At 70.9% G+C, this 112,849-nt stretch carries 107 protein-coding genes and 1 riboswitch (2 of these 108 only partly in view); of the genes, 65 read left to right on the top strand and 42 right to left on the bottom strand.

The features are described from left to right. From OG707_RS08590 to thiO, 5 genes are all read right to left on the bottom strand, one after another. Positions 1-147, bottom strand: partial view of a deoxyribonuclease IV gene (locus OG707_RS08590; protein ID WP_329116069.1) — the 5' end (the start) only. 705 nt of this gene lie to the left of the window's left edge; only the first 147 of its 852 coding nucleotides appear in the window; it begins with the start codon at positions 145-147; its stop codon lies beyond the left edge, outside the window. 8 nt (positions 148-155) lie between these two features. Continuing rightward, positions 156-2,072: a Stk1 family PASTA domain-containing Ser/Thr kinase gene (pknB, locus tag OG707_RS08585; protein WP_329116067.1), complete on the bottom strand. Its 1,917-nt coding sequence runs from the start codon at positions 2,070-2,072 to the stop codon at positions 156-158. Between the two features lie 103 nt (positions 2,073-2,175). Continuing rightward, positions 2,176-2,970, bottom strand: coding sequence for a thiazole synthase (locus OG707_RS08580; protein WP_329116065.1), 795 nt, complete (start codon positions 2,968-2,970; stop codon positions 2,176-2,178). Positions 2,971-2,972: 2 nt separating this feature from the next. Then, positions 2,973-3,173, bottom strand: a complete 201-nt coding sequence (gene thiS, locus OG707_RS08575) for a sulfur carrier protein ThiS (protein ID WP_329116063.1) — start codon at positions 3,171-3,173, stop codon at positions 2,973-2,975. Then, complete coding sequence (gene thiO, locus OG707_RS08570) at positions 3,170-4,315, bottom strand: glycine oxidase ThiO (RefSeq protein WP_329116061.1); 1,146 nt, start codon at positions 4,313-4,315, stop codon at positions 3,170-3,172. Before thiO ends, thiS begins: the two co-directional genes overlap by 4 nt. Beyond that, positions 4,313-4,425: riboswitch (TPP riboswitch) on the bottom strand. Its footprint overlaps the gene before it by 3 nt. Positions 4,426-4,476: 51 nt before the next feature. Between thiO and OG707_RS08565 the strand changes: the two genes are divergently transcribed. Beyond that, the gene (locus tag OG707_RS08565) at positions 4,477-4,848 is read left to right on the top strand and encodes a hypothetical protein (protein ID WP_329116059.1); all 372 of its coding nucleotides are present in this window, start codon (positions 4,477-4,479) and stop codon (positions 4,846-4,848) included. Between the two features lie 48 nt (positions 4,849-4,896). Beyond that, the gene (locus OG707_RS08560) at positions 4,897-6,060 is read left to right on the top strand and encodes an NAD(P)/FAD-dependent oxidoreductase (RefSeq protein WP_329127677.1); all 1,164 of its coding nucleotides are present in this window, start codon (positions 4,897-4,899) and stop codon (positions 6,058-6,060) included. On the opposite strand, the gene OG707_RS08555 is transcribed toward OG707_RS08560, so the two are convergent. Next, positions 6,057-6,764 carry a class I SAM-dependent methyltransferase gene (locus tag OG707_RS08555; RefSeq protein WP_329116057.1) on the bottom strand — a complete coding sequence of 236 codons (708 nt, stop codon included), beginning with the start codon at positions 6,762-6,764 and terminating at the stop codon, positions 6,057-6,059. The genes OG707_RS08560 and OG707_RS08555 overlap by 4 nt on opposite strands. An 87-nt stretch (positions 6,765-6,851) precedes the next feature. On the opposite strand from OG707_RS08555, the gene OG707_RS08550 reads away from it, so the two are divergent. From OG707_RS08550 to OG707_RS08535, 4 genes are all read left to right on the top strand, one after another. Beyond that, positions 6,852-7,217, top strand: a complete 366-nt coding sequence (locus OG707_RS08550; RefSeq protein ID WP_329116055.1) for an Rv2175c family DNA-binding protein — start codon at positions 6,852-6,854, stop codon at positions 7,215-7,217. Between the two features lie 79 nt (positions 7,218-7,296). After that, the gene (gene thiE / locus OG707_RS08545; RefSeq protein ID WP_329116053.1) at positions 7,297-7,953 is read left to right on the top strand and encodes a thiamine phosphate synthase; all 657 of its coding nucleotides are present in this window, start codon (positions 7,297-7,299) and stop codon (positions 7,951-7,953) included. A gap of 89 nt (positions 7,954-8,042) precedes the next feature. Continuing rightward, positions 8,043-8,960, top strand: coding sequence for a methylenetetrahydrofolate reductase [NAD(P)H] (metF, locus tag OG707_RS08540; protein ID WP_329116051.1), 918 nt, complete (start codon positions 8,043-8,045; stop codon positions 8,958-8,960). Between the two features lie 51 nt (positions 8,961-9,011). Beyond that, positions 9,012-9,881 (top strand): hypothetical protein, encoded by an 870-nt coding sequence (locus OG707_RS08535; protein WP_329116049.1) that lies wholly within the window; start codon positions 9,012-9,014, stop codon positions 9,879-9,881. Between the two features lie 13 nt (positions 9,882-9,894). Here the strand turns inward: OG707_RS08535 and OG707_RS08530 are convergent, their stop codons facing one another. The 4 genes from OG707_RS08530 to OG707_RS08515 form a co-directional block, all read right to left on the bottom strand. Next, the gene (locus tag OG707_RS08530) at positions 9,895-11,250 is read right to left on the bottom strand and encodes a phytoene desaturase family protein (protein ID WP_329116047.1); all 1,356 of its coding nucleotides are present in this window, start codon (positions 11,248-11,250) and stop codon (positions 9,895-9,897) included. Positions 11,251-11,558: 308 nt separating this feature from the next. Then, on the bottom strand, positions 11,559-12,164 hold the full coding sequence (locus OG707_RS08525; RefSeq protein WP_329116045.1) for a TetR/AcrR family transcriptional regulator: 606 nt from the start codon (positions 12,162-12,164) through the stop codon (positions 11,559-11,561). An 11-nt stretch (positions 12,165-12,175) separates the two neighbouring features. Further along, positions 12,176-14,260 carry a YhgE/Pip domain-containing protein gene (locus OG707_RS08520; protein ID WP_329116043.1) on the bottom strand — a complete coding sequence of 695 codons (2,085 nt, stop codon included), beginning with the start codon at positions 14,258-14,260 and terminating at the stop codon, positions 12,176-12,178. Continuing rightward, positions 14,232-14,960 carry an ATP-binding cassette domain-containing protein gene (locus OG707_RS08515; protein WP_329116041.1) on the bottom strand — a complete coding sequence of 243 codons (729 nt, stop codon included), beginning with the start codon at positions 14,958-14,960 and terminating at the stop codon, positions 14,232-14,234. The genes OG707_RS08520 and OG707_RS08515 overlap by 29 nt, the downstream gene beginning before the upstream one ends. Before the next feature lie 159 nt (positions 14,961-15,119). Between OG707_RS08515 and OG707_RS08510 the strand changes: the two genes are divergently transcribed. The 3 genes from OG707_RS08510 to OG707_RS08500 all read left to right on the top strand — a co-directional run bounded on the left by OG707_RS08510 (position 15,120) and on the right by OG707_RS08500 (position 17,040). Further along, positions 15,120-15,614: an SAV_6107 family HEPN domain-containing protein gene (locus OG707_RS08510; RefSeq protein WP_329116039.1), complete on the top strand. Its 495-nt coding sequence runs from the start codon at positions 15,120-15,122 to the stop codon at positions 15,612-15,614. Positions 15,615-15,685: 71 nt separating this feature from the next. Then, positions 15,686-16,450: a class I SAM-dependent methyltransferase gene (locus OG707_RS08505; RefSeq protein ID WP_329116037.1), complete on the top strand. Its 765-nt coding sequence runs from the start codon at positions 15,686-15,688 to the stop codon at positions 16,448-16,450. A 191-nt stretch (positions 16,451-16,641) separates the two neighbouring features. Beyond that, positions 16,642-17,040: a DUF3040 domain-containing protein gene (locus tag OG707_RS08500; RefSeq protein ID WP_329116035.1), complete on the top strand. Its 399-nt coding sequence runs from the start codon at positions 16,642-16,644 to the stop codon at positions 17,038-17,040. A gap of 93 nt (positions 17,041-17,133) precedes the next feature. Here the strand turns inward: OG707_RS08500 and OG707_RS08495 are convergent, their stop codons facing one another. From OG707_RS08495 to OG707_RS08480, 4 genes are all read right to left on the bottom strand, one after another. Next, positions 17,134-19,551 carry a transglutaminase TgpA family protein gene (locus tag OG707_RS08495; protein ID WP_329116034.1) on the bottom strand — a complete coding sequence of 806 codons (2,418 nt, stop codon included), beginning with the start codon at positions 19,549-19,551 and terminating at the stop codon, positions 17,134-17,136. Further along, positions 19,548-20,903: a DUF58 domain-containing protein gene (locus OG707_RS08490; protein ID WP_329116032.1), complete on the bottom strand. Its 1,356-nt coding sequence runs from the start codon at positions 20,901-20,903 to the stop codon at positions 19,548-19,550. Before OG707_RS08490 ends, OG707_RS08495 begins: the two co-directional genes overlap by 4 nt. Then, positions 20,903-21,964: an AAA family ATPase gene (locus OG707_RS08485; RefSeq protein ID WP_329116030.1), complete on the bottom strand. Its 1,062-nt coding sequence runs from the start codon at positions 21,962-21,964 to the stop codon at positions 20,903-20,905. Before OG707_RS08485 ends, OG707_RS08490 begins: the two co-directional genes overlap by 1 nt. A 204-nt stretch (positions 21,965-22,168) precedes the next feature. Then, on the bottom strand, positions 22,169-22,735 hold the full coding sequence (locus OG707_RS08480) for a beta-class carbonic anhydrase (RefSeq protein WP_329116028.1): 567 nt from the start codon (positions 22,733-22,735) through the stop codon (positions 22,169-22,171). 383 nt (positions 22,736-23,118) lie between these two features. Between OG707_RS08480 and rsmH the strand changes: the two genes are divergently transcribed. The 16 genes from rsmH (at position 23,119) to OG707_RS08400 (ending at position 40,745) form a co-directional block, all read left to right on the top strand. Next, positions 23,119-24,075, top strand: a complete 957-nt coding sequence (gene rsmH, locus OG707_RS08475) for a 16S rRNA (cytosine(1402)-N(4))-methyltransferase RsmH (RefSeq protein WP_329116025.1) — start codon at positions 23,119-23,121, stop codon at positions 24,073-24,075. After that, positions 24,072-24,626 carry an FtsB family cell division protein gene (locus tag OG707_RS08470; RefSeq protein WP_329116023.1) on the top strand — a complete coding sequence of 185 codons (555 nt, stop codon included), beginning with the start codon at positions 24,072-24,074 and terminating at the stop codon, positions 24,624-24,626. Before rsmH ends, OG707_RS08470 begins: the two co-directional genes overlap by 4 nt. Positions 24,627-24,630: 4 nt before the next feature. After that, the gene (locus tag OG707_RS08465) at positions 24,631-26,604 is read left to right on the top strand and encodes a peptidoglycan D,D-transpeptidase FtsI family protein (RefSeq protein WP_329116021.1); all 1,974 of its coding nucleotides are present in this window, start codon (positions 24,631-24,633) and stop codon (positions 26,602-26,604) included. A 14-nt stretch (positions 26,605-26,618) separates the two neighbouring features. Then, on the top strand, positions 26,619-28,280 hold the full coding sequence (locus tag OG707_RS08460) for a UDP-N-acetylmuramoyl-L-alanyl-D-glutamate--2,6-diaminopimelate ligase (RefSeq protein ID WP_329116019.1): 1,662 nt from the start codon (positions 26,619-26,621) through the stop codon (positions 28,278-28,280). After that, the gene (locus tag OG707_RS08455) at positions 28,280-29,695 is read left to right on the top strand and encodes a UDP-N-acetylmuramoyl-tripeptide--D-alanyl-D-alanine ligase (protein WP_329116016.1); all 1,416 of its coding nucleotides are present in this window, start codon (positions 28,280-28,282) and stop codon (positions 29,693-29,695) included. Before OG707_RS08460 ends, OG707_RS08455 begins: the two co-directional genes overlap by 1 nt. Further along, positions 29,692-30,762, top strand: a complete 1,071-nt coding sequence (gene mraY, locus OG707_RS08450; RefSeq protein WP_329116014.1) for a phospho-N-acetylmuramoyl-pentapeptide-transferase — start codon at positions 29,692-29,694, stop codon at positions 30,760-30,762. The genes OG707_RS08455 and mraY overlap by 4 nt, the downstream gene beginning before the upstream one ends. Next, positions 30,759-32,186, top strand: a complete 1,428-nt coding sequence (gene murD, locus OG707_RS08445; protein ID WP_443071289.1) for a UDP-N-acetylmuramoyl-L-alanine--D-glutamate ligase — start codon at positions 30,759-30,761, stop codon at positions 32,184-32,186. Before mraY ends, murD begins: the two co-directional genes overlap by 4 nt. Positions 32,187-32,210: 24 nt before the next feature. Further along, on the top strand, positions 32,211-33,551 hold the full coding sequence (gene ftsW, locus OG707_RS08440) for a putative lipid II flippase FtsW (protein WP_329116010.1): 1,341 nt from the start codon (positions 32,211-32,213) through the stop codon (positions 33,549-33,551). 6 nt (positions 33,552-33,557) lie between these two features. Further along, on the top strand, positions 33,558-34,652 hold the full coding sequence (gene murG / locus OG707_RS08435; RefSeq protein ID WP_329116008.1) for an undecaprenyldiphospho-muramoylpentapeptide beta-N-acetylglucosaminyltransferase: 1,095 nt from the start codon (positions 33,558-33,560) through the stop codon (positions 34,650-34,652). A 17-nt stretch (positions 34,653-34,669) separates the two neighbouring features. Beyond that, a complete protein-coding gene (locus OG707_RS08430; protein ID WP_329116007.1) occupies positions 34,670-35,482 on the top strand; it encodes a cell division protein FtsQ/DivIB in 813 nt (270 codons plus the stop codon). Between the two features lie 275 nt (positions 35,483-35,757). Next, positions 35,758-36,960, top strand: a complete 1,203-nt coding sequence (ftsZ, locus tag OG707_RS08425; protein ID WP_329116005.1) for a cell division protein FtsZ — start codon at positions 35,758-35,760, stop codon at positions 36,958-36,960. 17 nt (positions 36,961-36,977) lie between these two features. Next, on the top strand, positions 36,978-37,685 hold the full coding sequence (gene pgeF, locus OG707_RS08420) for a peptidoglycan editing factor PgeF (RefSeq protein ID WP_443071287.1): 708 nt from the start codon (positions 36,978-36,980) through the stop codon (positions 37,683-37,685). A gap of 6 nt (positions 37,686-37,691) precedes the next feature. Continuing rightward, positions 37,692-38,411, top strand: a complete 720-nt coding sequence (locus OG707_RS08415) for a YggS family pyridoxal phosphate-dependent enzyme (RefSeq protein ID WP_329116001.1) — start codon at positions 37,692-37,694, stop codon at positions 38,409-38,411. 141 nt (positions 38,412-38,552) lie between these two features. Continuing rightward, positions 38,553-39,170 carry a cell division protein SepF gene (locus tag OG707_RS08410; protein WP_329115999.1) on the top strand — a complete coding sequence of 206 codons (618 nt, stop codon included), beginning with the start codon at positions 38,553-38,555 and terminating at the stop codon, positions 39,168-39,170. Between the two features lie 71 nt (positions 39,171-39,241). Then, positions 39,242-39,526 carry a YggT family protein gene (locus tag OG707_RS08405; RefSeq protein WP_329115997.1) on the top strand — a complete coding sequence of 95 codons (285 nt, stop codon included), beginning with the start codon at positions 39,242-39,244 and terminating at the stop codon, positions 39,524-39,526. A gap of 49 nt (positions 39,527-39,575) precedes the next feature. Beyond that, complete coding sequence (locus OG707_RS08400) at positions 39,576-40,745, top strand: DivIVA domain-containing protein (RefSeq protein WP_329115995.1); 1,170 nt, start codon at positions 39,576-39,578, stop codon at positions 40,743-40,745. Between the two features lie 236 nt (positions 40,746-40,981). Here OG707_RS08400 and ileS read toward each other — a convergent pair whose 3' ends face one another. Next, the gene (gene ileS / locus OG707_RS08395; protein WP_329115993.1) at positions 40,982-44,119 is read right to left on the bottom strand and encodes an isoleucine--tRNA ligase; all 3,138 of its coding nucleotides are present in this window, start codon (positions 44,117-44,119) and stop codon (positions 40,982-40,984) included. 556 nt (positions 44,120-44,675) lie between these two features. Between ileS and OG707_RS08390 the strand changes: the two genes are divergently transcribed. The 5 genes from OG707_RS08390 (at position 44,676) to OG707_RS08370 (ending at position 49,253) form a co-directional block, all read left to right on the top strand. Next, positions 44,676-45,464: a TraR/DksA family transcriptional regulator gene (locus OG707_RS08390; RefSeq protein WP_329115991.1), complete on the top strand. Its 789-nt coding sequence runs from the start codon at positions 44,676-44,678 to the stop codon at positions 45,462-45,464. A 67-nt stretch (positions 45,465-45,531) separates the two neighbouring features. Continuing rightward, complete coding sequence (lspA, locus tag OG707_RS08385) at positions 45,532-46,122, top strand: signal peptidase II (protein WP_329115988.1); 591 nt, start codon at positions 45,532-45,534, stop codon at positions 46,120-46,122. A 30-nt stretch (positions 46,123-46,152) separates the two neighbouring features. Further along, positions 46,153-47,094 (top strand): RluA family pseudouridine synthase, encoded by a 942-nt coding sequence (locus OG707_RS08380; RefSeq protein WP_329115986.1) that lies wholly within the window; start codon positions 46,153-46,155, stop codon positions 47,092-47,094. Further along, the gene (locus OG707_RS08375) at positions 47,091-47,546 is read left to right on the top strand and encodes a GNAT family N-acetyltransferase (protein ID WP_329115984.1); all 456 of its coding nucleotides are present in this window, start codon (positions 47,091-47,093) and stop codon (positions 47,544-47,546) included. The genes OG707_RS08380 and OG707_RS08375 overlap by 4 nt, the downstream gene beginning before the upstream one ends. 120 nt (positions 47,547-47,666) lie before the next feature. Next, positions 47,667-49,253 carry a Na+/H+ antiporter gene (locus OG707_RS08370; protein ID WP_329115982.1) on the top strand — a complete coding sequence of 529 codons (1,587 nt, stop codon included), beginning with the start codon at positions 47,667-47,669 and terminating at the stop codon, positions 49,251-49,253. A 9-nt stretch (positions 49,254-49,262) separates the two neighbouring features. On the opposite strand, the gene OG707_RS08365 is transcribed toward OG707_RS08370, so the two are convergent. Next, a complete protein-coding gene (locus OG707_RS08365) occupies positions 49,263-50,375 on the bottom strand; it encodes a mechanosensitive ion channel family protein (protein WP_329115980.1) in 1,113 nt (370 codons plus the stop codon). Between the two features lie 30 nt (positions 50,376-50,405). Between OG707_RS08365 and OG707_RS08360 the strand changes: the two genes are divergently transcribed. After that, positions 50,406-50,975 (top strand): dienelactone hydrolase family protein, encoded by a 570-nt coding sequence (locus tag OG707_RS08360; protein ID WP_329115978.1) that lies wholly within the window; start codon positions 50,406-50,408, stop codon positions 50,973-50,975. 3 nt (positions 50,976-50,978) lie between these two features. Here OG707_RS08360 and OG707_RS08355 read toward each other — a convergent pair whose 3' ends face one another. The 3 genes from OG707_RS08355 to OG707_RS08345 are packed head-to-tail and all read right to left on the bottom strand — an operon-like array spanning position 50,979 to position 53,904. Continuing rightward, positions 50,979-51,785 carry a thioredoxin domain-containing protein gene (locus OG707_RS08355; RefSeq protein WP_329115975.1) on the bottom strand — a complete coding sequence of 269 codons (807 nt, stop codon included), beginning with the start codon at positions 51,783-51,785 and terminating at the stop codon, positions 50,979-50,981. A 51-nt stretch (positions 51,786-51,836) separates the two neighbouring features. Then, complete coding sequence (locus OG707_RS08350) at positions 51,837-52,523, bottom strand: hypothetical protein (RefSeq protein WP_329115973.1); 687 nt, start codon at positions 52,521-52,523, stop codon at positions 51,837-51,839. Between the two features lie 55 nt (positions 52,524-52,578). Further along, on the bottom strand, positions 52,579-53,904 hold the full coding sequence (locus OG707_RS08345) for a DUF2252 domain-containing protein (RefSeq protein WP_329115971.1): 1,326 nt from the start codon (positions 53,902-53,904) through the stop codon (positions 52,579-52,581). A gap of 145 nt (positions 53,905-54,049) precedes the next feature. Here OG707_RS08345 and dnaE point away from each other — a divergent pair, with 145 nt between their 5' ends. Further along, positions 54,050-57,595: a DNA polymerase III subunit alpha gene (gene dnaE, locus OG707_RS08340; RefSeq protein WP_329115969.1), complete on the top strand. Its 3,546-nt coding sequence runs from the start codon at positions 54,050-54,052 to the stop codon at positions 57,593-57,595. Positions 57,596-57,667: 72 nt separating this feature from the next. Here dnaE and OG707_RS08335 read toward each other — a convergent pair whose 3' ends face one another. Then, positions 57,668-57,859 carry a hypothetical protein gene (locus tag OG707_RS08335; protein WP_329115967.1) on the bottom strand — a complete coding sequence of 64 codons (192 nt, stop codon included), beginning with the start codon at positions 57,857-57,859 and terminating at the stop codon, positions 57,668-57,670. 250 nt (positions 57,860-58,109) lie between these two features. Between OG707_RS08335 and OG707_RS08330 the strand changes: the two genes are divergently transcribed. From OG707_RS08330 to OG707_RS08315, 4 genes are all read left to right on the top strand, one after another. Next, a complete protein-coding gene (locus OG707_RS08330) occupies positions 58,110-59,354 on the top strand; it encodes an NYN domain-containing protein (protein WP_329115965.1) in 1,245 nt (414 codons plus the stop codon). A 79-nt stretch (positions 59,355-59,433) separates the two neighbouring features. Beyond that, positions 59,434-60,405 carry an ABC transporter ATP-binding protein gene (locus OG707_RS08325; protein ID WP_329127676.1) on the top strand — a complete coding sequence of 324 codons (972 nt, stop codon included), beginning with the start codon at positions 59,434-59,436 and terminating at the stop codon, positions 60,403-60,405. Continuing rightward, entirely contained in the window at positions 60,402-61,223 is an 822-nt protein-coding gene (locus OG707_RS08320; RefSeq protein WP_443071286.1) for an ABC transporter permease, read from the top strand. The genes OG707_RS08325 and OG707_RS08320 overlap by 4 nt, the downstream gene beginning before the upstream one ends. A gap of 34 nt (positions 61,224-61,257) precedes the next feature. Then, positions 61,258-61,947: a DUF2567 domain-containing protein gene (locus OG707_RS08315; RefSeq protein ID WP_329115961.1), complete on the top strand. Its 690-nt coding sequence runs from the start codon at positions 61,258-61,260 to the stop codon at positions 61,945-61,947. A 269-nt stretch (positions 61,948-62,216) separates the two neighbouring features. Here the strand turns inward: OG707_RS08315 and ybaK are convergent, their stop codons facing one another. From ybaK to OG707_RS08295, 4 genes are all read right to left on the bottom strand, one after another. Then, entirely contained in the window at positions 62,217-62,714 is a 498-nt protein-coding gene (gene ybaK / locus OG707_RS08310) for a Cys-tRNA(Pro) deacylase (protein WP_329115959.1), read from the bottom strand. A gap of 10 nt (positions 62,715-62,724) precedes the next feature. After that, a complete protein-coding gene (locus OG707_RS08305; RefSeq protein WP_329115957.1) occupies positions 62,725-63,465 on the bottom strand; it encodes an LON peptidase substrate-binding domain-containing protein in 741 nt (246 codons plus the stop codon). 5 nt (positions 63,466-63,470) lie between these two features. Continuing rightward, complete coding sequence (locus tag OG707_RS08300; RefSeq protein ID WP_443071285.1) at positions 63,471-64,487, bottom strand: hypothetical protein; 1,017 nt, start codon at positions 64,485-64,487, stop codon at positions 63,471-63,473. Between the two features lie 129 nt (positions 64,488-64,616). Further along, on the bottom strand, positions 64,617-66,140 hold the full coding sequence (locus OG707_RS08295; RefSeq protein WP_443071477.1) for an oxidoreductase: 1,524 nt from the start codon (positions 66,138-66,140) through the stop codon (positions 64,617-64,619). Between the two features lie 183 nt (positions 66,141-66,323). Between OG707_RS08295 and hisD the strand changes: the two genes are divergently transcribed. From hisD to OG707_RS08240, 11 genes are all read left to right on the top strand, one after another. After that, positions 66,324-67,643 (top strand): histidinol dehydrogenase, encoded by a 1,320-nt coding sequence (gene hisD / locus OG707_RS08290; RefSeq protein ID WP_329115951.1) that lies wholly within the window; start codon positions 66,324-66,326, stop codon positions 67,641-67,643. Then, positions 67,640-68,761: a histidinol-phosphate transaminase gene (locus OG707_RS08285; RefSeq protein WP_329115949.1), complete on the top strand. Its 1,122-nt coding sequence runs from the start codon at positions 67,640-67,642 to the stop codon at positions 68,759-68,761. Before hisD ends, OG707_RS08285 begins: the two co-directional genes overlap by 4 nt. Continuing rightward, positions 68,758-69,351 carry an imidazoleglycerol-phosphate dehydratase HisB gene (gene hisB / locus OG707_RS08280; protein ID WP_329115947.1) on the top strand — a complete coding sequence of 198 codons (594 nt, stop codon included), beginning with the start codon at positions 68,758-68,760 and terminating at the stop codon, positions 69,349-69,351. Before OG707_RS08285 ends, hisB begins: the two co-directional genes overlap by 4 nt. Positions 69,352-69,353: 2 nt before the next feature. Then, positions 69,354-69,521: a hypothetical protein gene (locus OG707_RS08275; RefSeq protein WP_329115945.1), complete on the top strand. Its 168-nt coding sequence runs from the start codon at positions 69,354-69,356 to the stop codon at positions 69,519-69,521. Next, on the top strand, positions 69,512-70,159 hold the full coding sequence (hisH, locus tag OG707_RS08270; RefSeq protein WP_329115943.1) for an imidazole glycerol phosphate synthase subunit HisH: 648 nt from the start codon (positions 69,512-69,514) through the stop codon (positions 70,157-70,159). The genes OG707_RS08275 and hisH overlap by 10 nt, the downstream gene beginning before the upstream one ends. After that, positions 70,159-70,899, top strand: coding sequence for a bifunctional 1-(5-phosphoribosyl)-5-((5-phosphoribosylamino)methylideneamino)imidazole-4-carboxamide isomerase/phosphoribosylanthranilate isomerase PriA (priA, locus tag OG707_RS08265; protein ID WP_329115941.1), 741 nt, complete (start codon positions 70,159-70,161; stop codon positions 70,897-70,899). Before hisH ends, priA begins: the two co-directional genes overlap by 1 nt. Continuing rightward, the gene (locus OG707_RS08260; RefSeq protein WP_329115939.1) at positions 70,896-71,297 is read left to right on the top strand and encodes a RidA family protein; all 402 of its coding nucleotides are present in this window, start codon (positions 70,896-70,898) and stop codon (positions 71,295-71,297) included. The genes priA and OG707_RS08260 overlap by 4 nt, the downstream gene beginning before the upstream one ends. After that, positions 71,294-72,049 (top strand): imidazole glycerol phosphate synthase subunit HisF, encoded by a 756-nt coding sequence (hisF, locus tag OG707_RS08255; protein ID WP_329115937.1) that lies wholly within the window; start codon positions 71,294-71,296, stop codon positions 72,047-72,049. The genes OG707_RS08260 and hisF overlap by 4 nt, the downstream gene beginning before the upstream one ends. 67 nt (positions 72,050-72,116) lie before the next feature. Continuing rightward, positions 72,117-73,391 carry an MFS transporter gene (locus OG707_RS08250; RefSeq protein WP_329115935.1) on the top strand — a complete coding sequence of 425 codons (1,275 nt, stop codon included), beginning with the start codon at positions 72,117-72,119 and terminating at the stop codon, positions 73,389-73,391. 74 nt (positions 73,392-73,465) lie between these two features. Next, complete coding sequence (locus tag OG707_RS08245) at positions 73,466-74,053, top strand: ArsR/SmtB family transcription factor (protein WP_329115933.1); 588 nt, start codon at positions 73,466-73,468, stop codon at positions 74,051-74,053. Continuing rightward, the gene (locus OG707_RS08240) at positions 74,050-75,303 is read left to right on the top strand and encodes an MFS transporter (RefSeq protein WP_329115930.1); all 1,254 of its coding nucleotides are present in this window, start codon (positions 74,050-74,052) and stop codon (positions 75,301-75,303) included. The genes OG707_RS08245 and OG707_RS08240 overlap by 4 nt, the downstream gene beginning before the upstream one ends. A gap of 147 nt (positions 75,304-75,450) precedes the next feature. Here the strand turns inward: OG707_RS08240 and OG707_RS08235 are convergent, their stop codons facing one another. Further along, positions 75,451-76,083 carry a TIGR03085 family metal-binding protein gene (locus OG707_RS08235; RefSeq protein ID WP_329115928.1) on the bottom strand — a complete coding sequence of 211 codons (633 nt, stop codon included), beginning with the start codon at positions 76,081-76,083 and terminating at the stop codon, positions 75,451-75,453. 83 nt (positions 76,084-76,166) lie between these two features. Here OG707_RS08235 and hisI point away from each other — a divergent pair, with 83 nt between their 5' ends. Then, positions 76,167-76,520: a phosphoribosyl-AMP cyclohydrolase gene (hisI, locus tag OG707_RS08230; protein ID WP_329115925.1), complete on the top strand. Its 354-nt coding sequence runs from the start codon at positions 76,167-76,169 to the stop codon at positions 76,518-76,520. On the opposite strand, the gene OG707_RS08225 is transcribed toward hisI, so the two are convergent. Next, the gene (locus OG707_RS08225) at positions 76,517-76,966 is read right to left on the bottom strand and encodes a hypothetical protein (protein ID WP_329115924.1); all 450 of its coding nucleotides are present in this window, start codon (positions 76,964-76,966) and stop codon (positions 76,517-76,519) included. The genes hisI and OG707_RS08225 overlap by 4 nt on opposite strands. Positions 76,967-77,045: 79 nt before the next feature. Between OG707_RS08225 and OG707_RS08220 the strand changes: the two genes are divergently transcribed. Beyond that, a complete protein-coding gene (locus OG707_RS08220) occupies positions 77,046-78,530 on the top strand; it encodes an anthranilate synthase component I (protein WP_329115922.1) in 1,485 nt (494 codons plus the stop codon). Here the strand turns inward: OG707_RS08220 and OG707_RS08215 are convergent. After that, positions 78,520-79,767: a S53 family peptidase gene (locus OG707_RS08215; protein WP_329115920.1), complete on the bottom strand. Its 1,248-nt coding sequence runs from the start codon at positions 79,765-79,767 to the stop codon at positions 78,520-78,522. The genes OG707_RS08220 and OG707_RS08215 overlap by 11 nt on opposite strands. 259 nt (positions 79,768-80,026) lie before the next feature. Here OG707_RS08215 and OG707_RS08210 point away from each other — a divergent pair, with 259 nt between their 5' ends. The 9 genes from OG707_RS08210 (at position 80,027) to lgt (ending at position 86,808) form a co-directional block, all read left to right on the top strand. Then, positions 80,027-80,686 carry a TIGR02234 family membrane protein gene (locus OG707_RS08210; protein ID WP_329127675.1) on the top strand — a complete coding sequence of 220 codons (660 nt, stop codon included), beginning with the start codon at positions 80,027-80,029 and terminating at the stop codon, positions 80,684-80,686. 77 nt (positions 80,687-80,763) lie between these two features. Then, positions 80,764-81,012: an HGxxPAAW family protein gene (locus tag OG707_RS08205; protein ID WP_329115918.1), complete on the top strand. Its 249-nt coding sequence runs from the start codon at positions 80,764-80,766 to the stop codon at positions 81,010-81,012. A 74-nt stretch (positions 81,013-81,086) separates the two neighbouring features. Then, positions 81,087-81,539 carry a DUF2752 domain-containing protein gene (locus OG707_RS08200; protein ID WP_443071284.1) on the top strand — a complete coding sequence of 151 codons (453 nt, stop codon included), beginning with the start codon at positions 81,087-81,089 and terminating at the stop codon, positions 81,537-81,539. Between the two features lie 137 nt (positions 81,540-81,676). Beyond that, positions 81,677-82,486, top strand: coding sequence for an indole-3-glycerol phosphate synthase TrpC (trpC, locus tag OG707_RS08195; protein ID WP_329115917.1), 810 nt, complete (start codon positions 81,677-81,679; stop codon positions 82,484-82,486). A gap of 9 nt (positions 82,487-82,495) precedes the next feature. Next, on the top strand, positions 82,496-82,642 hold the full coding sequence (gene trpM / locus OG707_RS42435) for a tryptophan biosynthesis modulator TrpM (RefSeq protein WP_443071283.1): 147 nt from the start codon (positions 82,496-82,498) through the stop codon (positions 82,640-82,642). Positions 82,643-82,794: 152 nt separating this feature from the next. Continuing rightward, positions 82,795-84,042: a tryptophan synthase subunit beta gene (trpB, locus tag OG707_RS08190; protein ID WP_329115912.1), complete on the top strand. Its 1,248-nt coding sequence runs from the start codon at positions 82,795-82,797 to the stop codon at positions 84,040-84,042. Then, positions 84,039-84,851, top strand: a complete 813-nt coding sequence (gene trpA, locus OG707_RS08185; protein ID WP_329115910.1) for a tryptophan synthase subunit alpha — start codon at positions 84,039-84,041, stop codon at positions 84,849-84,851. Before trpB ends, trpA begins: the two co-directional genes overlap by 4 nt. Before the next feature lie 75 nt (positions 84,852-84,926). After that, complete coding sequence (locus OG707_RS08180) at positions 84,927-85,754, top strand: DsbA family protein (protein ID WP_329115908.1); 828 nt, start codon at positions 84,927-84,929, stop codon at positions 85,752-85,754. A gap of 70 nt (positions 85,755-85,824) precedes the next feature. Continuing rightward, entirely contained in the window at positions 85,825-86,808 is a 984-nt protein-coding gene (lgt, locus tag OG707_RS08175) for a prolipoprotein diacylglyceryl transferase (RefSeq protein ID WP_329115906.1), read from the top strand. A gap of 71 nt (positions 86,809-86,879) precedes the next feature. Here the strand turns inward: lgt and OG707_RS08170 are convergent, their stop codons facing one another. From OG707_RS08170 to OG707_RS08105, 14 genes are all read right to left on the bottom strand, one after another. Next, a complete protein-coding gene (locus OG707_RS08170; protein ID WP_329115904.1) occupies positions 86,880-87,713 on the bottom strand; it encodes an HpcH/HpaI aldolase/citrate lyase family protein in 834 nt (277 codons plus the stop codon). After that, positions 87,710-88,927, bottom strand: a complete 1,218-nt coding sequence (locus OG707_RS08165) for a CaiB/BaiF CoA transferase family protein (protein ID WP_329115902.1) — start codon at positions 88,925-88,927, stop codon at positions 87,710-87,712. The genes OG707_RS08170 and OG707_RS08165 overlap by 4 nt, the downstream gene beginning before the upstream one ends. Beyond that, positions 88,927-89,829: a ribokinase gene (gene rbsK / locus OG707_RS08160; protein ID WP_329115900.1), complete on the bottom strand. Its 903-nt coding sequence runs from the start codon at positions 89,827-89,829 to the stop codon at positions 88,927-88,929. The genes OG707_RS08165 and rbsK overlap by 1 nt, the downstream gene beginning before the upstream one ends. Beyond that, positions 89,826-91,244 (bottom strand): ADP-ribosylglycohydrolase family protein, encoded by a 1,419-nt coding sequence (locus OG707_RS08155; protein ID WP_329115898.1) that lies wholly within the window; start codon positions 91,242-91,244, stop codon positions 89,826-89,828. The genes rbsK and OG707_RS08155 overlap by 4 nt, the downstream gene beginning before the upstream one ends. Next, the gene (locus OG707_RS08150; RefSeq protein ID WP_329115897.1) at positions 91,241-92,398 is read right to left on the bottom strand and encodes an ADP-ribosylglycohydrolase family protein; all 1,158 of its coding nucleotides are present in this window, start codon (positions 92,396-92,398) and stop codon (positions 91,241-91,243) included. The genes OG707_RS08155 and OG707_RS08150 overlap by 4 nt, the downstream gene beginning before the upstream one ends. Then, positions 92,395-93,654 carry an ADP-ribosylglycohydrolase family protein gene (locus OG707_RS08145; RefSeq protein WP_443071476.1) on the bottom strand — a complete coding sequence of 420 codons (1,260 nt, stop codon included), beginning with the start codon at positions 93,652-93,654 and terminating at the stop codon, positions 92,395-92,397. The genes OG707_RS08150 and OG707_RS08145 overlap by 4 nt, the downstream gene beginning before the upstream one ends. Further along, entirely contained in the window at positions 93,567-94,652 is a 1,086-nt protein-coding gene (locus tag OG707_RS08140) for an ADP-ribosylglycohydrolase family protein (protein ID WP_329115893.1), read from the bottom strand. The genes OG707_RS08145 and OG707_RS08140 overlap by 88 nt, the downstream gene beginning before the upstream one ends. Positions 94,653-94,713: 61 nt before the next feature. Next, a complete protein-coding gene (locus OG707_RS08135) occupies positions 94,714-96,045 on the bottom strand; it encodes an ABC transporter substrate-binding protein (protein ID WP_443071282.1) in 1,332 nt (443 codons plus the stop codon). Beyond that, positions 96,045-96,899 (bottom strand): carbohydrate ABC transporter permease, encoded by an 855-nt coding sequence (locus OG707_RS08130; protein WP_329115891.1) that lies wholly within the window; start codon positions 96,897-96,899, stop codon positions 96,045-96,047. Before OG707_RS08130 ends, OG707_RS08135 begins: the two co-directional genes overlap by 1 nt. Beyond that, entirely contained in the window at positions 96,896-97,855 is a 960-nt protein-coding gene (locus OG707_RS08125) for a carbohydrate ABC transporter permease (RefSeq protein ID WP_329115888.1), read from the bottom strand. Before OG707_RS08125 ends, OG707_RS08130 begins: the two co-directional genes overlap by 4 nt. After that, a complete protein-coding gene (locus OG707_RS08120; protein ID WP_329115886.1) occupies positions 97,852-98,895 on the bottom strand; it encodes a LacI family DNA-binding transcriptional regulator in 1,044 nt (347 codons plus the stop codon). The genes OG707_RS08125 and OG707_RS08120 overlap by 4 nt, the downstream gene beginning before the upstream one ends. Positions 98,896-99,044: 149 nt before the next feature. After that, positions 99,045-99,986 carry a ribokinase gene (locus OG707_RS08115; protein WP_329115884.1) on the bottom strand — a complete coding sequence of 314 codons (942 nt, stop codon included), beginning with the start codon at positions 99,984-99,986 and terminating at the stop codon, positions 99,045-99,047. Then, complete coding sequence (locus OG707_RS08110; protein WP_329115883.1) at positions 99,970-101,079, bottom strand: ADP-ribosylglycohydrolase family protein; 1,110 nt, start codon at positions 101,077-101,079, stop codon at positions 99,970-99,972. Before OG707_RS08110 ends, OG707_RS08115 begins: the two co-directional genes overlap by 17 nt. Next, positions 101,076-102,176 carry an ADP-ribosylglycohydrolase family protein gene (locus tag OG707_RS08105; protein ID WP_443071281.1) on the bottom strand — a complete coding sequence of 367 codons (1,101 nt, stop codon included), beginning with the start codon at positions 102,174-102,176 and terminating at the stop codon, positions 101,076-101,078. Before OG707_RS08105 ends, OG707_RS08110 begins: the two co-directional genes overlap by 4 nt. A gap of 185 nt (positions 102,177-102,361) precedes the next feature. On the opposite strand from OG707_RS08105, the gene OG707_RS08100 reads away from it, so the two are divergent. From OG707_RS08100 to OG707_RS08080, 5 genes are all read left to right on the top strand, one after another. After that, positions 102,362-103,093 carry a VIT1/CCC1 transporter family protein gene (locus OG707_RS08100; protein ID WP_329115881.1) on the top strand — a complete coding sequence of 244 codons (732 nt, stop codon included), beginning with the start codon at positions 102,362-102,364 and terminating at the stop codon, positions 103,091-103,093. Positions 103,094-103,385: 292 nt separating this feature from the next. Then, positions 103,386-107,945 (top strand): glutamate synthase large subunit, encoded by a 4,560-nt coding sequence (gene gltB, locus OG707_RS08095; RefSeq protein WP_329115879.1) that lies wholly within the window; start codon positions 103,386-103,388, stop codon positions 107,943-107,945. Further along, a complete protein-coding gene (locus OG707_RS08090; protein ID WP_329115877.1) occupies positions 107,938-109,398 on the top strand; it encodes a glutamate synthase subunit beta in 1,461 nt (486 codons plus the stop codon). The genes gltB and OG707_RS08090 overlap by 8 nt, the downstream gene beginning before the upstream one ends. Before the next feature lie 409 nt (positions 109,399-109,807). Then, positions 109,808-110,026: a hypothetical protein gene (locus OG707_RS08085; protein WP_329115875.1), complete on the top strand. Its 219-nt coding sequence runs from the start codon at positions 109,808-109,810 to the stop codon at positions 110,024-110,026. 13 nt (positions 110,027-110,039) lie between these two features. Beyond that, complete coding sequence (locus OG707_RS08080) at positions 110,040-111,143, top strand: hypothetical protein (RefSeq protein ID WP_329115873.1); 1,104 nt, start codon at positions 110,040-110,042, stop codon at positions 111,141-111,143. Between the two features lie 11 nt (positions 111,144-111,154). Here OG707_RS08080 and OG707_RS08075 read toward each other — a convergent pair whose 3' ends face one another. After that, on the bottom strand, positions 111,155-111,880 hold the full coding sequence (locus OG707_RS08075; protein ID WP_329115871.1) for an SDR family NAD(P)-dependent oxidoreductase: 726 nt from the start codon (positions 111,878-111,880) through the stop codon (positions 111,155-111,157). Positions 111,881-111,945: 65 nt separating this feature from the next. Here OG707_RS08075 and OG707_RS08070 point away from each other — a divergent pair, with 65 nt between their 5' ends. Together OG707_RS08070 and OG707_RS08065 are read left to right on the top strand one after the other, a co-directional pair. Further along, positions 111,946-112,662, top strand: a complete 717-nt coding sequence (locus OG707_RS08070; RefSeq protein ID WP_329115869.1) for a vWA domain-containing protein — start codon at positions 111,946-111,948, stop codon at positions 112,660-112,662. Next, positions 112,623-112,849 carry the start of a HutD/Ves family protein gene (locus tag OG707_RS08065; RefSeq protein WP_329115868.1) on the top strand. It continues 379 nt past the right edge of the window, so 227 of the gene's 606 nt are visible here — the first part of the coding sequence; it begins with the start codon at positions 112,623-112,625; the stop codon falls past the right edge of the window. The genes OG707_RS08070 and OG707_RS08065 overlap by 40 nt, the downstream gene beginning before the upstream one ends.

The following is a 112,849-nucleotide window of genomic DNA, read 5'->3' as shown; positions in this document are numbered from 1 at the left end:
GGCCGGGTTCCCGGCCGGAGTGGCCCAGCCGCGCGGATTGGCGACGAAGACCTGGACGGTCTCGGCGCCGAGTTCGCGTGCGTACGAGAGGCCGACCTTGGCGAGGCCGCCGGCCACGGGGACATGGCCGCCGATGGGGTTGCGCATGGGGTGGATCAGAGTCCCTTGGTCTTGATGGTGATGGTGTCGCCCTGCAGGGCCGTCTCGCCGCCGTCCACGGACTGGCTCGCGATCGTGTCGGAGAGGAAGGGGAAGGCGCGGTCGACCTTGACGTCGAAGCCCGCCTCCTTCAGGTCCTTCGTGGCGTCGGCGATGCTCTCGCCGACGACGTCGGGGACCTCGACGGGCTTCGGGCCGTTGGAGATCGTGAGGGTGATGGTGTCGCCCGCGGCCGCCTGCGCGTCCTCGGCCGGGGACTGCTGTGCGACGGAGCCCTCGTCCTCGGCGGAGTCGACCCGCTCCGGCGCGATCACGACCTTGAACCCCTCGTCCTCCAGGGCGGAGCGGGCGTCGTCCTCGGTTTCGCCGATGACGCCGGGGACGTCGACGGGCGAACCCTTGGAGACGGTGATGGCCACGGCGGAGTCCGCGTTGCGCTCGGTGCCGGGGGCCGGGTCCGTCGAGATGACACTGCCCTGGTCGACGGAGTCGTTGAACTCGCGGGTGACCAGACCGGGCGCGAGACCCTTGCGCTTGAGCTCGGCCCGGGCCTCGGCCAGGGTCTTGCCCGTGACGTCGGGGACCGTCACGACCCGGGGGCCGTCGGAGACCGTGATGGTCACCGAACCGTTGTCGCGGATACGGGTGCCGGACGTGGGGTCGGAGGCCATGACCGTGCCACGGGTGTAGCTGTCGCTGAAGTCGTGGTTGATCTTCTTCACGTCGAGCCCGGCCGAGGCGAGCCGCGCCTTGGCCTCCTTCTGGGTCTGGCCGAGGAGCGAAGGCACGCGGGTGAACTGGCCCGAGTTGATGTACCAGACCCCGGCGCCGAGCCCGAGGACGAGCAGCAGGGCGGCGACGATCGCGATCGGTCCGCGTCTGCTGCGCCGGCGCCGCGGGGGGTGCGCCGACTGCGGCGGGTGCGGGGGCAGGGGCGCCATCTCGAGGCGGCTCGTGCGGTGTACGGCGTCCTCGGCGGGCAGGGCGCGTGGAATCACGCTCGTACGGTCCTCGGTGCCGCTCTGCTCCACGGTCCTGGCCTGTGGCGGGACCGCGTCCAGCTGCTCGTCGGCGAGTGCGGCGCGGGCCTCCTGGACCATGCCGAGCAGGGCCACCGCGTCGTACGGACGGAGCTCGGGATTGCGCGCGGTCGCGGCCGCGACCAGGTCGTCGAGGGCGGCCGCGAGGCCGGGGACGGCGGCGGACGGCGGGGGCACGTCCTCGTTCAGATGGCGGTAGAGGACCTGGGCCGGGGTCTCGCCGGTGTGCGGCTTGGCGCCGGTCAGCATCTCGTACAGGACGACACCGCAGGCGTAGACGTCCACGCGCGGGTCGGCCGTGCCGTGCTCGATCTGCTCGGGCGCCAGATAGGAGACCGTGCCCAGCAGGGTGCCGGTGGTGCTCGTCACCGTGTCCACGGCCCGTACGAGACCGAAGTCGGCGACCTTCACCCGGCCGTCGTCCCCTATCAGGACGTTCTCCGGCTTCATGTCCCGGTGGACGAAACCGGCGCGGTGGGCTGCGCCGAGCGCGGCCAGGACCGGCTCCAGGATGTCCAGGGCCGCGCGCGGCTGCAGCGCGCCGCGGTCGCGGAGCACGTCGCGCAGGGTGCACCCGGCGACGTACTCCATCGCGAGATAGACGTACGCACCCTGCGCGCCCTGGTCGAAGACGCCGACCACATTGGGGTGGGCGAGGCGCGCGACGGACTTGGCCTCGCGGATGAACCGCTCGACGAAAGCGGCGTCGGCGGCGAGGGCCGGGTGCATCACCTTGAGGGCGAGCACGCGGTCGAGGCGGGTGTCGACGGCCCGGTAGACCGTGGCCATGCCACCGACGGCGATGCGCGCCTCTACCCGGTAGCGGCCGTCGAGCAGCTGCCCGACGAGGGGGTCCTGGAGGGTCGTATCCACGCAGCGAGTCTACGAGGCGGGGCTGACACCCTGGTCCGGGCCGCTGCGGTCGGTGCCGGACTGCAGCCGAGCTGTGACAGGGGAGTGGCCCGGGAGACGCCTCTCAGAACGCCGGGCGCTCCGGATCCAGGTCCGCCCTGCCCTGCGCAGGAGACGACGCCTCCGCGAAGTGCCGGCGCGGAATGCGGCCCGCCCGGTACGCGAGACGCCCCGCCTCCACCCCGTGCCGCATCGCCTCCGCCATCAGCACCGGCTCCTGCGCCCGCGTGACCGCCGAGGCCAGCATCACCGCCGCGCACCCCAGCTCCATGGCAAGGGTCGCGTCCGACGCCGTGCCCGCCCCCGCGTCGAGGATCACCGGGACCCCGGCCCGCTCGGTGATCAGCTGGAAGTTGTGCGGGTTGCGGATGCCGAGCCCGGAGCCGATGGGGGAGCCCAGCGGCATGATGGCCGCGCAGCCGACGTCCTCCAGCTTCCTCGCCAGGACCGGGTCGTCGTTCGTGTACGGCAGGACCGTGAAGCCGTCGTCGACGAGGATCTCGGCGGCGTCCAGGAGCTCGATCGGGTCGGGCAGCAGCGTGCGCTCGTCCGCGACCACCTCCAGCTTGATCCAGTCCGTGCCCAGCGCCTCGCGCGCGAGGCGTGCGGTCAGCACGGCCTCGCCCGCCGTGAAGCAGCCCGCCGTGTTCGGGAGGACCCGGATCGCGAGGCGGTCCAGTACGGAGAGGACCGAGCCCTGGACCGTCGGGTCCAGCCGGCGCATCGCGACCGTCGTCAGCTCGGTGCCGGACGCGACGAGCGAGCGCTCCAGGACGTCCAGGCTGGGCGCCCCGCCCGTCCCCATGATCAGCCGCGAGGTGAAGGCGGTGCCGGCGATGGTCAGTTGGTCGTCGGCCATGGTCAGCCTCCCTGGACTGCGGTGAGGATCTCGACGCGGTCGCCGTCGCCGAGCGCGGTGGCGGGCCACTGCCCGCGCGGCACGACCGTCTCGTTGACGGCCGCGGCGACCCCGGCGGGGGCCGCGGTGAGGGTGGCGACCAGCAGGTCGAGGGTGGTCCCCGGCGTGATGGTGCGCGCGTCCCCGTTCACCGAGACGTTCATACGGACAGCTCCTGCTCTACGGGGGAGAAACGCCGCGGTGTGAACGGCCGCGCCTCCGGGGGGAGTTCACCGGTGACCAGCACCTGCGCCATGACGTCACCGGTCACCGGCGTCAGGAGCACCCCGTTGCGGTAGTGCCCGGTCGCCAGATGCAGCCCGGGGATCTCGGTGGGGCCGAGCAGCGGTGCGTTGTCGGGGGAGGCGGGGCGCAGGCCGGCCCGGGTCTCGGTGAGGGGGAGTTCGGTGATGCCGGGGACGAGTTCATGGGCGTCGCGCAGCAGCTCGTACACCCCGCCCGCGGTGACCGTGGTGTCCCAGCCGAGCTCCTCGCTGGTCGCGCCGACGACGAGCTCGCCGTTCTTGCGCGGTACGAGATAGATGTGGCTGCCGCGGACCACGGCACGCACCGTCCGCGACAGGAAGGGCGCGTACGCGGGCGGCACCGTCAGCCGCAGGACCTGGCCCTTCACCGGCCGTACGGGGACGTCTGCGAGCCGGGCGCTGAGGCTGCCCGCGGCCACCACCACCTGGTCCGCGGCCAGCTCCGTGCCGCCCGTGAGGACCGCGCCCGCAGCCCGGTCCCGTACGCGAAGGAGCCGCTCCGCCCAGCCGCGGTGGAAGACGACGCCCGCCCGCTCGCACGCCACCACCAGCGCCGCCGCCAGCCGTCGCGGATCGATCTGGTGGTCGCCGTCCACGCGCAGGCCCCCGCGCACGCCCGGCGCGAGCATCGGCTCCAGGCGCCGGCACTCGCGCCCCGTGAGCCACTCCGACTGCAGGCCCGAACGCCGCTGCAGCTCGTGCAGTTCGCGCAGGTGGGCGCGGTCGTCGGTGTCCAGGGCGACGGCGAGGGTGCCGCAGGTGCGGTAGCCGAGGTCGCGCCCCGAGGCCTCCTCCAGCTCGGCGGCGAAGGCCGGATAGCGCTCGGCGGAGGCGACGTTGAGGGCGAGGAGGGTCTCCTCGCCGTAGTGCAGCTCGGTGACGGCGGCGAGCATGCCGGCCGCGACCTGCGCGGCCCCGCCGCCCGGCTCCGGATCGGCGAGCGCGGTCCGCAGCCCGCGCTGCGCCGCCCGCCAGGCCGTGACGAGACCGATGATCCCGCCTCCGACCACGAGAACATCTGAAGAGTTACGTGGATGCATGGGCGTCCAGCCCCTCCCTTCGCCGGCATGACCCGGATCAGGTTCGTACGGTCGGAGGCCGCCCAGCCTCCCTCTCAGCCCGGTGCGTCCGGGCTCCCGCGAGTGCTTTACGGTGGCCACCCTAAACCCAGCCCTCGGCGCGCAGTAAGGGAGCAGCAGCTGTGGCACGTCTCCTCGACGGACTCGTCCTCTCGCCGGTCGCGGACCAGGCGCCCGGCCAGGTGGGGACCGCGACGCGCTTCACGTACCACGAGCGGGAGGGCCGGATCTGGGCCGAGTACGAGGGCGGGGACGTGGTGCACGGACGGCTCGTCGGCACGCGCGTCGGGGACCGGCTCGACTTCCGGTACGTGCAGCTCAAGCGCGACGGACAGACCTCGTCGGGGCACTGTGCCTCGGTCGTCTCCGAACTCCCGGACGGGCGGATCCGGCTGGAGGAGACCTGGGAGTGGGAGTCGCAGGAGGGCAGTGGGACGAGTGTGGTGGAGGAGCTGCGAGGAAGCCCCTTTCCTGACGGTCCGTCAGATAGTTAAGGTGGCCCGGTGAGCGAGCAGAGGAAAGTCGTCATCGTCGGCGCCGGCATGGCGGGCGTCCAGACCGCGGTCGCCCTGCGCGAACAGGGCTTCGGCGGCACCGTCACGCTGATCGGAGCGGAACCGCACCCGCCGTACGACCGGCCGCCGCTCTCCAAGGCGGTCCTGCTCGGCACGGCAGAGAGCTCCGCCTTCGACGTCGACTTCGACGCGCTCGGCGTCGAACTGCTTCTGGGGCGCGAGGTGAAGGGGCTGCGCCCGCAGGCGCGCGAGCTGGACACCACCGCGGGTCCCGTCCCGTACGACACCCTCGTCCTCGCCACCGGCGCGTACCCCCTGTCGCTCCCCGGGACCGAAGGCGTCCCGGGTGTCCATCTGCTCCGTACGCTCGACGACGCCGGACGGCTGCGGCCGGTCCTCGCCGCCCAGCAGGACGTGGTCGTCGTCGGCGCGGGCTGGATCGGCGCGGAGTTCGCCACGGCCGCACGCGCCGCGGGCTGCACGGTGACGGTGGTCGAGGCGGCCGACCGGCCCCTCACAGGCGCGCTGCCCGCGGAGATCGCCGCACCCATGGCCGACTGGTACGCGGAGAACGGCGTCGAACTCCTCACCGGCGTACGGGTGTCGGAGATCGAGCCCGGCACGGTCGTGCTCGCGGACGGCCGCAGGCTGTCGGCCGGAGCCGTGGTCGTCGGGATCGGCGCCCGGCCCGCGACCGGATGGCTGGAGGGCTCCGGCATCGCGCTCGGCCCGGACGGCGCGGTCACCGCCGACGCACAGCTGCGCTCCTCGCTCCCCGAGGTCTACGCGGTCGGGGACTGCGCCTCCTTCCCCTCCGGGCGCTACGGCGAGCGCCTCCTCGTCCACCACTGGGACAACGCGCTGCAGGGGCCGCGCACGGTCGCGGCGAACATCATCGGGACGGACGCGGAGACCTACGACCCGGTCCCGTACTTCTGGTCGGAGCAGTTCGGGCGCTTCGTCCAGTACGCGGGCCACCATGCCGCCGCCGACACCCTGCTGTGGCGCGGCGACCCCCTCACGCCCTCCTGGTCGGTGTGCTGGCTGCGCGAGGGGCGCCTGGTCGCGGTCCTCGCCGTGGGCCGGCCCCGCGATCTGGCGCAGGGGCGCAAGCTCATCGAGTCGGGGGCCGCGCTGGACCCGGTGCGGGCCGCCGATCCTTCCGTAGCGCTGAAGTCGGCTGTCCTCTAGCGGGCCCGCCGCAGTACGAGCACGGTGCGCGTCCGGCCGTCGCCCGGCCGGGGGAAGCGCAGCAGCGAGCTGCTGATGCCGTGGGTGCCGAGCGCGAAGCGCAGCTCGTTCAGGTGCGGGGAGCGGCGGCCGTGCGCGTCGTGCAGCGGATGGATCCGCACCTCGCCGCCGGGGGCGGTGACGCGGACCAGTTCGCGCAGCCCGGCCAGTTGGTCGGCGGGGGAGAAGACGCCCGGATAGGCGAAGAGCAGATACGAGCTCAGAGCCGTCCCGAACACGCCGTCGGCGAACGGCAGCCGGGGCAGCAGGGCCGCGACGTAGTCGCCGGGATGGCGTCTGACGTCGGCGGCGAACAGCTCCCGCGCCCGGTCCCAGCTGCGCAGATACGCCTCAGGGCGGCCGCTCAGCGCCGCCGGGGAGATCTCGGGGGCGGTCGCCAGCTGGGCCGCCATCGCCGCCCGCCCGGCCAGCGCGTGGCCGGTGATTTCGCCCATGGCCGCGTACGCCGGATCCACCGCGACGGCCCGGCCGCCGAGCGCGCGCACCTCGGCCACCAGGCCGGCGGCCCCGCCGGGGCAGTCGAGCAGAGGCCCCCGGGTCAGGGCGTGGGCCAGGGACGCCCGGGTCAGGCCGAAGAGGGCGCAGTACTCGTCGAGCGGGCGCGATGTGACCAGGATCTCGCCGGTCGGACGTGCGCATTCCATGGTCCGATCCGAACATTGGCGTGCTTCATGCGCACGCCGGGACCGGCCCGGGTACCGAGTGTCAGTCCCAGATGGCAGGCTTGTTCTGTGACCGAGAATGACGCAAACATCGAAGCTCTCGTCCCTGCGTGGCTGTACCTCCCCGACATCGCCGAAAAGTTCGACATCGAGGTGACGCGGGTGCGCCAGCTGGTCAAGGAAGGCCAGCTGATCGCCGTGCGCCGCGGTGAGAACCGCTCGCTGCAGGTGCCTGCCGCCTTCATCGACGGCGGAAAGATCGTCAAGGGCCTGCCCGGGCTCCTGACGGTCCTGCGGGACGACGGCTTCAGCGACGAAGAGATGCTGGAGTGGCTCTTCACTCCGGACGAGACCCTGCCGGGGACCCCCGCGCAGGCCCTGAGTGAGAATCGCGGTACGGAGGTGAAGCGCCGGGCCCAGGCGCTCGCTCTCTGACCGAGACAGAACAAGGGTGTACGGGGCCGGGCCGCGCGGTCCGGCCCCGTACACCTCATCAACCGCGGGGGAATGCACGATGACCACGGCCCAAGCTCCTGAGCTGCTGTCCGACGCCCGGCTGTATCTGTGCACGGACGCCCGCAAGCGCCAGGGCGACCTGCCGGAGTTCCTCGACGCCGTTCTCACCAGTGGTGTCGACATCGTGCAGCTGCGCGACAAGGGCATGGAGGCCGCCGAGGAGCTGGAGCACCTCCAGGTCTTCGCCGACGCCTGCCGCAGGCACGGCAAGCTCCTCGCCGTGAACGACCGGGCGGACGTCGCCCATGCGATCGGCGCCGATGTGCTGCACCTGGGCCAGGGCGACCTCCCGGTCCCCGCCGCCCGCGCGATCCTCGGCCAGGACGTCCTGATCGGCCGTTCCACGCACGCCGAGTCCGAAGTGGACGCCGCAGCGGCCGAGGTCGGCGTGGACTACTTCTGCACCGGCCCCTGCTGGCCCACCCCGACCAAGCCGGGCCGGTACGCCCCGGGCCTGGACCTCGTCCGGTACGCGGCCACGCTCACCACGCAGCGCCCCTGGTTCGCCATCGGCGGGATCGACGCGGCCAATCTGGACGAGGTGCTCGACGCGGGGGCGCGCAGGATCGTCGTCGTACGGGCGATCACCGAGGCGGCCGATCCGGCAGCGGCGGCGGCGGATCTGGCGAAGCGGGTCCGGGCCCGTAACTCTTAAGTGTCCGAAGCGTGGACAAGTAGCGGACAAAACGGGCAATTTACGTAGCTCTGGTTGGGTGAGCGGTCGGCCCTGACTACGCTGCGGGCATGGCCTTCGGCACAGCTTCCACCAGGACTGATCGCGCACGGACCGTGCGTGACTATCTCGCGACCGGTAAGACGTCGTACTCCTTCGAGTTTCCGGCGCCCAAGACCGAGAAGGGCGAGCGGAATCTGTGGAACGCGCTGCGCCGCATCGAGGCGGTGGCCCCCAGCTTCGTCTCCGTGACGTACGGCGCGGGCGGCACCTCGCGCGAGGGCACCGTGCGGGCCACCGAGGCGATCACCTCGAACACCACGCTCACCCCGGTCGCGCACCTCACGGCGGTGAACCACTCCGTCGCCGAACTGCGCAACATCATCGGCCAGTTCGCCGACGCCGGGATCCGCAACATCCTCGCCGTCCGGGGCGACCCGGCAGGTGACCCGCTGGGCGAGTGGGTGCAGCACCCCCAGGGCGTGCTGTACGCGGCCGACCTGGTCCGCCTCATCAAGGAGTCCGGCGACTTCTGTGTGGGCGTCGCCGCGTTCCCGGAGATGCACCCGCGCTCCACCGACTGGGACAGCGACATCCGTCACTTCGTCGACAAGTGCCGGGCGGGCGCCGACTACGCCATCACGCAGATGTTCTTCGACCCGGAGAGCTATCTGCGGCTGCGCGACCGCGTCGTCGCCGCGGGCTGCGAGACGCCCATCATTCCCGAGGTCATGCCGGTCACCACGGTCAAAATGCTGGAGCGGCTGCCGCAGCTCTCCACAGCGGTTTTCCCGCCGGCACTGAAAGATCGGATCCTCGCCGCCAAGGACGACCCCGCGGCTGTACGCTCCATTGGCATCGAGTTCGCCACAGAATTCTGTGCGAGGCTGCTTGCCGAGGGAGTCCCCGGGATGCACTTCATCACGCTGAACAACTCCACGGCGACCCTCGAAATCTACGAGAATCTCGGACTGCACGAGCAGTCGTGACCGGTCGTACCCGCCCCAGTCCCGGGCGGTGGCCGTAGGAGAGGGGCGGACATGGGCTGGACGGTCCTCTATATCGCGTTCGGGCTGGTCGCACTGTGGCTGCTCGGCGAGGTTCTGCTGCAGTACAAGGCGCGGCTGCGCTGGCGCCTGGTGGCCTTCGTCGGCTTCCTGTGCGTCGTCATCGGCGTGCTCCTCGCCAATGTCCTGGTGATCGCGCTCGGCGCCGTCGCCTTCGCGCTCGGCCAGACCTACGTCACGATGTCCTTCCGCCGTGGCTTCTCCACGGGCTGGGCCATCGGCGGCAGCCCCGGCGCCAGCCGCCGGCGCAGGGGTGGCGGCGAGACGGAGGAGCAGGAGCCGACGCTGGAGGTCTCGGACCTCAGTTACGAGCCGGCGCCCGGCTATGCGACGCAGGGCTTCGAGGGCTCGGGTTTCGACACTCCCGGCTACGACACCACCTCCTTCGACGCACCCGCGTACGGCAACGCCATGGCCGCCGACTCCACGTCGGTCTACGCCCCGCAGCCGATGCCGGACGACACCGGTCAGTACGGCATCTACAGCGAGGCCGCGTACGGGGCCAACGCGCAGGCCCAGTACGGGAGTTACGACACCTACGGCGGCTACGACCAGCAGCAGGGCCAGCAGGGCCAGTACGACTACGACGCCACCGGCCAGCAGGGCTACGCCGCCTACTCGGACCCGTACATCGGCAGCAACACCGGCCAGTACGACACCTCGTACGGCCAGCAGTCCTACGCCGACCCGTACTACCAGGGTTCCGGCGGCGGCGAGACCCCGCCCGGCGGAGTCTGGGTCCCGCAGCAGCGCGACGGCGAGCAGCCGTTCGGCACGGCGGAGCAACAGCAGCAGGACCCGTACTACAACTACGGCAACGAGCAGCAGCAGTACCGCTACTGAGGACCGCCACGGATCACTGCGAGCCGCGGAAGCCGTCCCCCTCGACGATCAGCCCGGCGACCAGCGCCCCCGACATCCCGGCGTGCGCCAGCCCGCCGCCGGGATGCGACCAGCCGCCCGCCCGGTAGAGCCCGGGCAGCTCCGACCGGTTGGCGGCGGCCAGGAACGCCCCGCCCGCCCCGGCCAGCGCCGGACCGCTCAGCGGCCCGGTGACGGTCGACTCCTGCCACAGCACGCGTGAGCGCAGCCCGGGCACGGCGGCCCCGGCAGCGGCCACCACCTGGTCCAGCTGCGCCTCGCCCGCCCCGGGCGCCGTGATCCGTACGGCCTCGTGACCGGCGTCGGGGACGACCCCCGGATCGTCCGGCCGCTCCACCGTCACCATCGGCAGCCCGTCGCCGTCACCGTGGACCACGGTCCGGTGGACGGTGTCCGCGGGCCGCTCGCCGCGCAGCGCGAGCAGGACCACCAGCGTCCCCGCATCCCGCTGCCCGGTGGGCGGACCGCCGAGCGAGGGCAGCGGGACCCCCGCCACCACGTGGTCGGCCTCCACGCCCTGCCCGTCGGCCAGTTCGAGCCCGCAGGCCCGGCCGTCCTTCTCCCGTACGCCCGTGACCTCGGCGTCGAAGACGAACTCCACCTTCCGCGCCAGGCACCGTTCGTACACCGCGCGCGCCAGTTCGCGCATCCCTCCGCGTACGTACCAACTGCCGAAGGTCTGCTCCATGTACGGCAGCACGGCGGCGGAGGCGGGCGCGGTGCGCGGGTCGAAGCCGTACCGCCGCGCGTAACTCCCGAGGAGCGCGGCCAGCCGGGGGTCGCGCAGCTCCCGACGCCCCACCTCGTCCACCGTCTGTGCGGTGCGGCGCAGCAGCCCGGACTTCAGCGCCGGATACGGATCGCGCCCCAGCGCCGACACATCGGCGGGCAGCGGCTCCTCCAGCAGGGGCCGCCGGGTCCGGTCCCAGGTGGTCCGGGCCCGGTCCAGATACGCCCCCCAGCGCTCACCCGCGCCCCCGCCCAGCGCAGCGTCCAGCGCGTCGACGACACCGGCCCGCGAGGCATTGGGCAGCGTCACCGCGCTGCCGTCGGCGAAGAGATGACGCGCGGCCGGGTCCACCTGGACCAGCTCCACGCAATTCTCCAGCGGCTCGCGGCCCGTCTTCACGAACACGTCCCGCCACACGGCGGGCAGATGCAGCAGCCCGGGACCGGTGTCGAAGACGAACCCGTCCCGCTCGAACCGGCCCACCGAACCGCCGTACGTCCCCGAGCGCTCGTACACCGTCACCCGGTGTCCCGCCACGGCCAGCCGGGCGGCCGCCGCCATCGCGCCCATACCCGCGCCGATCACCGCAATCCTTGCCATGCCTGGGACTGTAGCCGCCGCCACTGACAGTCGACTCAGCCGGACTGGGGTTGAGCACCAGGCTCTGAGTATCCGTACCTAGTGGTGGAGATGAGTAGGTACGCGGATGGGCCCGACCTGCGAAGACGGCAGAGTGGAGACCACGGAAGGGGCGCGGCTCCGGCACCGCCGACACGGGGCGGCGGAACGGTGCGGCACCCCTGACGCGTACGGGGGACGTACGGGGGACGTACGGGGGAATCGCCGGTCCGGTGGGGCTCGAGTGACATCGAGCTCCGCCGGACCGGCGTCCCGTTTCCCCGGCGGGCTCAGCGCCCGCTGACCCGCCCGTACAGCAGCCGCGAGAGCGCCGCGTGCACATCGTCGAGCGACCGCTCGCTCTGGAAGGCCTGCCAGTCCAGCGCGGCCACGAGGACCATCCCGACCAGGGCCGCAGCCGTCAGCGGGATGTCGATCTCCTCGTGCAGCTCACCGGCCTCGATGCCCTCCCGCAGGACGGTCTCGACGACGGCCACCGCCTCCTGGCGCACCACCAGGAGCGTCGACTGCCAGGCGCGGTTGGTGCGCCACAGCTCGGCGACGTACAGCTGGGTGAAGGCCGGATAGCGGTCGATGAAGACCAGGCCGGCCCGGATCATCCCGTCCAGCGCCTCGACCTTGGTGCCGCCGCGCGCCGCGCTCTCGTCGGCGGCGGCCTTCAGGGACGCAGTCAGCAGGCCCACGCCGTGCCGCAGCAGCTCCTCGAAGAGCTCGGTCTTGGACTTGAAGTTGTAGTAGACCGTGCCCTTCGCGACCCCGGCGCGCTCCGCGATCTCGTCCACGGTGGTGGAGGAGAAGCCCTTTTCCGCGATGAGGGTGACGGCCGCCTCGTAGAGCTTCTGGCGGGTGGCCTGCCGTCTGGTGCTGGTGTCCATGGCGTTGATTGTCACAGGCTCAGCTCCGGGTGGAGGCGGTCCAGGGTCCACACCTGCTTGGAGCGGGCGGAGAGCGCGGTGAGCGCGAGGGCCCCCACGGTGAAGGCGGCGAGGACCGCGCAGCCCGTCCAGACCGGGGTCAGGGGGCCGCCGGTGATCAGCCTCCGCAAGCCCTCGACGACGTAACTCATCGGCAGGAACGGGTGGATGGCGTTGAAGAAGCGCGGGCTGGTCTGGACGGGGTAGGTGCCGCCCGCCGAGGTCAGCTGGAGCATCAGGAAGGCGAGGACCAGGATCCGGCCCGCGGCCCCGAAGCGGGCGTTGAGCCACTGCACGATCGCGGCGAAACAGCAGCTCACCAGGGCCAGGAAGCCGAGCGTCCCGGCCGCGCGCTCCATCTGCAGACCGAGCGCCCAGTGCAGTACGGACATCAGTGCGGCGATCTGCAGCACCCCGATCGCGGCGACCGGCAGCCAGCCCGCGATGGCGATGCGCCAGGGGTGCGAACCGGCGGACAGGGCGCGGCGGTTGAGTGGCTGGATGAGCATGTACGCGACCATCGCGCCGACCCAGAGGGAGAGCGGGATGAAGTACGGGGCGAATCCGGTGCCGTAGTTGGGCGCCGCGTGCAGAGGAGAGGAGGCGAGACGGACCGGGTCGGCCATCACCCCGGTGCGCTGATCGCGGTCCTTCTTGTCGTAGTCGGGGATCTTCGCCACCCCGTCGTGGAGCCCGGTGGCGAGCTCGCCGGAGCCGTCGGCCAGCCGGTAGAGACCGCTGTCGAGGGTGTGCGCCCCGGCCTTCAGGCGCCCGACACCCGAGTCGAGATCGGCCGATCCGGTCTTCGCGGTCGTCAGTCCGGAGTGCAGCCGTCCGGCGCCTGCGGCGACTTGCTGGGCGCCGCTGTTCAGCCGGTCGATCTTCGCGACGGCGGAGTCGAGGTCCTCGCTCAGGGTGGGAGCGTGCCGGGCGAGGTCGCGGGCCTGCTTCTGCAGGGTCGCCAACTGCCCGTCCAGTACGGACAGATCGCTGTCCTGGTCCCGTACGAGCACATTGAGGTCCCCGGCGATCGTTGCCACCTCGGCCGCCGCGTCCTTCGCCTTCCGCAGCTGCGGGCAGGCCGGGTCCGGCAGCGGCCGGTCCTGGCAGCGGGCCGCGTACACGGTGTCCAGGGCGTCCGAGGCACGCCGGGATCCGTCCGCCGCGACCGGGGCCGTCTTCACCAGGGTGGCGAGGTGGTTCCGTACGGTCTGGGTGGAATCGGCGACCAGACGGGCCGCGTCACCGATCGTCCTGCCGTTGTCCTTCAGATACGGACGGACCGCGTCCGCAGCCCCGTCGACCGTGTCCGCAAGGGTCTTGGTGCCGGCGGCGACCTGCCGCGCACCGTCCTGGAGATCGGCCGATCCGGAGTCGAGCTTCCTGATCCCCTCGGCCAGCTTCCCGCTGCCGGACTTGGCCTCGCCGAGACCGTCGGCCAGGGCCTTGGACCCCTTCTTGGCTTTGCCGATCCCGTCCTGGAGCTGGGCGGCGCCGTCCGCGGCCTTCGCCGTCGCGTCGTGCAGATCCGAGAACGAGATGAAGATCCGGTCGAGGAACGTGCGCGAGGCGTGCGTCGACGCGGCCGTCCGCACCTCGGAGAAGACCGTCCGCGAGATCTGCCCGACGATGTAGTTGTTGGCGTCGTTCGTCCGTACCTGGAGCGCGCCGGTCTCGGGGGAGTCGCCGGAGCTGGAGGCGATCCGGCTGCTGAAGTCCGACGGCATCGTCAGCGAGAGGTAGTACGAACCGTCCTCGACGCCCTTGCGCGCCTCGGCCACGCTCGTCTCGTGCCAGTCGAAGACCTTGCTGTCGCGCAGGCCCCTGGTGATGTCGTCGCCCGCCCGGACATCGGTCCCGGCGGCTGTGGCGCCCTTGTCGTCGTTGACCAGGGCGACGGGTATTTTGTCGAGCCGCCCGTAGGGATCCCAGAAGGACCACAGGTAGAGCGCCCCGTACAGCAGCGGCAGCAGGAGCAGCGCGACGAGCGCGGCGCGCGGCATCCGCCCCCTGCCGAACCGCTTCAGCTCAAGCGCGGCCAGTCTCGGCGAGCGCATCGGCCGCCCCCTTTTCCTCTGTGGGTCCTGCTCCGGTGCGTACGGTGATGGCGCCCTCGGGCGCCTGGCTGCACACGGCGACGACGGTGATTCCCGTGTCGGAGAGGGAGCGCAGCAGCTTCCAGGCCTCGGTGCGTTCGGCGTCGGAGAGCTTGAGGTCGGTGTCGTCCACGGCCAGCACCTGCGGCCGCTCGATCAGGGCGAGCGCGACGGAGAGCCGCAGCGCCTCGAGCCGCTCCAGATCGCGCACGGAGGTGCGCGCGGCCTTGGGGAGCGCCGCGAGATCGAGGCCCGCGGCCTCCAGTGCGGAGTCGATACGGGCGCGGGACTCGGCGGCGCGTTCGGCGCGGGGCCGGAGCAGTGCGCGCAGCGAGCCGGCGAAACGGCGCTGCAGCAGGGCCCGTTCGCGCAGGTGCTCGTCGACGGTCAGCGCCGGATCGAGCTCGTTGACGCCGGGGACGGGGCCGAGCGCGCTGATCCGTCGGACGGCGGTGAGCTGCCGGGGCAGGTGCAGTCCGGCGACCTCGGCGTGCCCCTCCGTGGTCCGCATCCGGCCGGTGAGGGCGAGGAGCAGACAGGTGCGGCCGGATCCGGAGGGGCCCTCGATCGCGACGAGCGCCCCGGCTCCGGCGGCGATGCGCACGCCGCGGAACGCCCAGCCGCGCGGGCCCTTCAGCCCGAGATTCTCGGCGGTGATCACTCGGCCTCCCCCTGTTTTTGAACTGACCGGTCAGTGCAAAAAGGTAGCCCCGAACCAGTGCTCGACGCAAAGGAGCAGGTCAGAGCCGATTGTCAGTGGTGACCCTCACAGTGGACACATACGGCCACAGTGCCGTCACGCGACGACAGGAGGTTCGTCATGACCAGCACCAAAGCCGCAACAGCCGCGCACCGCTCGGCGGGCGACATCCATCCCGTCCTGCGCCGGACCACGGCCCCGCCCGCCGCCCTCGATCTGCTCGCCCAGGCCCGCGCGGGCCTCGACGAGGCCGCCGAGCTGGAGCAGCCGAACGACCGCTACGCCACCGCCCACCTCGCAGCCCTGCGCACCGCGGCCGCCGTGCTCGCCGCGCGTGGCCGCCCCGAGACGACCCCGCGCCGGCGACGCCAGATCCGCAGCGCCTGGGAGGTCCTCCCGGAGATCGCCCCCGAACTGGCCGAGTGGAGCGCCTTGTTCGCCTCCGGTGCCCGCCGCAGGGCCAGGGCCGAGGCCGGCATACCGGGCGCGGCCACTCTCAGGGACGCCGACGATCTGCTGCGCGACGCGGCCATGTTCCTGCGCCTCGTCGAACGGCTCCTCGTCCTGCAGCCGGTGCTGCCCCAGCCCAGGGAGGAGCACCCGAAGGCGGGATGACCAGGGGCGGCGCCGAAGGCAATAGGGTGGAGCAGCCCGCCCGTATTTGCCCCGCCGAGGAGTCAACCGCCGTGTCGGACCCGCTGCGCCCCCGCGCCTCCCTTCGTACCGCCGTGGTGTGGGACGTCCTCAAGGACGCCCTCGAGCGCCGGGTCAAGGCGAGCGGACGGGACACCCTGGACGTCCTCGACACCGGAGGCGGTACGGGCAACTTCGCGGTGCCCGTCGCCCGCCTCGGCCACCGCGTCACCGTGGTCGACCCCAGCCCCAACGCGCTCTTCGCGCTGGAGCGCAGGGCCGCGGAGGCAGGCGTCGCCGACCGGGTGCGCGGAGTGCAGGGAGACGTCCTCGGGCTGTTCGACGTCGATGGCGTGGAGCGCGGCGGCTACGACGCGGTGCTCTGCCACGGAGTCCTCGAATACGTAGAGGACCCGGCCGAGGGCGTGCGCAACGCGGTCGACGCGCTGCGCCCCGCGGGCGCGCTCTCCCTGCTCGCCGCCGGTCTCGGCGGCGCCGTCCTGGCCAGGGCGCTGGCCGGCCACTTCAACGAGGCCCGTCAGGCGCTCACCGACCCCGCGGGCCGCTGGGGCGACGGCGACCCGGTGCCCCGCCGCTTCACCGCCGAACAGCTCGGCGAGCTGGTCGGCGCGGCCGGCCTGAAGGTCGGTTCGGTCCAGGGCGTTCGGGTCTTCGCCGACCTGGTGCCCGGCGTCCTGGTGGACACCGAGCCGGGCGCGCTCGAGGCCCTCCTGAAGCTGGAGGCCGCGGCCGCCGAGCTCCCCGCTTTCCACTCCGTCGCCACCCAACTGCACGTCCTCGGCGAGAAGCAGGGCTGATCAGCGGCGCAGTCCCGGACGGAGTAGGTCACAGGCCCCCCGATCGGAGGCTTCGCGCCGTATGATCGGGGTACACCATCTCCGGATTGGCGAATTGGCGTAGAGGGCGGGTTTCACGGGGGCGATTCCCTGCCTATTCTGAAAGGGCCGCACTACGGTCGCCCCCCGCGACCGACGAGTAGGAGGACTCCGTGCCGCTCTCGGAGCACGAGCAGCGCATGCTCGAGCAGATGGAGCGAGCGCTGTACGCCGAAGATCCCAAGTTCGCGACAGCGCTCCAGGGATCCGGGCTGCGTACATACACCCGGCGACGGGTCTACCAGGCAGTTGCTGGCTTCCTGGTGGGAATCGCGCTCCTCATGGCCGGAATGGTCGCCCAGCAGATCTGGATCAGCGTGGTGGGATTCCTCGTCATGCTGGGCTGCGCAGTACTCGCGGTCACCGGATGGCGCAAGGCGCCCAAACCGGGTGAACAGCCGCCGGCCGCCGCCGCAGATCCGGCAGCGCGCAGGCAGTCCAGGCAGCGCAGGTCGGTGATGGACCGGATCGAGCAGCGGTGGCAGCGCCGCCGTGACGAACAGGGCCAGTAGAACTTCGCAGCACCTGAAGAACCCGAAGAACCTGCAGGACATGGGTGAGGGGCGACCGCATCGGCGGCCGCCCCTCACCCATGTCCCGTCCCGCTAGCCCTGGTCCCTCGAGGGCCTGCGCAGCAGAGCCGCCCACCGGTCCGCCCCGGCGCCGCGCCTGCGGCTCCAGCGTGCGGCCGTCGCCGACCAGCGCTCGGAGAGTGCCCAGACCACCCGTACGGCCGAGCGCGGTGCGAGAACGGCACGCAGCCGCTGCGACCGCCCGGCCCCGGCCCGCAGCCCGGCCCGTACCTGCGCCACGTCCTCGCCGAGACCGCTCACCGGCTGCGGATGCGGTGCGTACAGCACCTGCTCCACCGCACCGGCCGCCCGGTGGACCGCATCCGCCGCCCGGCCCTCCAGCGACCCGAGGCGCACGATCCGCGCAGCCGTCTTGCGCGGCGTCTGCGAATCGTCCGGCTCCATGCCGAAGTCCCAGGCCGTGTCCGTGATCTCGCGCCAGGCGCTCAGCGTCCGGTCCGCTCCGTCCGCGGGCGTACGTCCACGGGAGGCCAGCCGCCGCCCGCGCACCCGGATCCGCCAGAACAGCGGCAGCAGCGGGAGCAGCACCAGCAGACCCACGGCCACCGCCGCGCCCACCACCGTGGAGAGCGGCGTCCCGGTGTCCGTGGGACCGGCGCCCGTGGCCGCCGCGGCCGCACCGCACTCGTTCATCCGGCGCAGCTGCGCCGGGCAGCTGTCGGTCGCCGACGGCATCGCGGACGGCGCGGCCGAGGCGGTCGCGTTCGGCTTGTCCGGAGTGTCGGCCCCGCCGCCCGGGGCGGTCGCCCGGGTGTACGACGGTACGGAACCGCGGGACGGCGTCGGCTCGAACCGCGTCCACCCCACGCCCTCGAAGTACAGCTCCGGCCAGGCGTGCGCATCGCGCAGACCGACCGACATCGTGCTGTCCGGCTGGGAAGAGCCCGGAGTGAAGCCGACCGCCACCCGTGCGGGGATCCCCAGCGTCCTGGCCATCGCGGCCATCGAGAAGGAGAAGTGGACGCAGAAGCCCTTCTTCTCCTTCAGGAACCGGCTGATCGCGGCCGATCCCGTGCCGGACTGCACCTGGGTGTCGTAGGTGAAACCGCCCTCGGAGGAGAACCAGTCCTGCAGCTTCACCGCACGCTCGTAGTCGTTGGCCGCGCCCTGGGTCACCTGCAACGCCGTGGCCTTCACCACGGACGGCAGCGACTCGGGGACCTTCGTGTACTCCTTCACCAGGGATGCGGATGCGGGCGGAGCGTCCGCCAACTGCTGGGCTGTCGGTTCCACGAGCAGGCTGGTCACCGAGTACTGCACCCCGCGCGTGGTCTGCCCGCGGTCGCCGACGAGGGTGCGGCCCTCCGGCTCGAAGCGCCACTTCCCGTTGATGCCCACCTGCATGGCCGGATAGGGGAGGGGCAGCCAGTTCTGTGCGTACCAGCCGGCCGCCGACACATTGGTCTTGATCTCGGTCGTGCTGATGTCGGCGCTCAGCCCCGACGGCTTCGGCAGCGTCTTCGGTACGTCGGTGACCTTGCGCTCCGAGGACTTCCACGCCGTGCCGTCGAACTGGTCGAGCGCCACGATCCGCAGATAGAGGCTCTGCACGTCCGACGCATTGGTGCGGTACCGCATCACCTCGCGGTCCTCGGGCTGGTTGAGGCTGTTCTGCAGGGAGACCAGCGGGTTGACCGCGGAGATCGTTCCGCCGCCGCCCCCGGTGCCCGTCCCCGTGCCCGTACCGCCGATGAGCCCGCTGTCCAGCGCGGGCAGCAGGGCCGGGATCACCAGCGCGATGCCCAGCGCGACCACCCCGATGCGCCGCCCGGTGCGGGCCGGAGCCGTGGCGTTGCCGCCCGGGGGCTCGAAGCCCCGCGCGGGTGACCGCGGAGCCCCGCCGAAGACGCGGCCCCACTGCGAGAGCCGGTCCCGGCCCTCGGCCAGCAGAAGCAGCAGATAGCCGGAGGCGGCGACCACGAACCAGAGCCAGGCACTGCTGCCCTGCGCGAGCCCTGCCGCGACCGAGTAGAGCGCGAGCAGAGGGAGTCCGGCGGGCGCCGCGCTGCGGAAGGTCACCGCGAGCGCGTCCACCGCGAGACCGATCAGCATGACCCCGCCCACCATCATCAGCCGGATCGGCTGGGTGGCAGGAGCCGGGATGGAGAACTGGCCGACGTCGTCGCCGCCCTGCTGCAGCAACTGCCCGAAGTGCTGGAAGACTTCAGGGGTGGGCACGATGCCGGCGAGCGCCTGCCCACGGGCGAAGACGACGGTGAGCAGCAGCAGCGCCACCAGGGCCTGGGCCCCGACCGTGAGCGGCCGCGGCAGCGGCACCCGCCGGGCGAGCGCGCCCACACCGCTGACGATCGCGGTCAGGAACGCCGCCTGGACGATCCAGGAGGCCGGACTGACCAGCGGCAGCATCGCGCACGCCGCCATCATCGTGGCCGCATAGGCGCACAGCGCCAGCCTTCCGCGACCGCTCATGACCATCCCCCTGTCTTCCCCGGTGTGTTGGACGTGTGCTCGCGGCCCGCCTGGCGCCACAGATCGGCGAGCTTCGTCCCGGGGCGGGCCTGAAGCACCGTCCACCCCGCTTCGCGCAGCATCCGCAGCCGCTCCGTGGCCTCTGCAGATTCCGGCTCGCCGTCCACCCAGGCCGCGCTGTCCGTGACGAACGCGACGGCCGCGTTGCTGCGCTGCCGCATCCGGGCCGCTACCGCGGCCTGTTCCTCGTCCAGATCGCCGAAGAAGGCGATCAGCAGCCCTTCGTTGCCGCCGCGCAGGACGTCGTACGACGGCGAGAGCCCGGCCCCGTCGGAGTGCCCGACGACCGCCAGGGTGTCCATCATCAGCCCCGCCGAGTCGGCCGAGTCCTGAGTGGCCCCGGCGAACCCGCTGCTCCCGTCGCCGGGGACCGTGCTTCCCGTGTCCGTCAACAGCCGCACCGAGAAGCCCCGTTCGAGCATGTGCACCAGTGCGGAGGCCGCCCCCGAGACCGCCCACTCGAAGGCGGAGTCGGGCCCGGCTCCCTGGAAGGCGATCCTCCGGGTGTCCAGGAGTACGGTGCACCTGGCCCGCTGGGGCTGCTCCTCGCGGCGCACCATCAGCTCGCCGTAGCGCGCGGTGGAACGCCAGTGGACGCGGCGCAGATCGTCCCCGTGCCGATAGCCGCGCGGAATGACGTCGTCCTCACCGGCCAGCGCGAGCGAGCGCTGGCGCCCGTCGCCGTATCCCGCGGCCTCGCCCGCGAGCCGTACCGGAGGCAGCGGCTCGGTGCGCGGGATGACGGTGAGGGTGTCGTACGCACTGAAGGAGCGCGTCAGTTCGCACATCCCGAACGGGTCGCTGAGGCGCAGCTGCAGCGGCCCCAGCGGATAGCGCCCGCGCAGATCGGAGCGCACCCGGTAGGACACTTCGCGCCGCCCGCCCGCCTCGACGCGGTCGAGGACGAACCGGGGCCGGGGCCCGAGCACGTAGGGCACCCGGTCCTGGAGCATCAGCAGCCCGGTGGGCAGCCGCGACACGTTGTCCATCCGCAGATGGACCCGCGCCTCGGAGCCCGCGGGCACCCGCGCGGGGGAGAGCCGGCGGCTGCCCGCGACCCGGTAGCGGGTGCGGTGCAGCACGCCCACGCAGACCAGCGGCAGCACGGCGAGGAGCATGCCGACGCGCAGCAGGTCGCTCTGGCCGAGGGCGTACGCGCAGATCCCGGCGGCGATACCGGCCGCGAGGAACGACCGGCCGCGCGTGGTCAGTCCGGACAGGGCGGCCCGCAGACCGCCCTGGTCCTCGTCGACGCCGGGCGAGGCCCCGCCAGGGGGCAACCCAGCCGCCATCACAGCCGCCGCGTGCCGGGCTGCTGGTGGTTGTAGACGGGAGGCGCGCCGGGCGGCGGCGCCTGGCGGCCCGCGGCAGGGCCGTTGCCCGGCGCGGCGCCGCTCGGTACGGGCGTGCGCTGCAGGATCTCCGTCACCACCTGCTCGGCGGTCCTGCGGTTCAACTGCGCCTGCGCCGTGGGCAGCAGCCGGTGCGCGAGCACCGCCACGGCCAGCGCCTGGATGTCGTCGGGCAGTGCGTAGTCGCGCCCGCTGAGCGCGGCGGACGCCTTGGCGGCCCGCAGCAGATGGAGCGTCGCACGCGGTGAGGCCCCGAGTCTGAGATCCGGGTGGTTACGGGTGGCCGAGACGAGCTCCACCGCGTACCGCCGTACCGAATCGGCGACATGTACCGTCCGCACCGCGTCGATCAGCTTCACCATGTCGTGCGCGTGCGCCACCGGCTGCAGATCGTCCAACGGCGAGACCCCGCCGTGCACATCGAGCATCTGCAGCTCGGCCTCCGCGCTGGGATAACCGATCGAGACCCGCGCCATGAAGCGGTCGCGCTGTGCCTCGGGGAGCGGATAGGTGCCCTCCATCTCCACCGGGTTCTGGGTGGCGATGACCATGAAGGGACTGGGCAGTTCGTACGTCTGCCCGTCGATGGTGACCTGGCGCTCCTCCATCGACTCCAGTAGCGCCGACTGGGTCTTGGGCGACGCGCGGTTGATCTCGTCGCCGATCACGATCTGCGCGAAGATCGCCCCGGGCTTGAACTCGAAGTCCCGCCGCTGCTGGTCGAATATCGACACACCGGTGATGTCGGACGGCAGCAGGTCAGGCGTGAACTGGATCCGCCGTACCGAACAGTCGATGGACCGTGCCAGCGCCTTCGCCAGCATCGTCTTGCCCACGCCGGGCACATCCTCGATCAAGAGGTGTCCCTCGGCGAGGAGCACGGTCAGCGAAAGCCGTACGACCTCCGGCTTGCCCTCGATCACACCCTCCACCGACCTGCGGACACGCTCCGCTGTGGTGGTCAGATCTGTGAGGCTCGCTCGATCGTCATAGGTCGTCACCCGGCCCTCCTCGGCCCGTACCACTCCACGGGCCGACACGATTCAGACGGCCCGGCCCACCCCGAAATACGAACACCACGCCCGGATGGTTCGACCGGGCGAGGTGTCACACTCGCATTCTTGTTGCCGTTACCGCTTCGTGTCACTCGCCTGTGGACAAGTGAGCGGGATATGCCGGGGTTTGCCGTATTTTCTTACGCCGTCCTACGCGACCGGATCAATCTCGCGCAGCAGTCCCGTCTTCACGTCGAAGACAAAACCGCGCACGTCGTCGGTGTGCAGGAGGAACGGAGAGGTCCGTACGCGCTGCATCGACTGGCGTACGTCCTGATCGACGTCCTTGAACGATTCCACGGCCCAGGCCGGCCGCTGGCCCACTTCCTGCTCCAGCTCCTGCCGGAAGTCCTCGGTGAGGCTCTCGAGGCCGCAGCTGGTGTGGTGGATCAGTATGACGCTCCGTGTTCCCAGAGCGCGCTGGCTGATGGTGAGCGAACGTATCGCGTCGTCGGTGACCACGCCGCCCGCGTTGCGGATCGTGTGGCAGTCGCCGAGCTCCAGGCCGAGCGCGGCGTGCAGGTCGAGGCGGGCGTCCATGCAGGCCACCACGGCGACGTGCAGGACCGGTGCGGCGCCCATGCCGGGGTCCTGGAAGTCGGCCGCGTACCGGCGGTTCGCTTCGACGAGCCGGTCGGTCACCGTGCCACCGTGACGGACGGTGAGGTGAGGGCGGGCGGGGCTGGGCTCTCCGGGGAGGTGCGCAGGGGTCGACATGTCTACGACGGTAATCGGAGCTGATCTCGGAGTCCCGCCAAGGGGTCGGAAAAATACCGTCAACTCGACCCCGTGTGACCTACCCCACAAGCCTGACCCTCTGTGACCCGTTCGAGTGAAAGACCTGCCGCGCGGCGCGCTGGCCGGTTGATTGACCGGCGGTACGAGTGGACTAAAGTGACGCGAACCGGAGGCGTGATGCGCCCCCTCGTGCTTGACGAACTTAAGCCCGCACACCCCCGCATGCGCGGCGTACGCACGGCTCGGCCCTCTCCCGCTCGCCGGCCGGCCGACGCCCCTCAACCGGCGCCGGCAGGCCGTTCCCCTTCCGAGCGGGCGGGGACCCGGCCGTACGTGCGACCGCGCCGTACCTGAGAGGGCGCATGAGCGAGACCCGACATGTCCCGGTGATGCTCCAGCGATGCCTGGACGTGTTGGCCCCGGCACTCGCCGAGCCCGGAGCGGTGGTCGTCGACTGCACGCTCGGCCTCGGCGGCCACAGCGAGGCACTCCTCTCCACGTTCCCCGCCGCCCGGCTCGTCGCCCTCGACCGCGACAAGGAGGCGCTGCGCCTCTCCGGCGAGCGCCTCGCGCCCTTCGGGGAGCGGGCCACCCTGGTGCACGCCGTCTACGACGAGCTGCCCGAGGTCCTGGAACGGCTGGAGATCCCGCGCGTCCAGGGCGTCCTCTTCGACCTCGGCGTCTCCTCGATGCAGCTCGACGAGGCCGACCGCGGTTTCGCGTACGCCCAGGACGCCCCGCTCGACATGCGCATGGACCAGACGACGGGCGTCAGCGCCGCCGAGGTCCTCAACACCTATCCGCCCGGCGAGCTGGTGCGGATCCTGCGCCAGTACGGCGAGGAGAAGCAGGCCAAGCGGATCGTCTCCGCCGTGGTGCGCGAGCGCGAGAAGGAACCGTTCACCAACAGCGCCCGCCTCGTGGAGCTGATCCGCGACTCCCTCCCGCAGGCCGCCAAGCGCACCGGCGGCAACCCCGCCAAGCGCACCTTCCAGGCCCTGCGCATCGAGGTCAACGGTGAACTCTCCGTCCTGGAGCGGGCGATCCCGGCCGCGGTGAAGGCCCTCGCGGTCGGCGGCCGGATCGCGGTGCTCTCGTACCACTCGCTCGAAGACCGCCTGGTCAAGCAGGTGTTCGCGGCCGGCGCCGCCAACACCGCGCCGCCCGGCCTGCCCGTGGTGCCCGAGCGCTACCAGCCGCGGCTGAAGCTCCTCACCCGGGGCGCGGAGCTGCCCACCGAGGAAGAGGTCGCCGAGAACCGGCGCGCGGCCCCCGCACGGCTGCGGGGTGCGCAGCGCATCCGCGAGGAGGCGGTATGACCACAGCGGCCAGGCAGTTGAAGGGGCGGGCCGCACGGCTCGCGCGGATGCTGCCGTCCGGGCCCAACACCGCGGCGCGTACGCCCTTCGTCCTGCTGGTCGTCGTGCTCCTGGGCGGCGGCCTGATCACGCTGCTGCTGCTCAACTCGGCGCTCAATGCCGGATCGTTCCGGCTGAACGACCTCAAGAAGAAGACCACCGAACTCACCGACGAGCAGCAGGCACTGCAGCGCGACGTCGACGACCGTTCCGCGCCCGACGCGCTGGAGCAGCGGGCCCGTGAGCTCGGCATGGTCCCCGGCGACGCCCCCGCCTTCCTCAACCCCGACGGCTCGGTCAAGGGCGTCCCCGGAGCGGCCTCGGCCGTGCCCCAGGCCCTGGTGGTCCCGGCCTCGCCGACGCCGACGCCCACGCCGACCCCTTCGGCGACAGCCCCGCCCTCCGGCAGCGCGAGCCCGCCCCTGCCGTCCCCCACGGGCACCCGCCCGGGCAGCGCCGCGCACCCGTCCGCCGTTACGTCCACGAAGCCGACCCAGACCCCCGGCAGGTGACGCAGTGCCGCCCAAGCAGCCAGATCCACCGCGCCGCCGCGTCCCCGCGCCCGCACGCCAGGCGCGCCCCGCACGCCCGTCGCGCCCCGCGCAGCGCCGTCCGCGCCCCGCGTCCAAGGCCGCTTCCGCGCGCACGCTGCGCCTCGGCAGCCCCCGCCCCCGGCTGCGGCTGGTCAGCCTCGGTCTGACGCTGGTGATGCTGGCCTTCGTCGTACGGCTGCTGCAGGTGCAGGCCGTCGATGCGAGCGCGTACGCGGCCAAGGCCGAGAAGAACCGCTACCAGGACGTCACGCTGACCGCCGAGCGCGGCCAGATCACCGACCGCGGCGGCGTCGCCCTGGCCACCAGCGTCGACGCGTACGACATCACGGCCGACCCGACGATGTTCACCGCGAAGGCGACCGGCGCCCCGGACGCCCCGGAGCAGGCGGGCACGCTCCTCGCGCCGATCCTCGGCGCGGACGCGGCGGAGCTCACCAAGAAGCTCAAGACCCCCAAGACGCGCTACGTGAAGCTCGCGAGCCGCCAGACCCCCCAGGTCTGGAAGCAGATCAAGGACCTGCAGGGCGTCTTCACCAAGAAGGCCTCGGCCGCGCAGGCGAAGGCCCCCAAGGGCACCGAGATCAGCAGCGTCCTGGCCGGCATCTTCAACGTCCCCACCAGCAAGCGCGTGTACCCCAACGGCGATCTCGCCGCCGGGATACTGGGCTGGGTCAACGCCGAAGGAAAGGGCGCGGGCGGCCTGGAGTCCTCGCTGAACAAGCAGCTGGCCGGCAAGGACGGCAAGATCCGGTACGCCCAGGCCGGCGGCCGCCTGGTGCCCACGGTCGGCACCCAGGAGACTCCCGCCGTCCAGGGCTCCGACATCGCGCTCACCATCGACCGCGACCTCCAGTGGTACGCCCAGAAGGCCATCACCGACCAGGTGAAGGAGTCCAAGGCGGACCGCGGCTACGTGATAGTGCAGGACAACAAGACCGGCGAGGTCCTGGCCATGGCCAACGCCCCCGGCTTCGACCCCAACGACCTCTCCAAGGCCAGCCCGGACAACCTCGGCAACGCGGCCCTCCAGGACGCGTTCGAACCCGGCTCGACCTCCAAGGTCATGTCCATGGCCGCCGTACTGGAAGAGGGCGCGGCCACCGCCGACACCCATGTCACCGTCCCCAACCGGCTGCACCGCGGCGACCGGCTCTTCAAGGACGACATCGACCACAAGACCTGGTACCTGACGCTCAACGGCGTCCTCTCCAAGTCCTCCAACATCGGCACCATCCTGGCGGCCGGCCAGCTCGGCAAGACCCAGCCCCAGGCCAACCAGGTCCTCTACTCCTACCTCCGCAAGTTCGGCATCGGCTCCCCGACCGGCCTGGACTACCCCGGCGAAACGCCCGGCATCCTGGCCAAGCCGCAGGACTGGTCCACCTCGCAGCAGTACACGATCCCGTTCGGCCAGGGCCTCTCGCTCAATGCCATGCAGGCGGCCTCCGTCTACTCGACGATCGCCAACGGCGGCGTACGCATCACGCCCACGCTGATCCGCGGCACCACGGGCTCCGACGGCCGCTTCACCCCGGCCGAGGCCCCGAAGAAGACCCGGGTCGTCAGCGAGAAGACCGCGAAGACGCTCGCGAAGATGCTCGAGTCGGTCGTCGGCGACGAGCAGGGCACCGGCGTCAAGGCCAAGATTCCGGGCTACCGGGTCGCGGGCAAGACCGGAACCGCCAACCGCGTCGACCCCAAGACCGGCCGCTACCGCGGCTACACGGCCTCCTTCGCAGGCTTCGCGCCCGCCGACAACCCGCGCATCACCGTGTACTGCGCCATCCAGAACCCCACCAAGGGCAGCTACTTCGGCGGCCAGATCTGCGGCCCCGTCTACAAGAAGGTCATGGAGTTCGCCCTGAAGACCCTCCAGGTACCGCCCACCGGCGCCGCATCGCCCAACCTGCCGGTCGAATTCGACCCCGACCACTGACCCGGGAACCACTCGTGACGACCATCACCCAGGATTCCGGGAACCGCCGCGCCCCCGGCACCTCACTTCGCGGCGGGCCGGGTGAGCCCGGTACGCTCACCGCCGTGCACCATGCTGATCAGTCCCAAACCACCCAGAAGGACGCCTTTGTGACCTATCCGGGAGCGCCCCGTCCGGCCGAGGTCCGCCCGACCCCCCTGGGGTCGCTGGCCGACCGGCTGAGTGTCACGGCACCGGGCGCCGGTGAGGTCACCGGCATCACGCACGACTCCAGGGCGGTACGTCCCGGAGATCTGTACGCGGCCCTGCCCGGCGCCCGCTTCCACGGCGCCGACTTCGCCGAACAGGCCGCAGGCCTCGGAGCCGCCGCGATCCTCACCGACCCGGCGGGCGCCGAGCGCGCCGCGGCGACCGGCCTGCCGGTCCTCACCGTGCCCGACCCGCGTGCCGTGATGGGCGAACTGGCCGCCGAGATCTACGGCCGCCCCGGCCGCGAGCTCCTCCAGATCGGCATCACCGGCACCTCGGGCAAGACCACCACCGCGTACCTCGTGGAGGGCGGCATCCGCGCCGCGGGCCAGCGGTCCGGCCTCATCGGTACGGTCGAGATGCGCATCGGCGACGAGCGCATCAAGTCCGAGCGCACCACCCCCGAAGCCACCGATCTGCAGGCCCTGTTCGCGGTGATGCGCGAACGCGGCGTCGAGTCGGTCGCCATGGAGGTCTCCAGCCACGCGCTGGTGCTCGGCCGGGTCGACGGCTGCGTCTTCGACGTCGCCGTCTTCAACAACCTCAGCCCCGAGCACATGGAATTCCACTCCGGGATGGAGGACTACTTCCAGGCGAAGGCACAGCTGTTCACCCCCGAGCGCAGCCGCGTCGGCGTGGTCAACTTCGACGACGAGTACGGCCGCAGGCTCGTCACGGAGGCGGGCGTGCCCGTCACCACCTTCTCCGCCGAGGGTCACCCCGACGCTGACTGGCGGACCGAGGACATCCAAGTCGGCCCGATGGACTCGACGTTCACGGCGGTCGGCCCCAAGGGCGAGCGCATCCGCGCCAAGTCCCCGCTGGCCGGCCCCTTCAACGTGGCGAACGCGCTGGCCGCGATCGTCACACTCGCCGTCGCCGGCATCGACCCGCAGACCGCGGCCGACGGCATCGCCGCCGTACCCGGCGTCCCCGGCCGTCTGGAGCGCGTCGACGCCGGGCAGCCGTACCTCGCCGTGGTCGACTACGCGCACAAGACGGACGCCGTCGAATCGGTGCTGCGCGCCCTGCGCAAGGTCACCGAGGGCAAGCTGCACATCGTGCTCGGCTGCGGCGGCGACCGCGACACCACCAAACGCGGCCCGATGGGCGCAGCCGCCGCCCGTCTCGCCGACACCGCTGTACTGACGTCCGACAACCCCCGCTCCGAGGACCCCCTCGCGATCCTCGCCGCGATGCTCGCGGGCGCCGCAGAGGTGCCCGTGCACGAGCGCGGCGACGTCCTGGTCGACGCAGACCGGGCCGCCGCCATCGCCGCCGCCGTCGCACGCGCCCAGCCCGGGGACACGGTGCTGATCGCGGGCAAGGGCCACGAACAGGGCCAGGACCTCGCCGGAGTGGTACGCCCCTTCGACGACCGTTCCGTGCTCCGTACCGCCATCCAGAAACAGTCAGGGATGAAGTAGTGATCGCCCTCTCCCTCGCCGAGATCACCGCCATCGTCGGCGGGCAGTCCAGCGACATACCGGATCCGTCCCTCACGGTCACCGGTCCCGTCGTCATCGACTCCCGCCTGGTGGAGTCCGGCAGCCTCTTCGCCGCCTTCGACGGCGAGCACGTCGACGGACACGACTACGCGCAGCGCGCCGTCGAGGCGGGTGCGGCAGCAGTGCTGGCCACCCGCCCCGTCGGCGTCCCCGCGATCGTGGTCGACGACGTCGAGGTCGCCCTCGGCGCCCTCGCTCGCGCCGTCGTGCAGCGGCTCGGCGCGACCGTCGTCGGCCTCACCGGTTCGGCCGGCAAGACCAGCACCAAGGACCTGACCGCGCAGCTGCTGCAGCGCCACGGCCCGACCGTCTGGACGCCCGGCTCCCTCAACGGCGAGATCGGCCTGCCGCTGAGCGCCCTGCGCGCGGACGAGGACACCCGCTACCTCGTCCTCGAGATGGGCGCCCGGGGGATCGGCCACATCCGCTATCTGACCGAGCTGACGCCGCCGAAGATCGGTGTCGTACTGAACGTCGGGACCGCCCACATCGGCGAGTTCGGCGGTCGCGAGCAGATCGCCCAGGCCAAGGGCGAGTTGGTCGAGACCCTGCCGCCCGCCGAAGAGGGCGGCGTGGCCGTCCTCAATGCGGACGACCCGCTCGTACGGGCCATGGCGTCGCGCACGAAGGCGCGCGTCCTGCTCTTCGGCGAGGCCGCGGACGCCGACATCCGTGCCGACAATGTCCGGCTCACAGACTCCGGACAGCCTGCCTTCACGCTGCACACACCCTCCGGGTGCAGTGACGTGACCATGCGGCTGTACGGTGAGCACCACGTGTCGAACGCGCTCGCCGCGGCCGCCGTCGCCCATGAGCTGGGCATGTCCGCCTCCATGATCGCCACGGCGCTCTCCGAGGCTGGCACGCTGTCCCGCTGGCGCATGGAGGTCACCGAGCGTCCGGACGGCGTGACGGTTGTCAACGACGCCTACAACGCGAACCCCGAATCCATGCGAGCCGCCCTGCGCGCGCTCGTGGCGATGGGCAAGGGGCGCCGTACGTGGGCGGTGCTCGGCCCCATGGCCGAACTCGGTGACGATTCGCTCGCCGAGCACGACGCGGTCGGACGGCTCGCCGTCCGGCTCAACGTCAGCAAGCTCGTGGCAGTCGGGGGCAGGGAAGCGTCCTGGCTGCAACTGGGCGCCTATAACGAGGGTTCGTGGGGTGAGGAGTCGGTGCACGTGTCCGACGCACAGGCGGCCGTCGACCTGCTGCGCAGTGAACTGCGCGCAGGAGACGTCGTGCTGGTGAAGGCTTCCAGGTCCATCGGCCTGGAAAAGGTGGCACTCGCGCTGGTCGAGGGCGCCACCGAGGGCGAGGTCGCCACCCGATGAAGCAGATTCTCTTCTCGGGAGTCATCGGACTCTTTCTGACCCTGGTCGGCACCCCGCTGCTGATCAAGCTCCTGGCCCGCAAGGGGTACGGACAGTTCATCCGTGACGACGGCCCGCGCGGTCACCACGGCAAGCGCGGTACGCCGACCATGGGTGGCATCGCGTTCATCCTGGCCACGCTCATCGCGTACTTCGCCACCAAGGTGATCACCGGCGCCCCCACGACCTTCTCGGGTCTGCTCGTCCTGTTCCTCATGGCGGGCATGGGCCTGGTCGGCTTCCTCGACGACTACATCAAGATCGTCAAGCAGCGTTCGCTGGGCCTGCGGGCCAAGGCGAAGATGGCCGGCCAGCTGATCGTCGGCATCGCCTTCGCGGTCCTCGCCCTGCAGTTCGCGGACTCGCGCGGCAACACCGCAGCCTCCACCAAGCTTTCCTTCGTCACGGACTTCGGCTGGTCGATCGGCCCGGTGCTGTTCGTCGTCTGGGCGCTGTTCATGATCCTGGCGATGTCCAACGGTGTGAACCTCACCGACGGCCTCGACGGACTGGCCACCGGCGCCTCGGTGATGGTCTTCGGCGCGTACACCTTCATCGGTGTCTGGCAGTTCCAGGAGTCCTGCGCCAACGCCACCACCCTCACCAACCCCGGCGCCTGCTTCGAGGTCCGCGACCCGCTCGACCTCGCCGTCGTCGCCTCGGCCCTGATGGGCGCCTGCTTCGGCTTCCTGTGGTGGAACACCTCGCCCGCCAAGATCTTCATGGGTGACACAGGCTCGCTGGCCCTCGGCGGCGCACTCGCGGGTCTCGCGATCTGCTCCCGTACGGAATTCCTCATGGCGATCCTGGGCGGCCTCTTCGTCCTCATCACCATGTCCGTCGTCATCCAGGTCGGCTCCTTCAAGATGACCGGCAAGCGCGTCTTCAAGATGGCGCCACTGCAGCACCACTTCGAACTCAAGGGCTGGTCCGAAGTCCTTGTGGTGGTCCGCTTCTGGATCATCCAGGGCATGTGCGTGATCGTCGGACTCGGACTCTTCTACGCAGGATGGGCAGCCGACAAGTGACCACTTGGCACGGCAGGAACATCACCGTCGCCGGTCTCGGCGTGAGCGGCATCAGTGCCGCCCGCGCCCTGGCCGGCCTCGGCGCTTCGGTGACCGTCGTCGACGGCGGCGACAGCGAGACGCACCGCCTGCGCGCCACCGAGCTGCGGGGCGAGGGCATTTCGGTACGCCTGGCCGACGCGGCCACCCTCCCCGAGGGCACCGACCTGGTCGTCACCTCGCCCGGCTGGAAGCCGGAGAGCCCGCTCTTCGCGGCCGCCGCCGAGGCGGGCGTGGACGTGGTCGGCGACGTCGAGATCGCCTGGCAGCTCCGCGGAACCACCCCGTCGGGAAAACCAGCCGCTCCCTGGCTGGCGATCACCGGCACCAACGGCAAGACGACCACCACCCAGATGCTCGCGTCGATCCTGACCGCGGCCGGGCTGCGTACGGCTGCCGTCGGCAACATCGGCACCCCGATCATCGACGTGGTCCTGGCCGAAGAGCCGTACGACGTCCTGGCCGTCGAGCTGTCCAGCTATCAGCTGCACTGGGCGCCCTCGCTGCGCGCCCACTCCGCGGCCGTACTGAACCTGGCGCCCGACCACCTCGACTGGCACGGCTCCATGGAGGCGTACGCCGCCGACAAGGGCCGTATCTACGAGGGCAATTCGGTCGCCTGCGTCTACAACGTCGCCGACCCGGCCACCGAGGACCTGGTCCGCGAGGCCGACGTCGAAGAGGGCTGCCGCGCCATCGGCTTCACCCTCGCGACCCCCGGCCCCTCCCAACTCGGCGTCGTGGACGGCATCCTGGTCGACCGCGCCTTCGTCACCAACCGCCAGAAGCAGGCCCAGGAGCTGGCCGAGGTCGCCGACATCAACCCGCCGGCCCCGCACAACATCGCCAACGCCCTTGCGGCGGCGGCCCTGGCGCGTGCGTACGGAGTGGAGCCTTCGGCCGTACGGGACGGACTGCGCGCCTTCCGCCCCGACGCGCACCGCATCGAGCATGTCGCGGACGTCGGCGGCGTCGCGTACATCGACGACTCCAAGGCCACCAACACCCATGCCGCGCAGGCCTCCCTGGCCGCGTACGAATCCATCGTCTGGATCGCCGGCGGCCTCGCCAAGGGTGCGACCTTCGACGAACTGGTCGCAGGGGCCGCAGGACACCTCCGTGGTGTCGTACTGATCGGCGCCGAGCGCGCCCTGATCGCCGAAGCCCTCGCGCGACACGCCCCGGAAGTACCGGTGGTCGACCTCGACCGGACCGACACTGGGGCGATGTCGGCGGCGGTCCGCGAAGCGGCAGGGCTCGCGAAGCCGGGGGACACCGTACTGATGGCCCCCGCCTGTGCCTCGATGGACATGTTCGCCAACTACAACAAGCGCGGCGAGGCCTTTGCCGACGCAGTACGCGAGTTGGCCGCCGAGAGCCAGTAGTCGGCCGCTGGAGGGGACAGGGACATGCCGGCCAATGACAGAGGCGGGCGTGGTGGCACAGGGACAGCACGCCGCCCTGCCGCCCCGCGCCGCTCGACGCCGCCGTCGCGACCGCGGGGCAACAACCCCGTCGCGCGGGCACGCGGACTGTACGACCAGGCGCGCCGCACCTGGGACCGGCCGCTGACGGCGTACTACCTCATCGTCGGCGCCGGCCTGCTGATCCTGGTGCTCGGCCTGGTGATGGTCTACTCCGCCTCGATGATCAAGGCGCTGGAGCTGGACCTGCCCGGTTCGTACTTCTTCCGCAAGCAGCTCCTCGCCGCGGTCCTCGGCTCCGGCCTGATGGTCATCGCCACCCGCGTCCCGCTGAAGCTGCTGCGGGCGTTCACCTACCCGCTCCTCGCGGGCACGGTCTTCGCGATGTGCCTCGTGCAGATCCCCGGCATAGGGGTCTCCCAGGGCGGCAACCGCAACTGGATCTCGCTCGGCGGCCCGTTCATGCTCCAGCCCAGCGAGTTCGGCAAGCTCGCCCTCATCCTGTGGGGCGCCGACCTGCTCGCCCGCAAGCAGGACAAGAAGCTGCTGACCCAGTGGAAGCACATGCTGGTGCCGCTCGTCCCGGTCGCCTTCATGCTGCTCGGGCTGATCATGCTCGGCGGCGACATGGGTACGGCGATCGTGCTGACCGCGATCCTCTTCGGCCTGCTCTGGCTGGCCGGCGCACCCACCCGGCTCTTCGCGGGCGTGCTCGCCTTCGCCGGATTCCTCGGATTCATACTGATCAGCAGCAACCCCAACCGGATGTCGCGCCTCAACTGCATCGGCGCCACCGACATCGGCCCCCAGGGCCAGTGCTGGCAGGCGGTGCACGGAATCTACGCCCTGGCGTCCGGCGGATGGTTCGGATCCGGACTCGGTGCGAGTGTGGAAAAATGGGGTCAACTCCCCGAGCCCCACAACGACTTCATCTTCGCCGTCACCGGTGAGGAACTGGGGCTGGCGGGGACGCTGTCAGTACTCGCCCTGTTCGCGGCTCTAGGCTATGCGGGTATCCGCGTGGCCGGACGCACGGAGGACCCCTTCGTGAGGTACGCAGCGGGAGGTGTGACCACCTGGATCACCGCTCAGGCAGTGATCAACATCGGTGCGGTGCTCGGCCTGCTGCCGATCGCCGGTGTCCCGCTCCCGCTGTTCTCCTACGGGGGCTCCGCCCTGCTGCCGACCATGTTCGCGGTCGGGTTGCTCATCGCGTTCGCGCGGGAGGAACCGGGCGCGAAGGCGGCCCTCGCCATGCGGAGGCCCGGGGTGAGATGGAAGTCGATGAGACGGCGCGTCAAGAAGCGTCCGTCCGGAGAGCGGTGAATTTCGGTGCATGTCGTACTCGCCGGTGGGGGGACCGCCGGCCACATCGAGCCGGCGCTCGCCCTCGCGGATGCCCTGCGCAGGCAGGACCCGACCGTGGGCATCACCGCCCTCGGCACGGAACGCGGCCTTGAGACCCGTCTCGTCCCCGAGAGGGGTTACGAACTCGGGCTGATCCCCGCCGTACCGCTGCCGCGCAGGCCCACCCCCGAACTGATCACCGTCCCCGGGCGGCTGCGCGGCACCATCAAGGCCGCCGAGCAGATCCTGGAGCGTACGAAGGCGGACTGCGTCGTCGGCTTCGGCGGCTACGTCGCCCTGCCCGGCTACCTCGCGGCCAAGCGCCTCGGCGTGCCGATCATCGTCCACGAGGCCAACGCCCGCCCCGGCCTGGCCAACAAGATCGGCTCGCGGTACGCGGCCGCCGTGGCCGTCTCCACCCCCGACAGCAAACTGCGCGGCGCCCGCTACATCGGCATCCCGCTGCGCCGCACCATCGCCACCCTCGACCGCGCGGCCGTACGCCCGGAAGCGCGCGCCGCGTTCGGCCTCGACCCCAACCTGCCCACCCTGCTGGTCTCCGGCGGATCGCAGGGAGCCCGGCGCCTCAACGAGGTTGTCCAGCAGGTCGCCCCGGTGCTCCAGCGCTCCGGCATCCAGATCCTGCACGCGGTCGGCCCCAAGAACGAGCTGCCGCGTGTCGACAACATGCCGGGTATGCCGCCGTACATCCCGGTACCGTACGTGGACCGCATGGACCTCGCGTACGCCGCGGCCGACATGATGCTCTGCCGGGCCGGCGCGATGACCGTGGCCGAACTCACCGCCGTCGGGCTCCCCGCCGCCTATGTCCCGCTGCCCATCGGCAACGGCGAACAGCGGCTCAACGCCCAGCCGGTGATCAACGCGGGCGGCGGCCTGCTGGTGGACGACGCACAGCTCACCCCCGAGTGGGTGCAGGGCAACGTCCTTCCGGTGCTCGCCGATCCGCACCGTCTGTTCGAGATGTCCCGCGCAGCCGCCGAGTTCGGCCGCAGGGACGCCGACGACCTGCTCGTCGGCATGGTGTACGAGGCGATTGCCGCACGCCGCGGCGCGTGACCCAGCGAGGAGCGAGCGTGGCCGGCCCCACAAGTGCCCAGACTGCACAGCGCGGAGCCCAGCGGGGCGGGGCCCCGGCGGACGGCCGCCCGCCCGCGGGACGCGGTCCCCGGGGCGGCCTCCGCCGCCCCGGCCGGCGCCTGGTGATCCTGGTGCTGGCGCTCGCCCTGCTGCTCACGGCGGGCGGAATCTGGCTGCTTTACGGCTCCACTTGGCTGCGCGTCGAGCGGGTCAAGGTCTCCGGGACGGAGGTTCTGACCCCGGACGAGGTCAAGTCGGCCGCCGCCGTACCGATCGGCGCACCGTTGATTTCAGTCGACACCGATGCGATGGCGGCCAGGCTCCGGCAGAAATTGCCGCGAATCGACTCGGTGGACGTCGTCCGTTCATGGCCGCACGGGATCGCTCTCAAAGTGACCGAACGACAGCCCGTACTGCTCATGAAGAAGGCCGGGGAGTTCACCGAAGTCGACGCCGAAGGCGTCCGTTTCGCCACGGTCGAAAGGGCGCCGAAGCGCGTTCCGGTTCTGGAATTGACAGCCGGTCAGTCACCGAGCCTGCTGCGCTTCCCCGTGGACCGGCTGATCCGTGAAGCAGTTCAGGTCGCAGGTGAACTCCCGGCCCCTGTAGCCAAGGACACGCGTACCATCCGTATCAGTTCGTATGACAATGTGGCACTTGAGTTGAGCGGCGGCCGCACCGTCGCGTGGGGGAGCGGTGAGTTCGGCGCGGCGAAGGCGCGGGCGCTCACCGCGCTGATGAAAGCCGTTCCGAAGGCATCGCACTTCGACGTGACAGCCCCCACCGCCCCTGCCGCGTCAGGGAGTTGACGCACATATGCGCTGGCCAGCACCCTGGCTGGGCAGCGCAACGGCTGATCACATAGGGTGAAAAGAAAAACGGGAGGTTCGGCGTGTTCGTTGAACGTGCGCCACTTGTCGACTTAGTGTCTCGTTCGGAGAGTCCAAGGAACAGACACACTGGTAACCCTAAACTTCACGGTTAGGGTTCGGGTCGGCGTTCGGACCGTCCCATCGGCATCCGTCGTCAGCGGCGCAACCAGCGCGCAGCGGCGACACGTAACTCGAGGCGAGAGGCCTTCGACGTGGCAGCACCGCAGAACTACCTCGCAGTCATCAAGGTCATCGGTGTCGGCGGCGGTGGTGTCAATGCCATCAACCGAATGATCGAGGTCGGCCTCAAGGGCGTTGAGTTCATCGCGATCAACACTGATGCACAAGCCCTGTTGATGAGCGACGCCGACGTCAAGCTCGACGTCGGCCGCGAACTGACCCGCGGCCTCGGCGCCGGGGCCAACCCGGCAGTCGGACGCAAGGCGGCAGAGGACCACCGCGAGGAGATCGAGGAGGTCCTCAAGGGGGCCGACATGGTCTTCGTCACCGCCGGCGAAGGCGGCGGCACCGGAACGGGCGGCGCACCTGTCGTCGCCAACATCGCCCGCTCGCTGGGCGCACTCACCATCGGCGTGGTCACCCGCCCCTTCACCTTCGAGGGCCGGCGCCGCGCCAACCAGGCGGAGGACGGCATCGCCGAGCTCCGCGAAGAGGTCGACACCCTCATCGTCATCCCCAACGACCGGCTGCTGTCCATCTCGGACCGCCAGGTCAGCGTGCTCGACGCCTTCAAGTCGGCGGACCAGGTCCTGCTGTCCGGTGTCCAGGGCATCACCGACCTGATCACCACGCCGGGTCTGATCAACCTCGACTTCGCCGACGTCAAGTCGGTCATGTCCGAGGCGGGTTCGGCGCTCATGGGCATCGGCTCGGCCCGCGGCGACGACCGCGCGGTGGCCGCAGCGGAGATGGCGATCTCCTCGCCGCTCCTCGAGGCGTCCATCGACGGTGCCCGCGGCGTGCTGCTCTCCATCTCCGGCGGCTCGGACCTCGGTCTCTTCGAGATCAACGAGGCCGCGCAACTGGTGAGCGAGGCGGCCCACCCCGAGGCCAACATCATCTTCGGCGCCGTCATCGACGACGCCCTGGGCGACGAGGTTCGGGTCACGGTCATCGCGGCGGGCTTCGACGGCGGACAGCCGCCGACCCGCAGGGAGAACGTGATCGGTTCCGCTTCGGCCAAGCGCGAGGAGCCCGCCCCGGCGCGCCCGAGCGAGACGTCCCGTCCGCTGGGCGGACTCGGAGCCGTCACGCAGCGGGACGAGCCCCCGGTCGAGACCGCTCCGGTCAACGAGGTGCCGGCCGCGCCGGTCGCCCCGCCGCACGTCCCGCCGGCCCGTCCGTACCAGGACACCCAGGCCGAAGAGCTGGACGTACCGGACTTCTTGAAGTGATAACGGAGCAAAACCACGTGAGCGGCGCGCACTTCGCATTCACCGACAGGTGGGGCGGGGTGAGCGCCGTTCCGTACGAAGAGCTCAATCTCGGCGGCGCGGTCGGCGACGAGGCCTCGGCCGTACTCGCCAACCGCGAGCTCGCGGCCAAGACGCTGGGTCTGGATCCGGCGCGGGTCGTCTGGATGAACCAGGTGCACGGGCGGGACGTGGCCGTGGTCGACGGCCCCTGGGGCGCGGGCGAACCGTCCGCCGTGGACGCCGTGGTGACAGCTCGTCGCGGGCTCGCGCTCGCCGTGCTCACCGCGGACTGCACGCCGGTCCTGCTCGCCGACCCGGTCGCGGGCATCGCGGCCGCCGCTCACGCGGGGCGCCCGGGACTGGTCGCCGGGGTCGTTCCGGCCGCCGTCGAGGCGATGGTCTCGCTCGGCGCCGACCCGGCCCGGATCGTCGCCCGTACCGGCCCCGCGGTCTGCGGACGCTGCTACGAGGTTCCGGCGGACATGCGGGACGAGGTCGCGCGGAGTGTCCCCGAGGCCCGGGCGGAGACGAGTTGGGGCACCCCCTCGGTCGACGTCGTGGGCGGTGTGCACGCGCAACTCGAGGCGCTCGGCGTCCGGGACCGGCAGCGGTCCGGGGTCTGCACGCTGGAATCGCCCGATCACTTCTCGTACCGACGCGACCGCACCACAGGGCGGCTCGCCGGATATGTCTGGCTGGACTGACAGGACATGACGGACCGTAGAGACGAACTCGCCGCGAATCTGGCGCATGTGGAGGAACGCATCGCGTCCGCCTGTGCTGCCGCAGGGCGCAAACGGGACGACGTCACTCTCATCGTGGTCACCAAGACCTACCCCGCGAGCGATGTGCGGCTGCTCTCGGAGCTGGGCGTGCGCCACGTCGCGGAGAACCGCGACCAGGACGCCGCACCCAAGGCCGAGGCGTGTGCGGATCTGCCGCTTTCCTGGCATTTCGTCGGGCAACTGCAGACCAATAAGGTCCGATCCGTGACCAGTTACGCCGATGTGGTGCAATCCGTCGACCGCGCGAAGCTCGTCACCTCCCTCTCCACCTCGGTGGTGCGGGCAGGGCGCGAGCTCGGGTGCCTCATCCAGGTCGCCCTGGACGCCGAGTCGGGCGAGCGGGGCGAGCGCGGCGGTGTTGCGCCGGACGGTGTCGATGAGTTGGCCGCACTGGTGGCCGGCTCCCCAGGACTGCGGCTCGACGGTCTGATGACCGTCGCTCCGCTCGCCGGCCCGTACGCGGGGCGGCAACAGGCGGCGTTCGAGCGGCTGATGGAAATCTCATCCGGCCTGCGCGCAGCCCATCCGGCTGCGAACATGGTGTCAGCAGGGATGAGTGCGGACCTCGAAGATGCCGTGGCCGCCGGTGCGACACATGTGCGCGTCGGTACTGCGGTACTCGGAGTTCGCCCCAGGCTCGGGTAGCGTCGCCAAGCAAGTCGGACCACAGCAGAAAATATGGTCATTCCCGCTGTTCGGCGGGGAGGCCGCGTGGATCGCGGGCGCTTGGTGGCACTGCAGCATGGGCACAAGGGCCGATCCACCACAGAGCGGAGGACTCAGAGCATGGCCGGCGCGATGCGCAAGATGGCGGTCTACCTCGGCCTCGTGGAGGACGACGGTTACGACGGCCCGGGGTTCGACCCCGACGACGAATTCGAACCCGAGCCGGAGCCCGAGCGCGACCGGCGGCGGCACCAGCCCACGCATCAGTCGCAGCAGGACGAACCGGTACGAGTCGTGACACCGCCCGCCCAGCGCGAGGCGTCCCACCGACCCGCCCCGCTTCCCGCGGAAAGCGGACGTCCTGCGCGAATTGCCCCCGTGGCGTCCATCACACCTGAACGCCCGAGCATGGAGAAGAACGCCCCGGTGATCATGCCCAAGGTTGTGTCCGAGCGGGAGCCCTACCGCATCACCACATTGCACCCTCGGACCTACAACGAGGCCCGTACCATCGGGGAACACTTCCGTGAGGGCACTCCGGTGATCATGAATCTCACGGAGATGGACGACACGGACGCGAAGCGACTTGTCGACTTCGCGGCAGGACTCGTCTTCGGTCTGCATGGCAGCATTGAGCGGGTGACGCAGAAGGTGTTCCTGTTGTCGCCTGCTAACGTCGATGTCACGGCGGAGGACAAAGCCCGTATCGCAGAGGGCGGTTTCTTCAACCAGAGCTGAGACAAGACACCGGGTACAACCCCGGCCGGGAGGCCGGAAGACTGGCGAGACAGGGGAGAGGGAAGCGCGAGATGGGCATCGCACTACAGGTGATCTACATCGCGCTGATGTGCTTCCTGATTGTCCTGATCTTCCGGCTTGTCATGGACTACGTCTTCCAGTTCGCCCGTTCATGGCAACCCGGCAAGGCGATGGTGGTCGTTCTGGAGGCCACCTACACTGTCACCGATCCACCGCTCAAGCTTCTGCGGCGATTCATCCCGCCGCTGCGTCTCGGGGGCGTGGCACTCGACCTGTCCTTCTTCGTTCTGATGATCATCGTCTACATCCTGATCAACATTGTGAGCCGGGTGTGAACGATACGGTCCTGCCGACTGCCGACGACTACGTAGAGGTGAAGAAGAGATGCCGTTGACCCCCGAGGACGTGCGGAACAAGCAGTTCACGACCGTCCGCCTCCGAGAAGGTTATGACGAGGACGAGGTCGATGCCTTCCTCGACGAGGTCGAGTCCGAGCTGACCCGACTCCTTCGTGAGAACGAGGATCTGCGCGCCAAGCTCGCTGCCGCGACGCGTGCCGCCGCGCAGAACCAGCAGCAGGGCATGCGCAAGCCGGAGCCGCAGGACGGACGCGGCGGCCCGGGTGCGCCGGTGCCTGCCGCCATATCCGGACCGCCGCAGGTCCAGCAGCAGCCGCAGATGGGCCCGCCGCAGCTCGGCCCGGGTGCCCCGCAGCTGCCGCCGGGTCCCGGTGGCCACGGTCCCGGCCCGCAGGGCCAGCACGGTCCCGGTCCGATGGGTCAGGGCCCCATGGGTCAGGGTCAGTTGGGCCAGGGCCCCATGGGTCAGAACCAGCTCGGCCAGGGCCCCATGGGCCAGGGTCCGATGGGCGGCCCCATGGGTCAGGGTCCGATGGGCGGCCCCATGGGCGGCCACGGTCCGCAGCTTCCGCAGCAGGGCCCCGGCGGCGACAGCGCCGCGCGTGTCCTTTCGCTCGCGCAGCAGACCGCCGACCAGGCGATCGCGGAGGCCCGTTCCGAGGCCAACAAGATCGTCGGCGAGGCCCGTTCGCGCGCCGAGGGTCTGGAGCGGGACGCCCGTGCCAAGGCCGACGCCCTGGAGCGGGACGCGCAGGAGAAGCACCGCGTGGCGATGGGCTCCCTCGAGTCCGCCCGCGCGACGCTGGAGCGCAAGGTCGAGGACCTGCGCGGCTTCGAGCGCGAGTACCGTACGCGTCTGAAGTCCTACCTGGAGTCGCAGCTGCGTCAGCTGGAGACCCAGGCCGACGACTCGCTCGCGCCGCCGCGCACCCCGTCCGCACCGTCGCTGCCTTCGGCTCCGTCGATGCAGCCGGCCGGTGCGGGTGCGATGGGTCACGGCGGTCACACCATGGGCGGTCAGCAGTCCATGGGCGGGCAGCCCTCGATGGGCGGAGCCCCGTCGTACGGCGGCCAGCAGCAGATGTCGCCCGCGATGACGCAGCCGATGGCGCCGGTGCGGCCGCAGGCGCCGCAGCCGATGCAGCAGGCTCCTTCGCCGATGCGTGGCTTCCTGATCGACGAGGACGACAACTGACGGGCGGTTCGCGCGTGATGAGCGCGTAGCCGTCGGCAGGCTGAGGGCAGGGCCCCGGGATTCCCCGGGGCCCTGCCCTTTTGCGCTGCGCGCGGCAGGGGTGCGGTGGACGGGAGCGGGTTCGCAGGTGGCGTCGGGGGGTTGTGCCCACCCGTTCCGCCCTGCGGAACGATTGCCCACAACCTATGCAGAAGGCCCGGCCGGTGGTTCCGGCCGGGCCTTTGCGTGGTGCGGTGCTACTTCTCCGTCTTGCGGAGGTGGAACGTCAGGGACAGGCCCTCGTCCGTGAAGGGGGTGCCGAACGTGTCGTCGGGCTCGCCCTCCGCGTAGTCCAGGGCCAGGACCTCGTCCGTGATCAGGGGGGCGTGTTCCGTCAGGGCCTCGGACGTGGCCGGGTCCGTTGTCGTCCAGCGGACGGCGATGCGGTCCGCCACGTCCAGGCCGCTGTTCTTGCGGGCCTCCTGGATCAGGCGGATCGCGTCACGGGCCAGGCCCGCGCGCTTCAGCTCCGGGGTGATCTCCAGGTCCAGGGCGACCGTCGCTCCGGAGTCGGAGGCGACGGACCAGCCCTCGCGCGGGGTCTCCGTGATGATGACCTCGTCGGGGGAGAGGGCGACCTCTTCGCCTTCCACCGTCACCGTCGCCGTTCCCTCGCGCAGGGCGAGGGAGAGCGCTGCCGCGTCCGCCTCGGCGACCGCCTTCGCGACCGCCTGGACTCCCTTGCCGAAACGCTTGCCCAGCGCCCGGAAGTTGGCCTTCGCCGTCGTGTCGACGAGCGAGCCGCCCACCTCGGAGAGGGAGGCGAGGGAGGTGACGTTCAGCTCCTCCGTGATCTGGGCGTGCAGGTCGGGGGAGAGGGACTCGAAGCCCGACGCCGCGACCAGGGCGCGGGAGAGGGGCTGGCGGGTCTTGACTCCCGACTCGGCGCGCGTGGCGCGGCCCAGCTCCACCAGGCGGCGTACCAGCGCCATCTGGGAGGAGAGGGTCGGGTCGATCGCCGACAGGTCCGCCTTGGGCCAGGAGGAGAGGTGGACCGACTCGGGGGCGTCCGGGGTCACCGGCGCCACCATGTCCTGCCAGACCCGCTCCGTGATGAAGGGGGTCAGCGGGGCCATCAGGCGGGTGACCGTCTCCACGACCTCGTGGAGGGTGCGGAGCGCCGCCTTGTCGCCCTGCCAGAAGCGGCGGCGCGAGCGGCGGACGTACCAGTTGGAGAGGTCGTCGACGAAGGCGGAGAGCTGCTTGCCGGCGCGCTGGGTGTCGTACGACTCCAGGGCCTGGGTGACCTGGTCGACCAGGGCGTTGAGTTCGCTCAGCAGCCAGCGGTCCAGGACCGTGCGGTCCTCGGGGGCCGGATCGGCCGCCGAGGGCGCCCAGTTGGACGTGCGGGCGTACAGGGCCTGGAAGGCGACCGTGTTCCAGTAGGTGAGGAGCGTCTTGCGGACGACCTCCTGGATCGTGCCGTGGCCCACCCGGCGGGCCGCCCAGGGCGAGCCGCCGGCCGCCATGAACCAGCGCACCGCGTCCGCGCCGTGCCGGTCCATGAGCGGGATCGGGTCGAGGGTGTTGCCCAGGTGCTTGGACATCTTGCGGCCGTCCTCGGCGAGGATGTGGCCCAGGCAGACCACGTTCTCGTACGAAGACTTGTCGAAGACCAGCGTGCCCACCGCCATGAGCGTGTAGAACCAGCCGCGGGTCTGGTCGATGGCCTCGGAGATGAACTGCGCCGGGTAGCGGCTCTCGAAGAGCTCCTTGTTCTGGTACGGGTAGCCGTACTGGGCGAAGGGCATCGAACCCGAGTCGTACCAGGCGTCGATGACCTCCGGGACGCGCGTCGCCGTCTGCTCGCAGGTGGGGCAGGGGAAGGTGACTTCGTCGATGTACGGGCGGTGCGGGTCCAGGTCGGAGAGGTCCGTGCCGGTGAGCTGGGAGAGCTCGGCGCGGGAGCCGATGACCGTGAGGTGGTCGTCCTCGCAGCGCCAGATCGGGAGCGGGGTGCCCCAGTAGCGGTTGCGGGAGAGCGCCCAGTCGATGTTGTTGTTCAGCCAGTCGCCGAAGCGGCCCTGCTTGACCGACTCCGGGTACCAGTTGGTCTTCTCGTTCTCGCGCAGCATCGCGTCCTTGACCGCGGTGGTGCGGATGTACCAGGACGGCTGCGCGTAGTAGAGCAGCGCGGTGTGGCAGCGCCAGCAGTGCGGGTAGCTGTGCTCGTACGGGACGTGGCGGAAGAGGCGGCCGCGTTCCTGGAGGTCGGCCACCAGCTTTTCGTCGGCCTTCTTGAAGAAGACGCCGCCCACGAGGGGGACTTCCTCCTCGAAGGTGCCGTCGGGGCGGACCGGGTTGACCACGGGCAGGCCGTACGCCTTGCAGACCTGGAGGTCCTCGGCGCCGAAGGCGGGGGACTGGTGGACGAGGCCGGTGCCGTCCTCGGTGGTGACGTACTCGGCGTTGACCACGTAGTGGGCCTCGGCCGGGAACTCGATGAAGTCGAAGGGGCGCTCGTACGTCCAGCGCTCCAGCTCGGCGCCGGTGAAGGTCGTGCCGGTGGACTCCCAGCCTTCGCCGAGTGCCTTGGCGAGGAGGGGTTCGGCGACTACCAGGTTCTCTTCGCCGTTGGTCGCCACGACGTAGGTGACGTCGGGGTGGGCCGCGACCGCCGTGTTGGAGACCAGCGTCCAGGGGGTCGTCGTCCAGACCAGGAGGGCGGCCTCGCCCGCCAGGGGGCCGCTGGTGAGGGGGAAGCGGACGAAGACCGAGGGGTCGACGACCGTCTCGTACCCCTGCGCCAGCTCGTGGTCCGAGAGGCCGGTGCCGCAGCGCGGGCACCAGGGGGCGACGCGGTGGTCCTGGACGAGGAGGCCCTTGTTGAAGATCTCCTTCAGCGACCACCAGACCGACTCGACGTAGGACGGGTCCATGGTGCGGTACGCGTTGTCGAGGTCGACCCAGTAGCCCATGCGGGTCGTCAGGTCGGAGAACGCGTCGGTGTGGCGGGTGACGGACTCGCGGCACTTGTCGTTGAAGGCGGCGATGCCGTACGCCTCGATCTCGGGCTTGCCGCTGAAGCCGAGCTCCTTCTCGACGGCGAGCTCGACGGGCAGGCCGTGGCAGTCCCAGCCGGCCTTGCGGGGGACGTGGTAGCCCTGCATCGTGCGGAAGCGGGGGAAGACGTCCTTGAAGACGCGGGCCTCGATGTGGTGGGCGCCGGGCATGCCGTTGGCGGTCGGCGGGCCCTCGTAGAAGACCCACTCGGGTCGGCCTGAAGACTGTTCGAGGCTCTTGTCGAAGACCTTGCTCTCGCGCCAGAAATCGAGCACGGCGTGCTCAAGGGCGGGCAGGTCGACCTGGGCGGGCACCTGGCGGTACTGCGACATCGGATCTTCCTCCGGCGGATGTGTCCTGCTTCCGTCGGAGGGACGAGAGCACTCGGCTCCCGCGGTACCACCCTCCTTGGCCCCGGGCGTGCGCCCGTGGCCCCCTCATTGGGGTCGCGATGCCGGGTCTAGTCGGCTCCCGTGCGACGGGGGCCTTTCTTCCGGCGGCTCCGGGGTGATCTTCGTGTCGCGCCTGCCTCCGGGCTCACACCGTCCCCGGATCGCTCTTGGCCGCGTACGACGCTACTCGTCCCATCTGCGCCTCTCGCTGAGGCCAGTGTACGGGCCGCCCGACGGGTCGGCCGACCGGTTTTCGAGGCGTGCGGGCGGGGTGCGCCGATGACCCGAAGGGGCGTACGTCCTCTGTTGGAGTCCGGCTGCGTCCCCGGGGCGGATTACCGGCCGGGGAGCTGGGCACAACGGATGCAGGCTCGCCTCGCCGCGGACGCGGGGTGGGCTGAACGGGCGGCGTGCCCCGTTGCCGCGGGGCTGGGGTCGATTTATCGTCCCAGCACGTATCGCGAGCAAGATCACAAAATGTGAAGGGGCCGCGGCCATGGTGGCGAAGAAGACCGCCGCAGAGAAGTCGGCGTCCGCAGAATCCACTGGCGCGACGGCCAAGGATCAGACCGGCAAGAAGAGCACCGTCGCACCGGAGACCGCAGCGAAGAAGGCAGCCGTGAAGAAGACCGCGGCGGCGAAGAAGGCACCGGCGCCCGCCAAGAAGGCTGCGGCCAAGAAGGCGCCGGCCAAGAAGACCGTGGGAACGAAGGCGCCCGCCAAGAAGGCGGCGAAGAAGGCCGCCCCGGCGGCCCAGGGGGCGGCGCAGGCCGCGGAACAGACGGGAGCCAAGACGGTGGTTGCGAAGAAGACTGCGACGGCGCGCAAGCCGGCAGGGAGCGCGGAGACGGCGGTGCCCAAGGCGCGTGCCGTCGCGGCCATGGCTCCGGGCGAGCTCGCCGTACGGCCGGGGGAGGACCCGTGGACCCCGGACGAGGTCGCCGACGCGCGTGCCGAGCTGCAGAGCGAGGACCTGCGCCTGGGCGCCGAGATCGCGGCCGCGGAGACGGCGCTCGCCGGGCTGATGCGGGACTCCGGGGACGGCGCGGGCGACGACCAGGCCGACACCGGGACCAAGAACATCACGCGGGAGAGCGAGATGGCCCTGGCGGCCAACGCGCGGGAGATGCTGGAGCAGACCGAGCGGGCGCTCGAGCGGCTGGACGCGGGGACGTACGGGATCTGCGAGAACTGCGGGAACCCGATCGGCAAGGCCCGGATGCAGGCCTTCCCGCGGGCCACGCTGTGCGTGGAGTGCAAGCAGAAGCAGGAGCGCCGCTACTAGGTCTCCGCGTCTGCACTGGCGTGTCGTACCCTCGTCCTCAGTCGGGCAACCAGGACGAGGGACTCACGTGGCAGAGGCGGAGCGCATCATCGGTACGCCGGAAAATCCCGAGGCGGCTGAGGCCGGGGCGGAGCAGCCGGAGGAGTCCTCCGAGGCTGCCGAGCGCCCCAAGGGTGCGCGGAAGCTCAAGGTGCTCTTCGGTGTCGCCGTCTTCGCGTACCTCATCGACCTGGTCAGCAAGATGATCGTGGTCGCCAGGCTGGAGCACCACGAGCCCGTCGAGCTGCTCGGTGACCTGCTGCGCCTGGAGGCGATCCGGAACCCGGGTGCGGCCTTCGGGGTCGGCGAGGCCTTCACCGTGATCTTCACCTGCATCGCGGCGACCGTGATCATCGTGATCGCACGGCTCGCCCGCAAGCTCTACAGCCTGCCCTGGGCGATCGCGCTGGGGCTGCTGCTCGGCGGTGCGCTGGGCAATCTGACCGACCGGATCTTCCGCTCTCCCGGGATCTTCCAGGGCGCGGTCGTCGACTTCATCGCCCCGTGGCACTTCGCGGTCTTCAACCTCGCGGATTCGGCGATCGTCTGCGGCGGGTTCTTGATCGTGATCCTGTCGTTCAAGGGCCTGGACCCGGACGGGACCGTCCACAAGGACTAGCGCGTCCTGGCAGCAAGGCATACTCGACGGGTGAGTACGTTTCCTGAGGTCCGCACCCTGCCCGTTCCCGACGGCCTGGAGGGCGAGCGCGTCGACGCCGCCATCTCCCGGATGTTCGGGTTCTCCCGTACCAAGGCGGCCGAGCTTGCCGCTGCGGGAAAGGTGCAGGTCGACGGGACGGTGGTCGGCAAGTCCGAGCGCGTCCATGGCGGCGCCTGGCTCGAGGTGGAGATGCCTCAGGCCGCGGCACCGGTGCAGATCGTCGCCGAGCCGGTCGAGGGCATGGAGATCGTCCATGACGACGAGGACATCGTCGTCATCGCGAAGCCCGTCGGCGTCGCCGCCCACCCGAGCCCCGGCTGGACCGGAACCACCGTGATCGGCGGGCTCGCCGCCGCCGGGTACCGGATCTCGACCTCGGGTGCCGCCGAGCGTCAGGGGATCGTGCACCGGCTGGACGTGGGGACGTCCGGGCTGATGGTGGTGGCCAAGTCGGAGCGTGCGTACACGCTGCTGAAGGCCCAGTTCAGGGACCGCGTCGTCGAGAAGAAGTACAACGCGCTCGTCCAGGGGCACCCGGATCCGATGAGCGGCACGATCGACGCTCCGATCGGGCGCCACCCGAACCACGACTACAAGTGGGCCGTGACCGCCGAGGGCAAGCCTTCGGTGACGCACTACGACCTGATCGAGGCCTTCCGGGCCGCGTCCCTGCTCGACATCAAGCTGGAGACCGGGCGTACGCACCAGATCCGGGTGCACATGTCGGCCCACCGGCACCCCTGTGTGGGCGACCTCACGTACGGCGCCGACCCGACCCTGGCCAAGCGGCTCGGGCTGACCCGGCAGTGGCTGCACGCGGTGAAGCTGGGCTTCGAGCACCCCTCCGACGGGAGCTGGGTGGAGTTCGAGAGCGGATACCCGGCCGACCTGCAGAAGGCGCTGGACGTGATCCGCGCGGAGAGCGAGTGAGCACGGGTTTCGAGGTCCGGGTCGTCGAACGGTCCGAGGATCTCGAGGCGTGCTTCGCCGTGCGCAGGGAGGTCTTCGTCGCCGAGCAGGGTGTGCCCGAAGAGCTGGAGTACGACGCGCGTGACGCGGGCGCGCTGCATGTCCTCGCCGTCGGCGCGGACGGCCCCCTCGGCACCGGCCGGCTGCTGACCGGCATCGAGGAGGACGGCGTCGGTTCGCTCGGGCGCCTCGCGGTGCTGAAGGCGGCGCGCGGGCTCGGCGTCGGGGTGGCGCTGGTGCGGGCGATCGAGGACGCGGCGCGCGAGCGCGGGCTCACGGCCGTCGATCTGCATGCGCAGACGCATGCGCTGGGGTTCTACGAGCGGCTCGGGTATGCCGCGTACGGGCCCGAGTTCCCCGACGCGGGGATCGCGCACCGGGCGATGCGCCGCCCTCTCACCCTCGCTGACTGAGTGTCAGGAGGGCAGTCGCCACGGGTGGGCCGGCGGGGTCTATTGAGGTGATACGACGCATTTGCGTGGCACGCTGGGGGCCCTGAACGTCAGGGCTTCGACCGCGCCGGAGGGCATCCCGTGGACCAATTGGCACTGTTGCTCGCGCTGTTGCTCGGCGCTGTGATCTCGGTGCCGATCGGGCAGCGGCTCGGGCTGCCCGCCCCCGTGCTGATGACGATCGGCGGGATCGTGCTGGCGCTGATCCCCGATGTGCCGAATGTGGACATCCCCTCGGACTTCATTCTTCCGCTGATCCTGCCGCCCCTGCTGTACGCCGCCGTGCAGCGCACCTCCTGGCGGCAGTTCGCCGCCAATCTCCGGCCGATCCTGCTGCTGGCCGTGGCGCTGGTCTTCGTGACCACGGCCGCCGTGGCCGCCGTCGCGAGCGCCGTCGTGCCCGGGCTTCCGCTGGCCGCCGCCGTCGCGCTCGGCGCGCTGGTCGCGCCGCCCGACCCGGTGGCCGCCACCGCGGTCGCGGGCTCGCTCGGGCTGCCGCGCCGGCTCGTCTCCATCCTGGAGGGCGAGGGCCTGTTCAACGACGTCACCGCGATCACGCTGTACCACGTGGCCATCGCGGCCACCGTGACGGGAACCTTCTCCTGGCCGGAAGCGGCAGGGGAGTTGGTCCTCTCCGCCGTGGTCGCCCTGGCCGTCGGCACCGCGCTCGGCTGGCTCACCAACAAGCTGATGGGGCTGCTCGGCGACGCCACGCTGCAGATCGGGCTGACGCTCCTGGTGCCCTTCGTCTCGTACGTCCTCTCCGAGGAACTGATGGGCTCCGGCGTCCTCGCCGTCCTCGTCACCGCCCTCTTCCTCGCCGAACACAGCGCCGACGCCGACGACGTCCAGGGCCGGCTCACCGGGAACGCCTTCTGGGAGATCGTCGACACCCTCGTCACCGGCGTCGCCTTCGGGCTGATCGGGCTCGAACTCCATGTGGTCTTCGGCACCGCCGACGGCCGCCAGCTGCAGCTGCTCGGCTGGGGCGCGGCGGTCGTCGGGGTCGTCGTGGGCGTACGGCTGCTGTGGCTGCTGCCCGCCACCTGGCTGGCGAAGAAGCTGCACACCCTGCGCGACTACGACGAGGAGATCCCGACCACCTGGCGCGAGACGATCGTCATGTGGTGGTCGGGGATGCGGGGTGTGGCCTCGGTCGCCCTCGCCCTCGCCATCCCGCTGAAGACGGACGCGGGAGATCCCTTTCCCGACCGTGACGTGATCCTCTTCATCGCCTTCTGCGTGATCATGGCGACCCTGGTGGTCCAGGGGCTGACGCTGCCGTGGCTCGTGAGGAAGCTGGGCGTACGCGCCGACACGGACGCCGAGCGCGCACTGGAGCGGAACCTGGCGATCCGCGCGGCCAAGGCGGCCAAGCACCGGCTCAAGGAGATCCAGGAGGTCGAGGAACTCCCGGAGGACGTCCTCGAGCGGATGATGCGGCAGGCGTACGACATCGGGGGCAGGATCAGCCCCGACATGGTCGACGAGGAGCGGCGCGACGCCTTCGCCAAGCGGGCCGAGCGGCTGAAGGCGATGCAGCGCATCCAGCGGGAGATGATGTCGGCCGCCCGGCACGAGGTGCTGTCGGCGCGCAGCGAACCGGGCGCGGATCCGGAGATCGTGGACCGGGTGCTGCGGCAGCTGGACTTCAGGAGCCTCCGCTAGCAGCCGTCCTCAGCCCCGGCCTGTGTCCGGGTGGTCGGCGTCCGGGTGGGAGATTTCCGAGGGCTTGGGGATCTCCGCGGGCCTGGGGAGTTCGGCGGGGGCCGTCGCGATGCGGGGAAGGGCGTACGGGTGGTTCTCGTACAGCCAGGCGATCATCTGCTCGCGCACCGCGCAGCGCACCGTCCAGATGTCGTCCGCGTCCTTCGCGGTGACCACGGCGCGCACCTGGATCGTGGAGGGGGTCGTGTCGGTCACCGCCAGGGACCAGTCGCGGCCGTCCCAGGCCGCGCAGTCGCGCAGGATGTCCTGCATCCGCTCGCGCATCAGCACCACGGGCGCCGAGTGGTCCAGGTGGAAGAAGACCGTGCCGGTCATCTGGATGCCGCCGCGGGACCAGTTCTCGAAGGGTTTGCCGGTGAAGTACGAGACCGGCATGGTGATCCGGCGCTCGTCCCAGGTCCGTACGGCCAGGAAGGTGAGGGTGATCTCCTCGACCACACCCCATTCGCCGTCCACCACGACCGTGTCCCCGAGGCGGACCATGTCCCCGAAGGCGATCTGGAATCCGGCGAAGAGGTTGCCGAGGGTGGACTGCGCGGCGACACCGGCGACGATGCCCAGGATCCCGGCGGAGGCCAGCAGGGACGCGCCCACGGTGCGCATCGCGGGGAAGGTCAGCAGCATCGCCGAGACCGCGATCACCGCGACGATCGCGGTCACCACCCGCTGGATGAGCGTCACTTGGGTCCGGACGCGGCGGACCCGGGCGGGGTCGCGGGTGCCGTTGGTGCTGGCGTACCGGCTGTACGTGGAGTCGACGATCGCCGTCGCGATGCGGACGATGAGCCAGGCGGAGGTGGCGATCAGCACCAGGGTGAGGATCTGCCCGAGGCCCGCCTCGTGGTCCGGCAGGATCTTGGCGCTGCGGTAGGTGGCGCGGAGCATCGCCGTGCACAGGACGAGCTGGAGGGGGATTCTGCACCGGCGCAGCAGGCCCCAGAGCGGGGTGTCGGGGCGGCGTGAGTCGGCGGTGCGCAGCATGCGGTCGACGAGCCAGCCCACGGCGAGGGTGAGCACGACCGAGCCGCCCACGACGATCAAGGGGCGCAGTACGTTCTCCATGCCTCCGACCGTAACTGGCACCATGGGCCCATGAACATCATGCTTTTCCATTCGACGTACGGTCTGCGCCCCGCGGTGCATGCCGCGGCCGAGCGGCTGCGGGCCGCCGGACACGTGGTCCATGTGCCGGATCTCTTCGACGGCAGGACCTTCACGGCCGTCGAGGAAGGCATGGACTTCAAGGACGAGATCGGTTCGGAGGAGCTGCTCAAGCGGGCCGTGGTGGCTTCGGCGCCTTACTCCGACCAGGGACTCGTCTACGCGGGCTTCTCTCTCGGCGGGTCGCTCGCGCAGAACCTCGCGCTGGGCGACGAGAAGGCGCGGGGGCTGCTCCTGCTGCACGGGACCTCCGACATCGCGGAGGGCGCTTCGGTGGACGAGCTGCCCGTACAGCTGCATGTCGCGGACCCCGACCCGTTCGAGACGCACGACTGGCTGAACACCTGGTACCTGCAGATGCGCCGGGCCGGGGCCGACGTCGAGGTGCACCGCTATCCGGGTGCGGGGCACCTCTTCACCGACCCCGAGCTCGCGGACTACGACGCCGAGGCGGCCGAGGCGACCTGGAAGGTCGCGCTCGGCTTCCTGGAGTCGCTGTAGGGGCTAGCCCTTCAGGGCCGCGGTGATCGCCGTGGTGTAGTCGGCGACGGTCATGGGCGCGCTGCCGTTGGCAGCGGTGAGCGCCTTGCCGTCCATCTTCAGGGTGGGCGTGCCCGTGACACCGCTGCTGTCGAACTTGGCGGACATCTTCATCGCCCAGGCGTCGTAGGTGCCGTCCTTGACCGCCTTCTGGAAGGCCGCGTTGTCCTTCAGGGCCGGCACGGTCTGGGCGATCTTGATGAGGTAGGCGTCGTCCCCGAACTTGTCGTCGGTCTCATCGGGGTGCCACGTGGTCGAGTACATCGCCGACTTGTACTTGAGGAACGCGTCGGAACTGACGTTCAGCGCGGCGCCCAGGGCGCTCAGCCCGTTCTTGGAGCCGTCGCCGCCGTTGCCGTCGAGGAACGTGGCGCCGATGTACTGGATCTTGTACTTGCCGGCGTCGACGTCCTTCTCGACCGTCGAGCCGACCGTCTGCTCGAACTGGGCGCAGACCGGGCAGCGCGGGTCCTCGTACGCCTGAAGGGTCTTCTTGGCGGTCGACTTGCCGATGGTGACCGTGGTGCCGTTGGTGCCCGAGGTGTTGGCCGGGGCGACGACCTTGGCGCTCTTGGCGTCCTCCCAGGCGGAGGGCTTGTTCATCTGCATGACGCCGTAGCCGACGCCGCCGGCTATCGCGAGGACGGCGACGATCGAGACGCCGACGACGATCTGGCGGCGGGCCTTGGCCTTCTTCTCCTGGCGCTCGCGCTCGGCGCGCAGACGCTCGCGGGCCGCTGCCTTGTTGGCGTGGCTGTTACGTGAACTCATGATCGTTTTCTCCGTGTGAAGACAGGGGGGCGGTACGGGGACGGGCCGGGCTCAGGCGAAGCAGAGCGCCGAGCGCGGAGGTCCCCGCCGTCCTACGGAGTGCACGAGCAGCCGGGCGAGTGCGGTGCGCGGCCGGTACGAGGGGCGGCCCGCCCGGGCCGGGGTGCCGTGCGGCGCACCCACCGCGGCGACCGCGATCAGCAGCGGCCTGAAGGCGAAGGCGGCGACGGCGCGCAGCAGCGAGGCCAGCGCGGACTCGCCGCGGCGCAGCCAGGCGGCGGCCAGCAGGCCGATGGCCACATGGGCGGCGAGCAGCAGCCAGGGCAGCGCCGGATCGGGGGAGTTGAGCAGATCCGCGGCCCGGTGGCCGGGGCCCGCCACGGCCGCGAGGGGGGTGCCGACGGGGCCGCCGCCGCAGAACACGTCCACGCCGACCGAGCGCAGCGCCCCGGCGACGGGGCCGCCGCCGGGTCCGTAACAGAGGTGCTGTCCGGCGGTGAAGACGGTGTCGGCGGTCAGCTCCAGCGGGATGAGGACACCCGCGATGGCGCCGAAGCCGCGCTCCCTCCCGGCCAGTGCGTACGCCACGGCGAAGACCCCGGCAGCGAGCGCCGCGACGGTGACCGGCGGCAGCGGGACACGGGAGAGGAGCACATGGGACGCAGCGGAGAGGGTCACGACGAGCGCTGTGAAAAGCGCTGCGCGAACCGCCCTCAGCTGCGTACCGGATATGTCCATAGTGAGAGGGAGTTTGCCACGGCCTCCTGTAAGGGATCCCTAAAGCTTCTTGGGACTAAAGGCCCGGAATCCGGCCATTTCGGAACAAGTCGACGAAGATCTGGTGGTCGGCGCGCGCCTGTGCCCCGTAGCTGTGAGCGAAGTCCACCAGGAGCTCGGCGAAGCCGTCCTCGTCGGCGGCGATCGCCGCGTCGATGGCCCGCTCCGTGGAGAACGGCACCAGCGAGTGGCCGCTCTCGTCGTCCGCCGCCGCGTGCATGGTGGCCGTCGCCCGGCCGAGGTCGGCTACGACCGCCGCTATCTGCTCCGGGTCGTCGATGTCCGACCAGTCCAGGTCCACCGCGTACGGAGAGACCTCGGCGACCAGCTGCCCCGAACCGTCCAGCTCGGTCCAGCCCAGCCACGGGTCTGCCGCGTCCTGCAGGGCGCGCTGCGAGATCACCGTGCGGTGGCCCTCGTGCTGGAAGTACGAGCGGACCCCGTCGTCCGTGATGTGCCGGGAGACCGCCGGGGTCTGCGCCTGCTTCATGTAGATGATCACGTCGTTCTCGAGGGCGTCGCTGTGTCCTTCGAGCAGGATGTTGTACGAGGGCAGACCCGCCGAGCCGATGCCGATCCCGCGCCGGCCCACGACGTCCTTGACGCGGTAGGAGTCCGGGCGGACCAGGCTCGCCTCGGGCAGCGTCTCCAGATAGCCGTCGAAAGCGGCCAGGACCTTGTAGCGGGTCGCCGCGTCCAGCTCGATGGAGCCGCCGCCGGGGGCGAACCGGCGCTCGAAGTCGCGGATCTCGGTCATCGAGTCGAGCAGCGAGAAGCGCGTACGGGAGCGGGCCGAGCGCAGGGCGTCGAGCAGCGGGCCCTCGGAGGTGTCCAGGGTGAACGGCGGAAGGTCGTCGTCCCTCACGCCCGCGGCCAGGTCGTGGATGCGCTCGCGGTAGGCCGCCGCGTAGGTGCGGACGAGATCGGTGATCTGGTCGTCGCTGAGCGCCTTGGCGTGCCCGATCAGGGCGAGGGAGGCGGCGAAGCGCTTCACGTCCCAGGTGAAGGGGCCGACGTACGCCTCGTCGAAGTCGTTCACGTTGAAGATCAGGCGGCCGTTGGCGTCCATGTACGTGCCGAAGTTCTCGGCGTGGAGATCGCCGTGGACCCAGACCCGGCTGGTGCGCTCGTCCAGGTACGGGCCCTTGTCCCGGCCTTCGCGCAGGTCCTCGTAGAAGAGGCAGGCGGTGCCCCGGTAGAAGGCGAAGGCGGAGGCCGCCATCTTGCGGAACTTGACCCGGAAGGCCGCCGGGTCGGCTGCCAGCAGCTCGCCGAATGCGGTGCCGAACACGGCAAGTATCTGCTCGCCGCGCTCTTCGGCGCTGGGCTGCGGGTCCGACATGGCTGGTGCCTCCTGGTGCATGACAATTGGGACAGGTGTCCTGTCCTGTGCAACGCCCGAAGGTACTCCGGAGTGCCCCGCGATTGTCAGTCGGCCGACGTAGACTTCCACGCTGTCCCCCCGACTCTCGCTGGAGGCCCCTGTCGTGTCCAAGACGCCGTTTACGCACCTTCACGTCCACACCCAGTACTCGATGCTGGACGGTGCCGCGCGGCTCAAGGACATGTTCAATGCCTGCAATGAGATGGGCATGTCGCACATCGCCATGTCCGACCACGGCAACCTCCACGGCGCCTACGACTTCTTCCACACGGCACAGAAGGCGGGCGTGACGCCGATCATCGGCATCGAGGCGTACGTCGCCCCGGAGTCACGGCGCAACAAGCAGCGCGTGCGCTGGGGGCAGCCGCACCAGAAGCGCGACGACGTGTCCGGTTCGGGTGGATACACGCACAAGACGATCTGGGCGGCGAACAAGACCGGTCTGCACAACCTCTTCAAGCTGTCCTCGGACGCGTACGCCGAGGGCTGGCTGACCAAGTGGCCGCGCATGGACAAGGAGACGATCTCCCAGTGGTCGGAGGGGCTCATCGCCTCCACCGGCTGCCCGTCCGGCGAGGTGCAGACCAGGCTCCGTCTCGGCCAGTTCGACGAGGCCGTCCAGGCGGCCTCGGACTACAAGGACATCTTCGGCGAGGGCCGGTACTTCCTGGAGCTGATGGACCACGGCATCGAGATCGAGCGCCGTGTCCGCGACGGTCTCCTGGAGATCGGCAAGAAGCTCGGAATCCCGCCGCTGGTGACGAACGACTCGCACTACACGTACGCCCACGAGGCGAGCGCGCACGACGCCCTGCTCTGCATCCAGACCGGCAAGAACCTCTCGGACCCCGACCGCTTCCGCTTCGACGGCACCGGCTACTACCTCAAGTCCACGGACGAGATGTACGCGGTGGACTCCTCCGACGCCTGGCAGGAGGGCTGCGCCAACACCCGCCTCGTCGCCGAACAGATCGACACGACCGGCATGTTCGAGGCGAAGAACCTCATGCCGCAGTTCGACATCCCGGAAGAGGGCTACACCAACACCACCTGGTTCAAGGAGGAAGTGCGGCGCGGCATGGACCGCCGCTACCCCGACGGCGTCCCCGAGGACCGCCAGAAGCAGGTCGACTACGAGCTGGACATCATCATCCAGATGGGGTTCCCCGGCTACTTCCTCGTGGTCGCCGACTTCATCATGTGGGCCAAGAACAACGGCATCGCGGTGGGTCCCGGCCGTGGTTCGGCGGCCGGTTCGATCGTCTCGTACGCCATGGGCATCACCGACCTCGACCCGATCCAGCACGGTCTGATCTTCGAGCGGTTCCTCAACCCCGAGCGCGTCTCCATGCCCGATGTCGACATCGACTTCGACGAGCGCAGGCGCGTCGAGGTGATCAGGTACGTGACCGAGAAGTACGGCGCCGACAAGGTCGCCATGATCGGCACGTACGGAAAGATCAAGGCCAAGAACGCGATCAAGGACTCCGCGCGTGTGCTCGGATATCCGTACGCGATGGGCGACCGCCTCACCAAGGCGATGCCCGCCGACGTCCTCGGCAAGGGCATCGACCTCTCCGGCATCACCGACCCCAAGCACCCGCGCTACAACGAGGCGGGCGAGATCCGGGGGATGTACGAGAACGAGCCGGACGTCAAGAAGGTCATCGACACCGCGAAGGGCGTCGAGGGCCTGGTCCGGCAGATGGGCGTGCACGCGGCCGGCGTCATCATGTCCAGCGAGCCGATCGTCGACCACGCCCCGATCTGGGTGCGGCACACCGACGGTGTGACCATCACGCAGTGGGACTACCCGCAGTGCGAGTCGCTCGGCCTGATCAAGATGGACTTCCTGGGGCTCAGGAACCTGACGATCATGGACGACGCCATCAAGATGGTGAAGGCCAACAAGGGCATCGACCTGGAGATGCTGGCGCTCCCGCTCGACGACCCCAAGACGTACGAACTGCTCTGCCGCGGTGACACGCTCGGCGTCTTCCAGTTCGACGGCGGCCCGATGCGCTCCCTGCTCCGCCAGATGCAGCCCGACAACTTCGAGGACATTTCCGCTGTCTCGGCCCTGTACCGGCCGGGCCCGATGGGCATGAACTCGCACACCAACTACGCGGAGCGCAAGAACAACCGCCAGGAGATCACGCCGATCCACCCGGAGCTCGAAGAGCCCCTGAAGGAGACGCTCGGCCTGACGTACGGCCTCATCGTGTACCAGGAGCAGGTGCAGAAGGCCGCGCAGATCGTCGCCGGTTACTCGCTCGGCGAGGCCGACATCCTGCGCCGCGTGATGGGCAAGAAGAAGCCCGAGGAGCTGGCGAAGAACTTCACCATCTTCCAGGAGGGCGCCCGGAAGAACGGCTTCTCCGACCAGGCGATCCAGGCGCTCTGGGACGTCCTGGTGCCGTTCGCCGGATACGCGTTCAACAAGGCGCACTCCTCGGCGTACGGTCTTGTCACGTACTGGACCGCGTATCTGAAGGCGAACTACCCGGCCGAGTACATGGCGGCGCTCCTCACGTCCGTGAAGGACGACAAGGACAAGTCGGCCATCTATCTGAACGAGTGCCGGCGCATGCACATCAAGGTGCTGCCGCCCAACGTGAACGAGTCCGAGCAGAACTTCGCGGCGCAGGGCGACGACGTGATCCTCTTCGGGCTCTCGGCCGTCCGCAACGTCGGTACGAACGTCGTGGAGTCGATCATCCGGAGCCGGAAGGCGAAGGGGAAGTACACCTCGTTCCCGGACTACCTCGACAAGGTCGAGGCGGCGGCGTGCAACAAGCGCACCACGGAGTCGCTGATCAAGGCGGGCGCCTTCGACACGATGGGCCACACCCGCAAGGGCCTCACCGCGCACTTCGAGCCGATGATCGACAACGTCGTCGCGGTCAAGCGCAAGGAGGCCGAGGGGCAGTTCGACCTCTTCGGCGCGATGGGCGGCGACGAGGCCAAGGACGAGCCGGGCTTCGGTCTTGACGTCGAGTTCTCCGACATCGAGTGGGAGAAGGCGTATCTGCTCGCCCAGGAGCGGGAGATGCTCGGTCTCTACGTCTCCGACCACCCGCTCTTCGGCCTGGAGCACGTCCTCTCGGACAAGTCCGACGCGGCGATCTCCCAGCTGACCGGCGGTGAGCACTCCGACGGCGCGGTCGTGACGATCGGCGGCATCATCTCGGGTCTCCAGCGCAAGATGACCAAGCAGGGCAACGCCTGGGCGATCGCCACGGTCGAGGACCTCGCGGGCTCCATCGAGTGCATGTTCTTCCCCGCGTCCTACCAGCTGGTCTCGACCCAACTCGTCGAGGACACCGTGGTGTTCGTCAAGGGACGCCTGGACAAGCGCGAGGACGTCCCGCGGCTGGTCGCCATGGAGATGATGGTCCCCGACGTGTCCAACGCCGGGACGAACGCACCGGTCGTCATCACCATCCCCACGGTGCGCCTCACCCCGCCCATGGTCGGCAGGCTCGGCGAGATCCTCTCCTCGCACCGGGGCAACTCGGAGGTACGGATCAAGCTCCAGGGCGCCCGCAAGACCACGGTGCTCCGGCTCGACCGGCACCGGGTCACGGCGGATCCGTCACTCTTCGGCGATCTGAAGGTGCTGCTCGGCCCGTCCTGCCTGGCCGGCTAGAAGGAACTGAAAAGGCCCGAGGGGCGCGTCCGGTACCGGACGCGCCCCTCGGTATTTCCGTTACTGCGGCAGTCAGTTGTGACCGAAGCGCTTCTGGTGCTTACGGGCAACATCCGCCGGGCTGCCCTGCGCCTGCGACTGCCCCAGCGGCTGCTCGGCCTGGGACTCGAAGGAGCTGGACTCGGCCGCCTGGGCTCCGCGCTCCGCCTGGGATGCGCGGTCCGACTGGTTGCCGCCCTGCTTGCGGTTCTTGTTCTTGGCCATGGGGATTGCCTCCTGAGGGGGACTAGGGGCCAGGGCCAACGTCAGACTCACATACCCGGCAAATCGCCGCATTTTGGATCATTACCGTGCGTAATTGGGGCTGGCGCAGTGCAACTTCGGAACAACTTCCCGATACGCCACGCCGATGATCGAGTTCCGGCCGTTAACGCCCGCGCAGTCGGGCAGACTCGAAGAAAACCCGTTGCGCTTTCCCTTCCCCCGTCGTATCCGATGTCGTATCCGAAAGTGGGTGGATCACGTGGACCGTTGCGTCGTCCTGGTGGACGCCGGATATCTCCTGGGCGCCGCCGCGAGTCTCCTCGCCGGAGAGCCCGCCCGCTCCCGCATCACCGTTGACCACGCCACCCTGATCCAGGGTCTGCGGGAGCTCGCCGAGGACGACACACAGCAGCCGCTGCTGCGGATCTACTGGTTCGACGGCGCCCCCGACCGCGTGCCGCAGCCCGAGCACCGGCGGCTGCGCGTCATGCCGCGCGTGACCGTACGGCTGGGCGCCCTGACCCGCAGCGACGGCCGCTGGGCGCAGAAGGGCGTCGACGCGGCGATGCACGCCGAACTGACCGAGCTGGCCAGAAACCGCGCCTGCTCCGACATCGTCCTGGTCACCGGCGACGGCGATCTGCTGCCCGGGCTGATGTCCGCCAAGGAGCACGGCGTCGCCGTGCACCTGTGGGCCGTGCAGGCCGCCGACGGCGACTACAACCAGTCCGAGGACCTCGTCGCCGAGGCCGACGAGCGCCGGGTGCTCGACCGGGCCTGGATCACCAAGGCCGTACGGGCCAAGGACCTCAGCGGGATCTGCGCCCCCGCCCCCGCACCCCGCCCCGAGATCGCCGCGATCCTCTCCGCGCCGCTGCCCGAGTCCGCGCTGGCCGCATCGGCGGAACGCGCCGCCCAGGCCGCCGTACGCAACGGATCGCCCGCCGGGACCGCCGCCGACGACCAGGAGGAAGCCGACCGCGCCCCGGCCGGCGGCAAGGGCGTACCGACACCGAAGGACCTGGCCGGTCTGCGCGGGCCCGGCACCCAGCCCGCCCAGCACCCCACCAGCGCGACGCTGCGCTGGTCCTCCGACAAAGGGTGGGTCGAGCGGCCCGGAGGCCCCCTCGGCGAGCCCGCCGAGACCGCCTCTCTGCCGACCCTCGCCCAGCTGACCAGCGCCGAGCAGCGGTGGGCGGACCGCGAGGAGGACATCACCACGGTCGGCGGCGACCCCTTCGAGGTCGGCCAGGTCTTCGCCCGGCGGTGGATGGAGCGCCTGCCCGAGCAGAGCCACGTACCGAAGCTGTCCACGATGTACCCGCGGATCCCGCACCGCATCGACGGCGAGCTGCTGCGGTACGCGGCCCGGTTCGGCCTCCTCGCCCACAAGGACGACCAGATCGACGAGCACGACCGCTACGCGATCAGGGCCGGGTTCTGGCGCGAGATCGATGTGCGGGCCGCCGCCGAGCACGCACCTGCGGGGGAGTAGGAAACCGGGGCGGACCGGGCCCCGGGCGCAATCCGGGCCGCCGAACCCCGTACCCTCGTACCTCGTGAGGACGGGCAACGTGTGCGTGGTGCGGGACCTGGTGAAGACGTACCCCGCCGCGCGCGGGCGACGCGGGGTTCCGGCCACCGAGGCAGTGCGCGCCACCGACGGGATCTCCCTGGAGGTGCGGCGCGGCGAGATCTTCGGGCTGCTCGGGCCCAACGGCGCCGGCAAGTCGACCCTCGTACGGCAGCTGACCGGGCTGATGCGGCCCGATTCCGGCAGCGTGGACGTCCTCGGTCATGATCTTGTACGGCATCCGGAGCGCGCCTCCCGCCTGCTGGCCTATCTCGGCCAGGAGTCGACCGCCCTCGACGAGCTGACCGTCGCGCTCGCTGCCGAGACCACCGGGCGGCTGCGCGGGCTGAGCCTGGGTGACGCCCGGGCCGAGCGCGACGCCGTCATCGAGGAGCTCGGGCTCGGCGAGATCGCTGGACGCCCCCTGAAGAAGCTCTCCGGGGGGCAGCGGCGGCTCGCTTGTTTTGCCGCCGCGCTCGTCGGTGAGCGGCCCGTGCTCGTGCTGGACGAACCCACCACCGGGATGGACCCCGTCGCGCGCCGCGCGGTCTGGGCGGCCGTCGACCGGCGGCGGGCCGAGCACGGGGCGACCGTGCTGCTCGTCACCCACAACGTCATCGAGGCCGAGACCGTCCTCGACCGGGTCGCCGTCATGGAACGCGGACGGGTCATCGCCTGCGACACCCCGGCCGGACTGAAGGCGCAGGTCGCCGACGAGGTCCGGGTCGATCTGGTGTGGCGCGAGCGGGCGCCGCTGGAGGTCCCGGAGGTCGCCGCGCTGCGGTCGTCCGCCGACGAGTCCGGGCGGCGGTGGGTGCTGCGGCTCGCGCCCGACGAGGCGCGGGCGGCCGTCGCCGCCGTCACCGGCGGGGCGGCCTTCGCCGCGCTGGACGACTTCACGCTGTCCACGCCCAGCCTGGAGGACGTCTATCTTGCGCTCGGCGGAGTTGCGAAAGGGCTGGTGAAGGGGTGAGTGCCGTCGTATCGGCGGGAGCGGTGACCTCTGTGCGTACCGGGGACGACCAGGACGGCGCGGCCGCGCCGCTCGCGCCGCGGGCGGGGCTGCTGCCCGCGCTCGCCGCGGTCTACCGGGCCCAGCTCTCGCGGGCCCGTGTCGCCCGGATCCCGCTGCTCTTCGTGGCGACCTTCCAGTCCATCGGGATCATGGTTCTGATGCGGGGGGTCGTCGACGGGGGGAGCGAGGCGCGGGCTGTCGTCGCGGGGTCGACTGTTCTTGTCGTCGCGTTCGTCGCTCTCAATCTGCTGGCTCAGTATTTCGGGGCGCTTCGGAGCAGCGGGGGGCTTGATCATTACGCCACCCTGCCGGTGCCGCCCGCCTCGGTGGTGCTGGGTGCCGCGGGCGCGTACGCCTCCTTCACCGTGCCGGGGACCGTGGTGACCGCGGTGGCCGGGTCGCTGCTGTTCCAGCTGCCGATGGGCCATCTGTGGGTGCTGGTGGCGGTCGTTCCGCTGTCCGGCGCCGCGCTCGCCGGGCTGGGGGCCGCTCTCGGGCTGCTGGCTCCGCGGCAGGAACTCGCCACGCTGCTCGGGCAGTTGGGGATGTCGGCGGCGCTGCTGCTCGGGGTGCTGCCCGCCGGGCGGCTGCCGGGGCCGATTGCGTACGCGCGTGATCTGCTGCCTTCCACGTACGGGGTGGAGGCGCTCGGCAGGAGCTTCGACGCGCATCCCGACTGGGCGGTCATCGGACTTGACCTCGGGGTGTGCGGGGTTGTCGGTGTTCTGTCGCTCGCGGTCGCCACATGGGCGTACCGGCGGGCGGCGGTCCGGTGAGGCAGCGTTCGGACGCGCCTGGCACGATGGCAGGGTGACCGCACCACTGACGCCTCCTCAGCAGCCTCATCAGCAGACGCCTCCGCCCGGAGGGCCCTATCAGGACGCCTCCGCGGTCGACGAGGGGCCCGGAGTCGGGACCGAGATCTGGCAGGCCGCGGTGGTCGCCGTGGCGATCGCCGTCACGGGCGTGCTGCTCGGGGTGCTGTGGGCGTGGCTCGCTCCCAAGGTTCCGCTGGTGTCGGACGGCAAGGCCGTCTTTCTGAAGAACACCGAGGGCGAGGAGGCGGTGGGCGCGGACGGCACGTTTCTGCTGCTCGCGCTGGCTTTCGGTGTGGTGAGCGCGGTTGTTGTTTTCCTGGTGCGGCGGCGCGGGGGGATTCCTCTGGTGCTGGGGCTTGCTGTGGGCGGGCTGCTCGGTGCGGTGCTTGCTTGGCGGGTGGGGCTGTTGCTCGGGCCCGACGACGATGTGGTCGCGGCCGCGCTGAAGGCGGGCAAGGGGGTCACGTTTGATGCGCCGCTGAAGCTTGCTGCCAAGGGGGCGCTGTTGGCTTGGCCTGTGGCGGCGATGATTGTGCATCTTGCGTTGACCGCGTTGTTCGGGCCTCGGGATCCTGAGCCGTGGGCGTCTTACGCTGTGGCGGACGCGGGTGCGGGGGCTTTTGACGGGCCGGTGCCTTCGCTGGAGCAGCGGGCTCAGGACGAGCGGCCGCCAGGGGTGTAGGGCGCGGGTCCGGGCGGGAGGGATTCCCCCACCCCGCCCCTTCCCGACTGTGACATTGTGCGGCTCCGCCGCGTGGGGGGCTCCCGCCCCAGACCCCGGGCCCCGTCGCCTGTTCGGGGGCTCCGCCCCCGGTCCTCAATCGCCGGACGGCTTGATCATGCCGGGCGGCGGCCGTGGTTCGACTTGTTCTTCTTTACCCGCCACTTTCGCATGCGCGTTTTTTTCGACATGTGTCCGTCGTAATCGAGGACAACCGTCCCGTCGAGCCCCTACGCACGCCCGATCGGCGCCAGTACCGCAGCCGTCAGCGTTGCCAGGTCCTCCGGGGACAGCTCCACCTCCAGGCCGCGGCGGCCCGCCGAGATGCAGATCGTGGTGTGCGCCGAGGCCGAGGCGTCCAGGACCGTGCGGAGCTTCTTGCGCTGGCCCAGGGGGGAGATGCCGCCCAGGACGTAGCCCGTGGAGCGTTCCGCCGTTGCCGGGTCCGCCATCGTCGCCCGTTTGCCGCCGACCGCCGTCGCCAGGGCCTTGAGGTCCAGGGAGCCCGACACCGGGACCACCGCCACCGTCAGGTCGCCGTCCACGTCCGCCAGGAGTGTCTTGAACACCCGGTCCGGCGTCACGCCCAGTGCCTCGGCGGCCTCCTCGCCGTAGGAGGGGGCCGCGGGGTCGTGTTCGTACGCGTGCAGGGTGTACGGCGTGCCCGCTGCCGTGAGGGCGACTGTGGCGGGCGTGCCGCCGGACTGCTTCTTCGGCTTCTTTGCCATCCGGGCCGCCTCAGTTGGGGTTCGTCGGGTGCCGCGTCAGCTCCGTCGCGGGCAGCGACGGGAGGTGGCGGATGACCGCCGTTTCCGTGCGCAGGAGCTTCAGTTCCTCGCGGAGACGGGTCGCCGTGTCGGGGGCCTGGAGCAGGCGCTGCTTCGCGGGGACGTCCAGGACTACCGCTGCCGCGACCAGGTACGAGACGACCGATGGCTCGTCCGGGAGGTCCGCTCCTGTGGTGAGGGAGCGTTCGCGTGCTCCCGCCAGCCGCTTCTGGTAGTTGCGGAAGGCTCGCAGGACGCCCTCCGCGAGTGTGCCCGCCTCGTCGCCCGCGTCCTCCTCCAGCTCCTCCAGTTCGGCCGTCAGGAACGGTCCTGTGGAGTCCACCGAGAGGATCCTGACCCGGGTCGTGCCCGTCGCCAGGACCTCGAAGCTGCCGTCGTCGCGCTCCCTGATCGTCGCCGCGTCCGCGATGCAGCCCACCCGGTGGAAGGCCTGCGCGGGGTCGGCGCCGAAGCCGGCCGTGGGGCCCAGTTCGAGGCGGTTGGTCTGGTCCGGCATCCCGGGGGCCGTCGGGGCGACCTCGCGGCCGTCCCTGATGGCCACCACGGCGAAGCGGCGCGGCTCGTCCTCGTCGGTCTTGAGCAACTCGCGCATCATGGCGCGATAACGCTCCTCGAAGATGTTCAGGGGCAGCACGAGGCCCGGGAACAGCACCGAGTTGAGCGGGAAGAGGGGGAGACGAACGGTGGTCACAACGCTCAAGCGTAATGGCCGCCGGAGCGGCGGCGTCCGGCCGCCTGGCCAAGCGGTGTGGACGCGGCCGTTCCGATGCACACGGCGTCGCGCAGTTCGATGAAGCGGCCCAGCGGATCGTCGCCCAGCTGGGCCCACGGGAAGGACGTCGCGTAGGGGCCGATCAGCCGGAACTGTTCGAGTGCGTCGGCCCAGCGCTCCCGTCTGATCAGCACGTACGCGAGGAGATTGCGGACCTCCGCCGGCCAGGCGTCGCCGACCTCGTACCCGGCGGAGAGCGCGATCGCGAGGTCGGCGGCCGCGTCGATCCGCTCCGTCGCGACGGCCAGACGGCCTCCGTTGAGGAGGTACGCGTACGCCGCGCGGACCGGGAGGGCCTGGATCAGCGAGCCGGGCAGGGAGTCCTCTGCGGCCTGTTCGGCGAAGTCGAAGCACTCGCTGTGCGAGCCGTACCACTGGGCGGAGAGGTACTGGAGGGCGGCCACATGACAGCCGTAGTGGTGCGAGGAGCGCCGTATGGCCTGTTCCCACAGCGTCTCGAACTCGGAGTGCGAGGCGTGGGTGCCGCGGGCGTGGTCGAGCGCCACGCGCCACGGCACGGGGTCGCGCGGATCGGCGTCCGCGGCGGCCCCGATCAGCGGGCCGATCTCGCGCAGCCGCTCGGCGCGCGCGGGCGACTCCCAGGCCCTGCGCACCGCGAGCTCGGCCTTGACCAGCAGCGCGTCGGGGTCCTCGGGGGAGGCGCCCAGCCAGTCGGCGAGCCACTCGTGGCGGCTGTGCGCGAAGGCGGCGAGGCGCATGACGTAGCGGTCGCGGTTCTCCCACTCGGCGGCGTCACGGGTGGTGGCCAGGAGCTTGGCGGCCGGTTCGTACTCGCCCAGGGCGGCGGCGACGAGCGCGGGGGCGAGCCGCTCGTCGGGGGCGTCGAGCAGCAGCTCGTCGGCGGCGGGCAGGCCGGGCGCGAGCGGTGGCGTCTGCCGCAGCAGGCGCTTGGTGCTGATCAGGGCTCGTACGAAAGACATGGTGCGATCCATTGAAAACCGCAGGTGGGAGCGGCGCCAGTGGGCCACTGTGAAGCTTTGGCAGAGGCCGTGATGGTTGTACGCGGGCGGGTCAAGGCCCGGTAAAGATGCGGCCGTGTGCGGTGACCGTCAGCCCCGGCGCAGCAGTCGTGACGCACCCGTCGCCACCGTCGTCGCCAGGATCCAGCCCAGCAGGATCAGCGCTGCCGCCGCCCACTGCCAGCCGCCGGAGAGCTTCCAGTAGCCGTCCTGGCCGAGATTGATCACCGGGACCAGGAGGTCCAGGGCGTAGAGCGCCGCGTTCCACTGCGGGTGCTGGTCCGGCTGGATCGGGGCCGGGTCGTACCGGGAGAAGGCCAGGGCGCCCGCCGCCCACAGGACCGCCATCCACAGGGCGGCGCGGCCCGGGCGGTAGCCGTACGCGACCGTCCAGTCCTGCAGATAGCCCCAGAGCTTCGCGGCGAGCGGCAGCGTCTCGCGCCGTCTGCGCTGCTTGGCCAGGAGCACCTCGCGGGCGTCGGCGTCCTCGCCACTGGCGCGCAGGACCGCGGCGAGGCGCTCGTACGGTTCCGGGGCGTACTCAGGGGTCGCCGCCAGCACCCACTCCAGGCGCCGCGTCAGCGGGAAGTGCCCGACCGGGATGAGGTTCTCGTACGCGAAACCGCCCATCGCCAGGCCCCCGGGATCGGGCCAACTCGTCGACATGTCGACCAGGTTGACGACCCGGGCGCCCGAGAGCACCACCTTCCCCCGCTCGGGCCGCTCGCCGAGGAAGCGCAGTTCGGGCGTCTGGATCCGGCGCAGCGACAGCTCCTGGTCGTCGCGCAGCACGAACCGCGCCGACTCGAAGTCGACCGCGTCCCCGAACCGCCCGTCGTCGAGCCGCATCTCGCCCTCGCACACCAGGGGCTGGATGCGGGTGCCGCGTGCCGGGGTCTGGCTCATTCCGTACGGGGGAGTGCCGGTGCCGAAGACCGCGGACGCCGTCAGATAGAAGGTCCGCTCGACGGTCAGCTGCGGCGCGTTCAGCGCGCGGCGCCCGCCCGGGTTGAGCAGCCGGCTGCCGTTCAGGCTCAGCGAGACCCCGACCTTCGCCGCCCGCAGACTGATCTCGCCGTGCGACTCGATCTGCTCGGCCTGCAGGTCCTGGGTGACGAACAGCCCGTCGGCGGCGATCGAGCGCCCCTTGCGGTCGGGTCCCACCACCAGCTGGCTGATCAGCAGATCGGTGCCGATGTGCGCGTCCGTGAGCCGGATCCCGCCCGGCACCCGGCAGCGCGGCAGATGCAGATCGCCCTCCGTGTGCAGCCGGGCGGCCTCCAGGCGCGGGATCGCGCAGGCGACCATGCGGACGGTCGCGAAGCGGCACTCGGGCAGCAGCACCTCGTTCTCGAAGCGGCAGTTGTTCAGCTCCACGTACGGCTCGACCGTCCCGCCGGAGAGGTCCAGCGTCCCGCTGATCTGCACCCCGTCGAGCTTCAGCGCCGCCACCCGCCCCGCCAGCGCGGGCGGCCCGCTGAGCAGCAGCAGCGCCACGACCCGGGCACGAACCGTGCGCTCGGGGCCCCAGGGGCGGGCGGAGAACGGGTCGTCCAGGACCGGGTTGCGGGTGCGCAGGTCGTACGTGCTCCCGTTGCGGAACGCCTGCCACATCCCCAGCTCGCACCCGGTCAGCCAGTCCGGCGCATCCCCGTCGTCCTGCGCCTCCGTCACTGCCGCCCCTCCCTGCCCATGAGTGATGGGGCGAACGCTAGTGGTCACCAGGGGAGGTCGCGGTGTGTATCAGCCATTGATACGGGCGACGGGCGCCGGAGGCCGTCTGAGAGAATTGTTTCCGTGATCTCCCGAATCGATCTGCGCGGCGACGCCCTCCCCGAGGGTGGCGCCCTGCGCGACCTGCTGCCCCGTGCCGACTTCGACGTGACCGCCGCCCTGGAGAAGGTGCGGCCCATCTGCGAGGACGTGCATCATCGTGGCGACGCGGCGCTGATCGACTTCGCGGCGAAATTCGACGGTGTACGGCTGGAGCAGGTGCGGGTCCCCGCCGCCGCTCTGACCGCCGCCCTCGAGCAGCTCGACCCTGCCGTCAGGGCCGCTCTGGAGGAGTCGATCCGCCGCGCCCGCATCGTGCACCGCGAGCAGCGCCGTACCACCAAGGTCACCCAGGTCGTCCCCGGCGGCACGGTCGCCGAGAAGTGGGTGCCGGTCGACCGCGTCGGGATCTACGCACCCGGCGGCCGCTCCGTCTACCCCTCCTCTGTGATCATGGGCGTCGTCCCGGCACAGGAGGCGGGTGTCGAGTCGATCGCCCTCGCGTCGCCCGCCCAGGCCGAGTTCGACGGCCTTCCGCACCCCACGATCCTGGCCGCCTGCGTGCTGCTGGGCATCGACGAGGTGTACGCGGCCGGAGGCGCCACCGCCGTCGCGATGTTCGCGTACGGCACCGAGTCCTGCCTCCCCGCCAACCTGGTCGTGGGCCCCGGCAACATCTGGGTCGCCGCCGCCAAGCGCTACTTCACCGGCATCATCGGCATCGACGCCGAAGCGGGCCCCACCGAGATCGCCGTCCTCGCCGACGAGACCGCCGACCCGGTCCACGTCGCCGCCGACCTGATCAGCCAGGCCGAGCACGACCCGCTCGCCGCAGCCGTCCTGGTCACCGACTCCGCGGAGCTCGCGGCCGCGGTCGAGAAGGAGCTGGAGCCGCAGGTCGCGGCCGCCAAGCACCGCGAGGAGCGGATCACCCCCGCCCTGAACGGCCGGCAGTCCGCGATCGTCCTCGTCGAGAACATCGAGGACGGCCTCGCGGTCGTCAACGCGTACGGCGCCGAGCACCTGGAGATCCAGACCCGCGACGCCGCCGCGGTGGCGGAGAAGGTCCGCAACGCAGGGGCGGTCTTCGTCGGCCCCTGGTCCCCGGTCTCCCTCGGCGACTACTGCGCCGGCTCCAACCACGTCCTGCCCACCGGCGGCTGCGCCTGCCACTCCTCGGGCCTCTCCGTCCAGTCCTTCCTGCGCGGCATCCACATCGTCGACTACACGCGCGACGCCCTCGCCGAGGTCACCCACCACGTGGTGACGCTCGCCGAGGCCGAGGACCTGCCCGCACACGGCGCCGCCCTCAAGGCGCGCTTCGACTGGAAGGTCCCCTCGTGACCGGCATTGACGATCTTCCCGTACGGGACGAACTGCGCGGCAAGTCCCCTTACGGCGCACCCCAGTTGGACGTCCCCGTCCGCCTCAACACCAACGAGAACCCGTACCCGCTCCCCGACGCCCTCGTCGAGCGCATCGCCGAGCGCGTGAAGGAAGCGGCCCGCGACCTCAACCGCTACCCCGACCGGGACGCGGTCGAGCTCCGTACGGAACTCGCGAAGTACCTCAGCCGCACCGCCGGCCACGAGGTCTCCACGGCCAACGTCTGGGCGGCCAACGGCTCCAACGAGGTCCTCCAGCAGCTGCTGCAGACCTTCGGCGGGCCCGGCCGCACCGCCATCGGCTTCGAGCCCTCGTACTCGATGCACGCGCTCATCTCCCGTGGCACCGGGACCGGTTGGATCTCCGGACCGCGCAACGAGGACTTCACCATCGACGTCGACGCGGCCTGTGCGGCCATCGCCGCCGAGAAGCCCGACGTCGTCTTCATCACCTCGCCCAACAACCCCACGGGCACCGCGGTCGGCGCCGAGACGGTCCTCGCGCTGTACGAGGCCGCGCAGGCGGCGAAGCCCTCGATGGTCGTGGTCGACGAGGCGTACGGCGAGTTCAGCCACGCCCCATCGCTGCTCCCGCTGATCGAGGGCCGCCCCCACCTGGTCCTCTCGCGCACCATGTCCAAAGCCTTCGGCGCCGCGGGCCTGCGCCTGGGCTATCTGGCCGCCGACCCGGCCGTCGTGGACGCCGTACAGCTGGTGCGCCTGCCGTACCACCTGTCCTCCGTCACCCAGGCGACCGCCCTCGCGGCCCTGGAGCACACCGACACGCTCCTCGGCTACGTCGAGCAGCTCAAGGCCGAGCGCGACCGCCTCGTCGGCGAGCTGCGCACCATCGGATACGACGTCACCGCATCCGACGCCAACTTCATCCAGTTCGGCCGCTTCGAGGACGCCCACGCCGCCTGGCAGGCGATCCTCGACCACGGCGTGCTGATCCGCGACAACGGAGTGCCCGGATGGCTCCGCGTCTCGGTCGGCACCCCGGCCGAGAACGACGCGTTCCTCGAAGCGGTACGCGCGCTCTTCAAAGAAATCAGCGCCAAGGAGATCACCGCATGAGCCGTATCGGACGCGTCGAGCGCACGACCAAGGAGACCTCGGTCGTCGTCGAGATCAACCTCGACGGCACCGGCAAGGTCGACGTGTCGACCGGCGTCGGCTTCTACGACCACATGCTCGACCAGCTCGGCCGCCACGGCCTCTTCGACCTCACGGTCAAGACCGAGGGCGACCTGCACATCGACTCGCACCACACCATCGAGGACACCGCCCTCGCGCTCGGCGCCGCCTTCAAGCAGGCGCTCGGCGACAAGGTCGGCATCTACCGCTTCGGCAACTGCACGGTCCCCCTCGACGAGTCGCTCGCCCAGGTCACCGTGGACCTCTCCGGCCGCCCGTACCTTGTGCACACCGAGCCCGAGAAGATGGCGCCGATGATCGGCGAGTACGACACGACGATGACCCGGCACATCCTGGAGTCCTTCGTCGCCCAGGCGCAGATCGCCCTGCACGTCCACGTGCCGTACGGGCGCAATGCCCACCACATCGTCGAGTGCCAGTTCAAGGCCCTTGCCCGCGCGCTGCGTTACGCGTCCGAACACGACCCGCGTGCCGCGGGCATCCTTCCTTCGACCAAGGGCGCGCTGTAAGCATGACTGGCCTCAACACCATCCTGATCGTCCTCGGCCTCTTCCTCGCCGGCGGCGTCTACTCCTTCGCCAAGCAGAAGATGCCCGCCAGCCTCATCGTGCTGCTCTCCATCGGCTCGGTGATGTGTCTGCTCGCCGGCATCCTGCGCATTCAGGGGCTGTGGTCATGAGCACTCCCAAGAAGGTCGTGGTCTTCGACTACGGCTTCGGCAACGTCCGTTCCGCCGAGCGCGCCCTCGCGCACGTCGGCGCGGACGTCGAGATCACCCGCGACTACGACAGGGCCATGGCGGCGGACGGCCTCCTCGTCCCCGGCGTCGGCGCCTTCTCCGCCTGTATGCAGGGACTGAAGGACGCGCGCGGCGACTGGATCGTCGGCCGCCGTCTCGCCGGCGGCCGCCCCGTGATGGGCATCTGCGTCGGGATGCAGATCCTCTTCGAGCGGGGCATCGAGCACGGCGTGGAGACCGAAGGCCTCGACGAGTGGCCCGGCACGGTCGGCCCGCTCAAGGCCGACGTCGTACCGCACATGGGCTGGAACACTGTCGAAGCCCCGGTCGATACCCAGCTGTTCGCGGGCCTGGACGCCGACGCGCGCTACTACTTCGTGCACTCCTACGCGGCCCACGACTGGTCCCTGGAAGTCACCAATCCGGCCATCAGGGCCCCGCGCGTCACCTGGTCCACGCACGGCGAGCGCTTCGTCTCGGCCGTCGAGAACGGCGCCCTGTGGGCCACCCAGTTCCACCCCGAGAAGTCCGGCGACGCCGGCGCCCAGCTGCTGACCAACTGGATCGGAACCCTCTGATGCCTACGCCTACGTCGAAGAAGCTCGAACTCCTCCCCGCCGTGGATGTCCGCGACGGCCAGGCGGTCCGCCTCGTCCACGGCGAGTCGGGTTCCGAGACCAACTACGGCTCCCCGCTCGAAGCCGCCCTCACCTGGCAGCGCGCCGGCGCCGAATGGCTGCACCTGGTCGACCTCGACGCCGCGTTCGGCACCGGCGACAACCGGGCGCTGATCTCCGAGGTCTCCGCCGCGATGGACATCAAGGTCGAGCTCTCGGGCGGCATCCGCGACGACGCCACGCTCGAAGCGGCCCTCGCCACCGGCTGCACCCGCGTCAACCTCGGCACCGCGGCCCTGGAAACCCCGGAGTGGGTCGCCAAGGTCATCGCCCGGTACGGCGACAAGATCGCCGTCGGCCTGGACGTCAAGGGCACGACGCTGCGAGGCCGCGGCTGGACCCGCGACGGCGGCGACCTCTACGAGACCCTGGCGCGCCTCGACTCCGAGGGCTGCGCCCGCTACGTGGTGACGGACATCGCCAAGGACGGCACGCTCACGGGCCCGAACCTGGAGCTCCTGCGCAACGTCTGCGCCGCCACCGACAAGCCGGTCGTCGCCTCGGGCGGCGTCTCGTCCCTGGACGACCTGCGCGCCATCTCCACCCTCGTCCCCGAGGGCGTCGAGGGCGCGATCGTAGGAAAGGCCCTGTACGCGGAGGCCTTCACCCTGGAAGAGGCCCTGAAGGTGGTGGCGTCATGACCGACTCCGTACGGAAGATCTCCTCGGGCGGCCCCTGGGAGGAGCGCTTCGGCTACTCGCGAGCCGTCGAACTGCCCAACGGCCTTGTCCTGCTGTCGGGTTGCACCGCGGTCGTCAACGGCCGGATCGCCGAAGGCGGCCCGTACGAGCAGGCGATCGCCGCCTTCAACGTGGCGATCGACGCGCTCAAGGAGCTGGGCCTGGACGCGAGCCACGTGGTCCGCACCCGGATGTACATCACGCACGCCCGGGACGTCGACGACGTGGGCCGCGCCCACAAGGAGCTCTTCGACGCGGTCCGCCCGGCCGCATCGATGATCATCGTCTCGGGATTCGTGGACCCCAGCCTGGTGGTAGAGGTCGAGATCGAGGCGTACCGAGGAGCTGAAGCGTCATGAGCCTCGCCATACGCGTCATCCCCTGCCTCGACGTCGACAACGGCCGGGTGGTCAAGGGCGTCAACTTCCAGAACCTGCGCGATGCGGGCGACCCGGTCGAGATGGCCAAGCTGTACGACGCCGAGGGCGCGGACGAGCTGACCTTCCTCGACATCACGGCGTCCTCCGGCAACCGCGAGACGACGTACGACGTGGTCCGCCGCACCGCCGAGCAGGTCTTCATCCCGCTCACGGTCGGAGGCGGCGTCCGTACGACCGAGGACGTCGACAAGCTCCTGCGGGCCGGCGCGGACAAGGTGGGCGTCAACACCGCCGCCATCGCCCGCCCCGACCTGATCCGCGAGATCGCCGAGCGCTTCGGCCGCCAGGTCCTGGTCCTGTCGGTGGACGCCCGCCGTACGGCATCGGGCTCCTTCGAGGTCACCACCCACGGCGGCCGCAAGTCCGCGGGGATCGACGCCGTCGAATGGGCGCACCGGGCGGCCGAGTTGGGGGCCGGGGAGATCCTCCTCAACTCCATGGACGCCGACGGCACCAAGGACGGCTACGACACGGAGATGATCGCGGCGGTGCGCAAGCACGTGACCGTCCCCGTCATCGCCTCCGGCGGAGCGGGCCGCCTGGCCGACTTCCCCCCGGCGATCGAGGCGGGCGCGGACGCGGTCCTCGCGGCCTCGGTCTTCCACTTCGGCGACCTGCGCATCGCCCAGGTGAAGGACACACTGCGAGAAGCGGGCCACCCCGTCCGCTAATTCGCTTGCGTATGCGCGAACGAGTCCATACGGTCCCCCTGCCGATCAACTGTGAGCAGGGGGACGTGTGGACACCGCGGCGGAGAAGGACACGACCACCACCGGGGTGATACGGCCGCGGCCCGCGTACCGCGACCGCAATGTGCTGAGGTGGCTCGTCGCCTACAGTGCCTCGCTCCTCGGCGACGGGATGTACTTCGTCGCCCTCGCCTGGGCCGCCAACGCCGTTGCCACGCCCGCCCAGGTCGGCATCGTCATGGCGATGGGCTCGATCCCCCGGGCGGTGCTGATGCTCGGCGGGGGAGTGATCGCCGACCGCTTCGGGCCGCGGGCCGTCGTCCTGGGCTCCGACGCCCTGCGGTGTGTGGTGATTCTGGGTGTCGCCGCCGCGCTCGTCTTCTCCTCGCCCGGGCTGTGGGTGCTCATCGCGGTGGCGCTGGTCTTCGGGGTCGTCGACGCGCTGTTCCTGCCGGCCGTCGGCGCGCTGCCGCCGCGCATCACCGAGCCCGCCGAAGTCGTACGCCTGCAGAGCATGGTGATGCTGGCAGGCCGCCTCTCGCGCACCACTGCCCCGCCGCTCGCCGGTCTGGCCATGGGACTTGGCGGACCGGCCACCGCATTCGCCGTCGCGGGCGTGCTGTTCTGCTCCTCGCTGGCGCTGCTGTGGGTCGTACGGATCGGGTCGCTTCCCGCCGACGACACGATCAAGGACGTCGAACCCACCACGCCCTGGCGCGACTTGGTCGAGGGCCTGACCTACATCCGCCGCCACAAGGTGATCGGCCCGCTCGTGCTCTCCGGCGCCATGAGCCAGTTCGGGATCATCGCCCCGCTAACCGTCGGCCTGGTGCTGCTCTGCGACGAACGCGGGTGGGGTGCGAGCGGGATGGGCTGGATCTCCGGGGTGTTCGGCGTCGGTACGACAACGATGGCGCTGCTCCTGACCGTGCGCGGGCGCCTCCCGCGCGCCGGCATGGTCCAGAACGTCTCCCTGGTCGTCGCCTCCGCCGGCATCGCCGTGATCGGCCTCATTCCCTCCCTGCCCGGTGCCGTGGCCGTAGCCCTGGTGTCCGGGCTGGCCAGCGGGGTCTGCGGCGGTCTTGCGGTGAGCCTGATCCAGACGGCCACCGACACGGCGTACCTGGGCCGGGTCAGCTCGGTCATGGCCCTGACGGGCGTGGGCATCGCCCCGCTCGCGTACCCCCTCTTCGGCGTGCTGACCGAGGTCACCGGCACGGGCCCGCTCTACATCGCGGGCGGCGCGCTGAGCGCGCTGGGCGCGACGGTGGGGCTTGCGTCCCGGGCTGTGCGGGGTGCGGAGCTGCCCGAGGTGCGGGCCTAGGAACCCCAGATTGCGAAAGATTGGTTGCGCAATTTTTATTGCGCAACTTTTCTTTCGTATCTACGGTGGGTGGCATGACGAAGCGAGAGACCCACCGGGTCAAGGACCTGGACACCCTCAAAGCGCTCGGACACCCGTTGCGCATGAAGCTCTACCGCGCGCTGTACGTGGCCCGTGCCGCCACCGCGTCCCACCTCGCCGAGAGCGTCGACGAGGCGGTCTCGCTCGTCAGTTATCACCTGCGCAAGCTCCACGAGCTCGGCCTGGTCGAGGAGGCCGAGCCGCAGGGCACGGACGGCCGGGAGCGGTGGTGGCAGCTCACCTCGGACGGGATCAGCATCCGGCACGAGGACGTACGGGATGCCCCGGAGCTGCTCGCCGCGCAGGGCTCGCTCATCCGGACGTTCTTCGCGCAGCGCTCGGACCTGTACCTCCGCCACCTCGACGAGGCGGAGACGTGGGGTGCCGAGTGGCGGTCCGCCTCCATGGACTCCGAGTGGCTGCCGCGACTCACTGCGGCCGAACTCAGTGCACTGCAAGGGGAGTTGGGGGACGTGGTCAAGAAGTACCAGGACAAGGGCCGCGCCGCCGACGAGGCGGGCGACACCGAGGGCCGCGAGCAGGTCGCGATCCACGCCTACGCTTTTCCCTTCCGCCCATGACCGCCACCGACGCCGCTGTCATAGCCGCGGCAGCTCCCGAACGCCCCGCCCACCGCGACGGCAATGTCCTGCGCTGGCTCGGCGCCTTCACCGCATCGACCGTCGGTGACAACATCTGCTTCCTGGCTCTCTCCTGGGCCGCCGTCCGCTCCGGCAGCCCCACTCAGGCCGGCCTTGTGCTCGCTGTCGGAGCCGTGCCGCGCGCCTTGCTGATGCTCGGCGGGGGCGTGGTCGCCGACCGGTTCGGCCCGTGGAAGGTGGTGATCGGCAGCGACGCGGCGCGCGCGGCGGTAATTCTGGGCATGGCCCTGACGCTGGTCTTCACTAGCCCCACGCTCTGGCTCCTCGTCGCCGTCGCGCTGGTCTTCGGGGTGGTGGATGCCCTCTTCATGCCCGCCGTGGGCGCCCTGCCGCCCCGGATTGTGGGGCCGGGACAGCTGGCACGTCTGCAGGGGCTGCGCGGGATCGCATACCGGGTCGGTGGCATCTCCGGGGCCTCCCTGGGCGGAGTCGCGGTGGCGCTCGGTGGGTCAGCGGCCGCCTTCGCCGCCGCCGGGCTCCTTTTCGCGTTGTCCCTGCCACTGCTGCTCGGCCTGAAGGTCGCGCAGCTGCCCGCCGGTGAAGTGACCGGGGAGAACGACTCCGCCTGGCGTCAACTGGCCGACGGCATACGGTACATACGCCACCACCGGGTCCTCGCCCCGCTGATGCTCCTCATCGCCGTCGGCGAGATCGGCTTCGCCGGACCGGCCAACATCGGCCTCACCCTGCTGGCCAAGGAGCGAGGTTGGGGCGCGTCCGGCATGGGCTGGATTGTCGCGGCGTTCGGCCTCGGTGCGGGCGGCGCGGCGCTGTTCCTGGCGGTGCGGGGCCGGGTTCCGTACGCCGGTCTCGTCCAGTCGTACGCACTGATCGGCGGAGCGGCGGCGATTGCGGGCCTCGCGTACGCTTCGTCGGTCGCCCTCGCTGCCCTCGCGGGTTTCGCCATCGGGGCCCTGGCCGGATTCGCCGGTTCGATCTGCTCGGCGCTCACCCAGACTCAGACCGACCCCGGCTACATGGGCCGCGTCAGCTCGGTCAGCAACCTTCTGGCGATGGGTATCGCCCCGCTCTGCTACCCGCTGACGGGCGCGGCGATCGGCGTGTGGGGCACCACACCGGTCTTCGTCACCAGCGCCGCGGTGTGCGCGGCGGGCGCGTTGCTCGGGCTCGCGTCCAGGGAACTCCGGCACGCGGAACTCCCGCGCTGAACCGGCGAGTTCGCCCAGCCGAGACCGACGGACGGAGTCCGGCGCAGCAGCTCGAAGCCCGAGAGGCCGCCTGCGGCCGAGTGGTGCGAGAGCTGCGTTGAAGATCAGTGGCCGCCCGCGGCCGATCGGTGCGAGAGCTGCGTGGGATCACAGCCCGAGCTTGGCCTCAAGGGCCTTCGCCGAGGCGTCCTTGTCGCCCTCCAGCTCAACCTTCGCCGCGTCCTGCCGCCCGTACACGAACAGCGTCAGCTCGCCCGGCTCGCCGGTCACCGTCACCACCGGGGCGCCCCGGTGCGCGACCGCCGTCTGCCCGTCCGGGCGGCGCAGCACCAGACCCACCGGTGACTTGCGCCCCACCAGTCGCGCCGCCTTCTCCAGCCGCCGCCACAGGGTGTCCGAGAAGACCGGGTCGAGCTCGCGCGGCGTCCAGTCGGGCTGGGCGCGGCGGACGTCCTCGGCGTGGACGTAGAACTCCACCGCGTTCGCGCCCTCGTCGACCTGCTTGAGGGCGTACGGGGAGAACTTCGGAGGCCCGGTGCGGATGAGCTGGATCAGCTCCTCGTACGGCTTCGAGGCGAACTCCGCCTGCACCCTCTCCAGGCGCCCCTTGAGCGCCCCGAGGACGATCCCGCCCGCCGCGTCGAGGCGGCGCTCGCGCACCACCACATGGGCGGCGAGATCGCGGGTCTTCCAGCCGTCGCAGAGGGTCAGGGCGTCCGGTCCGGCCGCTTCCAACAGATCGGCGAGGAGAAGTCGTTCACGCTTCGCATGGGTCGACATGGACGCCAGCGTACGACTGAGGGGGCCGGTCCGCCCAGTGGACGCACGTCCAGGATGCCCGTACGGCGCGGCACAATAGGGGCATGACCAGCACGCCCAGCAGTCTCGACCCCACCGTCGCCGCCCGCCTCAAGCGCACCGCTGACGGCCTCGTTCCCGCCGTTGCCCAGCAGTACGACACCGGTGAGGTGCTGATGCTGGGGTGGATGGACGACGAGGCGCTGCACCGGACGCTGACGACCGGGCGCTGCACGTACTGGTCGCGCAGCCGTCAGGAGTACTGGGTCAAGGGCGACACCTCCGGCCACTTCCAGCACGTGAAGTCGGTCGCGCTGGACTGCGACGGCGACACCCTGCTGGTCAAGGTCGACCAGGTGGGCGCCGCCTGCCACACGGGCGACCGGACCTGCTTCGACGCGGACGTGCTGCTCGGCTAGGGGCGGCCGTAGACGAGCCTGATCTCGTCCAGGTCGTGGAGCACGATCCGGGCCGGGTCACCGGCGTACGCGCGCCCGTTGACGTACGCACGGCCGTCCGTACGCGGCACGCCCCACTCGGTCAGCAGCTGGCCCAGCGTGAAGTCCCGCCGGACCGCCGACTCGACGTGCAGCTTCCCCGTCGTGTCGTGCGTGTGCAGCGGGCTGTAGCGGGGTTTCCTGCCCGAGCGGTCGATGCCGATGTCTGCGGGGACCGTCACCCGGCGGCCGTCGGCGAACACCTCCAGATGCGGGTGGATGTGCATCGTCATCTTCTCGTCGTCGAGCATCGTCAGCCCGGCCGCCCGCACCCGCGTCGGTACGTCGGCAGGTGCGGGCCAGGACGGCGGCGGGCCGGGGACGAGGGTGGTCAGGGCTGCGGCGGAGGCGATCAGGAGCTGGAGCATTCCTCGGTTCTAGCGGGTCCAGGTCCGCTCCTCGGCCTGCAACGCCGAGCGGTCCGCGTACCGTTCTAAGCTCTCCGTCATGGACCTTGAGACCTTCCGCAAGCTCGCCGTCGACCGCCGTGTCATCCCCGTCAGCCGCCGGCTGCTCGCGGACGGCGACACTCCTGTCGGGCTCTACCGCAAGCTCGCCGCCGAGCGTCCGGGGACGTTCCTGCTCGAGTCCGCGGAGAACGGCCGGTCCTGGGCCCGCTACTCGTTCATCGGCGTACGGTCCGCCGCCACCCTCACCTCCCGCGACGGACAGGCGCACTGGCAGGGCACCCCGCCCGTCGGCGTACCGGTCGACGGCGACCCGCTGAAGGCACTGCGCGCCACCGTCGATGCGCTGCACACCCCGCGCGACCTGGCCGGCGGACTGCCGCCCTTCACCGGCGGGATGGTCGGCTATCTCGGGTACGACATCGTGCGCCGCCTGGAGAAGATCGGCCCGGGGGAGCGGGACGACCTGCAGCTGCCCGAGCTGACGATGATGCTCACCTCGGACCTGGCGGTCATGGACCACTGGGAGGGGTCGGTCCTGCTGATCGCCAACGCGATCAACCACAACGACCTGGAGAGCGGAGTCGACGAGGCCTACGCGGACGCCGTCGCCCGCCTCGACGCGATGGAGGCCGATCTGGCGCTCTCCGTGCCGACCGCTCCCGTCGAACTGCCCGCGTCCGAGCTGCCGGAGTACACCGCACTGTGGGGCGGAAAGGCCTACCAGGACGCCGTCGTCGACATCAAGGAGCGGATCCGGGCGGGCGAGGCCTTCCAGGTCGTACCCTCCCAGCGCTTCGAAACCCCTTGCACCGCAAGCGCGTTGGACGTCTACCGGGTGCTGCGGGCCACCAATCCGTCCCCGTACATGTACCTCTTCCGCTTCGACGGTTTCGATGTCGTGGGCTCCAGCCCCGAGGCCCTGGTCAAGGTCGAGGACGGGCGCGCGATGGTCCACCCCATCGCCGGGACCCGGCACCGCGGTGCGACCCCGCAGGAGGACCAGGCGCTGGCGGAGGAGCTGCTCGCCGACCCCAAGGAGCGGGCCGAGCACCTGATGCTGGTGGACCTCGGGCGCAACGACCTCGGGCGGGTCTGCGAGCCCGGGTCCGTCGAGGTCGTCGACTTCATGTCGGTGGAGAAGTACTCGCACGTCATGCACATCGTGTCGACCGTGACGGGCCGGGTCGCCGAGGGCCGTACCGCCTTCGACGTCCTCACCGCCTGCTTCCCGGCCGGCACGCTCTCCGGCGCCCCCAAGCCCCGCGCGATGCAGATCATCGACGAGCTGGAGCCCTCCCGGCGCGGTCTGTACGGCGGCTGCGTCGGCTACCTCGACTTCGCCGGGGACTCCGACACCGCCATCGCGATCCGCACCGCGCTGCTGCGCGGCGGCACCGCATACGTGCAGGCCGGAGCCGGCGTGGTAGCCGACTCCGACCCGGTGGCGGAGGACACGGAGTGCCGCAACAAGGCGGCCGCCGTGCTCCGCGCGGTGCACACCGCGAACAGGATCAGCCGGTGAAGGCCGCCGTTCCGCTCGGCGTGCCGAGGCCCGTCGGGCCGTCGTAGCCGGACTTCGCGGTGCACAGGTAGGTGCCCGAGCAGCTGCCGTTCGACCCGCTCGTCACGTCGTTGAGCGAGCCGGTGTGGGCGTACGGGAACGACGTCGGGTACGAGCCCGAGGACGGCGTCCCCGCCAGTGCGTACACGGCCGCGATGATCGGCGACGAGGCGCTGGTGCCGCCGAAGGTGTAGAAGCCGGCCGTGACGCCGTACGAGTCGTAGACCGCCACGCCCGTCGCCGGGTCGGCGACCGCGGAGACGTCGGAGATCGTGCGCTTCGCGCAGCCGGTGTCGGTCTGCCAGGACTGCTTGGTGTCGTACGCCGAGCAGCCGGAGCCCGTGCCCTCGGTGGAGTTCGTGGACCAGACGGACTCGGTCCAGCCGCGGGCGTTGGACGAGGTGGAGAGCGCGGTGCCGCCCACCGAGGTCACGTACTTGGAGGCCGCCGGGTACTCCGCGCCGTAGCCGGAGTCGCCCGCGCTGACGGTGATCGCGACGCCCGGGTGGTTGAAGTACTTGGTGTCGTAGCCCGAGTCGCTGGAGGACTCGGAGCCGCCGTAGCTGTTGGAGACGTACTTGGCGCCGAGGGTGACCGCCTCGTTGACCGCGGTGCCCAGGTTGGCCATGGACGCGGTCTTCGCCTCGACGAGCAGGATGTGGCAGTTGGGGCAGACGGCGCTGACCATGTCGAGGTCGAGGGATATCTCCTCCGACCAGCCGGCGTCCGAGGCGGGCAGCGAGGTGGTGGAGCCGGTCTGGCTGACCTTCTTGAAGCAGCCGTTGGCCGTGGTGCAGGCCGAAAGTCCGTACTGCGTACGGTACTTGGCGAGGTCCGCCTCGGCGTTCGGGTCGTTGTACGCGTCCACGATCGCGACCGTCGCACTGCCGCCGTTGGAGGCTGCGGCCGACGTCAGCCCGTAGGCGCTCTGCAGGTTGCTGGGTCCGTAGCCCGAGGGGGTCGCCGCCGCGGCGTTGGGCTTCACGGTCTCGGTCCGCGCGGCGTGCACGGTGCCGCTGCTGACCCGAAGTGCCTTGCAGGCCATGACGCTCGCCTGCGTCGGCGTCGCGCAGGCGCGGGCGACGGTGACGCCGCTGTGGGGGGAGGATGCGGTCGCCGCGACGCCCGAGGGGGCGCCGAGAGCGAACAACGCCGTGGCGAAGGCTGCCGCCGCGGCGAGGGTGAGGGGTCTGCGCATCGAGATGCCTCCGAGAGGTCGGTGAACCGAAGAAGGGTGCGGGTGCGCTGTGCAGCCTGTTGCGCCTGGTGGGCGACGGGCCGAGGCAGAACGTAGGTGTGACCCGAGCACGTCAACAAGGCGAACCTTGGAACCTCTACCTCCGCTTTGCTTTCCGGGGAATTCGATGGCGGATCGCTGACCAGAGCATGGCCATGACAGGGGTCTACGCGGGTTGACCCGGGGCCCCGCTGTCGGCCTGCCCGCCGCGCAGGGGATAGTGGAGTACGTGACCGCCGTACCCCAGCCCCGAACCGAATCCGGCTCCGAGGCCGCAGCCGCCGCCGCATCCGGCGCCCGCCGCAGCCTCGGCATCGCCCTGCTGCTCGGCGCCCTCGGCGCTGCCGTCGTCCTGATGACCTCGGGCCAGACCTGGGCCAAGGGCACCGTCGCGGTCGGCGGAGGAACGATCCCGCTCACCGCCTCCGGCGGAGACGTCACCGGCGTCCCCACCGCCCTCGCCATAGTCGGCCTGGCCGCCCTGGTCGCGGTCTTCGCCGTACGCAAGGCAGGCCGGCTCCTCGTCTCCGCGCTCCTCGCCCTGTGCGGCGCCGGAGCCGCGGCCGCCGCCCTCCTGGGCGTCTCCGACAACTCCGCGCTCGACGAGAAGGCCGCCAAGACCGCGGGCGACACCGCCGCGACGATCGACGCCGTCACCCACACGGCCTGGCCCTACGTCACCGCCGCCGGCGCCCTGCTGATCTTCCTCGCGGGCCTCCTGGCCCTGCGCTACGGCAAGCTCTGGCCCACGATGTCCGGCCGCTACGAACGCGACGGCAGCCCCCGTGCGCGCAAGCCCCGCACCGCACCGGACCCGGAGCGCCCCGAGGAGATCTGGAAGGCGCTCGACCGGGGCGAGGACCCGACGCGCGAAGAGTGACCCCCAGCTCACGCCCTGAGCTCCCGTACGGAACAATGGGCGGCGAGCTTTCGACACACAGCAACGAGGAGCAACTCATGGCGGGCAGCAGCCACGGACACAACCCGGCCGCCTGGACCGGCGTCACCATCGCGTTCATCGGCTTCTGCATCGCCGGTGCCTTCATGGTGCTGGCCAACCCGCTCGGGTTCTGGGCCGGCATGGTCGTCATCGTCCTCGGTGGAGTCGTCGGCCTCGGCATGAAGGCCGCGGGCATGGGCATGCCGAAGGAGTCCGAGGCCATGCAGCAGGCCCGGATTCGCGCCGGCGAGATGCAGACGCGCTGAAACACCGCGGACACGTCATCAGGCGCAGCCCCCTCCGGGCTGCGCCTTTTCGCGTCAACGGAGACAATCACCAGGTGGAAACAGTGGAGCCTCCCGCAGCCTTCGTCCCCGCCCCGGCACCCGTCCCCGCGTCCCTGACGCGCAGGCTCCTCACCCCGGTGGGCAGCATCGCCGGAGTCGCGGCGGCCTTCGCGTACGTCGGCTCCGTGAACCCCAACCACCCCGGCCACTACCCGGTCTGCCCGCTGTACGCGGTCACCGGGGTCTACTGCCCCGGCTGCGGCGGTCTGCGCAGCGCCTACGCGGTCGCGCACGGTGATCTGGTCACGGCGCTCGGCGACAACGCGCTGGCCGTCGTCGGCTACGGAGTCTTCGCCGTGGTGATGGTGGTCTGGATCGTCCGGGCCCTGCAGAACAGGCCGATGCGCGTCGCCCTCCCCGCCCGCTGGTGGTGGGCGATCGGAGGCATCGCACTGATCTTCTCCGTCGTCCGGAATCTGCCGTTCGGCTCGGCACTCGTTCCCTAAATGCCCAGGTAGTGGGACCGGCGTCAACCGGATGCGGGCCCTTCGCCCATCTGCGGATACCATCAGGATGGCTGAACGTCATGGCTGAAGAGATCGCTGGACACCCGTCCACACCGTCCCGGAAGGGGGCCGCTCGCGTGAGTGTGCTCGACGAGATCATCGAAGGCGTACGCGCCGACCTCGCGGAGCGGCAGGCACGCGTCAGCCTCGACGAGCTCAAGGAGCGCGCCGCGAAGGCGCCCCAGGCCCGCGACGGAGTCGCCGCCCTGCGCGGCGACAGCGTGAAGGTCATCTGCGAGGTCAAGCGCTCCAGCCCCTCCAAGGGTGCGCTCGCCGCGATCGCCGACCCCGCCGCGCTCGCCGCGGACTACGAGGCGGGCGGCGCGGCCGTCATCTCCGTACTGACCGAGGAGCGCCGCTTCGGCGGATCCCTGGCCGACCTCGAAGCCGTACGGGCCAAGGTCGACACGCCTGTCCTGCGCAAGGACTTCATCGTCACCGCGTACCAGCTCTGGGAGGCACGGGCCTACGGCGCCGACCTCGCGCTGCTGATCGTCGCCGCCCTGGAGCAGGAGGCGCTGGTCTCGCTGATCGAGCGCGCGCACTCCATCGGGCTCACGCCGATCGTCGAGGTGCACGACGAGGACGAGGTCGAGCGCGCCGTCGACGCGGGCGCCCGGATCATCGGCGTCAACGCCCGGAACCTCAAGACCCTCAAGGTCGACCGGGGCACCTTCGAGCGCGTCGCGCCCGAGATCCCGGACCACATCGTGAAGGTCGCCGAGTCCGGCGTCCGCGGTCCGCACGACCTGATCGCGTACGCCAACGCCGGCGCCGACGCCATCCTGGTCGGCGAGGCCCTGGTCACCGGCCGCGACCCGCGCGCCGCCGTTGCCGACCTGGTCGCCGCGGGCGCCCACCCGGCGCTGCGCCACGGGCGGGGCTGACCCACCACCATGACCGCCCACGCCCGACTCGCCCGCGGCTGCAAGCCGCGTGGCTGCCGCGCGCCCGCGCGGCGGGTGCGGGGGCGGCGCGTGAGGTACCACATCGGCTCCGAGCCGGGTCAGATCAACGGCATGCGATGGCGCTGCGCTAGCTGACACGGGGCACGGCCTTCGGCCGTATTCGTCCTCAATCGCCGGACGGGCTAGTTTTTGCCACCCGTGGCACTTTCCGGCGCGTCACGCGATCAAGCGCATCACGTGTTCATCTGTCGGTTCTGATCCGGGGTTCCCCCGCGAGGAGCACACGTATGTCCAGCACCAGCTTCTTCATTCCCGACCCCGAGGGGCAGGTCCCCAGCGCCGAGGGCTACTTCGGCGAGTTCGGCGGCAAGTTCATCCCCGAGGCGCTCGTCGCCGCGGTCGACGAGGTCGCCGTCGAGTACGACAAGGCCAAGGCCGACCCCGCCTTCGCCGCCGAGCTCAACGACCTGATGGTCAACTACACCGGCCGGCCCAGCGCCCTGACCGAAGTGCCGCGCTTCGCCGAACACGCCGGTGGCGCACGGGTGTTCCTCAAGCGCGAGGACCTCAACCACACCGGCTCGCACAAGATCAACAACGTGCTCGGGCAGGCCCTGCTCACCAAGCGCATGGGCAAGACCCGCGTCATCGCCGAGACCGGAGCCGGCCAGCACGGCGTCGCCACCGCGACCGCCTGCGCGCTCTTCGGCCTCGAATGCACCATCTACATGGGCGAGATCGACACCGAGCGCCAGGCGCTCAACGTCGCCCGGATGCGGATGCTCGGCGCCGAGGTCGTCTCCGTGAAGTCCGGCTCCCGGACCCTCAAGGACGCCATCAACGAGGCGTTCCGCGACTGGGTCGCCAACGTGGACCGCACGCACTACCTCTTCGGCACCGTCGCGGGCCCGCACCCCTTCCCCGCCATGGTCCGCGACTTCCACCGCGTCATCGGCGTCGAGGCGCGCCGCCAGATCCTGGAGCGCGCCGGACGGCTGCCCGACGCGGTCGCCGCCTGCGTCGGCGGCGGATCGAACGCCATCGGGCTCTTCCACGCCTTCATCCCGGACGCCTCCGTACGGCTCGTGGGCTTCGAGCCCGCCGGGCACGGCATCGAGACCGGGGAGCACGCGGCCACGCTGTCCGCGGGCGAGCCCGGCATCCTGCACGGCTCGCGGTCGTACGTCCTCCAGGACGAGGAGGGCCAGATCACCGAGCCCTACTCGATCTCGGCCGGACTCGACTACCCCGGCATCGGCCCGGAGCACTCGTATCTGAAGGACATCGGCCGCGGCGAGTACCGCGCGGTCACCGACGACCAGGCCATGCAGGCGCTGCGGCTCCTCTCGCAGACCGAGGGCATCATCCCGGCCATCGAGTCCGCGCACGCGCTCGCCGGCGCCCTGGACCTCGGCAAGGAGCTGGGGAAGGACGGGCTGCTCGTGATCAACCTGTCCGGACGCGGCGACAAGGACATGGACACCGCGGCCCGTTACTTCGGGCTGTACGACGGAGACTCGGAGGGGGCCAAGTGAGCGGCAACGTAGAGCTGTTGGGGCAGGTTCTCGCCCAGGCGAAGTCGGAGGACCGGGCCGCGCTCATCGCGTACCTCCCGGCCGGATTCCCCACCGTCGACGGCGGGATCGCAGCCGTGAAGTCCGTCATCGCGGGCGGCGCCGACGTCGTCGAGGTCGGGCTGCCGCACAGCGACCCGGTGCTCGACGGCCCGGTCATCCAGACCGCCGACGACATCGCGCTCAAGGGCGGCGTGAAGATCGCCGACGTGATGCGGACCGTGCGCGAGGCGTACGAGGCCACGGGCGCGCCGATCCTGGTCATGACGTACTGGAACCCGATCGACCGCTACGGCATCGCCCGCTTCACCGCCGAGCTCGCCGAGGCGGGCGGCGCCGGGTGCATCCTGCCCGACCTCCCCGTCCAGGAAGCGGGGGTGTGGAGGGAGCACGCGGCCAAGCACGGGCTCGCGACCGTCTTCGTCGTCGCGCCCAGCAGCAAGGACGCACGCCTCGCGGAGATCACCGCCGCCGGCTCCGGCTTTGTGTACGCCGCATCGCTGATGGGTGTCACCGGCACCCGCGCCTCGGTCGGCGAGGAGGCCGCCGACCTGGTCCGCAGGACCCGGGCCACGACCGAACTGCCCGTCTGCGTCGGGCTCGGCGTCTCCAACGCCGTCCAGGCCAAGGAGGTCGCCTCCTTCGCCGACGGCGTCATCGTCGGCTCGGCCTTCGTCAAGCAGATGCTGGACGCGAAGGACGACGCCGCGGGCCTGGAAGCCGTACGGGAACTGGCCGCAGAGCTCGCACAGGGCGTACGACGGGCCTGACGTCCGTGTAGCCCGTACGGGTGGAAGTGGGACCGGGGAGGCACGCTCGTGCCTCCCCGGTTCGTTGCTGCGGGTGTGAGCGAGAAGAACCGAGATGGAAAGCGGGCTGCCCGAGAGCAGCTCAAGATCGACCGCGAGAAGCAGCAGGCGGCCGAGAAGCGCAAGCGCGCGCTGATCGTCGGGGGCGCGGTGGTCGCCGTCCTGGCGATCGCTGCCGTGATCGGGGTGGTGGTCGCCAACTCCGGCAACGACGACAGCTCCACCGCGAGCGGACCCGTCGTCGCGCCCAAGGGGGCGAACGGCAAGGACAACCTCGCCATCCCGGTGGGCGCGAGCGACGCACCGTCCACGCTCACCGTGTGGGAGGACTTCCGCTGCCCGGCCTGCGGCCAGTTCGAGAACACCTACCGGGACACCATCCACGAGCTGGAGAACTCGGGCCAGATCAAGGTCGAGTACCACCTCGCCACACTCATCGACGGCAACATGGGCGGCAGCGGTTCGCTGCGCGCCGCCAACGCGGCCGCCTGCGCGCAGACCGCCGGGAAGTTCCCCGCGTACCACGACGTCCTCTATGAGAACCAGCCCGAGGAGACGGACGACGCCTTCTCCAGCAACAGCAAGCTGATCGAGCTGGCGGGCAAGGTCGACGGGCTCGACACCGCCTCGTTCAAGTCCTGTGTGAACGACGGGACACACGACAGCTGGGTCAAGAAGTCCAACACGGCCTTCCAGAACAGCGGTTACACCGGGACACCGACCGTGCTGCTCAACGGTGACGCGGTCTTCCCGAAGAAGGGCGACGAGACCATCACGCCGGCCAACCTGAAGAAGTGGGTGGCTGAGGCGAACAAGGGCAAGAAGGCCGGAACGGTCTCGCCGAGCCCGAGCTCCACGGGCTGATCTCCGTTACCCAGCCGTTGCCGGGCGGGTTGTCCGCACTCCCGCCCGGCAGGGTAGCGTCGGCTCTGCCATGAATCTTGCCTATATCCCGAGCCCGTCGACCGGCGTGATCCATCTTGGACCGATCCCGCTGCGCGGCTATGCGTTCTGCATCATCATCGGTGTCTTCGTCGCCGTCTGGTACGGCAACAAGCGCTGGATCGCCCGGGGCGGCAAAGCCGGCACCGTGGCCGACATCGCCGTCTGGGCGGTGCCCTTCGGCCTGGTGGGCGGGCGGCTCTACCACGTCATCACCGATTACGAGCTGTACTTCAGCGACGGCCGGGACTGGGTCGACGCCTTCAAGATCTGGGAAGGCGGCCTCGGGATCTGGGGCGCGGTCGCGCTCGGCGCGGTCGGCGCCTGGATCGGCTGCCGCCGACGCGGAATCCCGCTCCCGGCCTGGGCCGACGCCATGGCCCCCGGCCTGGTCATCGCGCAGGCCATCGGCCGCTGGGGCAACTGGTTCAACCAGGAGCTGTACGGCAAGCCGACCGACCTGCCGTGGGCGCTGAAGATCAGCGAGGGCACCGACCGGGTGGCCGGCACGTACCACCCGACCTTCCTGTACGAGTCGCTCTGGTGCCTCGGCGTCGCCGCGCTCATTGTCTGGGCCGACCGGCGCTTCCGGCTCGGGCACGGGCGCGTCTTCGCGCTGTACGTCGCCGCGTACTGCGTGGGCCGCTTCTGGATCGAGTACATGCGGGTCGACGACGCGCACCACATCCTGGGTCTGCGGCTCAACGACTGGACCGCGCTCATCATGTTCCTGCTCGCGATGACGTACTTCGTCGTCTCGGCGAAGGTGCGGCCGGGTCGCGAGGAGATCGTGGAGCCGGACGCGGCTGCGGCCGAGGGCGCGGAGGACGGCGCATCCGACGCGGAGTCCGACTCCGACTCCGAGGCTGTCGACCTGGCCAAGAAGGACGAGGCCGAGGCGAAGACCGACGACGAGGCCGAGGCCACGTCGGAGACCGAGCCCGCCGACGAAGAAGCGGCCGCCAAGAAGAGCTGACCGCACCCGTACACACGGAGAGGGCCCCGGACCACTACTGGTCCGGGGCCCTCTCCGTATCGGTGCGTGCGTCAGCGCAGGCGTGCCGCCAGGGCGAGCGTGCGCTGCGCGCCCTCGACCACGGCCGCGTCCACGAACCGGCCGTCGGGGAGCGCGAGCGCACCGCTGTCGGTGGCGGCCGCCTTCACGATCTCCTCCGCCGCCTCCAGGTCCTGTGCCGTCGGCAGGAACGCCCGCTCGATCACCGGCAGTTGGCGGGGGTGGATCGCGGTCCGGCCCAGGAAGCCGAGCGCCCGGCCCCGGGCGCAGCTCGCGGCCAGGCCCTCCAGGTCGCGCACGTTCGGATACACCGACTGGGCCGGCGGGACCAGGCCCGCCGCGCGGGCCGCCACCACGACGCGGCTGCGCGGCCACGCCAGGCCGGTCTCGTCCGCGATCCCCAGGTCGGCGCGGAGGTCGGCCTCGCCCAGCGCCAGGCCGCGTACCGACTGCGTCGCCGTGGCGATCTCGTACGCGTACTCGATGCCCAGGGCCGACTCCAGCAGGGGGAACAGCGGGAGCTCCGCCGGGGCGTCCGCCGCCCAGGCGGCCACCGCGCGCACCTGGTCCGCGCTGTCCGTCTTGGGCAGCCGCAGCCCCGCCAGGCCGGGGAGGGGCGCGAGGGTGCGGACCTCGTGCTCGGCCAGGGGGCCGTTCAGCGCGTTGATCCGGACGTGGACCGGGGACGGGCCCGGTGCGCCGGAGGCGAGGAGCTCGGCCGTCGCGTCCAGGGCGTAGGCCTTGCGATCAGGGGCGACCGCGTCCTCCAGGTCCACCAGCACGACGTCCGCGCCGCTGTGCAGCGCCTTGGCGACCACCTCGGGCCGGTCGCCGGGTACGTACAGCCAGGTGAGGACGGTGCTCATCGGACCGCCCCCGCCTCGCGCAGGGCGGCGATCTCCGCGGCCTCCAGGCCCAGACCGGCCAGGACGTCGTCGGTGTCCGCGCCGTGCGGGCGGCCCGCCCACTTGATGGCGCCCGGGGTCTCCGAGAGGCGGAAGAGGACGTTCTGCATACGGATCGTGCCAAGTTCCTCGTCCGGGACCTCGGTGATCGTGCCGAGGGCTCGGTACTGCTCGTCCTCCATGACGTCCCCGATCTCGTAGACCGGGGCGATGGCCGCCTCCGCCTTCTCGAAGGCGGCGACCACCTCCGCGCGGTCGTGCCGGGCGATCCAGGACGACACCGCCTCGTCGAGCTCGTCCGCGTGCTGCGCGCGCTGCGCGCCCGTGGCGAACCACGGCTCGTCGACGAACTCCGGCCGTCCGACCAAGTGCATGACGCGCTCGGCGATGGACTGCGCTGACGTCGACACGGCGACCCACTTGCCGTCGCGGGTGCGGTAGGTGTTGCGCGGCGCGTTGTTGTTGGAGCGGTTGCCGGTACGCGGCTGGACGTAGCCGAGCTGGTCGTACCAGATGGGCTGCGGGCCGAGCACCGCGAGCATCGGCTCGATGATCGCCATGTCGACGATCTGCCCCCGCCCGGTCTTGTCCCGGCCCTGGAGCGCGGCCATGACCGCGTACGCGGTGGAGAGCGCCGCGATCGAGTCCGCGAGGCCGAACGGCGGGAGCGTCGGCGGGCCGTCCGGCTCACCCGTCATCGCCGCGAAGCCGCTCATCGCCTCGGCCAGCGTGCCGAATCCGGGGCGCCGGGAGTACGGACCGAACTGGCCGAAGCCCGTCACCCGGGCCAGCACCAGGCGCGGGTTCGCCTCGGAGAGCCGGTCCCAGCCCAGGTCCCACTTCTCCAGGGTGCCGGGGCGGAAGTTCTCGATGATCACGTCGGCCTCGGCGGCCAGCTTCAGCAGCACCTCGCGCCCGCCCGCGGAGGACAGGTCGAGGGTGATGTTGCGCTTGTTGCGGCCGAGGAGCTTCCACCAGAGGCCCACGCCGTCCTTGCTGGGACCGTGGCCGCGCGAGGGGTCCGGCTTGCGCGGGTGCTCGACCTTGATGACCTCGGCGCCGAAGTCGCCCAGCATCGTGGCGGCGAGCGGGCCCGCGAAGAGCGTGGCCAGGTCCAGTACGCGCAGGCCCTCCAGGGGGCCCGGCGCGGGGGCGGTATGCGGTGCGTTGTTCATCAGTTGTTCCTCGCGTACAGCTCGTCGATCTCGGCTCGGGTCGGCATGGAGGCGCTCGCGCCGGGACGCTGCACGCTCAGGGCCGAGGCGGCCGACGCCCAGGCCATCGCCTCGTGCATCGGGCGGCCCTCGCCGGCGGCCACGGCCAGCGCGCCGACGAACGTGTCGCCGGCCGCGGTCGTGTCCACCGCGGCGACGCGCAGGGCGGGAACGACGAAGGGTTCGGTGGAGCGCGCCGCGTACAGGCTGCCCGAGGCGCCGAGCGTGATGACCACCGCGGGGACCTGATCGAGGAGTGCGGCGGCCGCCCGGTGGGGGTCGCTGTGGCCGGTCAGGGTCTCCGCCTCGTGCTCGTTGGGCACCAACAGGTCGGTGAGCGCGAGGAGTTCGGGAGGCAGGGGGCGTGCGGGCGCGGGCGTGAGGACGGTCGTGACGCCGTGGGCGCGGGCCGCACGGGCTCCCGCGATCACGCCCTCCATGGGCACCTCCAGCTGGAGGAGGAGTGCGCCGGACGCCGCGATGCGGGCCTCGTCCTCGGCGGTGAGTGCGGTGAGTGCCGCGTTGGCGCCGGGGACGACGACGATCGCGTTGCCGCCGTCGTCGTCCACCACGATGTGCGCGGTTCCGCTGGGGCCCGCGACGGTTCGCAGCCCCGACGTCTGCACGCCGGACTCCCTCAGCGCGAACCGCAGCCGCAGACCGAAGTCGTCCTCGCCGACGGCCCCGATCATGGTGACCGCGCCGCCCGCACGGGCCGCGGCGACGGCCTGGTTGGCGCCCTTGCCGCCGGGCACCGTACGGAACTCCCGGCCCGCGACGGTCTCGCCGCGCCGGGGCGCGGCCGCCACGTACGCGACCAGGTCCATGTTGGTGGAGCCCAGGACGGTCAGTGCGGGGGTCATGCCGGGCGCTCCTCTTCTCGTACGCGGTCCTGCACATGGCCCAGGGTCAGCGCTGCGAGTGCGTCGAAGCCGATGCCGTCCATGCCGCCGACCGTGGTGGCCAGCCGGTTCTTCAACGGCGCGGTCCAGCGTGCGGGTACGGCCTGCGGCGAACCGGCCAGCAGACCGGCGATGCTGCCGGCGGTCGCGCCGTTGGAGTCGGTGTCCCAACCTCCGGACACCGCACGGCAGATGGAGCCGGTGAAGTCGCCGTCGGCGTGGGTGAGGGCCGCGGCAAGCAGGGCCGCGTTGGGCAGGACGTGCACCCAGTGGTGGTCGCCGTACGCGGTGTGGAGTTCGTCCACGACCGTCTCGAAACCGGCGGCCGTGCCGAGGGGTTCGGCCGCGGCCCGCTCGATCCCGAAGCGCACCGCTGCGGCGAACCGCGAGCGCGGCGGGACGACGGACAGCCCGGCGCGCAGACAGGCGTGGACGTCCTCGGTGCCGGTGGCCGCTGCGGCGATCACCGCCGCCGCGAACATCTCGCCGTACACCCCGTTCGCCGTGTGCGTCAGCACCGCGTCCCGCCAGGCCGCTTCGGCCGCCGCAGCCGGATCGCCCGGGTGCGTCCAGCCGAAGATGTCGGCGCGGATCTGCGCGCCGATCCACTCACGGAAGGGGTTGCGGTACGAGGCGGTGTCCGGCGGCTCGATCCCGTCGAGCAGATTGCGGTACGCGACCCGCTCGGCGGTGAAGGTCCGGCCCGCGGGGAGCTCGTCCAGCCAGAGCTGCGCGACGTCGGCGGTCGTGAAGCCGTGACCGTACCGGTCGAGCAACAGCAGCCCCAGCAGCGGGTAGTTGAGGTCGTCGTCTTCGGGGGCGCCGTCGATGTTCTCGGCCAGCGAGGTCGGGCGCGAACGCCGGTTCCACGGGTGCGCGGCGGCCACCTCAGGGTCGAGACCGACCTCGGTGAACCAGGTGTCGAGCGGCCAGTTGCCGGTGGACCGGGCGATCGCCCGGATGCCGGACAGCGTCAGTTTCTCCACCGGCTTGCCCAGGACGCAGCCCGCGGCGCGGCCCAGCCAGGAGGCCTCCAGGCCGGCACGCATCGCGTCCCGGTCGGGGACGGTCTCCGACGGGGCGGGCCAGGCCGGGCACGCGGCCCGGATCGCGTCCAGGTCCGTCGGCTCGTCCGGCTCCAACGGCGAGGTGACGGCGGCCAGTTCGTCCAGGATCTCCTCGGCGAGACGGCGCAGACCGGGCGGCGTGGGACCGGCCGAGGCGCCCGCGCGCTCGGGGGCCAGATGGCCGCCCGCCGCCGTCCAGCGGCCGGTCACCGCCTCGGTGGGCCGGCAGTCCTGGGTGGCCTGGCGCAGTTCGTGACCGACCAGGTCCTCGGGCTGCACCCAGGTCAGGCGCAGGGCGCGCGGGGTCACCGGGCACCCGCGATCGCGCCGAACAGCGCCTCGTGCTCGCGGCGGCGCTCCAGGTCGCGGGCGAACACCTCACGGGTGACGGCGGACAGGGCCGCGGCCGGGGCGTGCAGGTCGAGGCGGCTGGCGGTGGCCACGGTCTGCGCCCACTCGCCGGGGACCGCGCTCTCGCCGTACAGCGCACCGATGATCGCGGCGCTCATCGTCGCGATGGAGTCGCAGTCACGGCCGTAGTTGACCGAGCCGAGGACGCTCTCGCGGAAGTCGCCACGGCCGGCGAGCAGCATGCCCAGTGCGACCGGGAGTTCCTCGATGGCGTGCAGGCGCGAGGGGCGGCGGGCGCCGAGCGACGGCTTGCGGTACTCGGGGCCGACCGTGTCGAAGGGGGCGACGGCCTCGCGCAGGGGCTTGAGCGCGGACTCGTAGCCGTCGTGGCGTACGGCGACCTCGCAGACCGCCTCGATCGCGGATCGCGTGCCGTCCTTCGCCAGGAGCAGCACGTCGTCGACGACCGACTCGGGGGTTGCGCCCGGCTTGCAGGCGGAGGCGACGGCGGCGGCGAAGACGGCGGCCGCCTCCCGGCCGTAACTCGACTGGTGCGCACCGGCGATGTCGAGCGCCTCGGCGTACGCGTTCGCCGGGCTGCCCGCGTTGACCAGGCCGACCGGCGCCATGTACATGGCCGCACCGCAGTTGACGATGTTGCCGACACCGGCCTCGCGCGGGTCGATGTGCCCGTAGTGCAGCCGGGCGACGATCCACTTCTCGGCCAGGAAGATCCGCTGCAACGGCAGCGCCTCCGCCTCCAGCTCCGGGATCCAGCGCGGGACACTCATCAGGTCGGGCACCAGGTGGTCGGCGACCGAGTAAGCGTCCAGGTGGTCGCGGACCTTGTCGTAGACGCGGATCAGCGCGTGCGTCATGAGGGTGTCGTCCGTGACGTGTCCATCACCCTTGTGGTACGGGGCGATCGGGCGCGCCGTGCGCCACTCGTCCTTGTAGAACGGCTCCACGATGCCCTGGACACGTCCGCCGTGCCGCTCGCTGATCGCCTCGGGGGTCCATCCTTCGACCGGTCCGCCGAGGGCGTCTCCGACGGCCGCACCGATCAGTGCGCCGTTGGTGCGGTCCTCGAGGGTCGGGGTGGGGGCGGTCATGAGCGGGTTCCTTCCGGGGAAACGGTCAGGGGGGAGTGGTCGGTGAGCCGGGCGGCGACCTCGACGAGGTCGGTGCCGGCGAGCTGCGGCAGCGCGCAGCCGACGAGGGTGCGGCAGCTGTCGCGCCAGGAGGCGGGCAGTGCGTCACCGCCGCCTATCGCGCCGGTCAGCGCGCCGGCCAGGGCCGGGGCGGAGTCGGCGACGCGGGCCAGGCAGGCGGCGGAGGGGACGGCCTCGGCGAGTGCCCCGCCGGAGGCGAGCGCCATGGCGAGGGCGACCGGTACCGTCTCGGCGGCCGCGATCCCGTAGCTGTAGACGTGGTCGACGATCTCGTGCTCCAGGACGGGCACGAGCGCGAAGGCGCCGCCCGCCGTACGCGCCAACTCCACGGCATGCAGGGCGTTCCGGCGGATCTCACTGCCCTCGGGGAGCTGCGCGAGCGCCTCCTCCACGCACGTCTCGACGGACGCGCCGCCGAGCGCGGCGGCGACGGCGGCGGCCATGGCGCGGGCGCCGTGCACCCCGTCGCCGTCCTGGGTGTAGCGCGCGTCGAACTCGGCGAGGTCGGCGGCCGCGGCCGGGTCACCGGGGTGGACCACGGCGAGCAGGGTTGCGCGTACGCACGCGGCGTCGTCGAAGTGGTGCGGGTTGTCGTGGCCGGTGGCCGGCGGACGCATGCCCGCGGCCAGGTTGCCCAGTCCGGCGCGTACGGAGATACGGGCACGCAGCGGCATCAGCGCCGCCTCGATCTCGTCGGCCTGCTCGGACGCGGCGGCCACGTCGTCGGCAAGACCGAGCCACGCCATCGACAGCGCGGCGCGCACCCGCTGATGGGGCGGCAGATCGCTGTCGCCGGAGCTCGCGGCGGACAGGATCGCCTGCGCCGTGAACGTCGCCCACTCGGCGTCGTCGGAGGGGCCGAGCTGCAGCGGGGCCGGCGGCTGGTTCAGCGCGATCGGCACCGGGAGCGTGGTGGTCGCGTTCTGCTCGGCGAAGGTGTCGAGCTCACGGGTGAGCCGGCGCGTCCAGTCGGGCAGCAGCGCGGCACGGTGCCGTCCCGCGGGCCAGCCCGCGGCGTCGCCCGCGGCGATGCCGAGCAGCAGCCCTTCGATACGGCGGTGCGGGTCGGAGCCGGCCCGGACGGGAGCGGGGTCGGTGGTCTGTGTCGTCACGAGGCGGCCTTGCTGTGGTCGTGGTGCGGTACGAGGCGGTCGGCGAGGTCGAGGATCCGGCGTCCGGCCATGGAGGGCAGGCAGCTTCCGCGTACGGGACCGATCGCCTGCGCCCAGTGGGCCGGGATCCCCGAGGCGCCGCCGAGCGCACCGGCCAGGGATCCTGCGACGGCCGCTGTGGTGTCGGCGTCGCGGCCCATGTTGACGGCGGACAGCACCGAGGCCCTGAAGTCGCCGCGCGCTGCGACGAAGGCGCCGAACGCCAGGCCGACGGCCTCGGGGGCCAGGTCGGTCCACGGGTAGCCGCCGATCACCACGGCCTTGCGCACGGCCTGCTCGACGGAGGCGGTCGATGCGTCCGGGCTCTGGGAGGCGCGGCGTGCGGCGCTCACCGCGCGGTGCAGGGAGCGCGCGGTCCAGGAGTCCTCGGGGACCACGGAGAGCGCGGCCTGCACGACGGCGTCCGGGCTGTCGCCGACCATGGCGGCAGCGACACCGGCGGCGACCGCCTGGCCGCCGTAGATGCCCTCGCCCTCGTGGCTCACCGTTCCGTCGATGGCGACCAGCCTGGCCGCCTCGGCGGGCCGACCGGTGGCGAACACGCCGAACGGGGCGGCCCGCATGGCGAGTCCGTCGCTCCAGGCGTGCCGGTGCTGGGCGGAGATCGGGGCGGCGAGACCCCGGCGGAGGTTCTCCAGGGTGCCGCGCTCACTGAACCCGGCGCCGCGGAACGGGCCTTCGTCGATGTCGGCGATCCAGGTGTGCCAGGCCTTCTCCACGTGGGAGACGGTGAGCCGGGAGCCGTGCTCCGCGAGCAGCAGCCCCGAGAAGATCGCGTACTCGGTGTCGTCGGTCCCTGCCGGTTCCGCCGAGACGAAGTCCTCGATGCGCCCCCAGCGTTCCCGTATCTGAGACGGGGTCATGTTCTCAGCGGGCGCGCCCAGGGCATCGCCGACGGCGAGTCCGAGGAGTGCGCCGCAGGCGCGGTCCCGCAGCGAGCGGGGGGCGTCTGCCTGCTCGGGACGGAGCCAGGTCACGGTCTGCCCGGGTTCTGCGGGGGAGGGGTCGGGGCTGCCACTCATGGTGCTGATCGTGCTCATTTCTAGGGTTGAGCTGGTGTGCTGACGCCGGGGGAGCGGGGCGTCAGCGCTGGTAGCGGTCGAGGACGCGCTGGCCGTCTCCCGCGAGTTTGCTGCGGAGGGAGCCGAGGGTGCCGGAGCCGTTGTAGTAGTTCTGGAACGCCGGAGTGGCGATCTTGTCCTTCCACTCGGCGTAGCCGCGCACCCCGAGAACCGGCGAGGGGACGAGGTTCCCGAAGATCTGGCTGCCGGTGTTCCAGCCGTCCTTCGGCGAGCTCAGCGCCGGGTCCTTCAGCGCCGACGTGCTGGTCGGCAGCATCCAGTCGCCGAGCGCCAGACGCGCCGCGTTCTTCCCCTGGGTGAGGAAGGAGATGAAGTCGACGGCGGCCTGCTTGTGCGCGGAGTCCTGCGAGACCGAGAGCGTCTGCGGTACGACGCCCTGGGTTTCCCCGGCGGATCCGCTGCCCGCCGGGAGCGGCAGGACGCTCCACTGGAAGCCCTTGGGCGCCTGCTGCTGGACCTGCTGGCGGTAGGAGAAGTTCAGCGGGACCATCGCGTACTTGCCGGCGAAGAAGCCGGGCAGGGTGTCGGAGCCGCTCATGCCCAGGCTGCTCTTCGGCGAAGTGTGCTCGACGTTGATCTGCCGGTTGATGAGCTGCGAGACCGCGGACTCGGCCGGGTCGAAGTTCACCTTGTTCTTGCCGGCGTCGCGGCTGAAGATCGTGCCGCCGGTGGAGACGGAGAGGTTGACCGACTGGCTGACCGGCTCCTTCATGGACCAGGCCACGCCGTACTGCTTCGCCGTGGAGCCCGAGCCCTTCACGGTCATCTTCTTCGACGCCTGCTCGAACTCCGCCCAGCTCCACGGGTGGGCCGCGGTGGGAATCCGTACGCCCGAGGCCTTCAGGAGCTTGGTGTTGGCGATCAGGACGCGCGGTTCCTGGAGGAACGGCACACCGTAGACACCCTTGTTGTACGTGGTCGTGTTCCACGACTGTGCGGGGATGTCCTGCTTCAGCGAGGCGGGCAGCAGCTTGCTGATGTCGGCCAGGTCGCCGCCGTACGCGAAGTCCGTGAGGTCGGAGGCGTCGTCATGGATGATGTCCGGCGCCTCGCCGCCCTCGAAGGACGTCAGGAGCTGGTCGTGGATTCCGTCCCAGCTGCCCTGTACGTACTTGACCTGGACGTCGGGGTGCGCGGCGTTCCACTCCTTCACCAGCGCCTTGTTGGCGGCGACGGAGTCCTGCTGCCAGGCCAGGCTGAGGAATTCGAGAGTGATACGGCCGTGGGCCGAACCGGTGTCGCCCTGGGCGCAGCCGGCGACGAGCGCCAGGCCCATGGTCGCGGCGAGTGCGGCCGTCGCGGTGCGCAGCCGGGTCCTTGCGAGGGTGCGCATCAGCCCTTCACCGCCCCGGCGAGCATGCCGCCGACCAGCCGGCGCTGGAGCAGCGCGAAGAACAGCAGGCTGGGGATGGTGGCGATGACGGAGGCCGCGGCGAGCGGTCCGAGGTCCGCGACGCCCTCGGCGCCGAGGAACCGGGTGAGGATCACGGACATGGTCTGGTGCTCCGGGGACTTGAGCAGGACGAGGGCGAAGAAGAACTCGTTCCAGGCGGTGACGAAGGTGAACATCGCGGTGGCCACCAGACCCGGGGTGAGCAGCGGGAAGACCACGCTGACCAGGGTGCGCAGGCGGCTCGCGCCGTCCACGGCCGCGGCCTCCTCCAAGGTGACGGGCACGGCCTTGACGTACCCCTGGAGCATCCAGAGGGAGAACGGCAGGTTCCAGACGACGTACACCGCGATCAGCCCCACCAGGGAGTCGATCAGGTGCAGGTTCTTCAGGACGAGGAAGAGCGGGATGATGATCAGGACGAACGGGAACGCCTGGCTGATCAGCACCCAGCCGTTGGCGGCCGTCGTCATCCGCGAGCGGAAGCGCACCAGCGCGTAGGCGGCGGGCACCGCGAGCGCGGTCGCGATCACGGTGGCGCTGCCGGCCACGATGAAGCTGTTGAGCGCGGCGTGCAGCAGCGGCTGGGTGTCGAAAGCCGTACGGAAGTTGTCCAGCGTGGGGTGCCTGGGCAGCCACGTCGGGTCGATCGAGCCCAGCTCCTGCGGCGACTTGAAGGCCGTGGAGACCAGCCAGAGCAGCGGGAACGCCAGGAAGATCAAGTAGCAGAGGAGGGCGAGGTACTGGCCGGTGCGGCCTGCGGTGCGACGGGCGCGGAGCCCTGCGGGGATGCTCATGCCGTCTCCTCGTTGAGCTTCTTGCGCAGCGTCAGGGTGAGGAGGACGGCGATCACCGCGACCATCCCCAGGCCCATGGCGGCGGCGTATCCGAACTGGCCGTACTTGAAGGCCTCGTCGTACGCGAAGAGCATCGGGAGCTGGGTCTTGCCGCCCGGGCCGCCCTGGGTCAGGACGTAGACCAGGCCGAAGGAATTGAAGTTCCAGATGAAGTTCAGGGCGGTCACCGAGATCACCACCGGCTTGATCGCCGGCCAGGTGACGTTGGTGAAGCGGCGCCAGATTCCGGCGCCGTCGAGGTCCGCGGCCTCCATCAGCTCGACCGGTACGTTCTGCAGCCCGGCCAGCAGGACCACGGTGGTCTGCGGCATGCCTGCCCAGACGCCGACCACGATCACGGCGGGGAGTGCGACGGAGAGGCCGGTGAGCCAGTCGACGTTCTGGTGGATCACGTGAAGCTGCGTCAGGACCTTGTTCAGGATGCCCGCGTCGGGGTGGTAGACGAGGCGCCACATGATGCCGACGACGACCTCGGGCATGGCCCAGGGGACGAGCGCCAGGGTCCGCGCCAGCCAGCGGAAACGGAGGTTCTGGTTGAGCAGCAGGGCCAGGCCCAGCGACATGAGGAACTGCAGCGCGGTGACGCTGACCGCCCAGATGATCCCGATCTTGAAGGACTGCCAGAAGAGCGAGTCGTGCAGAAGATCGCTGAAGTTGGTCAGGCCCAGGAACTGCGTGGACGTCGTACGTCCTGCCTGCGAGTCCGTGAAGGCCAGGGATATGCCGTACAGCAGCGGGCCCACGCTGAGCACCAGGATCGGTATCAGGGCGGGGGCCAGCAGGAACCAGGCCCCCCGGTCCAGACCGAGTGCGCGCTTGCGCTGCTCGGGGGAGCGGGGCGGCGGGGTGCCGCGATGGTCCAGGGCGTCGTTGCCCCGGACTGCGGTGACACTCATGCGAACCTCAGGTTCTCCTGTTCGGTTGCCGGCGCGGTCGAGCTGCGGACGACAAGGCGGGGAATGGCGGTGGTGTGCTGGGGCGGTTCGGGGGCCGTCCCGTGGCCGAGGCGGGCGAGCAGCAACTCGGCCGCCCGTCGGCCGCGTTCGGCGGATCCCAGGTCCACGCTGGTGAGCGGGGGCCAGGCGGCCTGCGCGAGGGTGCTGTCGTCCATGCCCACCACGGCGATGTCGTCGGGGACGCGTACGGAGCGGGTGTGCAGGGTGCGGATGGCGCCGACGGCCAGCTGGTCGTTGGCACAGAAGATCGCGTCCGGTGCGGCGGCCAGCAGCTGCTCGGCGGCGCGGGCTCCGGACTCGGTGGCGAAGTCGGTGGAGACGACGAGGGTTTCGTCGTACGGGAGAGCGCAGTCGGCGAGCCCCTGGCGGTAGCCCGCCATGCGGTTGCGTCCCGGCACGGTGTCGGAGGGGCCGCCGATGAAGGCGATCCGGCGGCGGCCGGTCATGTGCAGGTGTTGTACGGCCATCGCGGCGCCCAGGACGGAGTCGGCGCGCACGCTGTCGATGGGCACGCCGTCGGGGAGCGAACCGATGACGACGACGGGGGCCGCGGCGGCGTTCAGCGTGCGGACGTAGGCATCCGTGATGCGGATGGGGCAGAGGATGAGGCCGTCGCTGGTGCGGTCGCTGAGACTGCGGACGACGGCGAGTTCGTCCTCGACGACCCCGTCGGTGGAGTGCAGGAGGAGCCGGTATCCGGCGGCTTTGGTGACCGCCTGGATCTCGCGGACCATCGTCACGTACACGGGGTTGCCGATGTCCTCCATGGCGAAGGTCAACTGACGGGTCCTGCCGCCCTTGAGGGAGCGGGCCACCGCGTTGGGTACGTAGCCGAGTTCGGCCACGGCGTCCTCGACCCGGCGCAGGGTGTCGGCGCGCACGCTCAGCCCGTTGAGGACACGGGAGACGGAGGCGATGGACACTCCTGCGCGCTCGGCTATCGACACGATGGTCGGTGGCCCCTGCGGAGTCGGTGTCATGCCTGCCCCCTGAGCAGTCGATGGCGCGAAGCGAAGCTGTAAACGTTTTCAGCAACTGGAAACGATTACAGATGTTGCTTACATCTTTCTTTCGCGTCAACGGGTCCGTGGTGTGATCCACGTCTCGTCAGGGGGCTTGTCGGTGCAGGTCAGTGCAGGCGCGCGGCCTCGTTCGCGGTGTCGATCGCCGCCCGGTACGGCATGGACGGTGCGGCCCCGATCTCCTGGACGCAGAGCGCCGCGGCCGCCGTCGCCCAGTTCATCGCCTCCTCGACGGTTCTGCCCTCGCCCAGTGCCACGGCGAGCGCGCCCACGTACGCGTCACGCGCGCCGGTGGCGTCCACGGCGGTCACCGGGGGAGCGGGGATCAGGAGGGGCTCGGCGTCGCGGGCCGCGTACAGACTGCCGTGGACGCCGAGCGTGATCAGGACCGCCGGTACCTGGGCGAGGAGTGCGGCCGCCGCCTCGTGGGGGTCGGTGTGGCCGGTGAGGGTCTGGGCCTCGATCTGATTGGGGATCAGGAGGTCGGTGACGGCGAGGAGTTCGGGCGGGAGCGGCTGGGCGGGGGACGGGGTGAGGATCGTACGGACGTCGTTCCTGCGGGCCGCTTCGGCCGCTGCCGTGACACCGGGGAGCGGCAACTCCAGCTGGAGCAGGAGGGTTCCGGCCGACGCGATGACGGCCTCGTCGCCCGCGGCCAGTGCGGAGACAGTGGAGTTGGCGCCGGGGATCACGGCGATCGCCCGTCCGCCCGTGGCGTCGACCACGATGTGCGCGGTGCCGGAGAGGCCCTCGACGGTGCGCAAGGAGTCGGTGTCGACGCCCGAGGAGGTGAGGGCGGTACGGAGGGCTGCGCCGTGGGGGTCGTTGCCGACGGCGCCGATCATGGTGACCTCCCGTGCGCCCGCGCGGGCGGCGGCGACGGCCTGGTTGGCGCCCTTGCCGCCCGGGATCGTACGGAAGTCGTGGCCGGTGACGGTCTCGCTGCGGGCCGGGGGGTGGTCCACGTACACGACGTGGTCCATGTTGGTGGAGCCGAAGACGGCGATGCCGGTGCGGGGCGTGGAGAGGTCCTCAGGTGTGGGCGTCATGTCGGAATTGTCCATCTGGGGCGCCTGATTGCTGTGCCTGTACGAGAAGGTCGGCGAGTTCCACCAGATCCGTGCCCGCGAGCCGGGGCAGCGCACAGCCGACCAGCGTCCTGCACGCCTCCCGCCAGGCGTCCGGCAGGGCAGCGGCCCCGCCGAGCGCGCCGGTCAGGGCGCCGGCGAGGGCGGGGGCGGAGTCGGCGACGCGGGAGAGGCAGGCGGCGCTGGGCACGGCCTCGGTGATGCGGCCGCGGGCGGCGAGAGTGAGGGCGAGGGCGACGGGGACCGTTTCGGCGGCGGCGATCCCGTAGCTGTAGATGTGGTCGACGATCTCGTGCTCCAGACGCGGGACCACGGCGAACGCGCCCTCGGCGTCCCGGGCGAGCTTCACCGCGTGGGCGGCGTTCCGGCCGATCTCGGTGGACTCGGGGAGCTGGGCGAGGGCGGCGGCCACGGCGTCGTCGGGGTCCGCACCGCCGAGCGCGGCCGCGACGGCGGCGGCCATGGCGCGGGCGCCGTGCACCCCGTCGCCGTCCTGGGTGTATCGGGCGTCGTACTCGGCGAGTTCGGCGGCGGCGACGGGGTCGCCCGGGTGGACAACGGCCAGCGCACAGGCGCGTACGCAGGCCGCGTCGTCGAAGTAGTGCGGATTGTCGTGACCGGTGGCGGGCGGGCGCAGCCCGTTGGCGAGGTTGCCCAGACCGGCGCGTACGGAGATCCGGGCGCGCAGCGGCAGCACCGCCGACTCCACCTCGGGGGCGCGCTCGGCGGCCGCGGCGATCTCGCCGGCGAGCGACCGCCAGGCCCGGTCGACGGCGGCGCGGATCTGCCCGGGCGGGGCGAGGAGCACGGTCCGCGCGGTGAACGCCGCCCACTCGGCGTCGTCGGAGGGGCCCAACCGGAGCGGCTCGGGGGCCTGGTTGAGGGCGATGGGGACGGGCAGGGTGGTGGTGGCGTTCTGCTCGGCGAAGGTGTCGAGCTCCCGCGTCAGCCGCCGCGTCCACTCGGGCATCCGCGCGGCGCGGTGCCGGGCGGCGGGCCACCCGGCGGCGTCCCCGGCGGAAAGTCCGAGAAGCATTCCCTCGATTCGGCTCATGAGGTCACCGCCTGGGGCTCGTCGTCGGGTGTCAACAGGTCTGCGATGTCCAGTACGTGATAGCCCGCCATCTCCGGCAGACAGCTCCCGCGCACCGGGCCGATCACCGTCGACCACTCCTCCGGGATCGCCCCCGCCCCCTTCATCGCTCCCGACAGCGCCCCCGCGACCGCCGCCGTCGTGTCCGCGTCGCGGCCCATGTTCACCGCCGTCAGCACCGAGGTGCGGAAATCCCCGCGGGCGTACGCGAACGCCCCGAACGCCAGGCCCACCGCCTCCGGCGCCAGGTCCGTCCAGGGGTAGCCGCCGATGACCACCGCCGAGCGGATCGCCCGCTCTCCCCGGTCCGCGGCGACCACCGCGCGGCGCATCGAGCGGGCCGTCCAGGAGTCCATCGGTACGACCGACAGGGCCGCCCCGATCACCGACGCCGGGCCCGCGCCCGACATCGCCGCCGCCACGCCCGCCGCCACCGCCTGGCCGCCGTAGATGCCCTCGCCGTCGTGGCTCACCGAGCCGTCGACCGCCACCAGGCGGGCCGCCTCCGCCGGGCGGCCCGCCGCGAAGACGCCGAAGGGCGCCGCCCGCATGGCGAGTCCGTCGCTCCAGGCGTGCCGGTGCTGGGCGGAGATGGGGGCCGCCAGGCCCCGGCGGAGGTTCTCCAGGGTGCCGCGTTCGCTGAAGCCCGCACCCCGGAAGGGGCCCTCGTCGAGGTCGGCGATCCAGCGGTGCCAGGCCCGCTCCACGTGCGCCGCGGTCAGGGCCGAGCCGTGGCGGGCCAAGAGCAGGCCCGAGAAGATCGCGTACTCGGTGTCGTCCGTGCCGGCCGGGTTGTCGGAGACGAAGCCCTCGATCCGCCCCCAGCGGCGGCGGATCTCCGAGGGCCGCATGTTCTCCGCGGGCGCCCCCAGCGCATCGCCGACCGCCAGACCGAGCAGGGCGCCCCGGCCCCGTTCGCGGAGGTCCGCCGAGAGCGGCAGGGGAGCGGGCGGGCGATTGCATGCAATCGCCCAGGCGTCGGGGGGATTCCCCGCAGGTGAGTACAGCATGGCTCGCGCCTCCAGGGGCTCGCCGACCGGTTCCTGGATGTGTGCCACACCGCGCGCCCCACGCGCCCCTGAAACCTCACTGTCACCCGGTCGGAATCGGCCGGGAGTGGAGGTTCCGGCCCTGGTAAGTACGGCCTGCCTTGCTGGCGGGGGCCTCGAATCGTGCGTAATTTCGAAGCCGTTGAGGGGGGCGGGAGAGTCCGGGCCCGCATGCACGAACCAAGGGGATAGCTGTGTCCATCATCGAGAACGAGGCGGCGCTCCACGTCGCCCACCGCGACAACCACACCCACCGCGACGTCAACGGCGGCTGGCTGCGCCCCGCCGTGTTCGGTGCGATGGACGGGCTCGTCTCCAACCTCGCGCTCATGACCGGTGTGGCCGGCGGCGACGTCTCCCACCGCACGATCGTGATCACGGGACTGGCCGGACTCGCGGCCGGAGCCTTCTCGATGGCCGCAGGTGAGTACACGTCAGTCGCCTCGCAGCGCGAGCTCGTCGAGGCCGAACTCGACGTCGAGCGGCGGGAGTTGCGCAAGCACCCCAAGGACGAGGAGAACGAACTCGCGGCGCTGTACGAGTCCCGGGGCGTCGAGGCGGGACTCGCGCGCGAGGTCGCGCGTCAGCTGTCGCAGGACCCGGAGATGGCACTGGAAATCCATGCGCGCGAGGAGCTGGGCATCGACCCCGGCGATCTGCCCTCGCCGCTGATCGCCGCCGTCTCCTCCTTCGGCGCCTTCGCACTGGGCGCGCTGCTGCCCCTGCTGCCGTACCTCCTCGGGGCCCAGGCGCTCTGGCCCGCGCTGGTCGTCGCACTGTTCGGGCTCTTCGGCTGCGGGGCCGTCGTGGCGCGCGTCACCGCGCGCTCCTGGTGGTACAGCGGACTGCGCCAGCTGGCGCTCGGCGGGGCGGCCGCAGGTGTGACGTACGCCCTGGGCACGCTGTTCGGAACCGCCGTAGGGTGAGACACTATGTGGAGCGCTGCATAAGTAGTCCGTTACCCAGCGGTTTTGATGCGTTAACCGTGGGGCATAAGGCGAAAGCGCTGTGGGCAACGACGCCTGCTCTGCTGCGGGTCGAAGGACATCGATCTGTCCCTCTCTGACCCACCTCCACCGCGGTACGCGGTGTCCGCATGTTGGAACGAACTATCCGCTTTTCGAGAAGCGTTCCATCATGTAACCTGCACGAAATTTCGCAGAGGGCCAACGTCGTCCCTCGGCTATTGCATATGCCACGACGACGACGGGAGTGCCGATGCGTTCCGACGCCTGGTCGCCCATGGAGGGTCGCCCCGCCCAGCAGGGGATGTACGACCCTCGTAACGAACACGATGCCTGCGGTGTCGGGTTCGTGGCCACTCTGACCGGTGTGGCCAGCCATGAGCTGGTCGAACAGGCGCTGACCGTACTGCGCAATCTCGAACACCGCGGCGCCACCGGATCCGAGCCGGACTCCGGCGACGGCGCCGGAATCCTGCTCCAGGTGCCCGACGCGTTCCTGCGCGAGGCCGCCGGATTCGACCTCCCCGAGGCCGGTTCCTACGCCGTCGGCATCGGCTTCCTCCCCATAGAGGACAGCGCCGCCGCCGTCTCACAGATTGAGACGATCGCCGCCGAAGAGGGCCTCACCGTCCTCGGCTGGCGTGAGGTCCCCGTCACCCCGGATCTGCTCGGCAACGGCGCCCGCGCCACCATGCCGGCCTTCCGCCAGCTCTTCGTGAGCGACGGCACCTCGAAGGACATCGCGCTCGACCGCAAGGCCTTCGTCCTGCGCAAGCGCGCCGAGCGCGAGGCCGGGGTGTACTTCCCCTCGCTCTCCGCCCGCACCATCGTCTACAAGGGCATGCTCACCACGGGGCAGCTGGAGCCGTTCTTCCCGGACCTCTCCGACCGCCGCTTCGCCACCGCCGTGGCCCTGGTGCACTCGCGCTTCTCGACGAACACCTTCCCCAGCTGGCCGCTGGCCCACCCGTACCGCTTCGTCGCGCACAACGGCGAGATCAACACGGTCAAGGGCAACCGCAACTGGATGAAGGCCCGCGAGTCCCAGCTCGCCTCCAGCCTCTTCGGCCCGGAGAAGCTGGAGCGGATCTTCCCCGTCTGCACCCCCGACGCCTCCGACTCGGCCTCCTTCGACGAGGTCCTGGAGCTGCTCCACCTCGGCGGCCGTTCGCTGCCGCACTCGGTGCTGATGATGGTTCCCGAGGCGTGGGAGAACCACGACACGATGGACCCCGCCCGCCGCGCGTTCTACCAGTACCACTCCACGATGATGGAGCCCTGGGACGGCCCGGCCTGCGTCACCTTCACCGACGGCATCCAGGTCGGCGCCGTACTGGACCGCAACGGTCTGCGCCCCGGCCGCTACTGGGTCACCGACGACGGCCTCGTCGTGCTCTCCTCCGAGGTCGGCGTGCTCGACATCGACCCGTCGAAGGTCGTCCGCAAGGGCCGCCTGCAGCCCGGCAAGATGTTCCTCGTCGACACCGCCGAGCACCGCATCATCGAGGACGACGAGATCAAGGCGGCCCTGGCCGCCGAGAAGCCGTACGCCGAGTGGCTGGAGACCGGCGAGATCGAGCTCGAGGACCTCCCCGAGCGCGAGCACATCGTCCACACCCACGCCTCCGTCACCCGCCGCCAGCAGACCTTCGGCTACACCGAGGAAGAGCTGCGCGTCATCCTCGCGCCGATGGCCCGCACCGCGGGCGAACCGCTGGGCTCCATGGGTACGGACTCGCCGATCGCGGCCCTCTCCGAGCGCCCGCGGCTGCTCTTCGACTACTTCACCCAGCTCTTCGCGCAGGTCACCAACCCGCCGCTGGACGCCATCCGCGAGGAGCTCGTCACCTCGCTGCGCTCCGTCCTCGGCCCCGCGGGCAACCTGCTGGAGCCGACCGCGGCCGCGTGTCGTAGCGTCACGCTGCCCTTCCCGGTGATCGACAACGACGAGCTCGCCAAGCTCATCCACATCAACGCCGACGGCGACATGCCGGGCATGAAGGCCGCCACGCTCTCCGGCCTCTACCGCGTCAGCGGCGGCGGCGAGTCCCTGGCCGCCCGCCTCGCGGAGATCTGCACCGAGGCCGATGCGGCCATCGAGGCCGGCGCCCGCCTGATCGTCCTCTCCGACCGGCACTCCGACGCCGAGCACGCACCGATCCCCTCGCTGCTGCTCACCTCGGCCGTCCACCACCACCTCATCCGCACCAAGCAGCGCACCCAGGTGGGCCTGCTGGTCGAGGCCGGGGACGTCCGCGAGGTCCACCACGTCGCGCTGCTCATCGGCTACGGCGCCGCTGCCGTCAACCCGTACCTCGCGATGGAGTCCGTCGAGGACCTCGTCCGCGCGGGCACCTTCATAGAGGGTCTCGAGCCCGAGCAGGCCATCCGCAACCTGATCTACGCGCTCGGCAAGGGCGTCCTCAAGGTCATGTCGAAGATGGGCATCTCGACCGTGGCCTCGTACCGCGGCGCGCAGGTCTTCGAGGCCGTCGGCCTCGACGAGCAGTTCGTGGCGACGTACTTCAACGGCACGGCCACCAAGATCGGCGGCGCCGGTCTGGACGTCGTCGCCAAGGAGGTCGCGGCCCGGCACGCCAAGGCGTACCCCGTCTCCGGCATCGCCGCCTCGCACCGCGCGCTGGAGATCGGCGGCGAGTACCAGTGGCGCCGCGAGGGCGAGCCGCACCTCTTCGACCCGGAGACGGTCTTCCGCCTGCAGCACGCCACGCGCAACCGGCGCTACGACATCTTCAAGAAGTACACGGGCCGGGTGAACGAGCAGTCCGAGCGGCTCATGACGCTGCGCGGTCTCTTCGGCTTCAAGTCGGACCGCGAGTCGATCTCGATCGACGAGGTCGAGTCGGTCTCCGACATCGTCAAGCGTTTCTCCACCGGCGCCATGTCGTACGGCTCGATCTCGCGCGAGGCGCACGAGACCCTCGCCATCGCCATGAACCAACTGGGCGGCAAGTCCAACACCGGTGAGGGCGGCGAGGACGCCGACCGTCTCTACGACCCGGCCCGCCGCTCCTCCATCAAGCAGGTCGCCTCCGGCCGCTTCGGTGTGACGAGCGAGTACCTGGTCAACGCGGACGACATCCAGATCAAGATGGCGCAGGGCGCCAAGCCCGGCGAGGGCGGCCAGCTGCCCGGCCACAAGGTCTACCCGTGGGTCGCCAAGACGCGTCACTCGACGCCGGGCGTGGGCCTCATCTCCCCGCCGCCGCACCACGACATCTACTCCATCGAGGACCTGGCTCAGCTGATCCACGACCTCAAGAACGCCAACCCGTCGGCCCGCATCCACGTGAAGCTGGTCTCCGAGGTCGGCGTCGGTACGGTCGCGGCCGGTGTCTCCAAGGCGCACGCGGACGTCGTCCTCATCTCCGGCCACGACGGCGGTACGGGCGCCTCCCCGCTCACCTCGCTGAAGCACGCGGGCGGCCCCTGGGAGCTCGGCCTCGCCGAAACCCAGCAGACGCTGCTGCTCAACGGCCTGCGCGACCGCATCGTCGTCCAGACCGACGGCCAGCTCAAGACCGGCCGCGACGTCATCATCGCCGCGCTGCTCGGCGCCGAGGAGTTCGGTTTCGCGACCGCGCCGCTCGTCGTCTCCGGCTGCGTCATGATGCGCGTCTGCCACCTCGACACCTGCCCGGTGGGCATCGCGACCCAGAACCCCGTTCTGCGCGAGCGCTTCTCCGGCAAGGCCGAGTACATCGTCAACTTCTTCGAGTTCATCGCCGAGGAAGTCCGCGAGCTGCTGGCCGAGCTCGGTTTCCGTACGATCGAGGAGGCCGTCGGCCACGCCGAACTCCTCGACACCGAGCGGGCCGTCGACCACTGGAAGGCGCAGGGGCTCGACCTCAAGCCGCTCTTCTACGTGCCCGAGCTGGCCGAGGGCGCCGTACGCCACCAGGTCATCACCCAGGACCACGGCCTGGAGAAGGCGCTCGACAACGAGCTCATCAAGCTCGCCGCCGACGCACTGCAGGCCTCGGCCGCCGAAGAGGCGCACCCGGTCCGCGCCCAGGTCGCGATCCGCAACATCAACCGGACCGTCGGCACGATGCTCGGTCACGAGGTGACGAAGAAGTTCGGTGGCGCGGGCCTGCCCGACGACACCATCGACATCACCTTCACCGGGTCCGCGGGCCAGTCGTTCGGCGCGTTCGTGCCGCGCGGTGTGACGCTGCGGCTCGAGGGCGACGCCAACGACTATGTGGGCAAGGGCCTTTCGGGCGGGCGTGTGATCGTCCGTCCCGACCGGGGCGCCGACCACCTGGCCGAGTACTCCACCATCGCGGGCAACACGATCGGCTACGGCGCCACCGGCGGCGAGCTGTTCCTGCGCGGGCGTACCGGTGAACGGTTCTGTGTTCGCAACTCCGGTGCGACGGTCGTGGCGGAAGGCGTGGGCGACCACGGCTGCGAGTACATGACCGGCGGTCACGCGGTCGTCCTCGGCGAGACGGGGCGCAACTTCGCGGCCGGCATGTCCGGTGGTGTCGCGTACGTCATCGACCTGGTCAAGGACAACGTCAACTCCGGGAACGTCGGCGCGATCGAGGCCCTGGAGGCGAGCGACAAGCAGTGGCTGCACGATGTCGTGCAGCGCCACGCCGAGGAGACCGGGTCCACCGTGGCCGGGAAGCTCCTGGCGGAGTGGGACACCGCGGTGGAGCGCTTCAGCAAGATCATCCCGACCACGTACAAGGCAGTGCTCGCCGCCAAGGACGCCGCTGAGCTGGCCGGTCTCTCCGAGACCGAGACCACCGAGAAGATGATGGAGGCGGCGACCAATGGCTGACCCCAAGGGCTTTTTGACCACGGGCCGCGAGGTCGCACAGACCCGCCCCGTCGGTGAGCGACTGAAGGACTGGAACGAGGTCTACGTTCCGGGCTCGCTGCTCCCGATCATCAGCAAGCAGGCCGGGCGCTGCATGGACTGCGGCATCCCGTTCTGTCACAACGGCTGTCCGCTGGGGAACCTGATCCCCGAGTGGAACGACTACGCGTACCGCGAGGACTGGTCTGCCGCTTCCGAGCGACTGCACGCCACGAACAACTTCCCGGAGTTCACGGGCCGTCTGTGCCCCGCTCCGTGCGAGTCGGCGTGTGTCCTCGGCATCAACCAGCCGGCCGTCACCATCAAGAACGTCGAAGTCTCGATCATCGACAAGGCGTGGGACAGCGGCGACGTCACCCCGCAGCCGCCGCAGCGGCTGTCCGGCAAGACCGTCGCGGTCATCGGCTCGGGCCCGGCGGGCCTCGCGGCAGCACAGCAGCTGACGCGGGCCGGTCACACGGTCGCGGTGTACGAGCGCGCGGACCGCATCGGAGGCCTTCTCCGGTACGGCATCCCCGAGTTCAAGATGGAGAAGGTGCACATCAACCGGCGTATCGAGCAGATGCGCGCGGAGGGCACCAAGTTCCGTACCGAGGTCGAGATCGGCCGCGACATCGACGCCGCGAAGCTGCGCAAGCGCTACGACGCGGTCGTCATCGCGGCGGGCGCCACGGTCTCCCGCGACCTGCCGGTCCCGGGCCGTGAGCTCAACGGCATCCACTTCGCGATGGAGTACCTGCCGCTCTCGAACAAGGTGCAGGAGGGCGACTTCGTCACCCCGCCGATCACCGCCGAGGGCAAGCACGTGGTCGTCATCGGCGGCGGCGACACCGGCGCGGACTGCGTGGGCACCGCCCACCGCCAGGGCGCGGCCTCGGTCACGCAGCTGGAGATCATGCCGCGTCCGGGCGACGACCGGAACGCCAACCAGCCCTGGCCGACCTTCCCGATGCTCTACAAGGTCACCTCTGCGCACGAGGAGGGCGGCGAGCGGGTCTACTCCGTCTCGACCACGCACTTCGAGGGCGACGAGGACGGGAACGTCCAGTTCCTGCACCTGACCGAGGTCGAGTTCATCGACGGCAAGCTGACCCCGAAGCCGGGCACGGAGCGCAAGATCCCCGCCCAGCTGGTGACGCTCGCGATGGGCTTCACGGGCACGGACCAGGCCAACGGCCTGGTGCAGCAGTTCGGCCTGGAGCTGGACGAGCGCGGCAACGTCGCGCGCGACGCGGACTTCGCGACGAACGTCGGCGGCGTGTACGTTGCCGGTGACGCGGGCCGCGGTCAGTCGCTCATCGTGTGGGCGATCGCCGAGGGCCGCTCGGCGGCGCGAGGCGTGGACCGCTTCCTGACGGGGGCGAGCGAACTCCCCGCCCCGATCAAGCCGACGGACCGCTCGCTGATGGTCTGATCCGCTTCAACCCCATAGACGTCCCGCACAATGGCGTGCGGAACTGAACGCGGCGCCTGCCTTGTCCCCGACCGGACGGTGGGCGCCGTGGCGCGTCTGCCTCCGGCGGGGCGGGTGGATGGTGGTCGTGGGGCTCCGCCCCGGGCCCCCAGCACGCGACCTTCGGCCGCGTTGTCCTCAATCGCCGGACGGGCTGGATTTGCCCACCTGAGCTCGCATGCGCGGGCTCAAACAGCCCGCAGATGCGAGCGCACATGCAGCGAAATCAAGCCCCTCCGGCGATTGAGGAGCGGGGTCTGGGGCGGAGCCCCAGTGGGGGTTCGGCGGGCCGCCGCGCACCGCTATTGACTTAAAGTCAGTTTCGTCGCACGCTCAGGGCCGAGCCGCAGTCCGCCCCCTGGGAGGTCCCGTGAGCACCGTCGCCCTGTCGCAATTAGCCACCGCGCTCAACGCCCCGCCCCCCGACTCCGTCGCCCAACTCCCCGAGCCGCAGCTCCAGTTGCTCGCCGACGCCTTCCGTGACGAACACGCCCGCCGCGCCGAAGGCCTCGGGCGCGCCGCCGAAGAGGCGCTCAAGCTCGTGCCCGCCCTCGCCCGCGGGCCCGTCCGCCGCATCCTCTTCCGGTGAAGGGCTGATCTCCATGGACAAGCTGCGCAACCGCGCCGAGACCCAGAAGATCGCCCGCCTCCTCGGGGAGGACACCGGCCGCCTCTCCTTCCTCCAGGACCTCCCCGCCGCCGACGTCCGCGCCCTGCGCGAGCAGACCGTCGCCGCCCTCTACGACCACCAGCCCGAGATGCTCGACCGCATCGCCAAGGCCACCAAACTCGTCCCCGCCGGCGTCGCCGCCGCCATCTCCCAGAAGGCCCTCGGCCCGCGCCTCGCCGCCGCCGTCGCAGGGCGCCTGGAGCCGCCCCGCGCCGCCGACATCATCGAGAAGCTCCCCGTCTCCTTCACCGCCGAGTCCTGCGCCCACCTCGACCCCCGCCGCATCCCCGGCATCGTCGACCGCCTCGACGAGAACCTCGTCGTACGCATCGCCGTCTCCCTCGCCGAACGCGGCGACCACATCACCATGGGCCGCTTCGTCGGACACCTCCGCGACCACGCCCTGGAGCGGATCGTCCCGCAGGTCGGCGACGACGCCGTACTGCGCTCGGGATTCGCCGTCGACCAGCCCGAACAGCTCGGCAGGATCATCGAGTTGATGGGCCAGGAGCGGCTCGCCTCCGTCATCGCCTCGGCCACCGCCGACGGCCTCTGGCCCGAGGCGCTCGCCGTCGCCGGCATGGTCACCGGCGAGCAGCGCACCGCCATCGCGACCCTCGCCGCCCGCCGCCCCCAGGACGAGCTCGACTCGCTCGTACGGGTCGTGGCCGAGCAGGACCTCTGGGAGTCGCTGCTCCCGCTCGTCGCCCTGCTCGACGACGCGGACCGGCGCGCCGTCGCCGTACTCCCGTCGCTGCGCGAGACCGGCGTGCTCGACGGGATCGTACGGGCCGTCGTCGCGACCGGGCTGTGGGCGGAGTTCCTGCCGCTGGTCGAGGTCCTCCCCGAGGAGTCCCGCACCGTCGTGGCCGACGCCGCTGCCCGCCTCGCGGACGGTGAACTCGACGCCCTCGCCCGTGAGGTCGACAAGCAGGACCTCTGGGAACTCGTCCTGCCGCTCGTCGAGTTGATGGACGACACCGGAAAGCAGCGCATCTTCGAGCTGCCCGCCTTCCAGGACCAGGCAGGTCAGTAGGGGGCACCCGGTCAGCCGGTCGTCTGGCCCCCGTCGACGGTGAACTCCGTCCCCGTCACATACGAGGACGCGTCCGAGACCAGGAACCCGACCAGCTGACCGGCCTCCTCCGGCCGCCCCATCCGCCCCAGCGGCACATGCGACCAGTCCTTGTCCGCGACCGCCGCCGTCATCGGGGTGTCGATCGCCCCCGGATGTACGGAGTTCACGCGGATCCCGTACGGAGCCAGGTCCAGCGCGGAGGAGCGCGTCAGCCCGCGCAGCCCGAACTTCGTCGACCCGTACGCCGCATGCCCCTTGATGCCGACCAGCCCGGCCGTCGACGAGACGTTCACGATCGACCCGCCGCCCGCCTCCTTCATCGCGGGCACCACCGCCTGGATCCCCAGGAACGGGCCGACGAGATTGACGCGTATCAGGGCCTCGAAATTCTCCAGGGTCTCGTCCTCCACCGACGCGGTCCGCCACAGCGCCGCGTTGTTCACCAGCGCGTCGAGCCGCCCGAACGCCCCGAGCGCGCCCTCCACCACCGCCGTCCAGCTCGCCGCGTCGGACACGTCGTGATGCACGAACACCCCTTGCACACCAAGGGACTTGGCGACCTCCTCGCCCTCGTCCTCCCGTACGTCGGTGACCACCACCCGCGCCCCCGCCTCCGCGAACAGCCGCGCCTCCGCCGCCCCCTGACCGCGACCCGCGCCCGTGATCACGACGACCTTGCCATCCAGAGAGTGCATATCGGTCCCTCGCTCCGTGTCGTACTGTCGACTGATCCACTCGGAACTGACGGACGGAGCGACGGATGGCCATCAGCCTCCAGAAGATGGAGGAGACCGCGCCCGCGCTCGTCAGCCTCTACAAGACCGCAGGCATATCACTCAACAAGCACGGTCTGAACGGCCAGCGCGCAGCCGTCTACTTGGTCATCGACTACTCCGGCTCGATGAAGCCGTACTACAAGGACGGCAGCGTCCAGGCGCTCGCCGACCGGGTGCTCGGGCTCGCCGCGCACTTCGACGACGACGGCACTGTCCCGGTCGTCTTCTTCTCCACGGACGTCGACGCCGTCGAGGACATCACTCTCGTCAACCACCACGGCCGCGTCGAGAAGATCGCCGCCGGGCTCGGCCACATGGGCAAGACGAGCTACCACCTCGCCATGGACGCCGTCATCGACCACTACCTCGACAGCGGTTCGACCGCGCCCGCACTCGTCGTCTTCCAGACGGACGGCGGCCCGATCAACAAGCTCGCCGCCGAACGCTACGTCTGCAAGGCCGCGAAACTGCCGCTGTTCTGGCAGTTCATCGGCTTCGGCGACGCGAAGAGCAAGCAGTTCGAGTTCCTGCGCAAGCTCGACGAACTCGCCGTCCCCGCCCGCCGCCCCATCGACAACGCGGGCTTCTTCCACGCCGGGAGCGACCCGCGGAAGGTGTCCGACGGCGAGCTCTACGACCGGCTGGTGGCAGAGTTCCCCACATGGCTGAGCACGGTGCGGGCGGCAGGGATGGTGCAGTGACAGAGGCGGTACGGGTCCTGAGGGCGGCCGGGCGCGCGGCCGTCCCCTGGAAGAACGGCGGCGGCATCACCCGGGAGATCGCCGCCCACCCCGAGAGCGCGGGCATGGACGACTTCGCCTGGCGCGTCAGCCTCGCCGACGTACGCGCGGACGGGCCCTTCTCGGCCTTCCCCGAGGTGGACCGCAC

The organism is Streptomyces sp. NBC_01465, assembly GCF_036227325.1.
In the GTDB taxonomy this organism is placed as follows: Bacteria; Actinomycetota; Actinomycetes; order Streptomycetales; family Streptomycetaceae; genus Streptomyces.
The sequence above is the reverse complement of the archived record's forward strand: the minus strand, read 5'-3'. Positions and strand labels throughout refer to the sequence as shown.

Excerpts from the sequence above, each read along its gene's own strand:
- OG707_RS08580 (WP_329116065.1), bottom strand. The coding sequence starts at position 2,970 with ATGGCCGACGACCAACTGACCATCGCCGGCACCGCCTTCACCTCGCGG.
- thiS (WP_329116063.1), bottom strand. The coding sequence starts at position 3,173 with ATGAACGTCTCGGTGAACGGGGACGCGCGCACCATCACGCCGGGGACC.
- thiO (WP_329116061.1), bottom strand. The coding sequence starts at position 4,315 with ATGCATCCACGTAACTCTTCAGATGTTCTCGTGGTCGGAGGCGGGATC.
- OG707_RS08560 (WP_329127677.1), top strand. The coding sequence starts at position 4,897 with ATGGCGGGCGTCCAGACCGCGGTCGCCCTGCGCGAACAGGGCTTCGGC.
- OG707_RS08555 (WP_329116057.1), bottom strand. The coding sequence starts at position 6,764 with ATGGAATGCGCACGTCCGACCGGCGAGATCCTGGTCACATCGCGCCCG.
- thiE (WP_329116053.1), top strand. The coding sequence starts at position 7,297 with ATGACCACGGCCCAAGCTCCTGAGCTGCTGTCCGACGCCCGGCTGTAT.
- metF (WP_329116051.1), top strand. The coding sequence starts at position 8,043 with ATGGCCTTCGGCACAGCTTCCACCAGGACTGATCGCGCACGGACCGTG.
- OG707_RS08535 (WP_329116049.1), top strand. The coding sequence starts at position 9,012 with ATGGGCTGGACGGTCCTCTATATCGCGTTCGGGCTGGTCGCACTGTGG.
- OG707_RS08530 (WP_329116047.1), bottom strand. The coding sequence starts at position 11,250 with ATGGCAAGGATTGCGGTGATCGGCGCGGGTATGGGCGCGATGGCGGCG.
- OG707_RS08525 (WP_329116045.1), bottom strand. The coding sequence starts at position 12,164 with ATGGACACCAGCACCAGACGGCAGGCCACCCGCCAGAAGCTCTACGAG.
- OG707_RS08520 (WP_329116043.1), bottom strand. The coding sequence starts at position 14,260 with ATGCGCTCGCCGAGACTGGCCGCGCTTGAGCTGAAGCGGTTCGGCAGG.
- OG707_RS08510 (WP_329116039.1), top strand. The coding sequence starts at position 15,120 with ATGACCAGCACCAAAGCCGCAACAGCCGCGCACCGCTCGGCGGGCGAC.
- OG707_RS08495 (WP_329116034.1), bottom strand. The coding sequence starts at position 19,551 with ATGAGCGGTCGCGGAAGGCTGGCGCTGTGCGCCTATGCGGCCACGATG.
- OG707_RS08490 (WP_329116032.1), bottom strand. The coding sequence starts at position 20,903 with ATGGCGGCTGGGTTGCCCCCTGGCGGGGCCTCGCCCGGCGTCGACGAG.
- OG707_RS08480 (WP_329116028.1), bottom strand. The coding sequence starts at position 22,735 with ATGTCGACCCCTGCGCACCTCCCCGGAGAGCCCAGCCCCGCCCGCCCT.
- rsmH (WP_329116025.1), top strand. The coding sequence starts at position 23,119 with ATGAGCGAGACCCGACATGTCCCGGTGATGCTCCAGCGATGCCTGGAC.
- OG707_RS08470 (WP_329116023.1), top strand. The coding sequence starts at position 24,072 with ATGACCACAGCGGCCAGGCAGTTGAAGGGGCGGGCCGCACGGCTCGCG.
- mraY (WP_329116014.1), top strand. The coding sequence starts at position 29,692 with ATGAAGCAGATTCTCTTCTCGGGAGTCATCGGACTCTTTCTGACCCTG.
- ftsW (WP_329116010.1), top strand. The coding sequence starts at position 32,211 with ATGCCGGCCAATGACAGAGGCGGGCGTGGTGGCACAGGGACAGCACGC.
- OG707_RS08415 (WP_329116001.1), top strand. The coding sequence starts at position 37,692 with ATGACGGACCGTAGAGACGAACTCGCCGCGAATCTGGCGCATGTGGAG.
- OG707_RS08410 (WP_329115999.1), top strand. The coding sequence starts at position 38,553 with ATGGCCGGCGCGATGCGCAAGATGGCGGTCTACCTCGGCCTCGTGGAG.
- OG707_RS08405 (WP_329115997.1), top strand. The coding sequence starts at position 39,242 with ATGGGCATCGCACTACAGGTGATCTACATCGCGCTGATGTGCTTCCTG.
- OG707_RS08400 (WP_329115995.1), top strand. The coding sequence starts at position 39,576 with ATGCCGTTGACCCCCGAGGACGTGCGGAACAAGCAGTTCACGACCGTC.
- ileS (WP_329115993.1), bottom strand. The coding sequence starts at position 44,119 with ATGTCGCAGTACCGCCAGGTGCCCGCCCAGGTCGACCTGCCCGCCCTT.
- OG707_RS08390 (WP_329115991.1), top strand. The coding sequence starts at position 44,676 with ATGGTGGCGAAGAAGACCGCCGCAGAGAAGTCGGCGTCCGCAGAATCC.
- OG707_RS08365 (WP_329115980.1), bottom strand. The coding sequence starts at position 50,375 with ATGGAGAACGTACTGCGCCCCTTGATCGTCGTGGGCGGCTCGGTCGTG.
- OG707_RS08360 (WP_329115978.1), top strand. The coding sequence starts at position 50,406 with ATGAACATCATGCTTTTCCATTCGACGTACGGTCTGCGCCCCGCGGTG.
- OG707_RS08355 (WP_329115975.1), bottom strand. The coding sequence starts at position 51,785 with ATGAGTTCACGTAACAGCCACGCCAACAAGGCAGCGGCCCGCGAGCGT.
- OG707_RS08350 (WP_329115973.1), bottom strand. The coding sequence starts at position 52,523 with ATGGACATATCCGGTACGCAGCTGAGGGCGGTTCGCGCAGCGCTTTTC.
- OG707_RS08345 (WP_329115971.1), bottom strand. The coding sequence starts at position 53,904 with ATGTCGGACCCGCAGCCCAGCGCCGAAGAGCGCGGCGAGCAGATACTT.
- OG707_RS08335 (WP_329115967.1), bottom strand. The coding sequence starts at position 57,859 with ATGGCCAAGAACAAGAACCGCAAGCAGGGCGGCAACCAGTCGGACCGC.
- ybaK (WP_329115959.1), bottom strand. The coding sequence starts at position 62,714 with ATGGCAAAGAAGCCGAAGAAGCAGTCCGGCGGCACGCCCGCCACAGTC.
- OG707_RS08300 (WP_443071285.1), bottom strand. The coding sequence starts at position 64,487 with ATGTCTTTCGTACGAGCCCTGATCAGCACCAAGCGCCTGCTGCGGCAG.
- OG707_RS08295 (WP_443071477.1), bottom strand. The coding sequence starts at position 66,140 with ATGTGGCAGGCGTTCCGCAACGGGAGCACGTACGACCTGCGCACCCGC.
- hisB (WP_329115947.1), top strand. The coding sequence starts at position 68,758 with ATGAGCCGTATCGGACGCGTCGAGCGCACGACCAAGGAGACCTCGGTC.
- OG707_RS08275 (WP_329115945.1), top strand. The coding sequence starts at position 69,354 with ATGACTGGCCTCAACACCATCCTGATCGTCCTCGGCCTCTTCCTCGCC.
- priA (WP_329115941.1), top strand. The coding sequence starts at position 70,159 with ATGCCTACGCCTACGTCGAAGAAGCTCGAACTCCTCCCCGCCGTGGAT.
- OG707_RS08260 (WP_329115939.1), top strand. The coding sequence starts at position 70,896 with ATGACCGACTCCGTACGGAAGATCTCCTCGGGCGGCCCCTGGGAGGAG.
- hisF (WP_329115937.1), top strand. The coding sequence starts at position 71,294 with ATGAGCCTCGCCATACGCGTCATCCCCTGCCTCGACGTCGACAACGGC.
- OG707_RS08245 (WP_329115933.1), top strand. The coding sequence starts at position 73,466 with ATGACGAAGCGAGAGACCCACCGGGTCAAGGACCTGGACACCCTCAAA.
- OG707_RS08240 (WP_329115930.1), top strand. The coding sequence starts at position 74,050 with ATGACCGCCACCGACGCCGCTGTCATAGCCGCGGCAGCTCCCGAACGC.
- OG707_RS08235 (WP_329115928.1), bottom strand. The coding sequence starts at position 76,083 with ATGTCGACCCATGCGAAGCGTGAACGACTTCTCCTCGCCGATCTGTTG.
- hisI (WP_329115925.1), top strand. The coding sequence starts at position 76,167 with ATGACCAGCACGCCCAGCAGTCTCGACCCCACCGTCGCCGCCCGCCTC.
- OG707_RS08225 (WP_329115924.1), bottom strand. The coding sequence starts at position 76,966 with ATGCTCCAGCTCCTGATCGCCTCCGCCGCAGCCCTGACCACCCTCGTC.
- OG707_RS08220 (WP_329115922.1), top strand. The coding sequence starts at position 77,046 with ATGGACCTTGAGACCTTCCGCAAGCTCGCCGTCGACCGCCGTGTCATC.
- OG707_RS08215 (WP_329115920.1), bottom strand. The coding sequence starts at position 79,767 with ATGCGCAGACCCCTCACCCTCGCCGCGGCGGCAGCCTTCGCCACGGCG.
- OG707_RS08205 (WP_329115918.1), top strand. The coding sequence starts at position 80,764 with ATGGCGGGCAGCAGCCACGGACACAACCCGGCCGCCTGGACCGGCGTC.
- trpM (WP_443071283.1), top strand. The coding sequence starts at position 82,496 with ATGACCGCCCACGCCCGACTCGCCCGCGGCTGCAAGCCGCGTGGCTGC.
- trpB (WP_329115912.1), top strand. The coding sequence starts at position 82,795 with ATGTCCAGCACCAGCTTCTTCATTCCCGACCCCGAGGGGCAGGTCCCC.
- lgt (WP_329115906.1), top strand. The coding sequence starts at position 85,825 with ATGAATCTTGCCTATATCCCGAGCCCGTCGACCGGCGTGATCCATCTT.
- OG707_RS08170 (WP_329115904.1), bottom strand. The coding sequence starts at position 87,713 with ATGAGCACCGTCCTCACCTGGCTGTACGTACCCGGCGACCGGCCCGAG.
- OG707_RS08165 (WP_329115902.1), bottom strand. The coding sequence starts at position 88,927 with ATGAACAACGCACCGCATACCGCCCCCGCGCCGGGCCCCCTGGAGGGC.
- rbsK (WP_329115900.1), bottom strand. The coding sequence starts at position 89,829 with ATGACCCCCGCACTGACCGTCCTGGGCTCCACCAACATGGACCTGGTC.
- OG707_RS08150 (WP_329115897.1), bottom strand. The coding sequence starts at position 92,398 with ATGACCGCCCCCACCCCGACCCTCGAGGACCGCACCAACGGCGCACTG.
- OG707_RS08140 (WP_329115893.1), bottom strand. The coding sequence starts at position 94,652 with ATGAGTGGCAGCCCCGACCCCTCCCCCGCAGAACCCGGGCAGACCGTG.
- OG707_RS08135 (WP_443071282.1), bottom strand. The coding sequence starts at position 96,045 with ATGCGCACCCTCGCAAGGACCCGGCTGCGCACCGCGACGGCCGCACTC.
- OG707_RS08130 (WP_329115891.1), bottom strand. The coding sequence starts at position 96,899 with ATGAGCATCCCCGCAGGGCTCCGCGCCCGTCGCACCGCAGGCCGCACC.
- OG707_RS08125 (WP_329115888.1), bottom strand. The coding sequence starts at position 97,855 with ATGAGTGTCACCGCAGTCCGGGGCAACGACGCCCTGGACCATCGCGGC.
- OG707_RS08120 (WP_329115886.1), bottom strand. The coding sequence starts at position 98,895 with ATGACACCGACTCCGCAGGGGCCACCGACCATCGTGTCGATAGCCGAG.
- OG707_RS08115 (WP_329115884.1), bottom strand. The coding sequence starts at position 99,986 with ATGACGCCCACACCTGAGGACCTCTCCACGCCCCGCACCGGCATCGCC.
- OG707_RS08110 (WP_329115883.1), bottom strand. The coding sequence starts at position 101,079 with ATGAGCCGAATCGAGGGAATGCTTCTCGGACTTTCCGCCGGGGACGCC.
- gltB (WP_329115879.1), top strand. The coding sequence starts at position 103,386 with ATGCGTTCCGACGCCTGGTCGCCCATGGAGGGTCGCCCCGCCCAGCAG.
- OG707_RS08090 (WP_329115877.1), top strand. The coding sequence starts at position 107,938 with ATGGCTGACCCCAAGGGCTTTTTGACCACGGGCCGCGAGGTCGCACAG.
- OG707_RS08080 (WP_329115873.1), top strand. The coding sequence starts at position 110,040 with ATGGACAAGCTGCGCAACCGCGCCGAGACCCAGAAGATCGCCCGCCTC.
- OG707_RS08075 (WP_329115871.1), bottom strand. The coding sequence starts at position 111,880 with ATGCACTCTCTGGATGGCAAGGTCGTCGTGATCACGGGCGCGGGTCGC.
- OG707_RS08070 (WP_329115869.1), top strand. The coding sequence starts at position 111,946 with ATGGCCATCAGCCTCCAGAAGATGGAGGAGACCGCGCCCGCGCTCGTC.